A 111612-nucleotide genomic window follows, 5' to 3' on the forward strand; every position below is an offset into this window, starting at 1 on the left:
CTCGCGTTCTTCGCCAGGAGGTACTCATGAAGCGTCTGGTCACGGTGGTCACCGGTGGCGGCCGGGGGATCGGGGCCGCGACCTGTCTGCGGCTCGCCGCCGAGGGGCACGACGTGGTGGTGAATTACGTCCGTGACTCCGCCGCCGCCGAGTCGGTGGCGGACGGTGTGCGGGAGGCGGGGGCCCGTGCCGTGACCGTGCGCGCGGACACGTCCGTCGAGGCGGAGGCCGAGCGGCTCTTCGAGGCGGCGGAGCGGGAGCTCGGACCCGTCACGGGACTGGTGAACAACGCGGCGGTGACCGGGCCGCTCGGGCGGTTCACCGAGGCCGACACCGGCACGCTGCGGCGGGTCGTCGATGTCAACCTCATGGGGACGCTGCTGTGTGCCCGGCGGGCGGCCCAACTGATGGTTCCCCGGGGCGAGGGCGTCATCGTGAACGTCTCGTCCGGCGCGGCCACGCTGGGCAGCCCGAACGAGTACGTTCACTACGCCGCGACCAAGGCCGCCGTCGACGCCCTCACCGTGGGGCTGTCCAAGGAACTGGGCCCCGACGGGATCCGGGTCAACGGGGTCGCCCCGGGTCTGATCGACACGGAGATGCACGCCGCCATGGGGGCCCCGGACCGGGCCCGGGAGATGGCCGGAAGCATTCCGCTGCGGAGGGCGGGACGGGCGGAGGAGATCGCGGCGGCCGTGGCGTGGCTGATGTCGCCGGACGCCTCGTACACCACGGGGGCCGTGCTGCGGGTCGCGGGCGGACGCTGACGCGCGGCGGCGCGGGGGCGGGCGCGGATCAGGCCCGGGGGCGGGTCAGGCCGCTTCGACGACCCGGCCGCGGACCGCCGCCGCCCACTCGACCACCAGCAGTTCGTACTCCTCGCGCTCCTCGGGTGACAGGGAGCCGCCCGCGCGCATCCACAGCGCGCGGATCTGCTCGTTGATTTCGGCGGCGGGCCGCACGGAACCAGGGGGCATTAAGTCGGGGGACATGCGGACAAGCCTAGGGCCAGGGACTGACACTGCGCTACCGGACGGCTACCCGTGCCGTATGTCCTCGGTCACGTGCCGCGGTCACCTCCCGCAGCGATGCGGCCCCGGTCGGGGATGCCCAGGGTGGTGCGGTGCTCGTCGCGGCTGCTGTGCTCGCGACGATGCTGGTGCGCAGGCGCGGGTGAGTCACGTGTCCAGCCGGGCGGCGATCCCGTCGAGGACCATGCCGAGGAGCCGTTCGAACCGCTGGTCGGCGTCGTCCTGGAGGTGCCCGGCCTCCTTGACCAGTGACGCACCTTCGCCGAGCCAGGTGTCGCGCTGGTCGATCGAGTAGCGCGACGGATCGGCCTCGGCGGCCTGGCGTCTCTCCTGCTCCTCGATGACGAAGCCGACGGCGAACGCGGTGACCAGGTCGATGGCGTCGTCCGCGTCGGCGGGCTTCCAGCCGGACGCGGTCCAGCGTTCGAACAACGGCTCCTTCACGCGGATCACTTCCGGGTCGGTGATCCGGGTGCCGCTGAGGACGCGGGCCCCCGTCGCGGTGGAGCAGGTACTCCGAGCGCAGCACGCGGGTGTAGGCGGCGAGGTCGTCGCGCCACCCGTTGCCCGGCGGGACCGCGGCGAGGGCGTCGGCCACGCGGCGCAGGACCTCGGTGGCCATCTCGTCGAGCAACTCCTGTTTGTTCCGCACATGCCAGTAGAGGGCGGAGGGGCGGACGTCCAGCCGGGAGGCGAGTGCGCGGACGGTGAGGGCGTCCATGCCCTGGTCGTCGAGGAGTTGGAGCGCCGCCGTGACGATCTGTTCCCGCGTGATGCCCTTGGTCATGCTTGACACCTTAACGCTGTTCAGGAAGGCTGGCCACGGCGATTAACTTAGTTAAGGAGAGCGTCCGTGATGCGTGCTGCGGTCGTCACCGCGCCCGGTGCGTCGCCCGTCTGTGGAAGTGGGGGCGTCGGGCACCGTGCCGGTGCTGGGCGTCACGGGATGCCGGGCAGCCTCGCCGTGCAGGGGGCGCCGGCTTTCGGGGCGGCGAGGGCACCGGGACGAACACCGCCTCCGTGCAGATCGGCTGGCTCGCGGGCCTTGAGGGGCCGCCGTCCGCGGACCTGTCGCGCGGCCGCCGAATCCGGATCACCGGGAGCGGCGTCGGATCGCGGTCGGCCGGGGAAACGCTCGCCGGCGCCCGAAGTCCTGGCCCGCTTCGCCGACGGGCCCCTGTAACTGCCCTACACCGCGTGCCAGTTGAGCCTGGTCGGTGAAGCATGGGCACACGCGGGCCGCAGTCGCGCCGTCGTCGTGCCGGAGTGAGTCATCCATCCATCAGAACGTGATCGGAGAAAGAAGAGCGATGCAGAAGAGGGCACTAGTGGTGGGGCTCGGGAGCGCGGGGATGTCCGCGGCGATCGGGCTGCGCCGGGCCGGTTGGACGCCGGTGATCGTCGAACGGGCACCGGAGCGACGTACCGGGGGCGCCGACGGGACGCGCTCGAGCCAGGTACTGGGTTCGGTCTTACCCGATCCGGTCCGCAGGGTCGTCCACCGTCGGCTGGCGGCGGAGTTCACCGCGGCGGCGGCTGTCCCGTCCGGCACGGCGCGGTGACGGCCATGGGGAAGAGGGCGTTGGTGGTCGGGCTCGGGATCGCGGGGATGTCCGCGGCGATCGGGCTGCGCCGGGCCGGTTGGACGCCGGTGATCGTCGAACGGGCGCCCGAGCGGCGCACCGGGGGCTACTTCGTCGGGCTGTTCCCGGAGGGCGTGCAGGCCGCGGCCGACCTGGGGATCGCCGACCACCTGCACACCCGCAACCCGGAACGGGCGGTCGGCACGAGTGCGTGGTCGGTGGATCGCCGGGGCAGGCGCAGGCCGGCTCTGGGATTCCTGGACCAGCCCGGAGAGCCGGCAGCGGTGCTGCGCGGCGACATCGAGGCCGCGCTGTGGCAGAGCATCACGGGTGTCGAGGTGCGGTTCGCGACCACTCCGGTCGCGATCACCGAGGGTCCTGCCGAGGTGCGGGTCCTGCTCGAGAACGCCGACACCGGTGCCCAGTACAGCGAGAGCTTCGACCTGGTGGTCGGCGCGGACGGGATGCGCTCGAGCGTGCGCCGGATCGCGTTCGGTCCGCACGAGCACCACCTGACCACGTGGAACGCGATGATCTGCGCCTTCGAACTGAAGGAGCAGGTGCCCACGTACGAGGCGAGTGACAGCATCATCATCGCGCGTGCCAAGCGGGCGGTGTGGGTGTTCGGGTTCGCCGACCACGCGCCCACCGCGCTGCTGACCTACCGGACACGGGACATCCAGGAGCAGTTCAGCGGGTCGCGGGTCGAGCGGCTGCGCGCGGTCTTCTCCGGGATGGACGACGACCCCGTGGTGCGCCACGTCCTGGACTCCCTGGAAGACGCCCCTGACCACGTGTTCGACTCGGTGCACCAGGTGCGGATGCCGCGGTGGAGTACAGGGCGGGTCGTGCTGGTGGGGGACGCGGCCTGGTGCATGAACCTCTACTCGGGCATGGGCGCCACGTCCTCGCTGCGCGGAGGCGCCGCACTGGGCGCGGCCTTGCAGGAGCACCCTGACGACACCGCCGCCGCCCTGGACGCCTGGGAGGCCGGGCTGCGTCCGTTCATCACCAAGCACCAGCGCACCGCGCGGCTCAAGCAGCAGATGTTCGTCCCGTCCAGCCGTCGGGCCGAGGTGCTGCGCTCGGCCCTCGTCGGTCTGGCCCGCAGGATCCGCGGCCGCCGGTCCGCGACGGAGGCGGGCGGGCCGCAGGCCATGGCACGGTCCGGCACGTCGCGGTGACGACGGTGTCCGCGTCGACGAGGAACGATCAGCGTCACCTGGAGCCCGGTGCCGAGCATTTGATCGACCCGAACTGATGACAACCCAGGTGTGCCGCCAATTGAGAACGTTACGCGGCACATTCATCGAGAAATGAGGAGAAATTGCTGAAATCGCCGGTACGCAAGAACCTGGCCATTGGGCTGGTGATCACGGCCGTCATCACGACGCTGTCAGTGGTCATGGCGGACGACGGCAGCAAGATGGAGGAATTCAGGATGTCGCTGATGGTGGGATTTCTGGTGACGGGGGCGGTGACCGGGGGTACCTGGTTAGTGCAGCGGAAACGTTCGGCGCCGTGACGGGCGTTGGAGCGCCGGCCCTGTACTCGCCGGCGCTCCAACGGCTGTGTCGCAGGCGCTGGGAAATGCTGGACGGCGCTACCTGCGCGGCCCGGTTTCAGCCGCCGGATTCGCCCGCGTGCGGGCTCAGCACACCGGCTCCGACCAGCACGAACAGCACGACACCGAGGACGATCCGGTAGTACACGAACGGCATGAAGCTCTTCGTGGAGATGAACTTCATGAACCAGTTCAAGCGTCGAGGTGCTGAGCGGCTTTGACCTGCTGTTTCCACCACTTTTCAAGATCGAAATAGAGGGCGGTGGGAGATGGCAGGCACATTCCAGAGCTCTCCCTCGCTGGCCACGAAGCGCAGCCACCTGGTTTGCAGCGAATCGGCAATCTCCTGCTCCATGGTCAGGGGAACGTGCGAGTAGAGACCTCCCACGCCGGCGACCTCGTGGCCCATGCGGGTCTCCACGGCGATGCGACTGTGTCGATCTTCGTCCAACCACTCCTTGCCGCCGTGACGAAGCAGGTACAGCCGCTTCCCGGCGTACGCGGTCGCAGGGACCCCCGGAAGGCGACGGCGGGAGGTGACCAGCTGGGGCTGCCCCAGGCGAACCCTCTCGAACTCCTCGGAGGCTGGTCGACCGCGCGAGACCGGCTGCCAGTAGGAGTAGCTGAGGCCAGCGCGGACAGCACGGCGCGCGCCTCGGCCGTCTGCTCCACACTCGCCGTCGGCGGTGGCTGGGGCAGCCGCGTCTCGGCGGAGCGGTGCCGGGCACGACGGCGACCGACCGCCCAGAGCCGCTGGCGGACCACCCGGTACACCCAGGCGTCGGGCGCTTCGTAGGCACGCAGCCGCTCCCAGCGGCGGAATGCCTCCGCGTATCCCTCCTGGACGGCGTCCTCGGCGTCCTGGCGGTGGCCAGACAGCAGGAGAGCGCGAGCCAGCATGCCGGGATACGAGCGCTCGAAGAAGCCCGCGAACCCACCGCCGGCCCTCCCGTCGGCCTCTTCGATCTCCGCCCTCTCCGTCGTCATCCGAGCGCGTCCTCTCCCCGAGCCTGCCGCAGTGCCAGCCGTGCGCGGTCTGGTCCGCGGTGTTCGAGGACGAGTCCGTCGTGCCCGCAGGACCGGGCCAGCGCTACGAGCCGCCGCCGTTCCCGGCACATCAGGCAGAAGATCAGCACCCTCGGGAACGCCGTCACCACGCCCACCAAGGCCACTACGGTCACCGTGTCACGCATGGGGCAAGCACTCTCCTGTGTCCGGGGACGTGTGGTGTGTCCTGCCCAGTAACAGCACCCGAACGGCAAGGTGTTTACCCGCACTTGGGGAATTCCCGCACCACGCCCCGGCGACACCGGGTAACGGTGTGTCACGGCCCTGACGCTGCCGATAACGTCATCCGCGCTGGTTGGAGTCAGTGCGTGACGGTTCGCGGGATGTCGGCCGCGTCGCCGACGTCGACGACTCGGGCACGACTGGCGATCAACCGGGCATGATGACCGACCATGCTGCTGCCGCTGGTACCTGGGCATGGCGAGCGCCTTCTCGATGGCCGCCCGGCTGAGGGGGTGGGCGGCCCCTGGACGGACTGGCCGTCGCCTACGGCGGTGTAGAACCGGGCGGAGTAGGTGATGGCGTCGATGTCGCCGATGGTGTCGGACATGCCGATGGCGAAGGGCACGGTGTCGACCAGCTTCCCGGTCTGGGCTGCGGAGTGGCAGGAGTTGAGCAGGACCAGCAGCGGCTTGTCGTCCACGGCTGCGATGGCCCGGGCGAAGGCGCCGCCGCTGACGATGGCACCTTCGTGGAAGCCGTCCTTGCCTTTCCTGAATGGGCGAAGTGGGCCTCGAGCAACTGGGTGACCCGGGTGCAGGGCTGAGTGCCGCCGCGTTGCACGGCAGGCCCTGGCCCGCAGCCGGGTGAATCTGAACAAGGTGATCACGCACTGGCCGGACATGCTGCGGGTGGTCGGCTCCCTGGTGACCGGGCAGGTCGGCGCCTACGACCTGCTGCGGATGTTCGGCTGCGAGGGCCGCCCCACCCCGCTCGTCACCGCGTTCGCCGAGTACGGGCGGATCGCCAGTCCTCAACGCCGCCGTGCTGTTGACGACCCGCTACCTCGACGCCGCGGTCACCGCACTGCGGGCTCTGCCCGCCGACCAGCGCGAGCACGACGTCCGGAACGAGGCCCCCGGCTCTCCCCGCTCAAGTGTCCGTCATCGCCGATATCGCAGACCCTGCTGAAGCCGTTCGTTCCCGTGCTGTCGCCCGGCGTCCGCGGAGGAAGTCGCCGCCTGGCCCACGGGCGGCGACGGCGAACAGTCCTCCAACCGGACTCAGCGTGTGCGCAGGGGCGCTTCGCTGTGATGAGTGAGCGATCAGGGCGGGTCCGGTGTCGTGGCGAAGGAGTCGATCCACCTTTTCAGGCGCCGTACCTGACTGGCCATGATGCTCGGGTCCCGTAGGGCCGCGGCCAGCAGCGTGCCGCCCTGGACGCCGGCGAAGAGGGTAGTCGCCAGTTCCCGGGCGTCGTGCAGGCCCAGGCATCGCAGCTGGTTCTCTGCCCACCGCAGGATGCGCCGGATCGGCTCGGCGGCCTCCGCATCGAGGCCGTCGTCGCGTCGGCCGAGTTCGGACACGAGGGTGCCGAACGGGCAGCCGTAGCGGGCGATGACGTCGCGCATCTGCTCCCACCGCCCTACCAGTGCCTTGAGCCGTGCCGCCGGCCCGGGAAGGCTCTCGAACGGCGGCCACCTGAAGTTGCGGTCGGCCAGCAGCAGTATGCCTGGCCGCAGGGAGGCGAGCAGGCGGCGGGCGAGCTTGTGCTCGCTGAACTGGGCGATCGAGTCGAAGGCCGCGTCGATGACTGCGTGGGTGCCGCACACGATCAGAGCCATCAGTCTGACCTGTGGGTTTCCGCTCTTGTTGGTGCCATCGCGGCCGGTGAACCCGAACGTGGTGGCGTTCTCGGGGGTGTCCGGCACGTCCAGCGCGGTGCCGTCCCAGGCGACCAGCCGGTCGCTGCGTCGTCGCACCCGTGTGCCGCCTGGGGAGCGGACTCGGCCACCGCCCGCGTCGTCTCATTCCCGGGTGTGGCGCTGCGTCGGGTGGATTTGTGCTGGAAGCGCGGCATGGCTGTCCGCCGAGGGCATCCTGGCATGCCGACGACGTTGGAGGGGATCGCTGCAGATCTGCGGGCAGCCGCAGGGGAGGCGGGTCTGCTCCAGGCGGCGATGCTGGCGTTTACTCTCGTTGCCGAACCGGGCGAACCGCACTCAGCGGCGTGTACGCAGGCGATCAGCTCATTTCGCCAGCTGAGAACGCATCAGCCCTGGCGCTTCCATGGCGCACGCTGCCCACACGGCGTGGCCACGGGAGGCCCCGCTCCCCTCCGGCCCGAGGGGAGCGCGTCGGCCAAGAAGCAGTGTCGCCTGTTGCGCGAAGGCTTCCTTGGTGGCGTCCGAGGAGTCCGGCTCGCGGCTCGCCCGGACGTCCAGTCAGAACCTCTGCGACACGCGGCAGGCCGTGGAGGACCACGGTGCAGCGCGCATGCGGGCGGGTCAGGCCCGGTATCTGCTCGGCAGAGGTCACTGCCGGGCAGTCCTGCCCAAAGCGCGTGGGGCATCCGGAAACTCAGGAAGAGGAAGGTCCGAGCCGGTCGGCCAGCGCGGCAAGCGCCTCGGTGCCCACCACATCCCCCGGCAACAGCGGCACGTCGAGCAGCGGTACGTCCGGGACCCGCTGCCGCAGCCGGACGAGGTGCTTGTCCTCCTGCCTCCGGCGCCGTGCGAGCAGTTCCCCGGCGTCCGCCGGGGAACGGCGGTTGGCGACGAGTGCGGCCACGCCGACGCCGAGGCCGGTGAGCTTCTCGTACACCTCCATGGTCTCGGCGATCGGGAGCAACTCGGCGGTCAGCACGACCACGAACCCGGTCTGCGCCCGATCCGTCACCACTTCGCGCAGCCGGGAGAAGCGGTTGCGTCGGCGTACGAGGATCCGGCGCAGCTCGGCGTCGCGGTCGGACTCCTCGCCGCCGCCGAGACCGCGCACCGCGGCGCCGAACCGCTCGGACCGGTCACGGTTGGCGAGCAGGGTCTCGGTCCAGGAGGTGAGCTGCTCGGGCAGCGCAAGCAGCCGCAGCGTGTGGCCGGACGGGGCGGTGTCGAAGACGACCAGGTCGTACGCCTCCTCCCCGAGCTCCACGGCCTCGGCGATCCGCTCCAGTACCGCCGACTCGTGGGTGCCGGGCGCCTGCCGGGCCAGTTCCAGGTGCCGGGCGGCCGGTGCGTGCATCCGCTCGGGGAGCAGCCGCCGCATCGTCCCGGCGACCGCGGACAGGTGCTGCTCGACCGTGCGCTCCGGGTCGATCTCCAGCCCGTCGACGAAACCCGCCGCCCCGGTGCCCGCCCCGGCGGCGAGGTCCCCGGGGCAGACGAGGCGCAAGGGCTCGTCGCCCACGGGGCGGTCCCAGAGGTGGCCGAGGTTGTGGGCGGGATCGGTGGAAACCAGCAGCACGCGGGCACCGGCCGCGGCACGGCCGAGGGCGAGTGCCGCGGCGATGGACGTCTTGCCGACCCCGCCCTTGCCGCCGACGAAGACGACCCTGCGCGAGGTGATGAGGTCTAGCAGCATCCGACGTGCTCCAGTGGTGAGCGGTCCATGCCCATCCGGCGGTGCCAGGCATGGAAGTCCTCGTAGAGGGCGGGCATCAGCTCGGCGGTGTAGTAGGCCGCCGGGTCGGGCACGCCCAGTGCCTCCGCGAGGACGACTATCCGGAAGAAGTCGTCCTCCTCGCGCCGGGCGCGGGCGAAGGTACGCCGGTAGGGGCCGGCGTAGAACTCCTCCAACCCGGCCCGGAACGAGGCCCAGCGGGATGTCACCCCTTCAGCTCGGCCTTCTCCGCCACATCGGCGTCAGCGGCCTCCGGCGGTTCCTGGGAGGCCCGCCGCATCGCGGCGACCGCCTCGAAGGCGACCCACACGGCGGCGACGATGATGACGACGTCGATGGCCAGCAACAGCCAGTCCCCGGAGGCGTAGAGGTCGCCGAGCTGCACGAGCGCGGCCCAGAACGCCATCACGAACACGATCGCGAGCGGCACCAGCGCAGGCGCCGGGTTGCGCCGCTTGCGGATCAGCATGACCGCGACGATGGACAGGGTCAGGGAGGCCAGCAGCTGGTTGCTGGTGCCGAACAGCGGCCAGATGCGGAGGCCGCCCGAGCCGTCGGAGCCCTGGCTGAAGGTGAGTGCCATGCCGGCGCCGAGCGCGATGAGGGTACCGGCGCCGTTGTTGATCTTCACCTTGACGACATCGCCGGCCTCCTGGACGACGAAGCGCAACAGGCGCACGCCGGTGTCCATGGTGGTAGCGGCGAACAGGATCGCCATGGTGGCCAGGACCGTCGAGCTCAGCGCGGCCGGCAGGCCCAGGCCGCTGCTGACGATCTGGCCGCCGCCCGCGACGAACGCCCCGACGCCGCCCTGGCCGAAGGCGGTGTAGACGGCCTCCCAGTCGGCCAGGGTGCGGAAGCCCGCGACGGCGGCGATGATCGCGCCGAGCGCGAGCAGGCCCTCGCCGACCGCGCCGAAGTAGCCGACGAAGCGGGCGTCGGTCTCCTTGTCCAGCTGCTTCGAGGAGGTGCCCGAGGAGACCATGCCGTGGAAGCCGGAGATCGCGCCGCACGCGATGGTGACGAAGAGCAACGGCACGAGGCTCGGGGTTCCCGCGGGCACGGCGTCGTTGACGGCCGGGGCGACGATCGCGGGAGCGCTCAGCAGCACCGAGACGAACAGGATGCCGAGCCCGACGAAGAGCTGGACGCCGTTGATGTAGTCACGCGGCTGGAGCAGCACCCACACGGGCAGCAGGGAGGCTATGGCGGCGTAGACGAAGAGGGCGACGATCCAGAAGGTCGCCGGGGACATGCCCAGGATCGGGTCGGGCAGCACCACCGGGAAGGCGTCACCGAGAAGGATCAGGCCGTAGAGCGCCGCGACGCCCACCACGGTGACCAGCCCAAGCTTCATCTTGTAGCGGTAGACCGCCTGGCCCACCAGCAGCGCAACCGCGACCGCGCCCCAGGCGGGGATCACCGCCGAAGGGGAGGAGATCAGCAGGTTCTTGATGACCACCGCGAAGGCCGCGACCACCATCAGGAGCAACAGGAAGATCACGACGAGGAACAGGTTCGCGCCCCGGTTGCCGATGTAGCGGCCGGAGAGCGTGCCCATCGAGCGGCCCTTGTTGCGCGCCGAGGCCCACAGAGCGCCCAGGTCGTGCATGCCCGCGAAGAAGACCGTGCCGAGTGTGACCCACAGGAACGCGGGCAGCCAGCCCCAGATCACCGCGACTGCGGGGCCGACGATCGGCGCCGCGCCCGCGACGGAGGTGAAGTGGTGACCCCACAGCACGAACTTGTTGGTCGGGACGTAGTCCACGCCGTCCTGCAGCTCGTGCGCCGGAGTCTTGAAGGAAGCGTCAAGCTTGTATACCCGGTTGCCCAGGAATTTCGAGTAAAGGACGTATCCGCCCGCAAACATCGCAAGGCCGATCAATAGCAGCGGAATAGCATTCATATGAGATGCCCTCTGGATTCTGGGAGACGGAGCCGCTGCCCTGCACGAGATGTGACCTGACGGGCAGACAGGAGGGGCGGTGGAGCGTGGCCCTCCTCGACCGAGGGGGGCCACGTCCGGAACGGGGAACCGGGCGTTGAAAGGTGCCTCTTGCGTAGTTCGGCGGTGTACCCGGACTCGGTGTGCTGCGCCTGGGCGGCGACTGTGCCGCGGCAGCGGTGGAACTCTCCCGTCACGGCCACACACGCCGGGTCGAAGCCGTCGGTTAACGTCTGGCTCGGCGTGAGTCCGTACCTGCTGTCTGCCACTGGTGCCCCACCTCCTGCGCGGATGCCGCGAGCTAGCCACCCGGCGGTCTGCCCAAGAGTTGTCGAGGGTTCCGATTCGGTTGACAGGGGATTGCGTCGAAGTTTCGGGCGGGGGCCAGGTCTGTCAAACGAGCGGCCCTGTCTCACTTTCGGTGGTGACGGAGCGTCGTTGACCCTCGCGTGAAGGATGTCAACGAGCTCGTGCAGACGGTGTTCTCGGGCCTGTCCTCGCTGGTCATCGAGGATGTGGTCGACGAAGGCGAGCGGATCGTGGTGAGGGCGGGCGAGAACCCCACGAGCTTCTACGGCATCCCCGCCTCCGCCTACGACAAGGACCGCACGGTCGCCCCGGAGGTCGCCGCCTACGCGGGCGCCCCGTTCGCGAACGCGTCCGTGGTCGGCGAGGGCGGCGGCGCTTGGGCAGCTGCTTGTCGAAGACCTTCTTGCCGGCCGGAGTCAGCCCGTGCCCGTGATGGGCGCTCTTGCCGACGTCCAGGCCGAGGAAGACGCCCACGTCGTCGATGTCGTACAACCCGTCCTCCCGAACAGGGCTCGTGCGGTGCTGGCCAGGGCGATGGCGCCGTACGCGCGCATCCACGTTATGCAGACCTGCCGCCCGCGAACCGTCCGGCATTACGCCGGACCGGGCGGTGGCCGGACCTCTGGCCAGCGTCTCCGACGAACACCCCCGGAGCCGGTGACACCCCCCAGGTCATGCCTTCGACAGGGGGACACAGCCATGCCGGGCCCGGAGGCCAGTGGCCCTCTTGCAGGACCGCGAAGAACATAACTGTGAGAGTTCTTCTGCGGCCCGGGCATGAGCAGGGTCGACTCCTCGCCAGGCATCACCACCGGGGTGGGCGTTCCGCAGGGTGGGACTTGCCGACGATCAGCCAGGCGGTTGCGGGCCCGTACTTCAGCGACTCCACAAGCCGCAGCAGATCGTCCCAGTGATGCGCAGTGGGCGGCCACCAGGCCGAGGTTGACCTTCTTCGTCAGCAGCGGCCAACCATTGGGAACCGCTCCCTGCAGTCGGCCTTCGCGCCCATCCGGTACGGCGTGCTTGCTCGTCTATGTGTTCGCGGTTCACGGAGCCTTCGCCAACCTGAAGTCGGAAGTCGAAGGGCTGGTGTGATTGTTGCTCGGAGTGCTCATGCTGGTCGTGGGCGGAAGCCCACGGAGAAGATCATCCGTCAGCACTGGGCGCCCGCCGCTAGCCAGGCGGCTCTCCTGGCACCAGAACCAGGCACTGGCTGTCGGTGTGCTGGTGCCGGTCGTTAGTCTTTCGGTATGGCCGAGCGTGTTGCCCCGGGCCGGGCAGATCATCTGGTCACTCTGGCCGCCGCCGACAGTGTGTGGGCCAGCCTGACGGCCGGTAGCGCGGTACCGGCGACTTCCGCAGTATTCACCTGCTTTCCTTCTGATGTCCGGCTGGGGCGTTATGTCTTGCTCGGTACGTGTGTGGTGGAGCTGGTGATGACGGAGGACGGCTGGTGGAGAGCTCCGGAGGCTGAGGTGCGCCGGGCGGCGACGGCATGGAACGCGGTGGAGGTGGACGCCCTGGATCTGGTCCGTATCGGTCCGTTCCGTGGTGCGCCAGAGCAGGAGCGCCAGGGTGGAACGCTGCGTGGTTGGCGTCGGCGCATCAGCTGGGAACTGCGAGAGGCAGATCATCCCGGACGGCAGGCCGGCCGTGAGCACGGACCGGGGTCTCATCTGGCAGGGGTCGACTGGCGGCGGCTGCTGGTGCAGCGGTCCCGTGACAGGGGCGAGCAGTCGTGGTGGCTTCCGCGTGCCGTGGTCAGGCTGCTGGACACGGCCGAGCACACGGAAGCCGAGTGGCTGCACACCACGCGGGTCGGCAAGGCGGAGACAGCTGTCACCGAACAGCACCGCCGGGGTCCCCGAGCCACCGACTGCCAGTCCGCGACGGGCGTGAACGGTGCAGCCATTCCGCAGCGCCCGTATACGGGGGAGCTGCGGGGTCAGTTGTACTCGGTGCTGAGCCGCAAGCCGGGTATGTCCCGCCAGGTGGCCGGGTGGGTGTGTGCCGTCTGCAGTACGGTGCCGTCTGCTGTGCTGGATCACTGCCATGAACACGGCTACGTCCGCGCCCCGGTCTGCCCGTCCTGCAACACACTGGAGCGCCCCGACCACCTGTACGACAACGACATCCGCGTCGCCAGCCGCTACCATCGCCTCTTCGAGACCGACGCGGTCGGCTGGCTGCGCCACTGGCACCGCTGTCCGGGCTGCCGCACCCGCACCACTCTGCCTCTGCCTCACCTCGCCGCATGGACCGCCCACACAGCCACCCGCACCCTGCGCCCCACTCACCCTGGTTCCCGCGGGCGGAAGCCCTGCGGAGTGCTGCGGGTCTCGTGGACGGGCAGTCAGAACACACCTCGCTCCTGCCTGCTCACCGTCTCCGTCGACTTCTGCCCCTCCGGCGAGCACCGCGTCCTGGCACGGGTGCCCTACCGGGAGGCCGTCGAGCGGTTCGGCACCTGGCTGGCCGAGACCGCCCCTGCTGTGGCGGCCGAAGCCGGTCCCGACCGCTTGGACGGCCTCCCTGCCGAACCCCGGCCCGTCGTAGCTGACACCAGCGGCGAAGGCCTGGCGCTCTTCTGACCGAACACCAGCAAACCGGCTTCACAGGCCGCGGACTTCGTCCGGCGGCCTGTGCGCCGAGCTCGGAAGGAACCGGCGGCTGTCAGTAGTGCGGTGGGCACCCTGACTTGAAGTCACTGCGTCACCTTCATGCCTCTGTCGAGCCACACCGCGCGGGTGTCGGCCGGCCGCGGCACGCTATGAGAGGGCTTCTCGAAACCGAGTGTGGAGCTTGGGGTTCCGTATGGGTGTGCTGTTCAGGTGATTATGGCTGCGCGGGGGCATGAAGGCAGGGCCTCTCGGTAGCACAGAGGGTGTCTACGCGATGGCGTCCCGCCGGGTGGTGTAGCCGATCAACGGACCGGACTCGCAGGTCACGCCGGGTACGTCGACCGGCTGGGGCACTCCCGGCGCCTGACCGGGCCGCTTCGCGCGCCGCGCCGACGTGGAGATCACCGCGAGCCGGGGACCGGAGGGCGAAGCGCGTGATCGCCTACACCACCTCGCGGGACGCGACCGTCTACGCCGCTGCTCACCGGGAGGCCCTGTTGCCGCAGTTGTATCGGTCTGCTGCGAAAGAGTCCATTCCGGACACGCGGACGTGCGACTGCTTCGCCCACACGTACGGCAACGCCGCGGACAATCCGTCCGGCAGGCACTGGTATCCGACCGACATGAGGGACGCGGAGTGGGCCGCGGTCCGCGACATGATCCCGAAGCCCGCGTGGGCCGAGGGTAGGGGTGGCCGGCCGGAGGAGTACTGCCACCGGGACATACTCGATGCGATCAGGTACGTGGTCGACAACGGCGTGAAGTGGCCAGCGCTTCCTGCCGATTACCCGCCGTGGAAGGCGGTGCACCGATTCTTCACCCGCTGGCGCAAGCAGGGGCTGACCGGCGAGTTCCACGACCGCCTCCGTGCCGCGACCCGCGAAGCGCAGGGCCGGGAGGCGGAGCCGACAGCGGGGGTGATCGACTCGCAGTCCCCGAAGAGCACGTCGACGGTCGAGGCCGCGACCAGCGGCTATGACGGCGGGAAGAAGATCAAAGGGCGCAAGCGGCACATCGTGGTGGACACCTTCGGCCTGATCCTCGCGGTCATGGTCACCCCCGCCTCGACGGGAGACCGCCACGCCGCCCAGGACCTCCTCTTTCAGGCCGCGCGGCGGCATCACCGGCTTCGGCGGGTGTGGGCGGACAGCGGATACACCGGCATCCTGGTGGGCTGGTGCGCGACGGTCCTGAACCTGACACTGACCGTCATCCGCCGCAGCGACAGCCGGACAGGCTTCGTCGTGCTGCCCAAACGGTGGCTCGTCGAGCGGACCTTCGCCTGGCTCACCCGCTCCCGGCGCCTCGCCCGGGACTGCGAACGGCTGCCCGCGTCGTTGGAGGCGATGATCCTGTGGTCCATGACCATGGTCATGACCCGCCGTCTCGGCCGTTGCCGCAGACGAACCGGCCCGGTGCCGGCTCGTGCGCCCATGACGAAGTAGCTGCCGGTGTCAGTGTCGCGTCGTTCGGGGGCGGTTGCCGGGTCCAGTTGCATGCCGCGGACCGGGTCAACTGAACTGTCTGCGGGACCAGGCCGGGGGCTCTTCGCCGGTGGTGGGCTCCGGTGAGTGGTGCCGTCCGTGTCCCGCGGCCGCGGCCGCGGCGTGGGCCGGGGTCCGGTCGGCTGCCGATTCCACCCGCTCTGGCCCGTAGTCGGTGGTGACGCCGAGTAGCCGTCAGGGCAGGAGGATGCGGTGGCGGAGGAAGTCGAATCCGGCGCGTCCGTGCATCTGTCTCATAAACCTTTTGGTGCGGGTGTTGACGCCTTCGGTGCGGCTGTTGTGGTAGGACAAGGTGAGGCCGGAGTTTACGGCGGGCTCGACGACATATGCGCGGTGCGCAAGTTGAACGGTCTTGAGTCCCCGCTCAGTTCCAAGCGGCGAGCAGGTCTTCCGGGATGAGGGTGGTGATTCCTTCCGCGGTGCAGCCGCTGCGGGCGACCGCGAGCAGGGGGGTGTCGTCGTCGGCCCCGGGAAGCTGGGAGCGGTGGGTGATCAGGCGGGCCAGGTCGCGCTGGTCGAAGGGCTTGTTCTCAAGCCATTTGATGGATCCCGCGAAGGTGATCTTCTTTGCGATGGGGGAGCGGTCGGCGCCGATGAGGTCGATCTCCGGGTCGTTGGTGCGGGTCCAGTAGCCTCCGACGACGCCGGTGCCCTCGGGGAGCCAGTCGTCGGCCAGGCGCCAGAGGGCTTCGCGGATGACGGGTTCGATGGCGCGCCCGCGCCAGGATGTCCAGCTCGTTCGGATGGAGTCGAGAACGCGGTCGCCGCGGCCGCGTTCGACGGCGGGGATGCCGGGGCCGATAAAGGAGAGCCAGAACCGCAGGTAGGGGTCGTCGATGCGGTAGCGCGTCTCGCGGCTCGGCTTGGTGGACAGGGGGAGTTCGGCGGCGACCATGCGGCGGCCGGTGAGGAGTTCCAGGGAGCGTTTGACGGAGCCTGGGTGGAGGCCGCCGGCGGCTCGGCCGATGAGCGTGAAGGTGCGTTCGCCGTGGCCGATGGCGCTGAGGACGGTGCGGGCTTGCGCTTCGGTGGGGAATTCGGCGGCCAGGGTGCGTTCGCCGCTGACGAGGAGTGCGGAGGTGGGCCGGGTGAGGGCCTGTTCGAGGTAGTCCCACAGACCGGCGCCGTGGGGCCATTCCTCCAGGATCAAGGGAAGGCCGCCCGTGATGAGGTGAGCGTCGAAGGCGTCGGCCGGGGTTAGGTCGAGCATGGAGGCGACGTCGTGGGGGGTGAGAGCGGGGACGACCATCTCGGTGCCACGCTGATAGAAGGGGCGTCCGTAGGTGTTGAGCTGTTCCATCATGGCGATGTCCGAACCGATGAGGATCAGCAGGACCGGGAGCTTGGACAGGGTCCGGTCGAAGGACTTTTGCAAGGCTCCCTCGAAACTGGCGTCCTCACGCACGAGATAGGGCATCTCATCGAGTACGACAATGCTGGGTGCGTCGGAGGGCAGAGCGGTGGCGAGCAGGCTTAGGGCCGCATCCCAGCTCTGTGGTGTGGCGAAGTCCGAGAAGCGGCTGGCGTCAGGCAGGGCGGACGCGGCCAATTCGGCGGTGAAGCCCGCCAGGTCCTCGTCTCGGGAGCCGCCGATGGCGGTGAAGAAGACGTGCGGAAGCTCTGCTCGTTCCAGGAACTCTTCTACGAGCCGCGACTTGCCTACCCTTCGGCGCCCGCGGATCAGGATGGCGCGGCCCGGTCGTCCGCCTCTGCTGCCCGCCTGCACCGTGCGCAGCAGGTCTCGCAAGAGGCCGAGTTCGGTCCGGCGCCCGATGAAACCGTTCACGATGCACTCTCCTGGATGTGACTACCTTCAATGATACTCTCATTGATGAGAGTAATACGCCTGTCCGGTGCCTCTGCCGGTGCGATACCCACGCACTACGGCGGGCCGGCTCGGAGTGGGATGGCTCGCCGGACATCGGCCGGCTGGGCGGCCAGCTCGAGTCCTCGAGCTCGGGGAGGAGTATGGAGAGGCGGCGGAGGCCATCACTGGCGCCCTTGGTGCCAACCCGCTCAAGGGCAACAGCCACAGGTGGCAGGACGTCGAGAAGGAGGTCAAGGAGCTCAGCGACGTCATTGTGACCGCCGTGCTGGCACTGGCCACGAGCAGCCCGGACCTTGAGAAGGCCCTCGCCGACCGTGTCTAGGCCCTCCTGGATCACCTCGGCCTGAGCTGACCCGCTCCACCCTCTGTACGGAAGGGCCCGCACGGCTTGCGCGGTCCCTTCCGTGCCATCCCTTGCTTTGCGGACGCACACGTCCCAGGGGGAGTGCGTCCCGCCTCCCAGGTGGGAGACAAGTGGGAGATGATCATGGCGTGGTGCTGCAATCAGGTGCTAGGAAATGCTGGATAGCGCTACCTGTGCGGCCCTGGTTCAGCCGCCGGATTCGGCCGCATGAGGACTCACCACACCCACGCTGACCAGCACAATGATGACGATGCCGAGTGCGATGCGGTACCAGACGAACGGCATGAACGACTTGGTGCTGATGAATTTCATGAACCACGCGATCACCGCGTACCCGACGGCGAAGGCGATGACGGTCGCGAACAGCGTCGGACCCCAGGAGACGTGTCCGCCCTCGGTCGCGTCCTGCAGTTCGAACAGGCCGGAGGCCAGCACCGCGGGGACGGCGAGCAGGAAGGAGTAGCGGGCCGCGGCCTCCCGTCGGTAGCCCATGAACAGGCCGCCGCTGATGGTGGCACCGGAGCGGGAGACACCGGGGATGAGGGCCATGGCCTGGCAGACGCCGTAGATCAGGCCGTCCCTGACGGTGAGGTCCCCGAGCTCCTTGCGCCGCTTGGCCACGCGGTGCCGGCCGCCGCTCTCGTCCCGCGCCGCGAGCCGGTCGGCGACGCCGAGCACGACGCCCATGCCGATCAGCATCGCCGCCGTGAGCCGCAGATCACGGAACGGTCCCTCGATCTGGTCCTTGAGGGTCACCCCGAGCACGCCGATCGGGATCGAACCGACGATCACCAGCCAGCCCATGCGCGCGTCCTGGTCCCGGCGCATCTCCTTGTCGGTGAGGGACCGGACCCACGCCGACAGGATCCGGCCGATGTCCTCGCGGAAGTAGATCAGCACCGCGGCCTCCGTGCCGATCTGGGTGATCGCGGTGAACGCGGCGCCCGGATCCTCCCAGCCGGAGAAGGCGGCGGTCAGCCGCAGATGCGCGCTGGAGGAGATGGGCAGGAACTCGGTCAGCCCCTGGACGAGTCCGAGGACGAGGGATTCAAACCAAGACATGAGGTAACGGAGTCCAAGTGCCGATCGAGGAAGGGGCGAAGGGCACACCACACCGCTGTCCGCGGTGATCGATGATCAGGCGCGCCGAGGGCGAAGCGTAGCGCCCCAAAGTGAACCCCCGGTGCAGGGGCGACGCGGCTCGCCGTCGGCGCCCGGGCCGCTCACCGTCCACCCTGGCGACCGCGGACGGGACGTCAGCTCCGGTACGACCCCACCAGGTCAGTGTCCGCGCATCCGGTGCCGCTTGCGCCACGCCACCACCGCGCCCGCGATGCCGGGGACGGTGATGCAGGCCAGCGCGATCAGGAAGGCCGGGGACGTCGGCGTCGAGGCGCGGGCGCCGGCCACCACGTAGGCGGCGGTGTTCGGGATGGAGCCGAGCCCCGTCGCCAGCAGGAACGGCAGAAGGCCCATCCGCGAGACGGCGGCACAGTAGTTCGAGGCGGCGAAGGGGATCCCCGGGAACAGCCGCGCCGCCAGCATCGAGCGGAAGCCGTGCCTGCTGAGCTGGTTGTCCGCCGCCCGCAGCCAGCGGCCGCGCAGCAGCGGACGGAGCGCCTCCTGGCCGAGCGCCCGCCCCAGACAGAACGCCAGCCCTGCACCCAGCACCGTGCCGCCCAGAGCGGCGGTCAGCCCCAGCTGGGAGCCGAACAACGCGCCCGCGGCCAGGTTCAGCAGCGGACGCGGCACGAACGCCACCGTGCACACCCCGTAGGCCACCGCGTACGCCACCACCGCCGCGACCCCGCCCAGCCGGTTCGTCCAGCCGTCCGTCAGCAGCCGCTGCGGTTCCAGGACCAGCATCAGCGTCGCCGCCGTGGCGAGCAGGACGACCAGCAGCGACAGCCGTGACCACGGCGACAGCAGCACTCTCGCGCACCGGGCGGCCCAGCCGGCAGCGGGTACGAGAGCGGGTGCGGCCGTGGGGACGGCGACCGCGAGGTCCGTGGTGGCGGCCCGGGGAGAGGCCGCGGCGGTGCCCCCAGAGCGGGTGGTGGCATCGAGCATCCGGTGACACTAACCGACAAAGATGTCTGATCGCCGTAGTGTTCGTCTCATGCGCGTCACAGCAGACGGGGCGGCCGCCCGGACACCGCCGGTGCCGGACAGCCCGCTCGCCGACACGGTGATCGAGCGGCTCACCTCCGTGTACGGGGCCGCCGCCGACCCCGAACGGGCCGCGGCCATGCGGGCGTACATGAAGGACGTCGCCCCCTTCCTGGGCCTGAACACCCCGGTCCGCCGCGCCCTGTCCCGCACCGTGCTGGCGGGGACGGCGCGGCCCGACGAGGCCGACTGCGCCGCCGTCGCCCTGCGCTGCTGGCAGCTGCCCGAGCGCGAGTACCATTACTTCGCCGTGGACTACCTGCGCCGCCACGTACGGCGCTGCTCCTCCGGTTTCCTGCCCGTCACACGGCACCTCGTCACCACCGTCCCGTGGTGGGACACCGTCGACCTGCTCGCCGCGCACGTCGTCGGGGCGCTGGTCGCCGCCGACCCCGACCTCACCGCCGCCATGGACGAGTGGATCGCCGCCGACGACATGTGGCTCGTCCGCGCCGCCCTGCTCCACCAGCTGCGCTACCGGGAGCGCACCGACACCGAACGACTTTTCGACTACTGCCTGCGCCACTCCGGCCACCCGGACTTCTTCATCCGCAAGGCCGTCGGCTGGTGCCTGCGCGAGTACGCCAAGACCGACCCGGACGCCGTGCGGGCGTTCCTGGCGCGCGAGCAGGGCCGGTTCGCACCGCTGTCGGTGCGCGAGGCGCTGCGGAACACCGGCACCGGCCGGCCCTAAAACCATTCGACGCGGGGCGGGCTGTCGGCAATGATCGGAGCCATGTTCCGGTACGCCTTCCACCTCGCAGCATCCGCGGTCGCGGATGCCCCGAAGGCTGCCGTTCCCGCTCTCGTCGCCGCTGTCGACGGCGCCCGAAGCTGACCCTCCCCGGATCGTCCGGCGGACCCCCCAGGGGGAGGGTCGGCCAGGTTCCTGGGGTCCGTCGTCCCGGCCGCGCGCCGATCCGCCGCGCCCGGGGCTCTCACGCGTCACCACCGAGAGGCTTCGAGGTACCGCCATGTCCAAGACGGCGTACGTCCGCACCAAACCGCATCTGAACATCGGCACGATGGGCCATGTCGACCACGGCAAGACCACCCTGACCGCCGCCATCACCAAGGTCCTCGCCGAGCGCGGCTCCGGCAGTTTCGTCCCGTTCGACCGCATCGACCGGGCGCCGGAGGAGGCCGCTCGCGGTATCACCATCAACATCGCGCACGTGGAGTACGAGACCGACACCCGGCACTACGCCCACGTGGACATGCCCGGTCACGCCGACTACGTCAAGAACATGGTCACCGGCGCCGCGCAGCTCGACGGGGCGATCCTCGTCGTCTCCGCGCTCGACGGGATCATGCCGCAGACCGCCGAGCACGTCCTGCTGGCCCGTCAGGTGGGCGTCGACCACATCGTGGTGGCGCTCAACAAGGCGGACGCGGGCGACGAGGAGCTGACCGACCTGGTCGAGCTGGAGGTCCGCGACCTGCTCTCCGCGCACGGCTACGGCGGTGAGTCCGCGCCCGTCGTACGGGTCTCCGGGCTCAAGGCGCTGGAAGGCGACCCGCGCTGGACGGCGTCGGTCGAGGCGCTGCTCGACGCGGTGGACACCTATGTGCCCATGCCCGAGCGGTATCTGGACGCGCCGTTCCTGCTCCCGGTGGAGAACGTGCTCACCATCACCGGGCGGGGCACCGTCGTCACGGGCGCGGTGGAGCGCGGTACGGTCCGCGTCGGTGACCGGGTCCAGGTGCTCGGCGCCGAGGTGGAGACCGTGGTGACCGGCCTGGAGACCTTCGGCAAGCCCATGGAGGAGGCGCAGGCCGGTGACAACGTGGCGCTGCTGCTGCGCGGGGTGCCGCGCGACGCGGTGCGGCGCGGGCACGTGGTGGCGGCGCCGGGCAGCGTGGTGCCGAGCCGGCGCTTCACCGCGCAGGTGTACGTGCTCTCCGCCCGCGAGGGCGGCCGCACGACGCCGGTCGCGACCGGGTACCGGCCGCAGTTCTACATCCGCACGGCCGATGTCGTCGGTGACGTCGACCTCGGGGAGACGGCGGTGGCGCGGCCCGGGGACACGGTCACGATGACCGTGGAGCTGGGGCGCGAGGTGCCGCTGGAATCCGGGCTCGGATTCGCCATCCGTGAGGGCGGCCGCACGGTCGGCGCCGGCACGGTGACCTCGGTCGGCTGAGCTGCGGTCGGCTGCCCGCCCCCTGCGCGAGAGGGCGGGCAGCCGGCCGTCGGACCGGCGGCACAATGGAGCGGTGAGCGAGAGCGAGCCCATTCCCGTGACCCGTGTCGTCGATCACGGCACCGCCAAGCTGATGCCCGACGTGGACCGGGAGCGGGCCTGGCTGCTGACCGTCGACGGAGCGCCGCAGTCGTACGTCGACCTGGACGAGCCGGCGCACCTGGAGTTCGAGTACGCCCGGCGGCTCGGGCACGTCCTGGACGTCCTCGCCGCGCCGGGCGCCCCGGTGGACGCCCTGCACCTCGGTGGCGGCGCGCTGACCCTGCCCCGCTATCTGGCCGTCACCCGGCCCGGCTCCCGGCAGCACGTCGTGGAGTTCGACCGGCGTCTGCTGGAACTGGTCGCCGAGCACCTGCCGCTTCCCGCCGGCGCCGATGTCACGCCGCACGCGGCGGACGCCCGCGCCTGGCTGGAGGCCGCCCCCGACGACAGCGCGGACGTCCTGGTCGCCGACGTCTTCGGCGGCTCACGCGTGCCGGCCCATCTGACCTCCGTCGCCTACGTCCGTGAGGCCGCGCGCGTCCTGCGGCCCGACGGGGTCTACTTGGCGAACCTCCCGGACGCGGCCCCGTTCGCCTTCCTGCGCTCCCAGCTCGCCACGCTCGGAACGCGGTTCGGGGAACTCGCGCTGATCGCCGAGCCTGGGGTGCTGCGCGGCCGCCGCTTCGGCAACGCGGTCCTCGTCGCCGCCCACCGCCCGCTGGACATCGCCCGCCTGTCCCGCGCCACCGCCGCCGACGCATTCCCGGCCCGGGTGGAACACGGCGCCGCACTACGGGACTTCATCGCCGGCGCGCACCCGGTACGGGACGAGGACGCCGTACCGTCCCCCGAACCCCCTGCCGGAGCCTTCGGCATCGGCTGACACACGGCGGAGGTTGGAGCGGGCCCAGGCGCGGTGGTGGCGTGGTGGGCTCGGTGAGCGGGGGTGAACGCGTCGCATCCGGGCGGCCTGCCTGCCGCCAACCAGGGGCAAGTCGTTCCTCCCTCAGTGCCATGAGGGCCTGGGTAGGTGCCCCCGGGGCGGCACGGGTGGGCGGTGGGGAGGCACCCCGCAAGCACGGGGCGGCCGGCACCGTGGCGCCGCCGTGGGCCTGGCGGGCGGGGACGGACCGTCCCGGGACGGCCGGCACCGCGGTGTCGGTGCTGTGGTTCCGCCGATGGCCTGGCGAGCGGGGGTAGTTTGTCGTGCGGTGGCCTGGTGTCGCCGGTGTGGTGTCGTCGTGGGCTCGGCGGGGGCAGCGCACGGTCGCTGGGACGGTCGGCGCGGTGGTGTGGGTGCTGTGGTGTCGCGGACGGTCTGGCGGGCGGGGGTGGTTTGTCGTGCGGTGGCCTGGTGTCGCCGGTGTGGTGTCGTCGTGGGCTCGGCGGGGGCAGCGCACGGTCGCTGGGACGGTCGGCGCGGTGGTGTGGGTGCTGTGGTGTCGCGGACGGTCTGGCGGGCGGGGGTGGTTTGTCGTGCGGTGGCCCGGTGCGGTGGTGCCGCCACGGGCTCGGCGGGCGGGCGGTGGGCCGGCACCGTGGTGTCCCGGGTCCAGCAGGCGGGCAGGGGGTTGGCGTCGGGGTGGTCGGTGCCCGGGGCGTCAGTCCTGGGGTGTCGTCTCGCGTGTGCCGGCCGGGTGACCGGCTTCGGTCATGCCGGTGACGTGCACCGTCCGGCGGCGCAGGTTGCGTACGTCCGCGACGCACAGGACGGCCGCCGTGACGATCACGACCAGCGCGGCGCAGCCCCACAGCGCCTCCGTGCGGCCGAACGCCGTCTCCGCCGGGCCCGCCAGCGCCATCGCCGCCGGCACCAGTGCGACGGAGCCGAACCAGTCGTACGCCGCCACCCGGGACAGCTTCTCCTCGGGGATCTCCTGGTGCAGCGCGGTCATCCAGGAGACCCCGAACACCTCCACGGACACACCGGTCGCGAACATCACCGCGCACAGCGCCGCGGCCGGTACCGGCACGGCGAGCGCCGCGGACGGCAGCGCCAGCGGGAACACGCACAGGGTGCCGACGAGCAGCAGACGGTGCGGCTGCCAGCGGGTCATCAGCAGCGCTCCCACCACCGTGCCCCCGCCGAAGAAGGCCAGCGCCACACCCCACGGCGCGGCCCCGCCCAGGTGGTCCCGGGCGACCAGCGGCCCGTAGACCGCGTCGGCCGCGCCGACGACCGCGTTGGCGACGGAGAACTGGACGACGATGCCCCACAGCCACGGCCGGCCGGTGAACTCCCGCCAGCCCTCCTTCAGATCGGAGAGCATGCCGCCGCCCGGAGCGCGCTCGGGGATGTGCCGTACGTCGAGGAACGCCCGCAGCGCGGCCGCGACCGCGAAGGCCGCCGCGTCAGCCGCCAGCACCCAGCCCGGCCCGATCGCGGCGACCATCGCACCGCCGAGCGCGGCACCCCCGAGGGTCGCCCCGTGCATCGCCATCCGGAACACGGCGAACGCCCGCCCGGCCTGCGCACCGTCGACCGAGGAGAGCAGCATGCCCTCGGCGGCCGGGTTGAAGAACGCCTGGCCGGTGCCGGCGAGCGCGCTGAGGAGCATCATCTGCCACAGCCGCGCCTCGCCCGCCAGGACCAGCACCGCGAACGCGGCCTGCGAGAGGCAGTTCAGGACGTTGGCCGCGACCATCACCCGGTGGCGCGGCAGCCGGTCCGCGACGGCGCCGCCGATCAGCAGGAACAGCACCAGCGGCAGCGTGCGTGCGGCGGCCACCAGACCCACGTCGCCGCCGTCGCCGCCCGCCTCGAGGACGGCGAACGCGGCGGCGATCAGCGCGCCGTTGCTGCCCAGACCGGTCACCACGGCGGCGGCGGTCAGCAGGGAGTAGTTGCGCCCGGCCCACACGGGACGGCGGCGAAGCACGGAGGTCGGCACCCCGCGACTATCGCCGGGCGGGGGCCGACTTGCCAAATGTGTGACCGGTCCCCTCGCGCATGCGCCGCCGTTACCGGCCGGCTACGAGTTCGTCGGCGCTTCCTCGGTCAGGCGCACCGTGCTGAGGATCTTCTGCACGGTCTCGTCCGAGATCTCGTCCTTGACGCCCTTGGCCCCGTACAGGTTCCAGGTGACGTAGTCACCCGCGCCGTTCTTGAACGCGAACGTGATCGCCTTGCCGTCGCTCTCGCACTTGCCCTTCTGCGGGGTGTCCTCCGAGTGCGCCATGGCGACGTGGCCCTTGATGCCCGACTTCGTGGTGTACGCCTTCGGCTCCTCGATCTTGATGCTCTTCTTGTCGGGCTGGGTGTACCCGCCGTAGATCCACCACGGCACCCGCGTCTCGGCCGCCTCCTGCGTGGTCTTCGCGCCGTTCTCGCCGCGCGATCCGGCGGTGACGAGGGCGGTGTCCTCCTTGCGGCCGTCCTTGTCGCTGTCGGTGGTGCACCACTTGGACTTCAGATAGGCCGGGGCGGTGACGGTGGTCCGGCCCATCTCACCGTCCTTCTCCTCCCACTCGAAGCCCACGCTCGTGCCGGGCTTCTCGATCTCCCAGTCGCCGGGGACGTCGAACTTGGTGCCGAAGCGCGTGTTGACGACGACCTGCCAGCCGTCGATGGTCGCCTTCTCCTCCTCGCCGCCGCGCGGGTTGCCGCTCGTCGCGGAGGCGGTCGGCTCGGCGGAGGTCTCCTTGGGCGCGGTCGCGCTCGGCTTGGCGTCCTTCTTGCCCTCGGCCTCGTCGTTCTCGTCACCGCCGAGCACCAGGAAGCCGGTGACCCCCGCCGCCACGACCACGGCCGTGGCCGCCACGACGGCCACCAGCTTGGTCCGGTTCCCGCCGCCCCCGCCCTGCGGCGGCTGCGGCATGCCGGCCGTCGCCGGACCGCTCCACTGCGACTGCTGCTGATACGGGTTCGGCTGCTGATAGCCGGGCTGCTGGTACGGATTCGGCTGCTGGTACCCCGGCTGCTGGTACGGATTGTTCGACTGCGGGTTCTGCTCGCCCCCGGGCGGCTGCTGTCCTGGCCACATGGCCAGCCACCCTAACCGCGCCCGGGACACGATTGGGTCACCGCATCTTGACGGGGACGTAGCAACTTGGAGCCCCGGCGGCATGGCGTCCACGAGCTACTCACGGGTAACATGCGGGCATGAGCGCAGACCAGATGTCCGTCGGCGAGATGCTCGCCGCCACGGTGCCCATGGCCCGAACCCTCGGTCTCCAGTTCCTGGAGACCACACCCGAGCGTGCCGTGGTGGCCCTGCCCGACCAGGCCGGCTACCACAACCACGTGGGAGGCCCGCACGCCGGGGCCATGTTCACCCTCGGTGAGTCCGCGAGCGGCGCGATCGTGCTCGCCGCGTTCGGGGACCAGCTCGCCCGCGCGGTGCCGCTGGCGGTCCGTGCCGAGATCGCCTACAAGAAGCTGGCGATGGGCCCGGTGACCGCCACCGCGACCCTCGGCCGCCCGGCCGCAGAGGTCGTGGCGGAACTGGACGAGGGCCACCGCCCGGAGTTCCCCGTGTCGGTCGCCATCCGCCGCGAGGACGGCGCGGTGACCGGCGAGATGACCGTCGTGTGGACCCTGCGCCCCAACAGCTGACGCCGGCCTCCACGGCTCACAGGGTCGCGCCGGCGCCGTACGGACCGTAGATGTCCAGCAGCCGGACCCGGGTGGCGTGCAGCCGGTGGGCCACCACGGCGCCGACCCACTGCGCAAGATCCCGGCCGACTTCGGCGTCCTCCTGGCACAGGGCGAGGACGGCCGGGGCGTCGAACTCGTACGCCCGCACCGGAGTCGCCGCCTCGGCGCCCAGGTGCCACACATGCGGGGAGAAGAGCCACGACCAGCCGACGAGCTCGTTGTGCCCGAGGCGTTCGATGACGGCGGCCCGGCGTCCGGGCACCCGCATGTCGAGTTCGACGGTGCCGGTACGGATCACCCAGAACCGGTCCGCCTGGCCGCCCTCCTCGAACAACCGGGCGCCCTGCGGGAAGGACACCTCACGGGCGGTCCGCATGAGCCTCGCCCGGTGCCCGGCGGGCAGCGCGCGCGGCATGCTGGGGGACGGGGGAGCGAACATGGCGGGCCTCCCGGGCGGGACGAGGTACGGCCGTTGCCCCGTCAGCGTCCCGCTGCGCACCGCCCGGCCCCAGGGCCGTACGGCCCCAAGCACGCGGCGTTCGGCCCTTGTCCGCACCGGCCCCGTTCCTCGGGGCCCTTCGGCGCGGGGCCGGGACCTGTGGCCCCTGGGACCGGCTCCGGTGCGCGGGCGAGACTCGTGATGATCGTCCACTGTTGTGATCGTCCAACGGCCGGAGGCGCACACCATGACCCGCACCATCACAGTCGGACTGGACGGCTCCGCCGAGAGCCGGGCCGCCGCCGAGTGGGCGGCCCGCGAAGCACTGCTGCGCGGCCTGCCGCTGCGGCTGCTCCACGTCAGGCGGCCGGTACCGGGGCCCGCGCCCGAGCCGTCCCCGCCCGGTGACGGGACGCCCTGGAGCGACCGCATGCTGCGGGAGACCGCCGAGGGACTGCGGCTGCGCCACCCCGGTGCCGAGATCACGCACGAGCGTGTCGACGGCATGCCGTACGAGGTGCTGACCGAGGCTGCGCGGGACGCCGAACTGCTGGCGCTCGGTTCCCGGGGGCTCGGCCGCGTCGGCGGATTCCTGGTCGGCTCGGTCGGGCTCGTCGTCGTGGCCCACGCCGAGCGGCCCGTCGTCCTGGTCCGGGCCGGCGAACAGGCGGCCGACGAGCACGAACCCGACCCCGCGGGCATCCCGTCCGCCGCCACGCCCTACCGGCCCGTGCTGCTCGGCGTGGACGTGGAGCGGCCCCACGCGTCGGTGCTCGAGTTCGCCTTCGCCGAGGCGGCACGGCGGGAAACCGCGCTGCGCGCCCTCCACGGCTGGGTGCTGCCCCCGTACTACGCCTACGGCCTCGCCGCCGCGCCCGAGGAGTACACCGGCATCGCCGGGGACGAGGCCGGGCGGCTGACGCAGGTGCTCGCCCCCTGGCGTGAGAAGTTCCCGCAGGTGGAGGTCGTCGAGGAGCCCTTCGGCGGCAGCCCGTCGGTCCGCCTGGTCGAGGCGTCCGCCGAGTCCTCGCTGGTGGTCGTGGGCCGCCGTGGCCGCCGCAGCCCGCTCGGCGCGCACATCGGGCCCGTCACGCACGCGGTGATCCACCACTCGTCCGCGCCGGTCGCCGTCGTCGCACACGACTGAGCCCGCCCCGGCCCGCTGTCCACGGGAGCCGCCCGCGCCCGGACCGTACCGGATTGAGCCACCTGGCCCGACACGCCGTGCGAGGGGCATCGGCCCCCGGGAAACTGGTACCCCGCTCCCGAGGCCCGTCCGGGGCGCGGGCCCCCGCCCGCGCCCGCCGCCACCCGACCACCCAGGCCGACCACTCACGGAGTCATCCATGCCTGAGGACCAGGACACCCGGACCGTACTGAGCGACGAGGAACTGCGCACGCTGGACGCCCACTGGCGCGCCGCCAACTACCTGGCGGCGGGCCAGATCTACCTGCTGGCCAACCCGCTGCTCACCGAGCCCCTCCGGCCCGAGCACATCAAACCCCGGCTGCTCGGGCACTGGGGCACCTCGCCCGGCCTGAATCTGGTGTACACCCACCTCAACCGGGTGATCGCGGCCCGGGACCTGGACGCGCTGTGCATCTGGGGGCCGGGGCACGGCGGGCCCTCCGTGCTGGCCAACTCCTGGCTGGAGGGCAGCTACAGCGAGACCTACCCGGACGTCGGCCGGGACGCGGCGGGCATGGAGCGGCTGTTCCGCCAGTTCTCCTTCCCCGGCGGTGTGCCCAGCCACGTCGCCCCCGAGGTCCCCGGCTCCGTGCACGAGGGCGGCGAACTGGGCTACTCCCTCGCCCACGCCTACGGCGCCGCCCTGGACAACCCCGGCCTGCTGGTCGCCTGCGTGATCGGCGACGGGGAGGCGGAGACCGGACCGCTGGCCGCGTCCTGGCACTCCAACAAGTTCCTCGACCCGGTCCACGACGGCGCCGTGCTGCCGATCCTGCACCTCAACGGCTACAAGATCGCCAACCCGACCGTCCTGGCCCGCCTGCCCGAGGCCGAACTCGACGCACTGCTGCGCGGCTACGGCCATGAACCCCTCCACGTGAGCGGCGGCGACCCCGCCGCCGTCCACCGCGCCCTGGCCGGGGCCATGGACACCGCCCTGGACCGCATCGCCGAGGCGCAGCGCGCCGCCCGCGAGGACGGCGCGGCCGAGCGTCCTCGCTGGCCCGTGATCGTGCTGCGCACCCCGAAGGGCTGGACCGGCCCCGCCGAGGTGGACGGCCGGCCCGTCGAGGGAACCTGGCGCTCCCACCAGGTGCCGCTGCCCGGCGTGCGTGACGACCCGGGCCACCTGCGGCAGCTCGAGGATTGGCTGAAGTCGTACCGGCCCGAGGAGCTGTTCGACGAGGCGGGCCGGCCCGTCCCGGACGTGCTCGCCTGCGTTCCCGAAGGCGCCCGACGCCTCGGCGCCACGCCGCATGCCAACGGCGGAGTGCTGGTGCGCGACCTGCCCATGCCCTCCCTCGACGACTTCGCCGTCCCCGTCGACAAGCCCGGCACGACGCTCCACGAGCCCACCCGGATCCTCGGCGACCTCCTCGAACAGGTCATGCGGAACACCGCGGACCGGCGGGACTTCCGGCTCGTCGGCCCCGACGAGACCGCCTCCAACCGGCTCCAGGCCGTCTACGGCGCCAGCGGCAAGGCCTGGCAGGCCGCCACCCTCCCGGTCGACGAACACCTCGACCGGCACGGCAGGGTGATGGAGGTCCTCTCCGAACACCTCTGCCAGGGCTGGCTGGAGGGCTACCTCCTCACCGGCCGGCACGGGTTCTTCTCCTGCTACGAGGCGTTCGTGCACATCGTCGACTCGATGGTCAACCAGCACATCAAGTGGCTCAAGACCTCCCGGGAACTGACCTGGCGCGCCCCCATCGCCTCCCTCAACTACCTGCTCACCTCGCACGTGTGGCGCCAGGACCACAACGGCTTCTCCCACCAGGACCCCGGCTTCGTCGACCACGTGCTCAACAAGAGCCCCCAAGCCGTACGGGTCTACCTCCCGCCGGACGCCAACACCCTGCTGTCCGTCGCGGACCACGTCCTGCGCAGCCGCGACTACGTCAACGTGATCGTGGCGGGCAAGCAGCCCTGCTACGACTGGCTGTCGATCGACGAGGCGCGCGTCCACTGCGCGCGGGGCGCCGGGATCTGGGAGTGGGCCGGCACCGAGAACGGCCGCGAACCCGACGTGGTGCTCGCCTGCGCCGGGGACGTGCCGACCCAGGAGGTGCTGGCCGCCGCGCAGCTGCTGCGCCGCCATCTGCCGGAACTGGCGGTCCGCGTGGTGAACGTCGTCGACATCGCCCGGCTGATGCCCCACGGGGAGCACCCGCACGGCATGACCGACTTCGAGTACGACGGCCTGTTCACCGCCGACAAGCCGGTGATCTTCGCCTACCACGGCTATCCCTGGCTCATCCACCGCCTCGCCTACCGCCGCAACGGCCACCACCACCTGCATGTGCGGGGCTACAAGGAGTCCGGTACCACGACCACGCCGTTCGACATGGTCGTCCGCAACGATCTCGACCGCTACCGGCTGGTGATGGACGTCATCGACCGGGTCCCGGGGCTGGCCGTACGGTCGGCCGCCCTGCGCCAGCGGATGGCCGACGCACGCACCAGGCACCACGCGTGGATCCGCGAACACGGCACCGACCTGCCCGAAGTCGCGGAGTGGAGCTGGAACGCCTGAGGACGGGGCAGCCGCCGTGAACCGGTAGGCTTCCCGACCGCGACCCCGGGGTCCGGGTGCACGGACACGGGACCGGCGACGGAAGGAAACGGCGTTGCACGTGCAGGAGTGGCTCGAGACCGTACCCGCGGTCGCCGTGTACGCGCTGGTGGGTGTGGTCATCGGGCTGGAGAGCCTGGGCATCCCGCTGCCGGGGGAGATCATCCTGGTCTCCTCCGCGCTGCTCGCCTCCCAGCACGGCGACCTCGACCCGGTGCTTCTCGGTGCCTGCGCCACCGTCGGCGCGATCGTCGGCGACTCGATCGGCTACGCCATCGGCCGCAAGGGCGGACGGCCGCTGCTGGCCCGGCTGGGCGCGAAGTTCCCCCGGCACTTCGGTGAGGGCCACATCGCGGCCGCCGAGCGGTCCTTCCAGAAGTGGGGCATGTGGGCGGTCTTCTTCGGCCGCTTCATCGCCCTGCTGCGCATCTTCGCCGGCCCGCTCGCCGGCGTGCTGAGGATGCCGTACTGGAAGTTCCTCACCGCCAACGTCCTCGGCGGCATCGTGTGGGCGGGCGGCACCACCGCCGTCATCTACTACGTCGGCATCGTCGCCGAGTCCTGGCTGAAGCGCTTCTCGTGGCTGGGCCTGGTGCTGGCGGTACTGATCGGCATCACATCGATGCTGGTACTGAAGCGCAAGGCGAAGAAGGCAGCACCCGAGCCTGCCGTCGCGGGCGAGTAGCGGCGCCCCGGAGGGGCGCGGGGAACTGCGCGGCCGGCCCCGGACGGCCGTGCAGTCCGCCGACAACCCCTACGCGCCGTGTTCGTCCCGGTGCACCTTCGCCAGCTCCGCGTACATCGTGCCGTTGAGCGTGAGCCCCTCACGCTCCTCGGCGCTGAGCTCCCGCCGCACCTTCGCCGGCACACCCGCCACCAGCGACCCGGGCGGCACCCGCATGCCCTGCGGCACCAGCGCCTGCGCGGCCACGAGCGACCCCGCGCCGATCACCGCGCCGTTCAGCACCGTCGCCCCCATGCCGATCAGGCAGTCGTCCTCGACGGTCGCCCCGTGCACCACGGCGTTGTGGCCGACGGAGACCCGCTCGCCCACGCTCACCGGGAACCCGGGATCGGCGTGCAGCGTGCAGTTGTCCTGCACGTTGCTGTCCGCGCCCACGGAGATCCGCTCCACGTCCCCGCGCAGCACCGCCCCGTACCAGACGCTCGTGCCCGCGTGCAGCGTCACGTCCCCGATCACCGAGGCCGTGGGCGCCACGAACGCCTCGGGGTCCACCTGCGGCTCCTTGCCGCCGACGCCGCTGATCAGTGCCTGGTGCGTCATCGTCGCCTCCTCGTCGGATGAATGAGGGAACCGTACGCCAACCCGGTGGGGTGAAGATCACAGGGGCGGCGGCCCGACGCCGCGACGCGCGCCGACTACGGTGAACCCCGTGCCGCAGCGCAAGAACACGTTCTCGTCCTGGCCGCGCCGCCTCGCTCAGCGGGCGGTCCACGCGGGCTGGGCCTGGGTGCAGCGCACGGGCTCGGTGACCGCCGAGCACCCCGGCCGCTTCCGCTTCGGCTCGATCGGCGAGGGCACCCGCCTCGCCTTCCCGCTGGGCACGGTGTTCGGCGAACCGTGGATCCGGCTCGGCGCGCACTGCATCGTCGGCGAGCAGGTCACCCTCACCGCGGGCCTGATGCCCGGCCTCGACCTGGGCCCCGAGCCGATCCTGCGCATCGGGGACGGGGTGGTCCTGGGCCGCGGCAGCCACGTCATCGCCGACACGACCGTCACCATCGGCAGCGACTGCTACTTCGGGCCCTACGTCTACATCACCTCGACCAACCACTCCTACGACGATCCGCACAAGCCCATCGGCAAGCAGTGGCCGCGGATGGAGCCGGTGGAGATCGGCACGGGCTGCTGGATCGGCACCGGCGCGGTGATCCTGCCGGGAGCGCGCATCGGACGGAACGTGGTGGTGGCCGCGGGGGCGGTGGTCCGGGGCACGGTGCCCGACCACGCCGTGGTCGCGGGGGCCCCGGCCCGCGTCGTACGCCGCTGGACCCCCGCCGACGGCTGGCAGCCGCCGCTGCGCACACCGGCGCCCGTGCCGATCCCGGAGGGCGTCACCCCGGAGCAGTTGCTGGCGCTGTCGTCGCTGGACGAGGAGAGCGCGGCGCGGCTCGCCGAACTGGACGGGGAGAGCGCGGCGCGGCTCGCGGAACTGGACGGGGAACGCCCGGACCGGCTCGCGGAACTGGAGCCCGGGAGCTGAGCCGGCTCACCCCGTGGCCAGCAGCACCGACCCCACCAGGGCGAGTCCCGCCCCGGCCGCCTGCACCGCGCGCAGCCGCTCGCTGAGCAGTCCCCGGGCGGCCACGGCGGTGACCACCGGGTAGAGCGAGGCCAGCACCGCGGCCACCGTGACCGGTCCGCTCTGCGCGGCGATCGAGTACGTGCCGTTGGCCGCCACGTCGGCGAGACCGACGAACGCGAGCGCCGGCAGCGAACGCCGGGGGAGCCCGCCCGGGGGCAGGGCGGCCTCGCCCCGCCGCACCGCGATCCCGAGGGCGAGTCCGCCCGCCGCCACATTGGTGACCCGCTGCACGAACAGGGCGAGGAACAGGCCGGTGAGGGTCGTCGACGCCTCGGCGATCAGGGCCATCACCGCGCCGAAGCCGAACGCCGCCAGCAGCGTGAGCAGAACGGCCTGCCGCTGCACCGGGGCGCCCCGGAACTGCGGTCCGCCGGCCAGGACGACACCGGCCACGGCGACCACGATGCCCGCGAACTGGAGCACTCCGGGCCGCTCGCCCAGCACCAGACCCACCCCGACCGGGACGGCCACACCGATCGAGCCCAGCGGGGAGACGACCCCCATCGGTCCCAGGGCGAGCGCCTTGTAGAAGGCCAGCATCGCCACCGGTCCGACCAGCCCGGCGGCCACGGCGAACCACAGCCGCCCGTCGGCCTCGCTCCAGGCGCCCGTCGCGACGACGACCACGCCGAGCACGGCCACCGCGATCGACTGCGAGACCACGACCACGGTGAGCGCGGGGGTGCGCCGGGTCAGCAGGCCGCCGCCGAAGTCGGCCAGCCCCCACAACAGGCTGGTGGCCAGGGCGAAAAGTGCTGTCACGGCGGACCTCGCAGTACAGTGCGGTGAACAATCGGGTGCACCACACCGTAGTCGAATGCAGTGAACTGATCCATCCAAAATATTGAACGTGACGGAACGGAACGGACGGAATGTGTCGGACCTCGACCTGCTGACCCAGTCCCTGGCGCGCAACGTCAAGCGCTGGCGCGCCGAACGCGGCTTCACCCTGGACGCGCTCGCGGCGCGGGCGGGCGTCAGCCGCGGCATGCTCATCCAGATCGAACAGGCCCGCACCAACCCGAGCATCGGCACGGTCGTCAAGATCGCCGACGCGCTCGGTGTCAGCATCACCACGCTGCTCGACTACGAGCGCGGCCCCCAGGTCCGGATCGTCCCCGCCGACCAGACGGTGCGGCTGTGGCACACCGAGGGTGGCAGCTACAACCGGCTGCTCGCCGGTGCCGAGGCGCCCGGCCCGCTGGAGATGTGGGAGTGGCGGCTCATGCCCGGCGAGAGCAGCGACTCCGACCCGCACCCGGCTGGCACGGTCGAACTCGTCCACGTCACCGCCGGGGAGCTGACGCTCACCGTCGACGGCGCCGAGCACCGGGTACCCACCGGTGCCAGCGCCTCCTTCGAGGCCAACCTGCCCCACACGTACGGCAATCAGGGCGAGGTCCCGATGGAGATGATCATGACGGTCTCGGTGCCGCCCGTGCACTGAAACAGCCCTTCGACGGCCGTCGGGCGGCTGTTACGGTGCGGCCATGCGCGCACCCATCGGAGACTTCGACCACGCCACACCCACGCCCGACTGCCTCGACGGGCTCACCGCGCCGGTGGCCACCGCGATCCGCGCCTGGAGCGGCAGCGTCCCCGCCGACCGGATCCTCTACGTGGAGACCGACCCGCGCTGGGCCGACACCGCGGTCTTCGTCGAGCACTACGGCCGGGACCTGCTGGAGCGGTCGGCGAACTGCGTGGTCGTCTCGGGCAGGCGGGGCGGCGCCACCACGCTCGCCGCGTGCGTCGTGCTGTCCACCACCCGGCTCGACGTCAACGGTATGGTCCGCCGCCACCTCGGGGCCCGCAAGGCCTCCTTCGCCCCCATGGACACGGCCACGGGCGGGACCGGCATGGAGTACGGCGGCATCACCCCCATCGGGCTGCCGGAGGGCTGGCCGGTCCTGGTCGACGCCGCCGTGGTGGACCTGCCGTACGTGCTCGTCGGCAGCGGGCGGCGGCGCGGCAAGCTGCTGGTTCCGGGCAAGGCGTTCGCGGAGCTGCCCGGAGCGGTCGTCCTGGAGGGACTGGGCGTGGCCTGACGCCCGGGACGCCCTCGTCTCAGCCCGGCCCCGCCAGGTGGTGGGCCAGCGGCAGATGCGGGTCCGCCGCACCCGGCACCGGTTCCGGATCGGCGTGCACCAGCGCCGCGGTGAGCCGGGGCACCGCGTGCAGCAGCGCGTGCTCGGCGTCGACGGCGATGCCATGCGCCTCGCGCACCGTGGCCTCGCCGTCCACCACGACCGCCACCTCCGCGCGCAGCCGGTGACCGATCCAGCGCAGCCGCAGCTCGCCCACCGCGCGCACCCCGGGCACCTCCGTCAGCGCCCGCTCCGCCCGGTCCACCAGCGCCGGGTCCACGGCGTCCAGCACCCGCCTGAACACCTCCCGCGCGGCGTCCCGCAGGACCAGCACGATCGCCGCCGTGATCGCGAGCCCCACCACCGGGTCCGCGTACCGCCACCCCAGGGCCGCGCCGCCGGCGCTCAGCAGCACCGCGAGGGAGGTGAATCCGTCCGTGCGGGCGTGCAGCCCGTCGGCGACCAGCGCGGCCGAGCCGATGGCGCGCCCGACGCGGATGCGGTACCTGGCCACCCACTCGTTCCCCGCGAACCCGACCAGGGCGGCGGCTGCCACCACCGGCACGTGTGCGACGGGGCGCGGGTCCAGCAGCCGGCCGACCGCCGTCCAGCCCGCGAAGGCCGCGGACGCGGCGATCGTCAGCACGATCACGAGTCCGGCCAGGTCCTCGGCCCGCCCGTAGCCGTAGGTGAAGCGGCGGGTGGCGGCGCGCCGCCCCAGCACGAAGGCGATGCCCAGCGGTACGGCGGTCAGCGCGTCGGCCGCGTTGTGCACCGTGTCGCCGAGCAGCGCCACCGAGCCCGAGACGAGCACCACGGCCGCCTGCGCCAGTGCCGTCACCCCGAGCACGGCGAGGGAGACCCACAGCGCGCGGATGCCCCGGGCCGAGGACTCCAGGGCGGGGTCGACCTTGTCGGCGGTCTCGTGGGAGTGGGGGCTGAAGCGATGGGCGAGGCGGTGCAGCCGGGAAGGCCGGTGGTGGTGGTCGTGGTCATGGTGGTGCCGGTCGGTCACGGTCGTCCCCTTCCGGAGCCGGTGGCAGGGCGGGATGGACGCGGCGGCGCCCGCGGAGTCATTATGTGCGTATGAGCGCACGCATGCACCTGTCATCTGCGCACGATGCGCATCCGCACACGCCCGGCGAGGAGCAGTTCGCGCTCGCGGCGGAGCTGCTGGCCCTCCTCGGCGACCGCACCCGGCTGACCCTGCTGCACGCCCTGAGCGGCCGCGAGGCCGACGTCACCACGCTCACCGAGGCGTGCGGGGCGGCGCGTCCGGCGGTCAGCCAGCACCTGGCGCGGCTGCGTCGGTCGGGGCTGGTGGACACCCGCAAGGAGGGCCGCCGGGTGATCTACTCCCTGCGCGACGGCCATCTGCGCAGACTGGTGGACGAGGCGCTGAACGTGGCCGACCACCGGATCGGCGACCGCCCCCCGCACGACTGACGCCAGGGCCTAGTACCGGGCCGCCGTGCCCAGGTACTGCTCGGCGAACGCGGCCGCGGCGACGGGGGAGGCGAACAGGCGGCGCAGCCGGGCGAGCGCGGTGCCCGCACGGAACGGGTCTCCCGTCGCGGCGCCGTGGTACACCTCGGACAGCCACTGGGAGAACTCCTGGTAGTCCCACACCCGCCGCAGACACTCCCGTGAGTAACCCGCCAGCCCGCTCTCGTCGTCCCGGGTGAGCCGGGCGACCAGGGCGTCCCCGAGCAGGAACGCGTCGTGCAGGGCGAGGTTCATGCCCTTGGCGGCGATCGGCGCGACCAGATGCGCCGCGTCCCCGGCCAGGAAGAGCCGGCCGAACGCCATCGGCTCGGTGACGTAGTCGTGCATGTCCAGCACGCGCTTCTCGATCAGCCGCCCCTCGGCCGGCGGAGCCGCTCCGGCCGCCGCCAGCCGGCGCCGCAGCTGCGTCCAGACGCGCTCGTGCGACCAGGTATCCGGGTCGTCGCCGGGCGGGCACTGCAGGTAGTAGCGGGTCACCTCCGGACTGCGGGGCATCTGGCCGGCGAAGCCGTCCGGGTGGCAGCCGAACAGCACGCAGTCGGCGGACGGCGGCGCCTCGGCGAGGAGGGCCAGCCAGCCGATGCCGTAGTCGTGGCGCGCGACCCTGGCCCGCTCCGGCGCGACGGACGACCTGCTCACCCCGCGGGCGCCGTCGCAGCCGGCGACGAAGTCACAGACCACGACCTCCCGCCGGCCGCTGCGGGGGCAGAGGTAGGACACCGAGGGACGGTCGCCGTCCAGGCCGCGCAGCCGTACGTCGCGCACGCCGAACCGTATGTCCCCGCCGCGCACGTCCGCGTACTCGCGCACGAGGTCCGTCACCAGCAACGGCTGCGGATACACCCAGTGGTGATGTCCCGCCAGCTCCTGGTACGAGAACCGGTAGCGCTCCCCGTCGAAACGGAACTCGCACGCGGTGTGCAGCTCGGCGCGGTCCAGCAGCTTCCCCGCCAGGCCCCGCCGCTCCAGGCCGCGCACCGCCCACTCCTCGATCACCCCCGCCCGGGGCCGGCGTTCGATGAACTCCCGGCTCCCGGTCTCCAGGACCAGACAGTCCACACCGGCCGCCCGCAGGATGTTGCCGACAGTCAGCCCGGCCGGCCCCGCGCCCACGACGACGACCGGAAAGTGCTGTGGCGCAGGGGAGTCGGGGTGGGGGGCGCTCTGCGTCATCGCGTCATTATGGCGGCACTGCACCCTCGTGGCACCGTGCCGTCGCGGCCCCGGTGAGCGGTCAGCCGAGCCGGGGTATCTCGATCGCCGGGCAGCGGTCCATCACCATGTCCAGACCCGCCGCACGAGTCCGCTCGTAGGCCGCCTCGTCGATGACGCCGAGCTGGAACCACACCGCCTTCGCGCCCTTGGCCACCGCCTCGTCCGCGACGCCGCCGGCGAGGTCGCTGTTGACGAACACATCCACGACGTCCACGTCGAACGGGATGTCCGCGAGCGAGGCGTACCCCTGCTCGCCGTGCACCGTCTCCGCCTTCGGGTGCACCGGCACCACGCGCTTGCCGAAGCGCTGCAGCACCTGCGCGACGCCGTACGCCGCGCGCTGCCGGTTCGACGACAGGCCCACCACGGCCCAGGTGTCACCGTGCTGCGTGAGAATCTTGCGGACCGTTGCCTTGTCGCCGTACACCGCCGGCCTCCCGGAGTCGTGAAAAAGCTGTCGCTCGCGACAACCGGGCGGGGCCCCCGGTGATTCCCGTGACCGCCGCAGGCCCCCGGGAGGTCCGCCGACTGTAGCGCCCGCCGCGCCGTACGGTGCGGGGAACGGCGCACGCCGACCCGAAAAGCGGGCGGGATACCTGCGTACGCCCGCTCACGCGCCTACGCTCGCCTCGTGCTGCGCATCACCGACGCCCGAACCGGCGAACCCGTGGACGCCGCCCCCGCCCGGCGGGGGCTCACCCGGGTCGAGGCCCACACCCAGGGGCTCGACCCGGCGAACCTGCGCGTGCTCCTCGTCGCCGACCTGCTCGTACGCGCCCTGGAACTCGGCGGTACGCCGGTCTGGGCGCTGCTCACCGGCGAGCGGCAGCGGGCGGAGCTGCGCGCCGCGGGCGAGGCGCTGGGCGTTCGCCCGTTCGAGGACGGCCGGGACGCGGGGACCGGCCTCGGCGAGGCACAGGTGCTGCACGTGGCCGGCGACGGCGCCGGAACGCCCGACGGGCCCTGCCTGGCCGTGGCCCCCGTGCGCTGGGAGGTACCCGGCCCGCCGGAGGCCACCGACCCCGCCGTGCTGCGTCTGGCCCTGCTCGCGCACCCCCGGCACGCACCCGTCACCCTCGGCCAGGCCGCCCTGGACGAGGCCCGCGACACCCTCGTCCGCTGGCGCCGCGCGGTCGCCGACTGGGCCCACCGCCCCTCGCGCCCCGTCCCGGACCCGGTGCGCGCGGACCTGCGCACCGCCTGGGAGGACGACTTGGACACCCCCCGCGTGCTCGGTGTGCTCCGCGCGGTGGAGGCCGACCCGGAACTGCCGGACGGCGCCCGCTTCGAGACGTACGCCTACGCCGACCGGCTGCTCGGCCTCGACCTCACCCGCGACCTGGGATCCCCGGCATGATCGAGCGCGCCGGCGCCGGCCCCCTGCGCCGTCTGGTGGTCCTGCGCCACGCCAAGTCCGCCCGCCCGGAAGGCGTTACGGACCACGAACGGCCCCTCGCCCCGCGCGGCGTCCGGGACGCGCCGGTCGCCGGACGGGTGCTCGCCGACGCCGGCACCCTGCCCGGGCTCGCGCTGTGCTCCACCGCGGTGCGCGCCCGCCGCACCTGGGAACTGGCCGCCGCCCTCTGGGGCACACCCCCGCCGGTCCGGTACGACCCGCGCCTGTACCACGCCGACGTCCCCGAGCTGCTGGACGTGATCCACGAGGCGCCGGCCCGGGTCGCGACGCTGCTCCTGGTCGGACACAACCCGGGACTCGAGGACCTCGTCCTGACCCTGGCCTCCGACGGACTCGACGACACCCTGGACCGCGTCCGCGTGAAGTTCCCCACCTCCGCCATCGCCGTCCTGTCCTGGCGCGGCCCCCGCTGGCGCGACCTCACCCCGGGCACCGCCCTGCTCACCTCCCTGACCGTCCCCCGCGCCACCGCCCACTAGTGCCCCGACAGGCAACGTTCGCCCCGTCGCGACGCCCGGCAAACGCTCTCGCCGCACCGGCCGAAAGCCCAAGTACGTCCAGTACGAGGACTTCCGGCCAGCACGCCGAGAGCACGCACCGGACGCCGCTCCTTGACGGGCAAACGTTGCCTGCCGCGGCACTAGCCCCGGCAGCACGCCCGCGCGGCGGCGCATAGGCTGGCCGGATGCAGGACGAGTACCGCACCGTCGCCCGCGCGGGTGTGCACGAGACCGAGGTCAACCGCTCCCGCTTCCTGTGCGCCCTCGCCCCGGCGGGCAGCGAGCGGGAGGCGCAGGAGTTCATCGCCGCCGTCCGTAAGGAGCACGGCGACGCCACCCACAACTGCTGGGCCTACGTCATCGGCGCCGACGCCTCGGTCCAGAAGGCGAGCGACGATGGTGAACCCGGCGGCACCGCCGGCGTCCCCATGCTGCAGATGCTCCTGCGGCGTGACATGCGGTACGTCGTCGCCGTCGTCACGCGCTACTTCGGCGGCGTCAAACTCGGCGCGGGCGGCCTGATCCGCGCCTATGGGGGCGCCGTCGGCGAGGCCCTGGACGCCGTCGGCACCCTCACCCGGCGCCGCTTCCGGCTGGTCACCGTGACCGTCGACCACCAGCGGGCCGGCAAGGTCGAGAACGACCTGCGCGCCACCGGACGCGACGTGCGCGAGGTGCACTACGGCGAGAAGGTCACCATCCGGATCGGCCTCCCGGACGCCGATGTGCCCGCCTTCCGCGCCTGGCTCGCCGACGTCACCGCGGGGGCGGCCGGATTCGAGCTCGGCGGGGAGGCGTACGGCGACGCCTGACCCCGCTCGCGGAGGCGTCAGCGGGCCATCTCCTCGTGGTACAGGACGCGCATGCGGCTGCGGGCCCGGGTGAAGGCGCTCTCGGCCGACTTGTAGGTGATCTCCAGGGCGTTCGCCGTCTCGGCGGTGCTCAGACCGCGAGCCCGGGACAGCAGCACGTCGCGCTCGCGTTCGCCGAGGCCGGTCATCTGGGTCAGCAGCCAGGCACCCGCGGCCCGTTCGCAGACCCGGTGCTCGACCTCCGAGCCGGTGTCCGGGCGGGAGGTGCGCAGCACCTGGACCCGGTGGGCCAGCCGGCGGTCGCGCTGGGTGCCGCGCTGATGGTCCACGCACAGGCGCAGCGTGATGGTGGTGAGCAGCGCGGCGACCCGGGACTCGTCCAGTGCGTCGTACGTCACCGCCCGGATCATCGCCTCCTGGACGCAGTCCTCGGCGTCCGTGGTGCGGCCCAGCCGGCTCGTGGCCAGCCGGAGCAGGCGCTCGCGCTCGGCCAGTACCAGATTCCAGCGGCGCCGGAGCCTTTCCTTCTCCGTGCAGGGGTGGGACAGAGCGTGCGTCACATCATCTCCCGCGTACGAGGTGGTTGTCGCAGCGCTCACACTCGACGGGCTCGGTGCGGGAAACCTTGACGGATGCATTCGGCGGCCGGGCCGGCTGCGGGTACCGTTCAGGGAAAATAGAGAAATGCCACATCGCCACGGGCTTCATTCACGAGCACGAAGCCGGTTGTATCGGTGGCACATAGATCCGAACCAGCGCGCACACGGGGGAGTGGGCAAGCGTGGTCCTTGTTCAGTTGTTGGGGCCTGTGGAGTACCGGGCCGACACGGAAAAGCACATCGATTTAGGTCAGGCCAAGCAGCGCTGCATCTTCGCGATGCTCGCGGTGAGCGCGAATGAAGTCGTCATGCCCGACGAGCTGATCGACTGGACATGGGGGGCCGAACCCCCGCAGTCGGCGCGGAACATGGTGCACTCCTATATATCGCGGCTGCGCGGTGTCCTGGAGAACACCGGAAGCGGACCGGGGACCACACTGCGCCGACGGCACGGCGGGTACGTGCTGGAGGTCGAGGCCGACGCGGTCGACCTGCACCGCTTCCGCCGGACCGTGGCCAGGGCCCGGGCCGCGGGGGCGGACACCCGCACCGCCGTGCGGCTGTTCCGCGAGGCGCTCGGCGTCTGGCGCGGCAGGCCCCTCGGCGGGATCGCGGGGGAGTGGGCCGAGCGGACCCGGCGGCTGCTCGAACGGGAGCGGCTGTCGGCACTGGTGGAGTGCCACGAGGGCGAGCTGCGGCTCGGCGGCCGGGCCGAACTCCTCGACGAGCTGTACGCGCTGGCCGACCAGCACCCGGACAACGAACTGGTCATCCGCAACCTCATGACCGGGCTGCACGGACTCGGCCGCCGCGCCGAGGCCATCGAGGCGTACGAGGCGCTGCGCCGCCGGCTCGCGGACCGGCTGGGAGTGGACCCGGCCCAGCAGACCAAGGCGCTGCACGCCCGGATCCTGCGTGCCGACCCCGGTCCGGACACCTCCGGACCGTCCGTCGACGCCGCCCCGACCGTCCCGCGCCAGCTGCCGCGGGGCATCCGCTGCGTGGGGCGGGAGCAGGAACTGGCGATGTTCGACGGGTCCGTCACCGCCGCCGACGGCAGGCCGGTCATCAGGGTCATCGAAGGGCCCGCGGGCATCGGCAAGACGGCCCTGGCGGTCCAGTGGGCGCACCGGGTGGCGCACCGCTTCCCGGACGGGCAGATCTTCGTGGACCTGCACGGCAGCGGCAGCGGCGTGCGGGAGGCGTGCGCCGAGCTGGTGGCGAGCGCGTCCGCCCCGCGGGCGCGGACCGAGCCGGGCCGGCGGGCCCGCGCGGTCGTGCCGCAGCGGGAGCGGGTTCCCTCGGGGGACGACGTGCTGCGCTTCGTGCTGCGCAGCCTCGGGGTGACGGTGCCGCAGGGCGAGAGGGACACGGCGGGTTTCGCCCGGAACATCCTGAAGGACCTGCGGATCCTCGTCGTACTCGACGACCTCGCCTCGGCGGAGCAGCTGAAGGCGCTGCTGCCCGGCCCGTCCGCCGGAGCCCTCCTGGTCACCACGCGCGACGCCGGCCGCCTGGCCGGGATCGGCCCGCTGCGCACCGTGGGACTGCGCGAGCTCAGCATCCAGCAGGCCCAGCGGATGCTCTCCGGCATCCTCGGAGAGCGCCGCGTCGAGCAGGAGCCCGGGGCCGTCGCCCGGATCGTCGAGCTGTGCGGCGGCACTCCACGGGCGCTCAGCGTGGCCGCGGAACAGGCGCTGGTGCGGCCCTGGCTCCCCCTGGCCGACCTCGCGGAGGCGATGGCGGCCAGGGGGTGCTGAACGCGTCACGGGCGGTCCCGCGACGGTGCCGGGACCGTCCGCGGCGCCGCCGTGGCCGGGGAACCGCAGCGGCGCGGCGCCCCTCGCCGCGGCCACGCGTGCTCAGCGTGCGGTGGCCAGCGCGTCGAAGAGGCCGCGCAGTTCGGTGATGCCCGCGTCGAGGGCCTGCTGCTGGTCCTCGGCGCGCGCGACCGCCATCGCCGTCTCGCACAGGCCGCCGTACAGCAGGTGGGTGAGGGCGGTCACGGAGTGCGGCGCGATGTCCCCGTTCTCGGTGGCGCGCCGGACCCCCTCCTCCATCATCTTCATGCAGCCCGAGTTGATCTCGCGCATCTCCTCGGTGCCGAGCGCGCCCGGGGCGTCGAGCAGGTTGATGCGCTGGACGTCGGGTGCGAGGACCTCCACGAGGAAGGCCTTCGCACCCACGAACACCGCCTCCCAGGAATCCGGCTCCGCGTCCAGGTAGGCCTCGGCCACGATGTGGGACAGCCGCGCCTGCTCGCGCTCGTACACCGCTCTGAAGAGGTGCTGCTTGCCCGAGAAGTGGTGGTAGAGGGCGCCCTTGGTGAGGTGGGCGGCCTCCACGACGGCATCCAGCGAGGTCGCGTTGTACCCGCGTTCGGCGAACAGCGTGCGGGCGGCTCTCAGCAGTTCCTCGATGGTGCTGTCGGACCGCTCACGCTGCGTCGGACGCGTTCTCGTACGAGTCGTGGGCATGTTCACACTTCCCGAGGTCGGACCGCATTGAGCTGGCCTTCCAGGCTACACGCAGTTTCATTCCTTCCATACGTATGTGTTCCCGTTCCCTGATGTCCTGCGTCCTGCGTCCTGCGCCCGGACCGGGGCTCAGCCCGCCCCGACCCGGTCCACGAACCGCAGCACCCGGTCCCAGGCGTCCGCCGAGGCGTCGGCGTAGGCGTCCCGCTTGGCGTCGAAGAAGCTGTGCGGGGTGCCGGGATAGGTGACGACCTCGTGGTCGACGCCCGCCTCGGCCAGGGCCTCCTCGAACGCCTTCACATGGGCCGGCGGGATGCCCGGGTCCTCCCCGGCCATCAACGCCAGCACCGGTGCCTTCAGGTCGGCCGCCCTGCTGGTCGGACCGGGTGAACCGTCCGGACCGTCGGCCGGCCAGCAGTAGAAGCCGATCACGCCGGCCAGGTCGGAGCGGCCGGCCGCGGCCATCACGGCGAGCCGGCCACCGATGCAGAAGCCGACCGTGAGGACGGCGCTCGCGGCGCCGCCCTCCTCGGAGCGCAGGTGCGCGATGCCCGCGCTCAGGTCGGCGTAGAGCTGGCGCGGGGTGAGCCTGGCCATGTGCTCGGTATAGGGGAAATCGCTTTCTCTTTTGGCCGCGCCGGCCGTGCGGCCGTAGTAGTCGATGACGAGCGCCCGTACGCCGTTCTCCGCGAAGCGTTTGGCCAGCTCCGTGTAGAACCCGTACAGGCCGCGCACGTCGGGCAGGATCACGATCGCTGTGCGCGTGCCGCCCGCCGGGGCGGCGGTGAATGCGGCGAAGGTGTTTCCGTCGGCCGCGGTCAATTCCAGATAGCGGCTCTCGACCGCGGCATCCGGAATCTGCGGTACCGGTGGAATGGCGTCCTCGTCGAAGCACATGTGCCGGGGGCCTCCGTGGGTCCTGTGCGGTTCTTTCTTCTTACGCTGTTACTGACGTGATTTCAGTGGCCGGAGGTACCGATTTCCGAAACTTCTTCAATGGTGAACGGAATTCGGAACGGGGGCACGCCCATGCCTTCGATCCGGTAGCGGTTCCACAGGTCGGGTTCGGTGATGCGGCCCGCCGCGTTCCCCTCGGACGTCCGCAGCACCACACCGGCGCTGCGGTCCCCCACCATCCGGGTCAGCTCCTCGTGGGCCTCCAGTCGTCCGTACCAGCGGTAGCGGCCGTCCAGCGGCTGGAAGCTGCCGGTGAGCCGGGCCCGGACGGTGAACTCGGCACGGCCTTCCACCGCCAGCACCGCCGGACCTTCGTACCCGTCATCGTCCACGATCAACACCCTCTTCTCTAGGCGTCCTTGAGCCAACCGGCCGAGCGCCACACCTTCTCCGAGCGGCCGCCGATCAGCCCGATCGACTTGTAGTACGGGGCGATCCGCTCGGCGCCGTACGCTCCGTTGACCAGCCCGACGGGGTTGTTGCGGCCCGCTTCGACACAGACCTTCGGGTCCAGGCCGGCCCGCTCGTACATCAGCGGGTTGTAGCGGTCCCGGCGGATGGACTTCACCACCGAGGCGAGGAAGTCGCGCAGCATCTGCAGACGCCGCTTGGAGAGCGTGGGCACGAACCGCTCCAGCTCGGTACGGGCGAAGCTGATGTGCCGGGCCTCCTCCACCACGTGGATGCGGGCCACCGTGCGCACCAGCGGCTGCACCGTCTCGTCGTTGGCCTGCTCACGCTGGAAGCGGTCGAAGAACTCCTCGGTGAGCAGCAGCATCGCCCACAGCGCGGGCACCGGGGCGAACGTCTTCAGCAGCAGCCCGGCCCGCTGGGTCTTCGGGTTCACGGGGTAGAACTCCGAGCCCGTCTTTTCCACCAGCTGGGCGAACATGATCATGTGGCGCACCTCGTCCGCCACTTCGGTCAGCGCGAACTGCACCTGCGGGCTGGTGATGTCGCGCTTGTAGGCGTACCGCGACACCAGGTGCAGCAGGATGTGCTCGGTCCACACGCCCGCGGCCAGCGACGACGCCAGCTCCTCACGGCTGAGCAGCAGCTTCTGCTCCATGGACAGGGAGTCGTACAGCTCGGTGCCGTACAGGGAGATCCGCTTCTCGGGCAGGAACCACTTGCCCTCCTCCAGCGGTTCGTCCCAGTTCACGTCGACCCGCGGATCGTAGGAGTGCCGAGCCGACGCGACGAGGAGCTGCGTGGCCTTCTTGGTCTGGCGGACGAGCGGGTCCTCCGAGCGGCGGCCCGGGCGGTCGGTGGCGGTGGTCATCACGACTCCTTGTCCTGTGCGCGCTGAGTGCTGTCCGAAGAGGCATCCGGCAGGCCGGCATCCGCCGAGACCAGCCGGTGCACGTCGACCGTGAGCTGTTCGCGGACCGGGCGGCCGGCCAGGATCTCGACCACGTACCGGGCCGCGAGCACGCCGAACTGGTGCGACGCGTAAACGAGTTGGGGAACGCTGTAGTCCGGGTCCGCGCGGTGCGCGGTGACGTCGGCGATCAGGTCGGCCGGGACGATCTCCCGGGGGATCACCTTCAGCAGCAGCGTCCACAGCGCGTCCTCGGTGATGTCCCCGGGAGCGATCGCGCCCGCGAGCGGGACGGATTCGGCCCGGTAGTCGTAGTAGCGCACGTGCTGGGTGCCCGACAGGTCGTAGCCGGAGACCACGGGCAGCCGGCGGCGTGCCGCCGCCGCGTGCAGCGCGTACTTGGCCCGCCAGCCGCCCAGGGTGGTCACGTCCACGCCGTCGACGACCACGTCCACGCCGTCCAGCAGCAGGTCGGGCGCGTCCGGGCGGACGCCCGCGGTGTCGACCCGGATCCCGGCGAAGGGGTTGACCGACCGGATGCGCTCGGCGGCCACCTCCGCCTTGTTGCGGCCGATGTCCGTGTGCGTGGCGCTCTGCCGGTTGAGGTTGTTCAGCTCGTACTCGCCCGGCTCGGCGAGCACGAAGCGACCCGTGCCCAGGCGGGCGAGCGGTTCGACGACCGCGCCGCCCGTCGAACCGCACCCCGCCACCAGCACGGTGGCGTCGCGCAGCCGCTCCTGCACCTCGCCCGGGATCAGCCCCCGGTTGCGCTCGGTCAGGACCCGGTAGTAGGCCTCCGGGTCCTCGGGGACACCGGCCGGAACCGTCCTGGCCGCGGTGGTGGTGCTCATATCCTCACCCTCCGGATCTCTCCATTGACCCGGCCGACCAACTGCTGGAAGCCGGCGAGGGGGTTGGTCGCGTCCAGCGCGCGCCGGAGCCAGCTCAGGAGCCGCTCCATCTCCGCCCCGCGCGGGACCCGTGCCACGAACGGCTTGACCACCGCGCGCTCCACGTACGCCGGGAAGAGCAGGTCGTCCTCGGGCAGCGAGGGGCGCGTGCCCTCGATCACGGTGATCTCCCCGAGGCTGCGCGTCAGGCGCCGCACGGCCAGGCCCTCCTCGCCGTCGCCGACGAGGAAGCGCGGCCGGGGGGAGAGACCGGCGAGCACCGTGTAGAAGCCGAGCATCAGTTCCAGCGACAGCCGCAGCCGCAGGGCCGGGGAGGCGTCGCGCTGGGAGGGGCGCTGCATCAGGCGCTTGATCTCCCACACCTCCCGCACATCGACCGGCTCCTCGAGCGGCACGTGGTCGAACAGGTTGATGCCGTGGGCCACCTCGCAGGGGAAGGGGGCCCGGTCCGGGTGGGTGACGGGCAGCGGGGCGGTCTCGGTCGTGGCGATGACCGAGACGTAGCGCAGGATCGCGCCGGTCCGCTCCTCCATGCCGATGACGTGGATCTCCTCGCCGTGCCCCGGGCCGGCCGGCTCCGCGAACAGGCCGCGGGCGAAGGCCACGCGGTCGCTGGCGAACCGGGACCGCAGGTACTGCGCGAGCCGGAACCCGTAGATCGCCAGCCGGTAGCGCTCGGGCAGCTGTGACTGCGGCACCGCGAGCACGGTCAGGCCGTCCGGGCGGCGGGCCAGGTACAGCGGGTCGGCCTGTTCGGCCAGGCCCGCCAGGCTCATGTGGTCGTGCACGTCCAGCACGCGCGCCACATAGCGTGCGCGGCGCGCGTCGTCCGCAGGCGGTGTCGCACCGGTGACGGTCTGCGAGGTCACGTCGGTCTCCCCTGCGCGGATGCGTCGTGCGGCCGTGGCGCCGCGGCCGGGACGGAATCGGTCCCCGGCACGAGCCGCGGCTCCATCGACAGGCGGGTGCAGCGTGCCGCCGAGGCCACCATCGCCTCGACGTACGACGCCGCGGAGAAGGCCGCTGCACGCTCCCGGAGCGCCGTCGTCCGGGCCCCGGCCGTCCGGGCCGGCGCCGTCCGCTGCGCGGCCGTCCGGTCGGTCCGCGGGCGGGGCGTCACAGCCGGCGCCCGTACAGCGCACCGGTGATGGCCAGCGCCAGCACCTCCGGCGTGCCCTCGTAGATGCGGGCACCGAACGACTCCCGGACCAGCTTCTCGACCGCGTGCTCGCGGCAGTAGCCGCGCGCGCCGACGATGGACATGGCCTCCTCGGCCACCTCGATCGCCGCGCGGTCGGCGTACATCTTCGCCACGGCCGGGCCGTAGACGGGGGCGGGCAGCATGTTGTCCGCCTGGTGCGCCGCCTGGAGGTACAGCAGCCGGGAGGCCTCGATCTTCGAGGACATCTCGGCCAGCTTGCGCGCCGTGAACTGGTGCTCGTACAGCGGCTTGCCCGCCTGGACGCGCTCGCCCGCCCACTCCTTGGCGATCTCGAAGGCGCCCCGGGCGACCCCGGTGGAGATCGCGGCGACGATCGAACGGGCCTGGTTCGACTGGACGGTCAGGTAGTTCCACCCGCCGCCCTCCCCGAAGACGATGTTCTCCTCCGGCACCCGGACGTCCTCGAAGGTGAGGGTGGTGCCCAGGCAGGCCCGGTAGCCCATCTTGTCGGCCACCGCGCCGCGGGTGACCCCCTCGCTGTCCAGGGGCACGATGAACACGGTCAGCCCGGTGGCGCCGGGGTTGCCCTCGATGTTGGCGAACACCGCCGCCCACTCGGCGACCTTGCCGTTGGTGATGAAGCGCTTGACGCCGTCGAGGACGAAGTGGTCGCCGTCCCGGCGGGCCGTCATCACGTCCTCGGCCAGCTCGGCGTGCTCCGGTATCAGCAGGTCGCAGCCTGCGGTCTCCTCGGTGATGGCGTTGCAGGCGAGGACCGGCCTGTCCCCGAGGAACGGGGGCAGGAAGCGGGCCTGGAGCTGCTGGTCGCCGGAGAACAGCACGGAGGTCTGGCCGAGCAGCGAGGCGCCGAAGATCAGCGCCGTGCTGGCGCAGACCGAGGCGATCTCCTCCATGGCGACCGCCACGCCGAGCACACCCATGCCGCGGCCACCGAGGTCCTTGGGCATGGTCAGGCGCAACAGGCCGAGCCGGTGGCCGGCTTCGACCATCTCCCAGTCGAACTCGTCGGCCGGGGCGAGGTCGTTGGCGAGGGTCCGCGGCTTCACCACGGTCTGTGCGAAGTCGCGGACTTCGTCGCGCAGCTCCTCCACCTCGGGCGGGAGCTGGAACAGCGAGGGCATCGCCGCTTCGTTGAGGGCGCGCAGGTCGGAGAGGGTCGGGGCGTTCGGTACGGCGGTGGTGGTCGCGATCACAGCAGCCGGCTTTCTGTGGTGACGGACGAGGGAGAGAAGAGGCGGTGGTGGGGTGCCTGCGGCCCGGAGCCCGGGTCAGGCACCCGAGGGGGCCGACGCGAGCTGGGCGTAGGCGCGGCCCAGCGGCGGCAGCAGGTCCGCGAGTTGGCGCACGCGGGGCACCGGGCCCTTCGCGACGAGACTGCGGTCGACGATCGCCCGGGTCACGCCGAGCCGGCCCAGCAGGATGAGGTGCAGCGCGTCGGGCCGCACCTCCAGCCGCAGGCTCGCCGGCCGGGGCGCGCCGTCGTGCACGCCGTCGGAGTCCAGCAGGAAGGCCGTGCCGGAATCCCCGGTCAGGACGAACTGGAGGGAGAAGTCGCGCTCCTTGAGCAGGGTTGCGAACTCCGCGTCGGTGAGGGCCGCCCGGAAGGCGTCGGTGAACAGCTGCGGGTCCTGAACGGTCACAGTCGTACTGCCTTTCGTGTCATGTGGCTGGTCGTAAGGGGGCGGCGGGTCAGCGGCCGGCGAGGGCACCGCGGCGGTGCCGCGCCGCCTCGGCGAGGATCAGGTCGGCCGCCCGCTCCGCGAGCATCACGGTGGGCGCGTGGGTGTGGCCGCGCGGCAGGGACGGCAGCGCGGAGGCGTCGACGACGCGCAGCCCGGCCACCCCCCGGACCCGCAGGTGCGGATCCAGTACGGCCTCCGGGTCCCCGCCCATGCCGCAGGTGCCGACCGGGTGGTACAGGGTCTCCGCGTGGGTCCGCGTCAGGGCGTGCACCGTGCCGGGGTCCGGATCGAGGGCACCCGGCGTCAGCGGTGCCCCGAGCCGCGCGGCCAGCGCGGGCCTGGTCAGCACCTGCTGGGCCCGGTGTATCCCCTCGGTCAGCACCCGCAGGTCGTCGCCGTCCGGGTCGGACAGGTAGCGCGGGTCGATCACCGGGTGCGCCGCCGGGTCGGCGGAGGCGAGCCGGACGGTGCCGTGGCTGCGCGGCCGCAGCAGGACCACGCCCAGGGTGACGCCGTGCTGCCGCGCGGCCCGCTCCTGGTCGAGGAAGGGCACCAGCATCCACACGAACTCCAGGTCGGGCGCCGGGAGTCCGGGGCCGCTGCGCAGGAACGCGACGGCTTCCGCGAGGTTGGACGTCAGCCGCCCGCGCCGGCCGCGCAGGAACTCGGTGATCTCGCCCTGCCGGTCGGTCACCCCCGGGGTCACCCGGCCGTGGGCCTCGAACGCCAGCGGCACGTAGAGGTGGTCGGCCAGGCCCCGGCCGACCCGGGGCGAGTGGGCGTGCACGGTGATGCCGTGCCCGCGCAGTTCGTCCGCGTCGCCGACGCCGGAGAGCATCAGCAGCTGCGGGGAGCCGATCGCCCCCGCCGCCAGGACGACCTCGCCGTCGGCGCGTGCCTCGGCGGGCCCGTCGGCGGTGGTGTAGGCGACCCCGACCGCGCGGCCGTCCTCGATCAGGATCCGCTCGACACGGGCGTCCGTGACGACGGTCAGGTTCTCCCGCCGCAGCGCGGGCCGCAGATAGCCGTCGGCCGCGCTCCAGCGCCGTCCCCCGCGCTGGGTGGTCCGCACCGGCCCCGCGCCCTCCGGTTCCAGTGGACGCCCGTCGTCCAGGGCGGGCAGCCCCGCGTCGGCGCAGGCGCCGAGGAACTCGGCCGTGGCCGGACTCGGGTCGCGCAGGTCCTCGATGCGGATCGGCCCGCCGGAGCCGTAGCCGCCCGCGCCCGAGCGGTCCTCGGCCCGCGCGAAGTACGGCCGCACCTCCCCGGCCGACCAGCCGGCGCACCCGTCGTCCTCGGCCCAGCCGTCGAAGTCCGCCAGGTGGCCACGGGTCCAGATCTGGGCGTTGAGCGAGGACGAGCCGCCCAGCGTCCGGCCGCGCGGCCAGTTCAGGATCCGCCCGTCCAGCCCCGGCTGCGGAGTCGTGCGGTAGCCCCAGTCCGCGGAGGTGCCGAACAGGGAGGGGAAGGCGGCGGGGATGCCGATCTCGGCGCGCCGGTCCGGGCCGCCCGCCTCGATGAGCACCACCTGCGCGTCGCCGTCGGCGCTGAGCCGCTCGGCCAGCACACAGCCGGCCGAGCCCGCGCCGACCACGACGTACCGCGCGGTGAGGTCGGCGCCCATCACGTCTCCGCGCGGTGCGCGCTGCGCGCGCCGAGGGCCTTGACGATCTCCGCGGCGAGGGCGGCGTGCCCCTCCATGGCGAAGTGGATGCCGTCGGCGCTCATCAGGTTGGGGCGCAGCCGTACGGGGTGGTGCCACATCTCGATCAGCACGGCGTCGTGGCGCCGGGCCACCGCGCGGATGCGGTCGTTGAGGGCCGCCGTACGGTCGCTGAAGACCGCCAGCTCCGGTACCGACTCGAAGACGTTGGTCACGGTGAACGCGAAGATGTCCGCCCCCTGCGCCCGCAGCGCCCGGTACATGGCGTCGAGGTCGGCCTCGACGCCGTCCAGGTCCGGCTCGGCGTCGAACAGGTCGTTGCCGCCGGCCGCCACGTTGACCAGGTCCGGCCGGAAGGCGAGAACCTCCTCGAGCTGCTCGGCGCGCACCTCACCGGTCCGCTTGCCCTTGACGCCCGTGTTCAGATAGGCGAAGTCGGGCTTGCCCGCGCCGAGCGCGGCCGAGATCCGCTGCGGCCACGGCACATGGGCGTACCCCTCGCTCGGGTCGCCGAGACCGGCGGCGAAGCTGTCGCCCATGATGGCGAGCCGCTGCCACGGGGCCCCGCGCAGCAGGCGCACGGACTCCTCGTGGGAGAGTGCCAGCGGGTCGTCCGTCTCGCTGCGCAGATCGTAAGTCGTCATCTTCTCGTCGTACCTCTCTGGGCGGGCGGGTGGATCAGGCGGCGTCGCTCGGTGCCGCCTGCTGCTGAACGACGAAGTCCTCGATGTCCTTGACCGTGGTGATGTCGGCGGTGGGGCCGGTGCCGAGATCGACCAGCGTGAACTCCTGCTCGATACGGAGCGAGAGCTCGATGACGGCGAGCGAGTCGTAGCCGAGGTCCTCGACGAGCCGGTCCCCGGAGTTCGCCTCACGGGCGCCGAGCGGGCTCATCTCTCCGACGATCCGGCGGACCTGTGCGCGCGACGTGCCGTTGTCCATGTCTCTTTCGTCCCTTTCCTGGCTCTGTGGCTTGTTTCTTGTCCCGGGCGCCGCCGGTGCGGCGCGGGGGACCGGCGGTGCTCAGGCCGCGGCGGCCCGGATCGGGTGCGGCGCGTTCCAGCGCTCGGCGTAGGCGTCGAGGGCGGTCTCCACCGCGAGGTCCCAGGAGGCGACGGCCTTCTCCGCCACGTGCGGCAGACCCACCAGACGCAGCTGCTTGGCCAGTCGCTCCCGGGCGATGTCGACGCTGCCCCGGATCTGGGCGGCGCGGCTGAGCATGGCCGCGTGGAGCGCGGGCACCGGGTTGTGCCGGGAGGGACCGATGAGCACCCAGGCCGCCGCGCCGAGCGACTCGAAGTGCGCGTCCTCGATCACCTGGGCGAACCCGCCGGCGACCCCGTCCTGCGCGGCGCGCAGGCCGTAGGAGACATGGCGCGACTCGTCGCGCGTGACGTTCGTGAGTCCTTCCTCCAGTGCCTCCAGCTTCAGCCGGCGGGCGAGGAAGCGGGTGGTGCGCAGGGCGGTCGCGGCGAGCACGCCCTCCGTGATCAGGTGGTAGTAGATGAGGGCGCGGTACCAGGACTCGCGGTCCTCCGGGTCCTGACGCACCGCGTCGGTGGCGCGGGTGAGTACGGGAGTGAACACCTCGGAGTAGTCGGCGCCCTCCTCGACCGCGTCCAGGCCCGTCCGGCAGGCGTCCTCGAGATAGGTCTGGAAGAAGCGCACATGGCGTGCCTCGTCGGCCAGCTGGGTGCACAGGAAGATCCGGTCGTCCTCCGTGGGCGGCGCGTCGATCAGCGCGCCCAGCGTGTGCGTCACCGTGACCTCGCCGACCTCCAGCTCGCCGAGCGAGCCGAGCATCTGCTCGCGCGAGAAGGGCGTGAGGGACTCCCAGGCCGCCGCGTCCCGGGCCGGGTCGACCTGGGCGACGGCCCACTGCTGGCGTTCCCAGCGGCGATACAGAGCAGCGGAGTTGGCGAGTCGGCCGCGCTGCTCGGCGGCGGTCTCGGGGGCCGTCTCGGTGACGTCGAGTACGAGCCCGGAGGTCGTGACGCTCATATGGCAGCCCCATCCAGTCGCGGTGCGGTCGGTGCGGTCGGTTCGGTCGGGTCGTGAGGCCCGTGTGTGCGGTGCAGGACGTCGCCGGCGAGCGTGCCCTCGCCCGCCTGCCGCCACAGCAGCCGGCGGCGTGGCTTGCCGCTCGAGGTCCGCGGAATCGTTCCGCGCCGGGCCCGCACCACGGTCAGGGCGACCGAGGTGTCCAGGGCCGAGCGCAGCGCGCCCTGCACGGCCTCGAGCCAGCCGTCGCCGGGCGCCTCCACGACGATCACCGCGCCCGGGCGTCCGTCGCGGTCGCCGAGTGCCACCGCGCAGCGGCCCGGCGGCACCCCGGGAACCGAGACGAGCGCCGCCTCCAGGTCCTCGGCGTGCACCTTGCGGCCGCGGACCTTGAGGCTGTCGCCGATCCGGCCGACCACGTACAGCTCGCCGTCGAGCAGGAAACCGGCGTCGCCGGTGCGCAGTCCGTCGTCGCCGAAGGCCCGGTTGGCGGCCGGGTCGGCCGTCTCGTAACCGTCGGCCACGGACGTGCCGCTCACCCGGATCTCCCCGAACGTGCCGTCCGGCAGCGGTGTCCCGTCGTCGTCCACGATCTCCACGGCGGTCCCGGGCACCGGCCGGCCGCAGGAGGCGATCCAGCCCGCGGGCTCCTCCGGCCGGTCGGCGCCGAGGGTGCCGGTGCCGGCGACGGTCACCGGCGCCCCGGTGTCCACCGGGCCGGCCGGGCGGACGATGCGCGCGCCGAGGCCGGGACGGACACCGGTGACGGCGAGCGTGGTCTCCGCCATGCCGTAACAGGGCGTGATCGCGCGGGAGTCGAAGCCGTACGGGGCGAGCCGGGCGGTGAAGTCGGCGACCACGCCCGCGTCCACGCGCTCGGCGCCGCTCATCGCGACCCGCCAGGCCGAGAAGTCCGCGCCCGCCAGCTCCTCGTCGCGCACGCGGGATGTCGCGTACCCGTAGCCGAAGTTGGGGGCGGTGGTGATGGTCACCCCGTGCCTTCCGTGGCAGTCGAGCCACCGGGCCGGGGAGCGGATGAAGTCGACGGGGCTCATCAGCCACAGGTCGATCTGGGCCACGACGGAGCCCAGGAAGGTCCCGATGAGGCCCATGTCGTGGTACAGCGGCAGCCACGACGAGCAGGAGTCCTCGCTCGTCACGCCGAGCCAGCCGTGGATGGCGCGGACGTTGGCGGCGAGGTTGTCGCCGGTGACCCGGACCCCCTTGGGGGTACCGCTGGAACCGGAGGTGAACTGGAGCAGGGCGAGTTCCGCCGTCCGGCGGGCCGGCCCGTCGTCGGCGGGCAGGCCGTCCGGCTCGGGCAGGACCAGGGGTTCTCCCGTCCCGGCCCTGGTGCTCGCCGCGGCGGCGAGCGGGGCGAGCCGGCGGTCGGTCAGCACGGCGGCCGGCGCGGCGGCACCGAGGATCGCGGCCGCGTGCTCGGTGAAGGCCTCGTGTCCGCCGAAGGCGACGGGCGAGGCGATCGGGGACGGGGTCGCCCCCGCGTACATGGTGCCGAGGAACGCCGGTACGAAGCTCTCGGGCTCCTCGACGAGCAGGGACACGACGCCCTTGGTGACGCCGTTGGCGTGCAGGAAGGCGGCTGTGCGGCGGGCCGCCGAGGCGATGCCCGCGTAGTCGCTGAAGTGCCAGTCGCCGTTTCGGTAGTAGTGGATTCCACGCTCGGGCGCGGGGGAGTCCAGCCAGTCGAGGACTGTGTTCATCAATTCCCCTCATGAACCGATGGGCTCTCGTCCTGTGTTACGGGCTGGGGTTGCCGTCCCCTCGCGGCGAATCGAGATTTTCGCCGCGGCTCGGTGCGCGCCGCTGACGTGGGGCGGGGCCGCGGCTGCGTGGTAGCCGCGGCCCCGCCCGGGCCGGCCACGGTCACGGGGGACAGGACCGCGGCCGGCGCTCTCGGGGGTGGGGTCAGGACCTGTCGGCCGAGGACGCGGCGGCCGCGGCCTTGGCGGCGGCCTCCGCCTGCGCCCGCATGTGGGCCTGGATCTGCCGCTGGGTCTCGGCGATCTGCGCCATCGACTTCTTGGTGAACAGCCAGAACCCGGGCACCGCGGAGGCGGCGATGAAGATGCCCGCGAGCAGGAACGCGTCGAGGTACGGCTGCGGGGTGCTCAGATCGCCGGCGGCGAACACCGCCGCCATCGAGGCGACACCGACCGCTCCGCCGAACTGCCGCGCGGTGGTGCTCATTCCGGTGCCCGTGGCGAACTTCAGCGGGTGCACGGAGATGGAGGCCGCGGTGGTCACACTGGTGAGCGCCGCACCGAGCACGGCCCCGCCGAGGGCGCCGTACGGCAGCCACAGGGCCAGGAACTCACGGTCGGAGCCGAGGCCCGTGTACGCCCAGATGCTCAGCGCGAGGAAGGCGGCGGCCGACACGATGACCACCGGCCGCTGCTGCTCCGGCTTCAGCCGGCGGCCCACCCAGATGGCGGCGACCGCGGAGAGCACCGCTCCGGGGGTGACGGCGAGACCGGCCTTCAGCACCGAGTAGCCCCAGATGGTGGTGAGGTACAGGGGGCCGGACAGGAACCAGACGAACAGACCGGCGCCGAGCAGGAACGCGGTGAGGTTGGCCGCCGCGAACATCGACGTGCCCCACAGACCGGTTTCCACGGCCGGGGCCGGGTGCTTGCCGGAGCGCACCAGCGAGAAGGCCACGAGCAGGACACCGGCGCCGATCCAGCCCCACGTGGTGACGGCGTCCCAGCCCCAGTCGCCGCCCTTGGTGAGGCCGATGACGATGCCGGCGATGCCGAGGGTGACCGTGGCCGTGCCGAGCAGGTCGGGCAGCTTGGAGTTCTCCACCGGGCGCTCGGGCAGGCGCAGGGCGCCGAGGAGGACGGCGAGGCCGATCGGGATGTTCAGGACGAACACCGCGCGCCAGTCGATCTCGCTGACGAGCAGACCGCCGAGCGAGGGTCCGGCGGCGGCCGCCATGGATCCGGCCGCGCCCCAGATGCCGATGGCCTCGGCCCGCTTCTCGGCGGGTGTCTCGGACAGGACGAGTCCCAGCGCGGCGGGGATCATGCCGGCCGCGCCGATGCCCTGGACGGCGCGGGCGGCGATGAGCATCTCGACGTTCGGCGCGACGGCGCACGCGAGGGAGGCGACGCTGAACAACGCGACCGACCACAGGAACAGCTTGCGCCGGCCCAGCACGTCGGCGAAGCGCCCGGCCGGGGTGAGCAGGGCGGCGAAAAGGATGCCGTAGCTGGTCACCACCCAGGTCAGGTCGGTGACGGACTCCTTCGGGAAGTCCTCGTGCAGGGCCGGGAAGGCCACGTTGACGATCGTCGTGTCGAGGAAGGCCATGAACGTGGCTGCCGACGTCAGCAGCAGTGTCTTCCCCGCGGTCGAGGGCTCGGCGCCGGGCGCGAGCGTGCCTGAGGTCACTGTTGATCCTTCCAACTAACATTCCTTGGGTATGCGAGTACATACCGTAGGTATGTTGTTGTCAAGCGGGATCCCACGGGGGGTCGGGCGGGCTTCGCGCGTAGCCCAGGGGAAGGCAGCAAGCGAGGCAGCGGGCGGGGGAGCATGCCGCAGTTGCCGGCGACGACAGGAGTCCCGTGTGAACACCACGCACGCCGCGCATGTGCCCGAGCCGGATCGTCACCACGCGGTTCTGCTCGGCATCGGGGACTACCGGCCCCGACGGATCGTCACCAACGAGGAAATCTGCCGCACTCTGGACTCGTCACCCGAATGGATCCTGCGCCGCAGCGGCATCCGCACCCGCTGCTTCGCCGGCCCCGACGAAACGCTCGCGGACATGGCCGCGACGGCCGCGGGGAAGGCGCTCGCCGACGCGGGCGCGGCGCCGGACGAGGTCGACCAGATACTGGTCGCCACCATGTCGGACGTCGGGACGGCGGGCACCGGCGCGGCGGCGGACGGGCTCGCCGCGGAGATCGCGCGCCGGCTGGGTACGGCGGCACCCGCCGAGCAGGTGTCCGCCGCCTGTGCCGGATTCACTGTCGGGCTCTCCCTGGCCGCCGTGTCCGTCGCGAGCGGGCAGGCCCGCACCTGCCTGGTCATCGGCGTCGAACGCATGTCCGACATCCTTGACCCGACGGACCGCTCGACCGCCTTCCTGTTCGCGGACGGGGCGGGCGCGGCCCTGGTCGGCCGCGGCACGGAGCCGGGCATCGGGACCGTGGTCTGGGGCACCGAACCCGCACTGCGCGAGGCCATCACCGTACGGGAGGAGCCGGGCCGGGCGAACCCCGTCATCCGCATGCAGGGCTCGACGGTCTTCCGCTGGGCGGTGACGCACCTGCCCGGCCTCGTCCAGGACGTGCTGGCCCGCTCGGGCGTCGGCCCCGGCGACGTCCAGGCGTTCGTCCCGCACCAGGCCAACCTGCGCATCATCGAGGCGGTCGCGGAGAGCGTGGGCTTCCCCGCCGAGGTCGCCGTGGCCCGCGACATCGTCGACCAGGGCAACACCTCCGCGGCGTCGATCCCCCTGGCCCTCAACCGCATGCGCACGTCCGGCACCCTGCGCGGGGGAGACCTCGCGGTACTGATCGGCTTCGGCGCGGGCCTGACGTACGCGGGCACGGTGATCCGCATCCCCTGACCACCACGGCTGGGCAAGCCCCCGACCACCACCGGGACTGCGCCCGTGCCACACGGGGAGGATCTCCCGCGTTCCACGGCCGCGGGCAGCGGTCTGTGTGCGGGTCGTGTCCGGTGTGCCGGGTGGCTGCGTCAGTTGCCGGGCGCGGGGCCTGGGGCGGCCCGGACAGCCGTGCCCGGTGCCGGGACAGCCGGGCCGGTGGACCGGCCCGAGGGTGGCCGCCGGTGGGCCGGCTGGGCGCGCGGGGCGTCCGTAGGGTGCCCGCCTCCGGCGCGGTGGGCGTCTGCGGGTGGAGGTGGAGCACCGGGTCGTGCTGCCCGAGGGGGCCTGCCGTGCGGGGGTGGTTGGTGCCCGTGGGGTGTCGGGTTTCCGTGGGGCGCGTGTCTGTGCCGGGCGGAAGGCGCGGTGGCGGGAGAGCGCGGGGTTGTGCCTCGTCCGAGGGTGGTCTGCTGTGCGGGGGTGGTTGGTGTCCGTGGGGTGTCGGGCTTTCGTGGGGCGCGTGTCCGTGCCGGGCGCGGGAGGCGTGGCTCCGGGTGGGCCGGGGGCCTGGCCTCCCGGCCGGCGGGTGGGGGCGGTTACGTGGTGAGGAGGGTTCGTAGGGTGGCTGCCTCCGGTACGGCGAGGGGGTCCGCCAGTTGCAGCCCGCGGCGCCAGGGGCGGGTGGGGCGCCCGTGGCCCGTGGCTGTGGCCGCGGCGCGGCCCCAGGAGAGCAGGGCCCGCACCTCGCCCAGCGGGTGCCCCGCCGCCCGGTACAGCGCGGCCGCGCGGCGGTGACCCGCGATGGCGGCCGCGATGTGACCGGCCGCCAGCGCGCAGTCCGCCTCCGAGGCCAGCGTCTGCGCCGTCACCAGCCGCATGCCGCACCGGTGCAGGACGCGCCGGGCACGCCGGCCGGCCGCGAGCGCCTCCTCGTACAGGCCGAGCCGTACGTACGCGGCCGCGCTCTCGGCCTGCGCGCGCGCCGCCCCCTGCCAGTAATGGATCTCCTCCGAGATCAGCAGCGCCTGGCCGAAACTGCGCATGGCCAGGTCCGTCTGCTCGGCCGCGGCCTCGACGCCGCCCAGCCCGATCAGGCAGTCCGCCTCGATACGCGGGTCCGACAGATGCGGCATGGCGACATGCGCCTCCCGCGCCGTGGTCACCGCGCGGGTGTGCTCCCCCAGGTCGCTCAGGAGCGACGCCCGGCAGGTCAGCGCGATGGCCATGCCCTCGTGGAAATCCATCTCACGGCTTGCCCGGATGGCCAGTTCACACCAGTGGTCCGCCTCCTCGTACCGGCCCAGCAGACGGAGCGACAGCGCGATGTACGCGGGCAGCCGTATCTGCCCGAACCGGGAGCCGGCCCGCTCCGCCAGCACCAGCGAGCTCCGGAAGTCACGCAGGGCGGACACCGGATCGCCCGCGTCATAGGCGTTACGGGCCAGCCGGCCCAGCGCGTTGGCCTGCCCCGCCAGGTCCCCGACGCTCTCGTGGATGCGCAGTGCGGCGCCCAGATACCGGTCCGCCAGCCCTGTCGCGCCCACCGACCAGTACGACCGGCCGAGCACGGCCAGGGCGAGCGCCTCGCCCGCCGGCCACGACGCGTCCCGGCTGACGGTCAGCGCCTCCCGCGCAAGCTGCCGCTCGCCGGAGTGGTGGCCCTTCCGGTAATGGGAGTCGGCCATGTTCAGGAGCATCGCCGTGTTCGCCCGCGGATTGCCCGACTTGGCGGCCGCGCTCTGCGCCGCCTCCACCGCCGCCGACCAGTCGTCCCCGCCCGGATGCAGCCGGATGAAGCCGAGCATCGCGTCGGCCAGCCGCCAGCTCGCCGGCCCGAGGCCGAGCTCCGCGGAGAGCTTGATGGCCGCGCAGATGCCGGCCTTCTCCCGGTCGAGCCAGGCGATGCCGGCCTCGCCGCTCAGGTAGGCGTCGTACGGGTCGCCCCCGGTGCCCTCCGGCGCCGCCCCGGGCCACGTCCGGACGGCCTCCTGCGCGACGGACGATCCGTCCGCGCCCCGGTGCGCCCCCGCCATCTGGATGCCGTTGGCGAGGCTGACGTGCTCCACCGACTTGCGGTACCACTCCAGCAGTCGCAGCAGCACGTCCCGGTGCAGCTCCCAGGGGTCCTCGGCCGCGCGCCCCATGGCGTACTCCTTGACCATGTGGTGCATCCGGTAGCGGCGCGGCGCGTACTCGGACAGCAGGTTGGCGCGCACCAGCGCCCCGAGCCGGTCGTCCAGCACGGCGAAGGAACCCCCGGCGAGCGCCGCCACCGCCTCCCGCCCGAACTCGATGCCGGGGACGACCCCCAGCTGCCGGAACAACTGCCGTTCGGGCTCCGACAGTTTGCCGTACGACAGGGCCAGCGCCCGGCCCATCGCCCCGCGCGCGTCCGTGCCGTCCACCGTGGGGACCCGCGCGAGCACCTCGCCCAGCGGCTCGTCGGGATGGCTCGCGGCGTAGGCGCCGCTCAGCCGCACGGTCAGCGGCAGCCGCCCGGAGGCCCGCACGATCCCGGCCGCCGCCTCCGGCTCCTTCGCCACGCGCGCCCTGCCGACCAGCGAGGCCAGCAGGGCGAGCGCGGAGGTGTCGTCCAGGGCGTCGAGCAGCACCTCACCGGCGAAGTACGTGGCGGTCAGCTCCGGCATCCGGTTCCGGCACGTCACCACGACCGCGCTGCCGTCCACGCTCGGCGGCAGCAGATGGCGCACCTGCTCGGGGTCCGCCGCGTCGTCCAGCACGATCAGCACCCGCCGTCCGACGAGCAGCGTCCGGTACAGCGCGGCCCGTTCGTCGAGCCGGAAGGGGATGTCGGCGGCGGGGAGTCCCAGCGCGAGCAGGACCCGGGCGAGCGTCTCGGCGGGTTCCAGGGGCGGCAGATGCCGGTCGTGGCCGCGCAGCGCCACGAAGAACTGCCCGTCGGGGAAGGAGTCCCGGGTCCGCTGCGCCCACCGCAGGGACAGCGTCGTCTTGCCGGCCCCGGCCATGCCGCTGATCACCGCGAGGTTGCTGCTCTGCGGCGCCGTGACCGTCAGCGCGGCACGGGCCGGGGTCAGCAGCGCGTCCAGCTCCCGCAGTTCGCGCTCCCGGCCGACGAAGTACCCGGTGGGCTCGGGCATGCGCAGCTGCTCGTGCGTCCGTGCCGTGACGGACCTCGCGGCCCGGCCGTCCGCCGGGCGGACCGGGTGCAGCAGCCGCTCGCCCGCCGCGCGCAGGGCCTCGCCGGGACGCGTCGACAGCTCCCGGTCCAGCCGGGCCCGGACCGCCTCGTACGCGCGCAGCGCCGCCGCCGGGTTCCCGCTGTCGCAGTGGGCCTGCACCAGACGGAGCGCCAACTCCTCGTCGTAGGGCCGCTCCTCGGTCAGCGTCTGCAACTGCGTGAGGATCTCCTGGGGGCGGCCGAGCCGCAACTGCGCGTCGAAGTAGTCCAGCAGCGCGGAGCGCCGCTCGCTGTCCAGGGTCGTGCGCAGCGACTCCACGCGGGTGCCCCACAGATTGCTGAGCGCGGCGCCCGACCACTGCGCCAGCGCGGACCGCAGCAGCCCGCAGCGCTCCTCGTCGTCCCCGACGCCGGCGGCCCGGCCCGCCAGATCCCGGAACCGGCACAGGTCCACGGCCGCCGGATCCACCCGCAGCACGTATCCGCCGCCCTGGGACGACAGGACCGGCCGCCCGGGTGACGAGGCAAGGACCTTGCGCAACCGGGTGGCGTACCCGGCGAGCGTGTTGCGTGCCTGGCGCGGGGGCCTGCCGTCCCAGACGAGTTCGGCGAGCCGCTCCCTGGGGACCACGTTGTTCACGTCCACCAGCAGCATGGCCAGCAGGCTGCGCTGGCGCGCGTGCCCGATGTCCAGGTCCCGGTCGTCGGCCAGGACTCGTACCGGGCCAAGCACCCGCAGGTCGATCACAGTGGACTCCGCTCAAGGATGCGACGGTCGCCGGTCGGCCCGGACGACCCCTGGGTTCCTTCGCCGTGCGCGGCCGAGCGGTCCCGAGCGCGCGTTTGGGAGCAATCACCTTGTGTTCCGAAGGCTGAGCGTAGCGTGTTCGCGCAAACTTTCGGGCACGTTGCGGCGCCCGTCGGCGTCTCGGGCGTCCCCGCGGACGGCGCACCTTCCGGCGGCCGGGCGCCGGTGGCACATGCCGGTGAGAACAGGGGGATGATGCGGACATCGTGGGCGATTCGCTGCCGGACCGGGGTGACATACCGAGGTCCGTGACACAGCGGGTGCGTACGGGCGTTAGCGTGGTCGGTGCGGACCGGGCGAGCGGTGCCGGGTCCACGGGTCGAGCAGGGGGAGACATGCGGGTCGGAGTGGCGTCTTGAGGATTCTGCACACCTCCGACTGGCACTTCGGCCGGTCCTTCCACCGGGTCGGCATGCTCGGTGCCCAGGCCGAGTTCATCGGCCACCTCGTCACCACCGTGCGCGAGCGCGAGGTGGACGCGGTGGTCGTGTCGGGAGACGTGTACGACCGCGCGGTGCCGCCGCTCGCCGCGGTCGAGCTGTTCGACGACGCCCTGCACCGGCTCGCCGCGCTCGGCGTGCCCACGGTGATGATCTCCGGGAACCACGACTCGGCCCGCCGTCTGGGCGTCGGCGCCGGACTCATGGGGCGCGGCGGCATCCATCTGCGGACCGACCCTGCCGCGTGCGGCACGCCGGTGGTGCTCTCCGACGCGCACGGGGACGTCGCCTTCTACGGACTGCCCTATCTCGAACCCGCCCTGGTGAAGGACGCGTTCGCCGTGGAGAAGGCCGGCCACGAAACGGTGCTCGCCGCCGCCATGGACCGCGTCCGCGCCGATCTCGCCGGGCGTTCGCCCGGCACCCGATCCGTGGTCCTCGCCCATGCCTTCGTCACCGGCGGCGAACCCAGCGACAGCGAGCGGGACATCAGCGTCGGCGGGGTGGCCGCCGTGCCCGCCGGGGTGTTCGACGGCGTCGACTACGTGGCCCTCGGTCATCTGCACGGCTGTCAGAACCTCACCGGCCGCGTCCGCTATTCCGGCTCCCCGCTGCCGTACTCCTTCTCCGAGGCCGGGCACCGCAAGAGTATGTGGCTCGTCGACCTGGCCGCGGACGGGACCGTGACCGCCGAGCGCGTCGACTGCCCGGTGCCGCGCGCCCTGGCCCGGATCCGCGGCACCCTGGAGGAACTGCTCGACGACCCCGCGCTGGCGCGGCACGAGGACGCCTGGATCGAGGCCACCCTCACCGACCCCGTCCGCCCGGCCGACCCCATGGCCCGCCTCCTGCGGCGCTTCCCGCACACCCTCAGCCTCGTCTTCGACCCGGCCCGCACCGCCGACGACCCCGAGGTCTCCTACGCCCGCCGCCTCGCCGGCCGCGACGACCAGCAGATCGCCGAGGACTTCGTCGCCCATGTCCGCGGCACCGGCCCCGACGAGCACGAACGCGCGGTGCTGCGCGACGCCTTCGACGCGGTCCGCGCGGACGACGCCGTGCGGGAGGTGGCACGATGAGGCTCCACCGGCTGGACCTTACCGCCTTCGGGCCGTTCGGGGGCACTCAGAGCGTCGACTTCGACGAGCTGTCCGCCGCCGGGCTCTTCCTGCTGCACGGCCCGACCGGTGCCGGCAAGACGTCCGTACTGGACGCCGTCTGCTACGCGCTGTACGGCTCCGTGCCCGGGGCCCGGCAGAGCGGCCAGGGTCTGGCCCTGCGCAGCGACCACGCCGCCCCGGCCACCCGCACCGAGGTCACCCTCGAACTCACCGTCGCCGGACGCCGGCTGGAGATCACCCGGCAGCCGCCCTGGGAGCGCCCCAAGAAGCGCGGCACCGGCACCACCCAGGACAAGGCCCAGACCTGGCTGCGCGAACGCGACGCCGCCTCGGGGACCTGGAAGGACCTCAGCCGCTCGCACCAGGAGATCGGCGAGGAGATCACCCAGCTCCTCGGCATGAGCCGGGAGCAGTTCTGCCAGGTCGTGCTGCTGCCCCAGGGCGACTTCGCCCGCTTCCTGCGCGCCGACGCCGAGGCCCGCGCCAAGCTGCTCGGCCGGCTCTTCGACACGCGCCGCTTCGCCGACGTGGAGAAGCGCCTCGCGGAACGCCGGCGGGTCACCGAGTCCCGGGTGCGCGAGGGCGACGCGGGCCTGCTGGCCGACGCGCACCGGATGCAGCAGGCCGCGGACGGCGCCATGGACCTGCCCGTGCTGGAGCCCGGCGAGCCGGGACTGGCCGAGGCGGTGCTGGGCGCGGCCGCCGTCGCCCGCAGCACCGCGCGGGAACAGCTCACCGTAGCCGAGTGCCGGCTCGCCGCCGCGGAGTCCGCCCTGCGGACCGCCGACCGCGACCTGCACGAGGCCCGCGAACGCGACCGGCTGCAGCGGCGGTTCACCGAGGCACGGGAGCGGGCCGCGCGGCTCGAGGAGACCGCCGCCGCCCACCTGGAGGACCAGGCCCGCATGGAGCGGGCCCGCAAGGCCGAGAGCGTCGCCCCCGCCCTGGAGATGCGGGACTCCGCCGAGGCCGAGCACCGGCGGGCGGCCGGCGCCGAACAGCGCGCGCGAGCCCTGCTCCCCGCGTCGCTGACGGACGCGGGAGCGGACGTCCTCGCGGGCGCCGCCCGCAGGGCCGCCGAGGAACTGGGCGGGCTCGAGTCGGCCCGCCGGGCCGAGCGGCGCCTGGAACAACTCCTCGGCGAGCGGGACGCGCTGGAACGCCAGGAGCGTGCCGACGAGGAGGCCCGCGAGGAGGCGGAGTCCTGGCTCGCCGGCTGGGAGGAGACCCGCACCCGGCTGCGGGCCCGCGTCGAGTCCGCGCAGCAGGCCACCACCCGGGCCGGGGAACTCGCCGTGCGGCGCGACCCCGCGAGGCAGCGGCTGAACGCCGCCCGGAAGCGCGACCGGCTCACCGAGGAGACGGAAGCGGCCGCCGAGCAGGCCCGCGCCGCGCGGGAGCGCGCGCTCACCGCCCGGCAGCGCTGGCTCGACCTCAAGGAACAGCGGCTGAACGGCATCGCCGCCGAACTGGCCGCCGGCCTCGCCGACGGCCGGCCCTGCGCCGTCTGCGGCGCCACCGAACACCCCGCCCCCGCCCGCAAGGTCGAAGGACACGTCGACCGCGAGACGGAGGAACGCGCCCTCGCCGTCCACCAGGGCGCCGACGACGACCGCGCGGCGGCCGAACGGCGCCTCGCCGCACTGCGGGAGGCACTCGCCGCCGCGACCGCGGAGGCCGGGGACACCGCCGCCGAGGAGCTCTCCCGCGCGGTCGACGAGCTGGAGCGCGACCACGCGCAGGCGCGGGACGCCGCCTCCGTGCTGCACTCCGCGCAGGAGCACCTGCGCGCGGCGGAACGCGAACACGAACTGCGGGTCACCGCCCAGCGCGAGGCCGCCGTCCGGGCCGCGGCCCGTGTGGGCCACCGTGAGCGGCTGGAGGGGGAACGCGCCGCCCTGGAGGAAGAACTCGTCCAGGCACGCGGGCAGGCCGGCAGCGTGGCCGCGCGCGCCGCGCAGCTCGAGCAGAGCGTCGCGCGGCTCACGGACGCCGCCGACGCCGCGCGCGCCGCCGGGACCGCGGCCCGGCGGCTCAAGGAGACCGACGCCCGGCTGTCCGACGCCGCCTTCCGCGCGGGCTTCGACACCCCGCAGGCCGCCGCCGCGGCGCTCCTCGACGACGACGCCCACCGCGCACTGCAACGGCGTCTGGACGCCTGGCAGCACGAGGAGGCGGCCGTACGGGCCGTCCTCGCCGAACCGGAAACCGCGGCCGCCGCACACCTGCCGCCCGCCGACGTCGCCGCCGCCGAGCGCACCGCCGAAGAGGCGGAGCGCCGGGCGCGCGAGGCGGCCTCCGCCCAGGACGCCGCCGCCCGGCGCTGCGCCGATCTCGACCGGCTCTCCGCGCGGGCCACCGCCGCGGTACGCCGGCTGGGCCCGCTGCGCGAGGAGTACGACCGCGTGGCCCGCATGGCCTCCCTCGCCGCCGGCACCTCGGCGGACAACGAACGCCGGATGCGCCTGGAGTCGTACGTCCTGGCCGCCCGCCTCGAGCAGGTCGCCGCCGCCGCGACCGTACGGCTGCACCGCATGTCGTCCGGCCGCTACACCCTGGTGCACTCCGACGGCCGCACCGGCCGCGGCCGCAGCGGACTCGGGCTGCATGTCGTCGACTCCTGGACCGGACGCGAACGCGACACCGCGACCCTCTCGGGCGGCGAGACCTTCTTCGCCTCCCTCGCCCTCGCGCTGGGCCTCGCGGACGTCGTCACCGACGAGGCCGGCGGGGTCCGGCTGGACACCCTCTTCATCGACGAGGGCTTCGGCAGCCTGGACGAGCAGACGCTCGACGAGGTCCTGGACGTCCTGGACTCCCTGCGGGAACGCGACCGCAGCGTGGGCATCGTCAGCCACGTCGCCGATCTGCGCCGGCGCATCCACGCCCAGCTGGAGGTCGTGAAGGGCCGCTCGGGTTCGGAACTGCGCCAGCGCGGAACCCGCTCGTGACCCTTCACCCGCCCACGGGATGATCACCCGGCCGCCCCAGCGGACGGCGCGGCAGCGGCGAGGAGTACACCACGCTGGTGGTCACCGAGCCCAGCGCGCCGATCCGCCCCGACACCTCCTCCAGGTGCCGCATCGAACGGGCGGCGACCTTGATGACGAAGCAGTCGTCGCCGGTCACATGGTGCGCCTCCAGGATCTCGGGCGTCGCGGAGACGAGGTCGTGGAACGGCTTGTAGTTGCCGGTCGGGTAGCGCAGCCGGACGAACGCCAGGATCGGCAGCCCGAGCCGCTCCGGGTCCACCACCGCCGCATAGCCGCGGATGATCCCGGCCTCCTCCAGCCGCCGCACCCGCTCGGTGACCGCGCTCGCGGACATCGAGACGGCGCGGGCGAGTTCGGCGAAACTGGCCCGTCCCTCCCGTTGCAGGACGTCGAGGATGCGCCAGTCCGTGGCGTCCGGTGAATACGCGGTCATCCCCGAGAAGTAGCAGGGATTCCCCGGCCGATCAAGGGCAGGCACCGGGGATTTCGTCTTCAGACCCGCGCTCAGCGGCCGTAGTTTCTCTCCCATGACCACCACCACCGAGAACCCCGTCCTGCGCGTCGCCCCCGCCTCCCCGGCCGACGCCGCCGCACACTTCCGCGCGCGCCTCGCCTTCCACACCGACGTCTCCGACGTGGCCGCCGCCCTCGCGGCCGGCGGCGACCCCGGGTTCGTCCTGATCGACTGCCGCTCCACCGAGGCCTGGGACCAGGGCCATGTCCCCGGCGCCGTGCGCCTGCCCACCGCCCTCGTGCCCGCCCGGGCCGCCGGGCTCCTGGACCCGTCCGTGCCGGTCGTGACGTACTGCTGGGGTCCCGGCTGCGACGGCGCCGCCCGCGCCGCGCTCGCGCTCGCCCAACTCGGTTACCGCGTCAAGGAGATGATCGGCGGCTTCGAGTACTGGGTGCGCGAGGGCCTCGAGTTCGAGGCCCGGCCCGGGCGCGGACGCCGTGCCGCCGACCCGCTGACCGCACCCGTGGGAGCCGACGCCTGCGGATGCTGAACCCCCCGCTCCGGCAGGCGAGTCGACCCGATAGGTTCTGCCCCATGGTGCGATACGCGGAGCCGGGCACGATCGAGTGGGTGGAGTCGGGCGGTGGGCCGCTCATCGCGGTGCCGGAGACCGTACTGCCGTTCTGGACGGGCGCCGACGGCGAGGAGACGGCGTCCGACTACGACCGGGCCTGCGAGGTGGACGGGCTCGTCGGGCTCCTCCCGGTCGGTGACGCCGCGGCCCTCGTCCTCGGCGACGAACCCGCCGCCACCGCCTTCCTCCCCGAGCACGGCACCCTTGTCCGGTGGATCGCCGGGGACTCGGAGGCGGAGGTGCTGGCGAGCGTCCCGGCGGCGCTGCGCACCGCGCGGTGGCAGCCCGAGGTGCGATGGCAGGTGCCGGGCACCGTCCTGCTGTTCGACGCGGCCTGGCCCGGGGCGAGCTCCACCGGCACCGACCACGTCCGCCTCACCCTCGACCCCGGCCGCTACACGGTCCGCGCGGCCCAGGCGCAGCCCGGCCCGGAGACCTGGCTGGTCCTCGTACAGCTCCGGCCGCTGACCTGACCCGCGCCGGATAATCGGGGTGCGCGGGACCGGCGCGCGGACCATCATGGGTGATCATGCCCAGGCTTCCGCATCCCGCCCCAGAAGAGCTGCGCCGCGACCCCCTGCCCCTGCGCGGCCGGACCGCACTGGTCACCGGGGCCAGCAGACGCGGCGGCATCGGACACGCCGTGGCCCGGCGGCTCGCCGCCTACGGCGCCGATGTCTATCTGCACCACCACGTGCCGCACGACGCCGCCATGCCCTGGGGCGCCGACCGGATCGAGGACGTGACCGCCTCGGTGCGCGCCGCCGCCCACCCCGGCGCCACGGTGCTCGCCGGGCCCGGTGACCTCTCCCTCCCCGAGGCACCCGCCGCACTGCACGCGCGGGCGGCCGAGGCCCTCGGCGGGCGGCTCGACATCGTCGTCGCCAACCACGCCCTCAGCGGCTTCGACGGCGACCTCGACACGATCGACGCCGCGATGCTCGACGCCCACTGGGCCACCGACGCCCGCTCGGTGCTGCTGCTGGTCCAGGCCCACGCCCGGCACCGCGCCGCGCTGCCGCCCGGCACCCCGGGCGGGCGCGTGGTGATGATGACCTCCGGGCAGGACATCGCCGGCGGGATGCCCGGCGAGATCGCCTACGCCCTCCAGAAGGGCGCGCTCGCCTCCATCACCCGCTCCCTGGCGACCGCCCTCGCCGAGCACTTCGTCACCGTGAACACCGTCAACCCCGGCCCGGTCGACACGGACTACCTGACCGGTGAGACCTACGACGCCATCGCCGCGCGCTTCCCGGCCGGCCGCTGGGGCATGCCCGACGACCCCGCCCGCCTCATCGCGTGGCTGGCCACGGACGAGGCGGGCTGGATCACCGGGCAGGTCATCGACTCCGAGGGCGGTTTCCGGCGCTGACCCGGCTCACAGGGCCGACAGCTCGTCCACCAGGTCGTCCAGGCCGAGCGAGCCCTGGGACAGCGCGGCCATGTGCCAGGCCTTGAGGTCGAAGGCGTCGCCGTGCCGCTTGCGGGCGTTCTCCCGGCCCAGCAGCCACGCCCGCTCACCGAGCTTGTAGCCGATCGCCTGGCCCGGGATGGTCAGGTACCGGGTCATCTCGCTCTCCACGAAGTCCGCCGGGCGGCTGCTGTGCGCACCGAAGAACTCCTCGGCGAGCTCCGGGGTCCAGCGCTCGCCCGGGTGGAACGGCGAGTCCGCCGGGATCTCCAGCTCCAGGTGCATGCCGATGTCGACGATGACCCGGGTCGACCGCATCATCTGCGCGTCCAGGTAGCCGAGCCGCTCCTCCGCGTCCGCGAGGAACCCGAGCTCGTCCATCAGCCGCTCCGCGTACAGCGCCCAGCCCTCGGCGTTGGCGCTGACCCCGCCCACCGAGGCCTGGTAGCGGGAGAGGTTGTCGGCCACGTGCACCCACTGCGCCAGCTGGAGGTGATGACCGGGGACGCCCTCGTGGTACCAGGTGGAGACCAGGTCGTAGACGGGGAAGCGGGTCTGCCCCATCGTGGGCAGCCAGGTGCAGCCCGGCCGGGAGAAGTCCTCCGACGGCGGCGTGTAGTACGGCGCGGCCGCGCTGCCGGGAGGGGCGATCCGCGACTCCACCCGGCGCACCCGCTCGGCGAGGTCGAAGTGCGTACCGTCCAGGGCCTCGATCGCCCGGTCCATCACGCCCTGGAGCCACTCGCGGACCTCGTCGACCCCCTCGATGTGCCGGCCGTGCTCGTCCAGGTGCGCCAGCGCCACCCACGGGGTGGCGGCGCCGGGCAGGATCTTCTCGGCCTCCTTCTTCATCTCGCCGAGCAGCCGGTGGTACTCCGCCCACCCGTAGGCGTACGCCTCGTCCAGGTCCAGGTCGGTGCCGTTGTAGTAGCGCGACCAGCGGGCGTAGCGCTCCCGGCCCACGGTGTTCGGCGCGCCCTCGACGGCCGGCGCGTACACCTCGCGCATCCAGTCCCGCAGCTCCACCACGGCCGCCGTCGCCGCGCGGGCGCCCTCGTCCAGCTCCGCGCGCAGCGCGTCCGGGCCCGCGGCGGCGAAGTCCTCGAACCAGCCGCGCCCCTCGCTCGTGTCCGCCCACTCGCCCAGCTGCCCGACGAACACCTCCGTCGGCCGCGGAGCCGCGTACAGCTTGCGCTCCAGACCCAGCTCGAGGGACTCCCGGTAGCCCGCCAGCGCGGCCGGGACAGCGCGCAGCCGCTGGGTGATCGCCGCCCAGTCCTCCTCCGTCCCGGCGGGCGTCACGGTGAACACCTCGCGCACCGAGTGCGCGACCGTGCCCAGATTGCCCACCGAGCGCAGCCCCTCGTCGGCCTCGTGCACGGCCAGCTCCGCGGTGAGCCGCTCGCGCAGCAGGCGCGCGCAGCGCCGCTCGATGTCGCTGTCCGCCCCGGGCAGCCGCTCGGCTTCGTCAAGGCGGGCGAGCGTGGCCCGGCTGAGCTCGGCGATCGCCTCCTGGCCGGCGGGCGAGAGATCGGGCAGCCGGGAGGAGCTCTCCTTGACGCCGAGGTAGGTTCCGGTGACCGGATCGAGGGCGATGAGCTCGTCGACATAGGCGTCGGCGACCTGACGGGGGAGCGCGCTGTTGGTCTGTGACATGCGGACCATCCTGGTACGCGGTCCGTCGCACGTCACCCGGATTGAGCCGAGGGCGAAGCCGGGAGTACCGGCCCGCAGTCCCACTGCTGGAAGATCAGCCGCGTCTCCACCCGCGCCACCTCGCGCCGGGAGGTGAACTCGTCGAGCACCAGCCGCTGCAGATCCGTCATGTCGGTGACCGCGACATGCACCAGATAGTCGTCCGGGCCGGTCAGATGGAACACGGTCAGTGACTCCGGCAGCGCCCGGATCCGCTCCACGAACGGCCCCACCAGCTCCCGCCGGTGCGGTCTGACCTGCACCGACAGCAGCGCCTGCAGCCCCCGGCCCAGTTTCGCCGGGTCCAGTTTCAGCCGGTGCCCGAGGATCACGCCCGAGCGGCGCAGCCGGGTCACCCGGTCAAGACAGGTGGACGGCGCGACCCCGACCTGCGCGGCGAGGTCCCGGTAGGTCGTCCGGGCGTCGTTCTGCAACAGCCGCAGCAGATGAAGGTCCACCGGATCGAGTACGACGGATTCGGCCACCGGCCGAACGTAGCACGGTATTCGGCGCCGTATCCCCGGTCGGTGTTCACTCTTCAGTGCATGGACCTGGGCATGGACACGCGACGCACCACCAGAGCACTCGCCACCGAGGCCGTGCACGCCGGCCGGGACGATCTCGCTGGACTCGGACTGCACGCCCCGCCGATCGACCTGTCCACCACCTACCCCTCGTACGACAGCCGCGCGGAGGCCGAACGCATCGACGCCTTCGCCACCACCGGCGCCGAACCGGACGGCCCGCCCGTCTACGGACGGCTCGGCAACCCCACCGTCGCCCGCTTCGAGACGGCCCTCGCGCGCCTCGAGGGCACCGAGTCGGCGGTCGCGTTCGCCAGCGGCACGGCCGCGCTCAGCGCGATGCTCCTGGTCCGCGGCTCGATGGGGCTGCGGCACGTCGTCGCCGTACGCCCCCTGTACGGGTGCAGCGACCATCTGCTGACCGCCGGGCTGCTCGGCTCGGAGGTGACCTGGACCGACCCGGCCGGGGTCGCCGACGCGCTGCGCCCGGACACCGGTCTGGTGCTGGTCGAGTCCCCGGCCAACCCCACGCTCGCCGAGATCGACCTGCGGGCCGTCGCCCACGCCTGCGGCTCCGTGCCGCTCCTGGTCGACAACACCTTCGCCACCCCGGTGCTCCAGCGCCCGGCCGAGCACGGCGCCCGGATGGTGCTGCACAGCGCCACCAAGTACCTCGGCGGTCACGGTGACGTCCTGGCGGGCGTGGTGGCCTGCGACGAGGAGACCGCGGGCCGGCTGCGCCAGGTGCGGTTCGCCACCGGCGGTGTGCTGCATCCGCTCGCCGGCTACCTGCTGCTGCGGGGCCTGTCGACCCTGCCGGTGCGGGTACGGGCCGCCTCCGCGACCGCCGCGGAACTCGCCGTCCGGCTCGCCGCCGACCCGCGCGTGACCCGGGTGCACTACCCGGGCATCGGCGGGGCCATGGTCGCGTTCGAGGTGCGGGACGACCCGCACGAGGTGATCGCCGGAGTACGGCTGATCACTCCGGCGGTGAGCCTCGGCAGCGTGGACTCCCTCATCCAGCACCCGGCGTCCATCAGCCACCGCATCGTCGACGCCGAGGACCGCAGGGGCGCCGGGGTCAGCGACCGGCTGCTGCGGCTCTCGGTCGGCCTGGAGGACGTCGAGGACCTGTGGGCCGACCTGGACGCGGCCCTGGGCGAGCGGGCCGGCACGCCCGCCCGGCCCGAAGCGGCGGCGGCCCGGGGCTGAGACCCCGCGGGCACGGGCGAGGGTCCGGTGATTCCCGCCGGGCCCTCGCCGTCACCGGAGCCGTGCCCTCAGGACGTCGCCGGACGCGGCGCCGGGTACCGGCCGGCGTCCTCGCCGGACTCCCGCCCCCGGGGCGCCGGTACGGCGTCCAGGTCGGCCGTGACGACCAGGGTGCCCTCCTCGATCTGGTAGTCGAGGGGCAGGCCCAGCCCCCGCATCGCGGCGACCATGCCGGTGTTGGACGCCTGCGTCACGGCGTACACCTGGGAGCAGCCCGCCTCGGCCGCCATCGACACCAGCCGGGTGAGCAGCCGGCCGCCGATGCCCCGGCGCTGCCACGCGTCCTCCACGATCAGCGCGACCTCGGTCTCGTCGCCGTCCCACAGCAGATGACCGAGGGCGACGACGCGGCCCGTCCCGGTCTGTGCGAGGAGCGTCCGGCCGAAGCGCGGGCTCAGCAGGTGGTTCAGATAGCGGTCCGCGTCGCCGACCGGCCCGTGGTAGCGCAGCCGCAGGGTCTCGGGGGAGCACCGCTCGTGCATCGCCCGCGCGGCCGCCAGATCTCCGGTGTCCGCCCGGCGCACGGAGACCTCCCGGCCCTCCGGCAGGGTGAGCACGTCACGGCCGCGCGGCATCCTGGGCCCCAGCCGGGCGTCGAGGTCCACCAGCGCGCGGGCCCGGGCGAACTCGGTGGGGGTGAACGGCAGATACGGCCGCTCGACGGTGAGCACCTCACCCTCCGGGGCACGCAGCCGGAGCACGGTGCCCTCCAGGACGCCCTCCGCGGGCACGGCCCCGGCCGCGGCTGCGCCGGAGACAGGGGCGGAGGGCTGCGAGCGGATCGTGCACCGGCCGAGCAGCTGCCGCAGCGCCAGGGGAAGTTCGGCGGCGTCCGCGGCGGTGCGGGCGGCCAGTCCCAGCACCCGGGTCGGGGCGTCCACCAGATCGTGGGCGTCGGCCCGCTCCGTCCAGGTGTCCCGGCCCCCGGCGAGCGACACCGCGGCCGTGAGGTCCGTGTCCGCCGGTGCGCGCAGCAGGAACTCGTCGACGGTGTCCTCGCCCAGCGGGTGCGTCTGGAGGCTCAGGATGTCGACGCGCCGCTCGGCCAGCGCCGTGCACAGCGCGGCCAGCGAGCCGGGCTCGTCCCTGACCGTCGTCCGCATCCGCCACAGCACACGCTCCACCGCCGCGTCCGGTGGCGCGGCGTCGCCGGTATCGTGCGCCGGAGGTGCGCCGCCGTGGCGGCGTTCCCACCATGAGCGGAAGGCGGCCGCGCACCGCGCGGCGAGCGTATTCGGGTGCCACCGGTGGTGCGCGGGGCCGCAGTTGCGGGTATTCATCACTTCGGACATGTCTCGACTCATACAACCACTGTGAAGGAAGTGTGTTTCGTGATCACGAACGTACCGTGACTGATGAGTAAAGGCGTACTTCTGTCCGATTTGCAGCGTTACTGACCGACGCGGCCCGGGTGCAGCGTCTTGGTGAACAGTACCGAGCCGTCCTGCTCCCGTAGACGTACCGTCAGTTCCCCGCTGTCGCCGTCGATGTCGACCTCGCCGAAGAACTGGTAACCACCGGCGGGCGAGACGTTCGACGCGCTCGGCGCCTTCACCCAGACCCGCTCAGGACCGAAGGTGGCATCGAGCTCCACGGCCGGGAAGGCGCCCGCGTTGAGCGGACCGGAGACGAACTCCCAGAATGGCTCGAAGTCGTCGAACGCGGCCCGCGCGGGCTGGTAGTGCTGCACGGACGTGTGGTGCACGTCCGCCGTCAGCCACACCGTCCCGGTGATCCGCCGGTGCTTGATGAACCGCAGCAGCTCCGCGATCTGCAGCTCCCGCCCCAGCGGCGCGCCCGGGTCGCCCTGCGCCACCGCCTCGACGTTGCGGGCGCCCTCGCCGGTGTCCAGGACGACCATGCCGATCGGCATGTCGGCGGCGATCACCTTCCACACCGCCCGGGACCGCGCCAGTTCCCGCTTGAGCCAGTCCAGTTGCTCCCGCCCCAGGATGCCCTGCGGGTCCACGGCCTGGTCACCGGGGGAGTTGGCTCCGCGGTACGTCCGCATGTCCAGCACGAAGACGTCCAGCAGCGGGCCCTGCCGCAGCACCCGGTGCACCCGGCCCTCCCGGGCACCCGGCCGCAGCGTCGACATCGGGAAGTACTCACTGAACGCACGCCGCGCCCGGGCCGCCAGTACATCGACGCTCTTCTCCGCGTACCGGGTGTCGGTGTCCGCGATCCGCTGACCCGGATACCAGTTGTTGCGCACCTCGTGGTCGTCCCACTGCACGATGGACGGCACCCGCGCGTTGAACCGCCGCAGGTGCTCGTCGAGCAGGTTGTAGCGGAAGTTGCCCCGGAACTCGGCCAGGGTCTCGGCGACCTTGGACTTCTCCTCGGTGGTGATGTTCCGCCAGACGCCGCCGTCCGGGAGGGCGGCGGTCGCGGCGATGGGACCGTCGGCGTAGATGGTGTCGCCGCTGAACAGGAAGAAGTCCGGGTCGAGCCGGGCCATCGCGTCGAAGATGCGGTAGCCGCCCAGGTCGGGGTTGATGCCCCAGCCCTGGCCGGCCAGGTCGCCGGACCACACGAAGCGCACACCGTCGCGCCGCCGGTCCGGCACGGTGCGGAAGGTTCCGGTCACCGGCGCACCGGCGCGGCGCGGGTCGTCGGGGTCGGCGAGCCGCACGCGGTAGTGGATCTGCTCGCCCGGCGGCAGCCCGCGCAGCCGGGTGGTGCCGGTGAAGTCGGTGGCCGGGCCGAGCAGCGGGCCGTACCAGCGGCGGGGGTGCCGGAACGATTCGGTCGCGGACGTCTCGACGATCATCCGGGCCGGGCGGTCGGACCGCACCCACACCAGTCCCGAGTGCCGGGTCACGTCGCCGGTCTGCACGCCCCAGTCGGCCCGGGGCCGCCCGGAGCGGGCGAAGGCGGGCGGGGTGCCGAGCGCGGCGGGCAGGGTCAGGGCCGCCGAGGCGGCGAGCGAGCCGCGCAGCACGGCGCGGCGACCGGGGGACGGACGGTGTGACATGGGGTGCCTCCAGAGAGGATTTCCGGCCAGCGTGCGCTGCCACACCTACGCGCACGGCACGGCACGCGCGCAAACCCCAGGTGAACACTTGCCCGCACGGCAGCCGGGACACGCCGGCGCCCCCGCACCGGCGACCGCCACCCCCGCGCCCGGCCCGGGCGTCCGTGTGCCTTCCACGCCGGGGTGGCGGGCAGCGCGGAGGGCCGGCGGTGGTCGGCCCGGGGGTGAGGGTGGCCGGTGGCGGGCCGCGCGGGGGACATCGTCTTCCGGCGTCCTGTGGCGGCGTGCGTACTACGCCAGGGACGACGGGCAGGCCGGCGCTGGGTGGCGGCCGCGCGGCGCGCGGCGTCTTCCGACAGCGCGTCACCGCACGCGTTCCGCCACGGAGATGGCGGACAGCGGCAGCCGCCACGCTCTGTCGCTGCCTCCGGTGCCCGGGGCCGGCCGCGAAGACCCTTTCGCCACCGGCCGGTTACCGGGGTGCGCGGTAGGTTGCGCCTGGCCCTGGGGGCGCGGGGCGACGCCGGTCGGGCTTACCGCGGCGCTCGCGTGGGCTGCGTTCCGGTGGTGGTTGCCGGGCGGCTTCGCCGTATCTCCGTGCTTGTGGGCCGGTGCCCTCGGCCGGCGGCGAAGGGGCCCTTTGCTGTCGGTCGTACCGGGGGGCGCTGCCGCTCGTGCCTGGCCGTGGGGGGGCGCGGGGCGACGCCGGTCGGGCTTACCGCGGCGCTCGCGTGGGCTGCGTTCCGGTGGTGGTTGCCGGGCGGCGTCGCCGTATCTCCGTGCTTGTGGGCCGGTGCCCTCGGCCGGCGGCGAAGGGGCCCTTTGCTGCCGGTCGTACCGGGGGGCGCTGCCGCTCGTGCCTGGCCGTGGGGGGCGCGGGGCGACGCCGGTCGGGCCTGCGGCGGCGCTCGCGCGGTGCGCACCCGCCAACGGCGCGCGCTCGCGTGGGCTGTGCTCCGGCGGTGGCTGCCAGTCGGCGTCCGTGGCCGGTGCTTTCGGCTTGTCCGGAACGGCCCTGGCCCGGCAGGCGGTCACCGGGGTGTGCGGTGTGCCGTGCCCCGGCGTGGCGAGTCAGTGGCTGCCGTCGAGGAGGACGCGGGCCACCAGGGCCGGATCGTCGTTCATGGGGACGTGGCCGCAGCCGGGGAGGCGGACCAGGCGGGCCCTGGGGATGATCTGCTTGGCGCGGATGCCCTGGCGGGAGATCAGCAGCCGGTCCCGGGCGCCCCAGGCGACGGTCACCGGGATGCCCGGCACGTCGTCGGTGAACCGTACGGCGGCGCCCGCGCGGAGGGTCTCCGTGAAGCCGGCGGCTCCGGCGAGCGCCAGTGTCTCGGCGACCACCGCCTCCGCGGAACGCCGCCCGGGCCGGGCGTAGATCGTGCTGGTCAGCACCGCCCGGCCGGCCGCGGAACGGGCGAGGCGCTCGACCAGCGGCAGCGGCATCCGCTCGGCGATCCGCCGCATGCCGGACAGCACGGCGAAGGCGTACCGCCGTTCGGCCTGCGTCCAGAAGCCCGCCGGGGACAGGGCCGTGACGGACCGGGCGAGCCGCTCGCGGCCGAGCTCGAGGGCCAGCAGGCCGCCGAGCGAGTTGCCCGCGACGTGCGGCCGGTCCAGCTCCAGCGCCTCGCACAGGGCGCCGAGCGCGGCGCTCATCGTGGGCAGGTCGTGGGCGAGACCGTCAGGCAGCGCGGGGGAGGCGCCGAACCCCGGCAGGTCCACGGCGATCACCTCGCGCTCGGTCGCGAGAATGTCCACCACCGGGTCCCAGGCCTGCCGGTGATGGCCGATGCCGTGCAGCAGGAGCAGCGGTTCCCCGCGGCCCACGCGCGCGTAGGACAGTGTCACGGTCTGCGGACCGAGGGCGGAGGTGACCTTGAAGGAGACGGTCGCGGACATGAGGGTGCTCCTCGTCTGGGACTCGCGATGAACGGACGCCGCCTGACGTCATAGACAGCTTGTCAGCAATTACTACCGACGGGTAGACCCGGACATGGCGGCCCCGCCTGGACACCGCCGCGCGCGTCGGCTGGGATGGGTGGCGTGACCGCCGACACCCTGACCGACGTTTTCGAAGAGCACCGCCCCGTCCTCCTGGGGGTCGCCTACCGCATGCTGGGCCGGGTGGCCGACGCGGAGGACGTGGTCCAGGACGCGTGGCTGCGCTGGTCGGGCGTCGACCGGTCCGCGGTCCGCGAGCCCCGCGGCTACCTCGTGCGCGTCACCACCCGCCTCGCCATCGACCGGCTGCGCCAGATCAAGGCCCGCGGCGAGACCTACGTCGGCCCCTGGCTGCCCGAGCCGTACGTCACGGACTTCGGCGACACCGCCCCGGACACCGCCGAACGGGCCGTGCTCGCCGACTCCGTCTCCCTCGCCGTCCTCGTCGTGATGGAGTCGCTGTCACCGCTGGAACGCGCGGTGTTCGTCCTGCGGGAGGCCTTCGGCTACCCGTACACCGACATCGCGGCCATGCTCGACCGCGGCGAACCCGCCGTACGGCAGCTCGCGGGACGGGCTCGCAAACACGTCGAGGAGCGGCGCCCGCGCTACGACGTCGACCCCGCGCGGCGGCGCGACCTCACGGAGCGCTTCCTGGCCGCGGCGGCCGGCGGCGACCTGGCGCAGCTGATGGAACTCCTGGCGCCGGACGTACGCCTCGTCGGCGACAGCGGCGGCAAGTCGCGCGCCCCTCTGCGGGTCCTCGAGAGCGCCGACCATGTGGGGCGGTTCCTCGTCGGCGTGGCCGTCAAGGGTGTTCAGGACGCCTCCGTCCGCATCCTGGAGCTCAACGGCGGTCCCGCGGTGCTCGTGCTGTCGGGCGGCAAGCCCGACTCCGTCCTCCAGCTGGGCATCGCCGACGGCCGCGTCCACGCGGTGTACGTCATCCGCAACCCCGACAAGCTCCGCTCGCTCGTTCCCTAGAGGCCGTATCGCGCCCCGCAGGCCCCGTCGCGCGGCGACGGGGCCACGCCGTGGTGCCGATTGGTATTGACCAAGGGTGAGGGCCGCCTTATCGTCGCAGACAAGTGAAACAACCTTTAATAAACAAGGGCGCTAAAACGCGACCGGACTCGGCGATCGTGGAGGACAGGGTGGGGACCACGCAGCTGGAAACGGTGCCGGAACCGAAGTACTGGCACCTCAAGACCGTGCTCAGTGAGGCGCTGGACTCGGAGTTCTCGGTGGGTGAGATCCTGCCCAACGAGCGCGATCTCGCCGCCCGCTTCGGTGTCGCCCGCGCCACGCTCCGGCAGGCCCTGGAGCAGCTCGAGCTGGAAGGCCGGCTGCAGCGCCGCCGCGGGGTGGGCACCACCGTCGCCCCGCCGCGCGTGGGCGTCTCCGTCGGCACGGCCCGGCAGGACTGGCCGGGCGGGCCGCTCGACGCCTGGCACGCGCTCGACTGCGCCCTGGAGGTGCCGCCCGCCGCCGTCGCCGAGACCCTGGTCACCGGCAGCGACGAGCCCGTGCACGTCGTGCGCCGCTCGCGCGTCTCCCACGGCCAGCCCGTGGCCGCCGAACTGCTCTACATCCCGGCGGAGTCGGTGCCCGACCTGTCCGGCATCGACGCCCCCTCCGGCGCGGCACGCGCGCGTGCGGTCCTGCGCGAACTGCAGCGACTGGAGCTGGAGCGGCAGGAGAACGCCGTGGAGCTCGGCAGCGCCCGCGCGGACGACGCCCGCGAACTGGACCGCCTGCCCGGCGCGCCCGTCCTGGTCGTCACCACGCGCTTCATCGCCCGCGGACGCACCGCCGCGCTCTCCGTGGCCACGTACCGCGCGGACACCTGCCGGCTGACCTTCGGCGACTCCGGCGATGTGCAGATCCACCACGGCCCGGAGCGCCAGGCGTCCTGACGGCCCGTCAGGCACCACCACCCGTGGTCCGGCCCGCACGGACGGACCACGGCCGGACGGCGAAGCGTCGGGGCGCCGGAGAGCCGGTCCGGCACGGACGTTCCACCGCCACCACCGAGGGACTGTCCGCCGACTGGACGCCCGGCGTCGCCCTCGGCGACCGCGGGGCCGCACAGGCCGCCGCACTGCCCGGGCGGCCCACCGGGCTGCGGCCGGCCGGGACCGTCGCGCCGCCCGTCCGATCCGCCGCGCGGGCGTCAGCGGCGCGCCGTCACCGTGCCCTCCACCGCGAACAGCTGCTCCTCCACGTGGTCGAGAGCGAGCCGCACCGCGCCCGTGGCGACCGCCGCCTCGCCCAGGAGGGACAGGGTGACCTTCGGCGGGCGCAGGCAGTAGCGGGCCAGCTCGCGGCGCAGCGGTTCCAGTACGTCGTCCAGGCCGGCCGCCCAGCCGCCGATCACCACCAGCTCCGGGTCGAGGGCCAGCACCAGCGCCGCCACGTCGTGGACCAGTCGGTGGTTGAACCGGTCCACGGCCGCGAGCGCCCGCTGGTCGCCCTCGCGGGCCTGGGCGAAGACCGCCGTCACCGCCTGCTCGTCCAGCGGGTGCAGCGGCTCGTCCGTGGTGGACAGCAGCGTCTCCGGCGTCGCCTCCCGGCCCAGTAGATGCAGCGCCCCGATCTCACCGGCCGCCCCGCCGTACCCCCGGTGCAGCCGTCCGCCGATCAGTGATCCGGCGCCCGGGCTCAGCCCGGCCAGCACGAACACCACGTCGTCGGTCTCCCTGGCGGCGCCCTTCCAGTGCTCGGCGACCACGGCGGCGTTCGCGTCGTTCTCCACGAGCACCGGGCACTTGAAGGACCGGCCCAGCCGCTCGCCGAGCCCCAGCCCGGTCCAGCCGGGCAGCGCCGTGCCCAGCGCCACCGTGCCGTCCGCCTCGACGATCCCCGGGGTGCCCACGCCGACGGCCCGCAGCGACCCGCGCGGCACCCCGGCCCGCTCCAGCAGTTCCGTGACGGCCTTGCCGAGCCGCTCCAGCCGCTCGTCGGCGTCGACCGTCTCGTCGACGTCCCGCGCCTGTGCGCCGATCACCCGGCCGTCCAGATCGGCCAGCAGCGCGGCCACCCGGTGCACGCCGATCTCCAGGCCCAGCAGATGCCCCGCCTCGGCCCGGAACCGGAACCGCCGCGCTGGCCGGCCCTGCCGCCGTGCGACGCCCTCCTCCGCCGCGGTCTCCACGACGAGGCCCGCCTCCATGAGCCCCTCGACGACGCCCTCGACGGTCGGCCGGGACAGCCCGGTGACCCGGGTGACCTCGGTCAGCGTCGCGCAGTCCGTGGCCCGCAACGCGTGCAGCACCACCGCGGAGTTGATCCTTCGCAGCAGCGAGGGATCCCCGCCGGTCAGCCGACCCACCGTCCGTCCTCCCAGCTCGTGCGCGCGTGTGGGGCGGATCGTACTCGGCACGGCGGACCCCGGCGACTTCCGGGCGGAGCGCCCCCGGGCACACCGGGCGGACCCGGATCATCCCGGCGCCACGAACCCCGACTCGTAGGCGGCGATCACCGCCTGGGTGCGGTCGCGCACCCCGAGCTTGGTCAGTACGGCGCTCACATGCGACTTCACGGTCTCCGTCCCCACCACCAGCCGGGCGGCGATCTCCGCGTTGGTCAGGCCCCGCGCCATCAGGCGCAGCACCTCCCCCTCGCGCTCCGTCAGCCGCGCCCGTTCCAGCACCGCCCGCGCGGCGCGGTTGCCGCCGCCGTCGTCGCCGTACTCGGCCGCGAGGCGCCGCACCGAGGCGGGGAACAGCAGCGACTCGCCCTCGGCGACCAGCCGCACGGCGTGCACGATCTCCGCCGGCCGGGCCCGCTTCAGGAACCCGTCGGCCCCCGCGCGCAGCGCCCCGTACACGTACTCGTCGTTCTCGAACGTCGTCACCACCAGGATCTTCGGCGGCGCCTCGACCGTCCGCAGCAGCGCGCGCGTGGCCTCGATCCCGTTCATCAGCGGCATGCGTACGTCCATGGCGACCACGTCCGGCCGCAACTGCCGCACCAGCGGAATCACCGCCGCACCGTCGGCGGCCTCCCCGGCCACCGCGATGTCGGGCTGCGCCTCCAGCACGGCCCGCAGACCGGCGCGTACCAGGGGCTCGTCGTCGACGAGCAGAACGGTGACCGCCATCCGGCCAGCGTAGATCAGCGCAACGGCAGTTCCACCCGCACCCGCCACTCGCCCCCGTCCGGACCGGTGCGGGCGCGGCCGCCCAGCAGGGCCGCGCGTTCGCGGATGCCGCGCAGACCGCTGCCGCGGCCGGACTCCGGCGGCTCCCCGGTGAGCGGATTGCGCACCTCCAGGTCCAGCGAGCCGTCGCCGACGGCGACACGGACCCGCACGGGGACGGGACCCGCGTGCCGCAGCACATTGGTGAGGGCCTCCTGGAGGATGCGGTACCCCTCGCGGGACACCGGTCCGGAAACAGTGTCCAGAGCCCCCGTCATCTCGGCGTCGACCTGCGCGCCGGACGTCCGCGCGGACTCCAGCAGCCGCCCGGCGTCCGTGAGGGCCGGACGGCTGCCCGCCGGACGCCCGGACTCACGCAGCACGCCGAGGACCCGCTCCAGGTCCTCCAGCGCGGCCCGGCCGGTCTCCTCGATGGCGTCCAGGGCCCGCTCGGTGAAGGCCGGATCGCCCGCCGCGCGGGCGGCACCCGCCTGCACGACGGCCACCGTCAGCGCGTGCCCGATGGAGTCGTGCAGCTCCCGGGCGATCCGCGTGCGCTCCAGGAGCTGCTCCGTGCGCTCCTCCAGCGCGGCGAGCCGCTCGGCGGGGGAGGGGCCCAGCAGACGCAGGGCCAGCGCCGTGATCAGCCGGCCCGCGCCGACCACCGTCGCCCCCAGGGCCGCCAGAGCCGGAGGGAACAGCAGCACATGCCACCAGCGCCGGCCCTCGATGGCCGGGAACCCGTCGGAGGCCATGTCCCCGCCGAACGCCGCCGCCCCCAGATCCACCAGAACCAGCAGCAGGTGCACGCTGATCAACGTCGTCACGCAGCCGATCAGCAGCCGTGCCTGCAGCCATACGACGAGCCTGCCCCGGTCGCCCCAGGAGGCGGACGGCGCGACGACGATGCCGGTGCTCTCACCGTCCGGCCGCTGACCGGTCAGCAGCAGCCGGGCCTGCAGCCCCTCCACGGTGCGCATCGCCGGCACCAGCCCGACGGGCACGAGCACCAGAGCCGCCGCCGCCCAGACCCACCACGCCTCCTCGATGAACATCCACAGCGACGGCCACACGATCGCGATGAGCAGATGCAGCCATCGGGTGTAGGTCACCGTCCGGCCGAACGGGCGCAGGAAGCGGAGCATGCCGCCATCGTGCCAGCCGCCACCGACGGCACAGCTCCCCCGCGCGGGGGAGACGATCTCCACGTGCGGGGGAGGCCCCGCACCCGCGCGGGACGCCAGGCTGCTGCCATGACCAGCATCGACGTCCAGGACCTCACCAAGGAGTACGGCACCCGGCGGGCCGTCGACCATCTGACCTTCCGTGTCCTTCCGGGCCGTGTCACGGGGTTCCTCGGCCCCAACGGCGCCGGCAAGTCCACCACGATGCGCCTGGTGCTCGGCCTCGACCACCCCACCTCCGGCACCGCCACCCTCGGCGGCAGCGCCTACGCCACCCTCGAGCGCCCCCTGCACCGGGTCGGCGCCCTGCTCGACGCAAACGCCGCCCACGGATCCCGCTCCGGCCGCGACCATCTGCGCGTCCTGGCGGCGAGCCACCGGATCGCGGACAGCCGGGTCGACGCGGTGCTCGAGGAGACCGGCCTGGGACCGGTGGCCCGCCACCGGGTGCGGACGTACTCCCTGGGCATGCGCCAGCGGCTGGGCATCGCCGCCGCGCTGCTCGGCGACCCGGAGGTCATCATGCTCGACGAGCCCTCCAACGGCCTCGACCCGGAGGGCATCGTGTGGATCCGCACCCTGCTGCGCCGGCTCGCGGACGAGGGGAGGACGGTCCTGGTCTCCAGCCATCTCATGAACGAGACCGCCTCCTTCGCCGACCACCTCGTCGTCCTCGGCCGGGGCCGGCTCCTGGCCGACACCCCGATGCGTGCCTTCATCGACGCGCGCGTGCGCCCCGCCGTCCGTGTCCGCACATCCGAACCCGCCGTCCTCCGCCGCGTCCTCGCGGGGCACGGTCACGAGCCCGTGGAACACCCGGACGGCCACTGGACCGTGCCGGACGCGCGCGTGGACGACATCGGACGCCTCGCCTCGGCCGCCGGAGTACCGATCCTCGAACTCGCGGCCGACGAGGGCACGCTGGAACAGGCCTACCTGGACCTGACCGCCGCCGAGACCGAGTTCGCCGCACAGCCCCAGGAGGCCTGACCCATGCCGTTCGCACCCGTGCTCAACTCCGAGTGGCTCAAGATCCGTACCGTCCGTTCACTCCCGGGAGCCCTGCTGGCGCTGTTCGCCGCGACCACGGCGTTCTCCGCCATCGCCGGGGTCTCGGACACGTCGGATCCCGAGTTCGACCCGCTGTTCATGGCACTGTCGGGCGTCGCCCCGGGGCAGATCGCCGCCATCTCCTTCGGCGCGATGGCCGTGTCGGCCGAGTACCACAACGGCGCCTTGCGGATCTCGCTGTCCGCGGTCCCGCAGCGGGGACGCTGGTTCGCCGCCAAGGCCACGGCCATCGCCGTTCCCGTGCTGGCCGTGAGCCTGTTGACCGCCCTCGCCGCCCTCCTCGTGGCGCGGGCGGGTCTCGGCCCGGAGGCGAGCGGTCTCACCTTGGCCGAGCAGGTCCGGGGCGTCGTGGGCTGTGCCGTGTACCTGACGCTGATGGCCCTGTTCGCCGCGGGCCTGGCGACCGTGCTGCGCAGCGGAGTGGCCACGCTGTCCGTGCTGATCCCCTTCATCCTGGTCGTGTCCTTCGTCATCGGCGACGCGGCCGGCACGGTCGTCGACTTCCTGCCCGACCGCGCCGGACAGATCGCTCTGTACGAGACCTACGACGGAACCCTCGGCCCCTGGTCGGGACTTGCGGTGACCGCGCTCTGGACGGCGGCCGCCCTCCTGGCCGGTGCCCGGAGCCTCGCCCGCCGGGACGCCTGACCGGTACTCGGCTGACGCCCCGCCAACTGTCAGTGGCGGCGGGTTTACTGGTCCCATGGACATCGCACAGCACATCGCCCTGATCGACGAGCTGTGCTTCCGCCCCTTCCCGGCGGAGCACGGCCCGTCGGACATCGGCTTCGGCGGACCGGGCCACCATGTCGCGGTGCTGCGGACCGGCGACGGCCCGGGCGGGGATCCCGCTCAGTGGGCGGTGACGGCGGACCAGTTCGAGAAGGACCGCGACGCCGTGTACGAGGTACTGGCGTCGCGCTGGGGGGACACCGACCCCTGGAACCTGCAGACGGTCCTGCTGCGCACGGAGCGGGAGGAGATACCCGAGCCGTGGCGGTGGCTCTGCTTCCGGGCGGACGTGGCCTGGCTGTGGGAGGTGCGGGGCACCGGCCGCTGGGTCGCCGTGGCGGTCGCGGACCGGGACGCGGCCGACGCGATCCGGCTGCTGGCGGTGGTCACGGAGACCGCGCCCCCCTGAGCCCTGGCCGTCACCGGTCCGCCGCGGCCTCCCGCAGCCGTCCGAACTCCTCCGCCAGCGCGGCCGGCGTCCAGTGCGCGTTCAGCCCGCTCGGGTTGGGCAGCACCCACACCCGGGTCCCGCCGATGGTCCGCACCTGCGGGCCCACCCGGGCCCGGGGATCCTCGAACGCCGCGCGGTAGGCGGTGACGCCCAGCACGGCCAGCCACCGCGGCCGCAGCCGGGACACCTTCGCGGCGAGCAGCCGCCCGCCCTCCCGGTACTCCTCGGCGCTCAGCTCGTCGGCCCGCGCGGTCGCCCGCGCCACCACATTGGTGATGCCGAGCCCGTACGACAGCAGCTCCCCCTGATCCTCCGGCGGCAGCAGCCTCGGAGTGAAGCCCGAGCGGTGCAGCGCGGGCCAGAAGCGGTTCCCGGGGCGGGCGAAGTGATGGCCGGTCGCCGCCGTCATCAGACCCGGGTTGATGCCGCAGAACAGCACCCGCAGGCCGTCCGCGGCCACGTCCGGCACCAGCCGGTCGCGGGCGGCCTGCAACTCCTCCTGGGTGAAGCGCGTCAGAGGATCGCCCCGGGGGTGTAGCCGGCGGCCTCCGGGTGCCGCTTCACCAGCTCGTCGACACGGCCCACCACGGCCGTCACCTGGTCGCCCGCGGCCCCCGTGAAGGACAGCTTGTCCGCCATCAGCGCGTGCAGTTCGTCCCGGCCGAGCGGCAGCCGCTCGTCGGCGGCGAGCTTGTCGAGGAGGTCGTTGCGCTCGGCGCCCTGCTCGCGCATCGCGAGAGCCGTGGCGACCGCGTTCTCCTTGATCGCCTCGTGCGCGATCTCGCGGCCCACGCCCGCGCGCACCGCGCCCATCAGCACCTTGGTGGTGGCGAGGAACGGCAGGTAGCGGTCCAGCTCCCGGGCGACGACCGCCGGGAAGGCCCCGAACTCGTCGAGCACCGTCAGGAACGTCTCCAGCAGGCCGTCGAGCGCGAAGAACGCGTCGGGCAGCGCGACCCGGCGCACCACCGAGCAGGACACGTCGCCCTCGTTCCACTGGTCGCCGGCCAACTCGCCGGTCATCGAGGCGTAGCCGCGCAGGATCACCATCAGGCCGTTGACGCGCTCGCAGGAGCGGGTGTTCATCTTGTGCGGCATCGCGGAGGAACCGACCTGGCCCGGCTTGAAGCCCTCGGTGACCAGCTCGTGCCCGGCCATCAGCCGGATCGTCTTCGCCAGCGAGGACGGCGCGGCGGCCAGCTGCACCAGCGCCGTGACGACCTCGTAGTCGAGGGAACGCGGGTACACCTGGCCGACCGAAGTGAAGGCCTCGGAGAAGCCCAGGTGACCGGCGATGCGCCGCTCCAGTTCCGCCAGCCGCTCCGTGTCCCCGCCGAGCAGGTCCAGCATGTCCTGCGCCGTACCGACCGGGCCCTTGATGCCACGCAGCGGGTAGCGCCCCAGCAGCTCCTCCACCCGGCCGTACGCGACGAGCAGCTCGTCGGCGGCCGTCGCGAAACGCTTGCCCAGGGTGGTGGCCTGCGCGGCCACGTTGTGCGAGCGCCCGGCCATCACCAGCTCGCCGTACTCACCGGCCAGCCTGCCCAGGCGCGCCAGCACGGCCACCGCGCGGTCGCGCATCAGCTCCAGGGAGAGCCGGATCTGCAGCTGCTCGACGTTCTCGGTGAGGTCGCGGGAGGTCATGCCCTTGTGCACGTGCTCGTGCCCGGCGAGGCCGTTGAACTCCTCGATCCGGGCCTTCACGTCATGGCGGGTGACCTTCTCGCGCTCGGCGATCGAGGCCAGGTCGACCTGGTCGAGGACACGCTCGTAGTCGGCGATCGCCGCGTCGGGCACCTCGATCCCGAGGTCCTTCTGGGTCCGCAGCACGGCGAGCCAGAGCTGCCGCTCCAGCCTCACCTTCTGCTCGGGGGACCAGAGCGTGGCGAGCTCGGCGGAGGCGTAGCGTCCGGCGAGGACGTTCGGGATACGGGGCTTGGCGGGCGCAGCTGTCACGTACACGGAGTCTACTGGCGATTCCTGCAGGCCGGCGCCACGGGGTGACCTGGAGGAACCTACAGCGGACAGCGGACCGCTACAGCCCCTCGTACGGCAGCAGCTCGGGCCGCTTGGGGGGCAGGCCGTCGCCCGAGGAGCGGCCGGTGAGGCGGCGGCCGATCCACGGCAGGAGGTGCTGCCGGGCGAACCGGACGTCGGCGGCCCGCCGCGCCGCCCAGCGCGGCGGAAGCGTCGCCTCCGGTGGCAGCCGCCACTCGGGATCCTCGGCGGGGTAGCCGAGCGTCTGCCAGACCGCCTCCGCCACCCTGCGATGCCCGTCCGCCGTGAGATGCAGCCGGTCCGCGTCCCACAGCCGGGGATCGCCGAGCGCGGGCGCCCCGTACAGGTCGACGACCAGCGCCCCGTGCCGCCCGGCGAGCTCGTCGACACAGGCGAAGAGCGCCTCCATGCGCGGCCGGAAACGCTCCAGGACCGGCCCCTGACGGCCGGGGCTGCGCATCAGCACCAGCTGCTTGCAGTGCGGGGCCAGCCGCTCCACGGCCTCGGTGAGCAGATCCCGAACCTGCCCCATGTCGCACTTGGGCCGCAGGGCGTCGTTCAGCCCGCCGACGAGGGTCACCACGTCGGCGCGCATCGCCGCGGCCGTCTCGACCTGCTCGTCGACGATCTGCCGGATCAGCTTGCCGCGCACCGCCAGGTTGGCGTACCGGAAGCCGGGGGAGACGGCCGCCATCCGTCCGGCGAGGAGGTCGGCCCAGCCGCGGTAGGTGCCGTCGGGCAGCCGGTCCGACATGCCCTCGGTGAAGGAGTCGCCCAGGGCGACGAGGCTGCTGTGGTGGGGGTTCGTCTGCATGGCGCCACAGATGGTATCCCCTGGCACATACCCGTCGGTCGGTCGCCCTCAGCCGCGCTCGGCACGCTGCCCGAACAGTTCCTGCAGGACGTCCTCCATCGTCACCAGCCCGGCCAGCCGGCCGTCGGCCCCGAGCACGGCCGCCAGATGCGTACGGCTGCCCCGCATGGCGGTGAGGACGTCGTCCATCGGCGTGTTCTCCCGCACCCGCGCGATGGGCCGTATCTCCGCGGTCCGGAACGGCCGGTCGCGCGGTGACGCGTCCAGGGCGTCCTTCACATGCAGATAGCCCACGATCCGGCGCTGCTCGTCCACCACCGGGAACCGGGAGAACCCGGACTCCGCCGACAGCCGCTCCAGACCCTCCGGGGTGATGCCGACGCGCGCGTAGACCACCCGCTCCAGCGGCAGCACCACGTCCCGCACTGGCCGCCGGCCCAGCTCCAGCGCGTCGTTCAGCCGCTCCCGCGCACGCTCGTCGATCAGGCCGGCCTCACCGGAGTCCTTCACGATCTGGGCCAGTTCGGCGTCCGAGTACGAGGCGACGACCTCGTTGCGGGTCTCCACCCGCAGCAGCTTCAGCAGCGCGTTGGCGAAGGCGTTGACCGTGAAGATCACCGGGCGCAGCGCGCGGGAGAGCGCCACCAGGGGCGGGCCCAGCGTCAGGGCGCTGCGCACCGGCTCGGCGAGGGCGACGTTCTTCGGCACCATCTCGCCGAGCAGCATGTGCAGATACGTCGCCAGGGTCAGCGCGATCACGAAGGACACGGCGTGCCCCGCCCCGGACGGAACGCCCATGGCGTGGAACACCGGCTCCAGCAGATGGGCGATCGCCGGCTCGGCGACGACACCGAGGATCAGCGTGCACAGCGTGATGCCGAGCTGCGCCGCCGCCATCAGCGCCGACACGTGCTCCAGGCCCCACAGCACACGCCGGGCCCGGCGGTCGCCCCGGTCGGCGTACGGCTCGATCTGGCTGCGGCGGACCGAGATCAGGGCGAACTCGGCGCCCACGAAGAAGGCGTTGACGACCAGGGTCGCCAGACCGATCAGCAGTTGTACGACGGTCATCGCCACGTCCCCTCGTCGTCCGTGGGCCCCGCAGGCAGCCCTTTCTCCACGGACGGATCCACCAGCGGCGCGTGCAGCAGGACGCGCGCCGCGCGGTGGCCGGTGGCGTCCACCACGTCCAGCCGCCAGCCCGCGACCTCGAGGGTGTCTCCGGTGTCCGGGATCCGGCCCAGCGAGGAGGCCACGAGCCCCGCGAGGGTCTCGTACGGCCCCTCCGGCACCCGCATCCCGACCCGGGCGAGCCGGTCCACGCGGACGGAGCCGTCGGCCGAGTACAGCGTCCGGCCCTCCTCGTCGACGCCGGCCCGGTCCAGGTCGGGGGTCTCGTGCGGGTCGTGCTCGTCGCGGACCTCGCCGACCACCTCCTCGACGATGTCCTCCAGGGTGGCCACCCCCGCCGTGCCGCCGTACTCGTCGATCACCACGGCCATGGTGCGCCGGCCGGAGAGCCGGTCGAGGAGCCGGTCGACGGTGAGCGATCCGGGCACCAGCAGCGGTTCGCGCATCAGCTCCGCCACGGGCACCCGCGCGCGGCGCTCCGCGGGCAGCGCCAGGACGTCCTTGATGTGCGCCGTGCCGACCACGGCGTCGAGGGTCCCTCGGTACACGGGGAACCGGGACAGCCCGGTCGCCCGGGTCACGTTGGCGACGTCCTCGCACGTCGCCTGCGCGTCCAGGGCGATGACCTGGACGCGCGGGGTCATCACGTTCTCCGCGGTGAGGTCGGCGAGGTTCAGCGTGCGCACGAACAGCTCGGCGGTGTCCGGCTCCAGCGCGCCCTCCTTGGCGGAGTGCCGCGCGAGTGCCGCCAGCTCCTGCGGCCCCCGCGCGGACTCCAGCTCCTCGGCGGGCTCCAGGCCGATGCGGCGCACCATGCGGTTGGCCGAGTTGTTCAGATGGGTGATGAACGGGCGGAAGGCGGCGCTGAACCAGCGTTGCGCGTTGCCCACCCGCTTGGCCACGGCCAGCGGCGAGGAGATCGCCCAGTTCTTGGGCACCAGCTCGCCCACCACCATCAGGAACACCGTCGACAGGCCCGTACCGATCACCAGCGCCAGGGAGCGCGCCATCGCGTGGGAGGCGCCGAGATCCCGCAGCGGGCCGGAGATCAGCGCGGCGATCGACGGCTCGGCCAGCATGCCGACCACCAGGTTGGTCACCGTGATGCCGAGCTGCGCGCCGGACAGCTGGAACGTCAGGTTCCGAACGGCCTTGAGCGCGCCCGCCGCGCCCCGCTCGCCGCGCTCGGCCGCCCGCTCCAGCTCTCCCCGCTCGACCGTGGTGAGCGAGAACTCGGCGGCGACGAACGCGCCGCAGGCGAGCGAGAGCAGGATCGCGGCCAGCAGGAGGAGCACTTCGGTCATCGGGTCACCTCTGTCCCATCGTCGGACAGGACGGTGACGGACGCGCGGTGCCGTGCGCAAAGCATGGCACCGCGGCCGCGCCGGACTCAGCCGGTGAGCGGCTTCACCCAGCGCCGCCAGTGTTCCTCCGGCCCGTACCCCGCGGCGCTCCACGCGTGGTGCGCGGTCTCGTTGCGCAGCAGCACCATCGCGTCCGCGCGGCGCCCGCCCAGGCGCACGAACCGTTCCTCGGCGGCGGCCAGCAGTGCCGTGCCGATGCCCTGGCGACGCCGGTCCGGGTGCACGGCCAGCCGGTACAGATGGCACCGCCAGCCGTCGAAGCCCGCGATCACCGTGCCGACGAGCTCACCGTCGGCCTCCGCGAGGATCAGGGCCTCGGGATCGCGGGCGACCAGCCGCTCCACTCCGGCGCGGTCGTCACTGATGCTCGTGCCTTCGGCGGCCGTCTTCCAGAAGGCCAGCACGGTGTCGAGATCCTCGGGCGCGGCGGCCCGTACGCGTGGTTCGCTCATGCGCCGATCCCAGCACGCAGCACGGTCCACGACACGCAATTCCACGATCCGGACGGCCCCCGCGCGGGGCTCACTCGTGCGCGATGGCCTCCAGCACGTTCATCCGCGAGGCCCGCAGCGCAGGCAGCAGGGCCGCCGCGATGCCCACCACGGCCGCCCCGACGACGACCGCCACGACCGTCCCCCAGGGGATCGCGAGGGCGGTCATGCCCTGGAGGGCCAGCACCTGCTGGATGCACAGGCCCCACACCAGCCCCAGGCCGATCCCCAGCATCGCGCCGAAGACCGCGATCACCACCGACTCCAGCCGGATCATCCGCCGCAGCTGCCGCCGGGACAGGCCGATCGCCCGCAGCAGACCGATCTCGCGCGTGCGCTCCACCACCGACAGCGCCAGGGTGTTCACCACGCCCAGCACCGCGATGATGATCGCCAGCCCCAGCAGGGCGTAGACGAGATACAGCAGCACCGCGATCTGGTCGTGCACCAGCTCCTTGTAGTCGGCCTGGTCACGCGCCTGCACCTGCGGATACGGCTCGAGTGAGGTCTCCAGCCGCTCGCGCAGCTCGTCCACGCCCGTCCCGTCGGCCGCGTTGACGTACAGCGCGGAGTCCTGCCCGCCCGGCACGTACTCCTCGACCGTCGCGATGCCGAAGACAAGTCCGCCCTGCATGCCGAAGCCGTCGCCGCCCTCGACGTCCGTGAGGGCGGCCACCGTCAGCTCGGTGCTCCTGCCGCCGGGGAACTCGACCGGGACCGTGCTGCCCATGCGGACGCCGTGGTCCTCGGCGAAACCGGCGTCCATGGCGATGTTGCCGTCCGCCAGCGCGGCCGCCGTGTCGCCGGCCGTGTACGTCACCCGCGCGACGTCGTCCACCCGGTCGTCGTACCCGGCCGCCGTGGTCTCGATCCGCTCGCCGTCCGGCAGCCGTACCGCCACCGGCGCGAACCGCTGGCGCACGACCAGGCCCACGCCGTCGGTGTCCCGCACCCGGTCGGTGATCTCCTGGGAGAACGGCAGGAAGTTGGCGTTCTGGATCACGAAGTCGGCGCCCAGAGTCTTGTCGATCTGCTCGTCGAAGGACCGCGACATCGAGGCGCTGGCCACCGACATCCCGCCGACCAGGGCGAGGCCGACCATCAGCGCGGCGGCCGTGGCGCCGGTGCGGCGCGGATTGCGCAGGGCGTTGCGCTGGCTCATCCGGCCGACGGAACCGAACAGCGCCGGGAACGCCGCGCCCAGCACCCGGATCACCGGCCGCACAAGTAGCGGCCCCGCGATGACGGTCGCGATCAGGGTGAGGACGATGCCGAGCCCCAGCAGCGAGGCGGCGGTGGCCGTGTCGCCGGACAGCACACAGCCCGCCAGCGCGGCGGCGCCCAGCGCTCCCACCACGGAGCCCGTCACCGCCCGCGCCCGCAGCGGCCGCCCCACACCGGCGATCTCCGCGTCGGCCAGTGCGGCCATCGGCGACACCCCCGCCGCGCGGCGGGCGGGGAGATACGCGGCGACGAAGGTGACGCCCACGCCGACGGCGTACGACGTGACCGGCGTGGCCCAGCCGACCACCATCTCGGTGGTCTTGAGGTTCATGCCGAACGTGCTCATGAGCCGGATGAGGCCGTAGGCCAGACCGATGCCGGCCGCCAGTCCCAGTGTCGAGCCGACCAGACCGAGCAGCACCGCCTCGATGAGCACCGACCGGCGGACCTGTCTGCGGTCGGCGCCCAGGGCCCGGAGCAGGCCGAGTTCGCGGGTGCGCTGGGCGATCAGCATCGAGAAGGTGTTGACGATCAGGAACACGCCGACCAGAACAGCGATCCCGGCGAATCCGAGCATCACATACTTGATCACGTCGAGGAAGCCGCCGAGCTCGTCGGCGGCCGTCCGCGCCGTCTCGTCGGCCGTCCGCACCTCGTAGGCGCCCGCGCCCAGTTCGGCGGTGACCCGCTGCTTCAGCTGCTCGTCGGAGACGCCCGGCGCGGCGGTGATCGAGACGGTGGTCGCCCGGTCCGCGGAGCCCAGCAGCTCGGTGGCGGCGACGGCCGGGTCGAGGAAGACGAGCGCCGCACCGGGGTTGGTCGTCCGGAACGTGGCGATGCCGACGACCTCCACCCGGAAGGTGCCGGGCTGGGCCTGCACCGACAGGGTGTCGCCGATCTTCACACCCTTGACGTCGGCGGTGTCCGCGTCCAGCACCGCCTCGCCGCCACCGCGCGGGGCGCGGCCCGAGGTCAGCTCGACGACACTGCGCTCGGTGACGTGCCAGTCCACGGCCAGGGTGGGGGCGCCGGTCGTCGGCCCCACCGACTCGTTGTCGCTGTCGGTGACCGTGATGTTGTCGGCCTCGACGTCGGGGTGCGCGGACTCGACGCCCTCGACCCCGGCCAGCTGCTCGGCGAGCGAGGCGGGGACCGTCGCGACGGCGCCGGTGGGCACCGAGGACTCCAGGTCCTCCCGGGGTGCCACGGTCACATCTGCGGACGTGGAGGCGAACAGCCGGTCGAAGGTGCGGGAGACCGTGTCGGAGAAGATCAGGCTGCCCGCGACGAACGCCACGGACAGCACGACGGCCAGCGCGGACAGCAGCAGCCGCCCCTTGTGCGCGAGGAAGCTCCTGAGCGTCGTCCTCAGCACGGCGTCAGCCCTCGCCGGACGTGGTCGGGTCCCCGTCGCCCTCGCCGGCCCCGCTGCCCCCGCCGCCGTCGTCCGACGGTGCGCGGATCACGTCGAAGCGTTTCATCCGCTCCAGCACCGACTCTGCCGTCGGCCGGCGCATCTCGTCCACGATCCGGCCGTCCGCGAGGAAGAGCACCAGGTCGGAGTGGGCGGCGGCGCCCGGGTCGTGCGTGACCATCACGACGGTCTGTCCGAGCGCGTCCACGGCCTCGCGCAGGAAGCCGAGCACTTCCAGCCCTGCGCGGGAGTCGAGATTGCCGGTCGGCTCGTCCGCGAAGATCAGCTCCGGCCGGGAGGCCAGCGCACGCGCGCACGCCACCCGCTGCTGCTGCCCGCCCGACAGCTGGGCCGGGCGGTGCCGCAGCCGGTCGCGCAGGCCCAGCGTGTCGATGACCTGGTCCAGCCACTTCTCGTCCGGCTTCTGGCCCGCGATGTCCATGGGCAGGGTGATGTTCTCCCGCGCGTTGAGGGTCGGGATGAGGTTGAACGACTGGAACATGAACCCGATCCGGTCCCGCCGCAGCCGGGTCAGCTCGCGGTCCTTCAGCCCCGTGATCTCGGTGTCCCCCAGCCACACCTGTCCGGCGGACACGGTGTCGAGCCCCGCCAGGCAGTGCATCAGCGTGGACTTCCCCGACCCCGACGGCCCCATGACGGCCGTGAACCGGCCGCGCACGATGTCCACGTCCACCGAGTCGAGGGCGTGTACCGTCGTCTCACCCGAGCCGTACGCCTTGGTCAGGCCGCGGGCGCGGGCCGCGATCCCGTCGGCCCACGCGAGACCGGGGGCGTGCTCCGCAGCAGGTGTCGACAAGGCCGCCTCCTCCGAGTGGACGTCGGGTGGTGCCGGTCGCGCCGAGGGTAGTGTGACCCGTCGCACACCGGTATCCCCCTGGGGTGCGGGACCCTCTCCACCTCAGGTCGGGTCCCGGAAGCCGATGTAAGGGGCATCCTTTTCGCCCGGGTGTCCGTACTTGCCACTGCTAGCGCTCCGGCGCTAGCTTCGGGGTATGGCGAAGACCCAGCTGAACGTTCGCGTGGACGAGGGCACCGCCCGCGCGGCGCGGGAGCGTGCCCTGGCGCGGGGGATGAGCGTGAACCGGTACATCGAGGAACTGGTCCGCCAGGACACCGGCGAGGCGGGCCGCGCCTTCGTGGACGCCGCGGCCGACTTCATGAAGCAGTACGAAAGCGTCTTCGCCGAGGAGTTCGAGGCGGGATCCCCTGCCCGGACGACGCCGCGCGACGGCCGCCGCTGAGCCGTTGGACAACCTGCGCATCGACCTCGCGTGGCTGCTCATGCTCGCCGAGCAGCGGACCCCCGGAGACCCACGGGTCACCGACTGGGGTGCCCTCGTCGCCGCCGTCGCACGCCACGAGGCCGAGATATTCGACGTCCCCGTCTACGACAGCGCGCACACCCGCGCGGCCGCGCTCCTCCAGCTGCTGATCCACGTCCCCGCGCTGGAGCGCTCCAACGCCCTGTTCGCCTCCGCCGTCGCCTACGCCTACCTCGTCGCCAGCGGGCTGAAGGTCGTCACCTCGCCGGAACAGGTCCGCGATCTGGCCCGCCTGGTCAAGAGCGGCGACGCGACCGTCGACGACATCGCCGCCGAGCTGCGCCGCTGGTGCCAGTGATCAGCGGCCGCCGGCCGCGGCATCGCCCACCGGCCGCCACGCGGTGCCCGTGACACAGTACGAGGCGGGCAGCACCGGCCCCTTCTCCGGGACCATCACCCGTCGGTACGGGCCGAGTTCGAAGCCCGCCTCCCGCATCGCGCCGACCGGGTCCCGGGCCAGATGGCAGCCCCCGGCCAGCGGCGGCCACACCGTGCGGTCCAGCGCGCGCTGGGTGAGGCGCATGGCCCGGCCACCGCCCCGGCCGTGCTCGAAGAACCGCAGCTCGCCGCCCGGCCGCAGCACCCGCCGCGCCTCCGCCAGCGCCCTCGGTACGTCCCGCACACTGCACAGCACCAGCGACAGCACCACCGCGTCGAACGCCTCGCTCTTGACCGGCAGCGCCTCCGCCACCCCCGGCGCGACGTCCACCGGCACCTGGGCACGCAGGGCGGCCTCCACGGCCAGCGCGCGCAGGGCCCGCTCCGGTTCGATGGCGACGACCTCCGAGACGGCGCCCGGGTAGTGCGCGAAGTTCAGCCCGTTGCCCGCGCCGACCTCGAGCACGCGTCCGGACAGCCCGCCGAGCAGCCCGTCCCGCAGCCGCGCGATCCCCGCGCGGGTCTCGGCGGCGACACTGGCCCGGGCGTAGTAGCGGGCGAACACCGGGTGATGCACGGGATCCCGCGCGACCTGCGCGGAGCGTGCGGATCGCAGCGGCATGAGAACCTCCCACAACGGGCCTACGCCGATTCTCCCCCCACCCCCGTCCCCCGACACCCCGCCGTCAAGGCGGCCCCTGAGGGCTGGACGGTGTGCTGTGGGTGTGTCGACACAGCGCCTTGCCGGCCTTGTGCGCCGTCCGCCTCGTGTGGGCACCCCGGGGGCCGGAGTGGCCGCGTGGGCCGGTGTGCGGGTTCGTCGAATCGGGGGGCGGGCGTCGGCGGTCCTGCGGAGTGCGCCGGCGCGGATGCCTCCCGGGGGAGTCTCCCGAGGCCGGAGTGGCCGCCGCGCGGGGCGTGGTGGTGGGGGCGCTGGGCCGAGAAGTGGGTGGTGGCGGTCCGGCGTGCTGGGGTGGGGGCTCTACGGGGCCTTCCGGGGCCGACACGCGCCGTGTGGGGCTTGGTGTGGGGGTTCGCTGGGCCGGAGGGGGTCGGGGCGGCGGTCCCGCGAGGCGTGCACGGGTGACGGCCCTTCGGGGCCGTCCGAGGCTGATATGTGCTGTGTGGGCGTTGGTCGGGTGCACGGGTGCGGGGTGGCGGTCCCGTGGCGTGTTGAGGTGGGGGCCCTTCGGGGCCTTCCGGGGCCGGTATGCGCTGTGGGGGGCGCTGGGAGCGAGGGGCGGGTGGCGGCGGTCCCGGTGTGGTGGGTGGACGGTCGACGGCGGACGGGAGGCGTCGGGGCGCAGGCCCCCGGCCGGTGTTCCCGGGCGTCAGGCGGTCTCGCGGGTCAGGAAGGCCTCCGTGTCCCACGTGCCCTCCAGGCGGGGCGCCAGCCAGTGCGGTGCCGACGCGCGGAAGCCGGCCGGGGCGAGGGTGCCCGCGCCCGCCGGTACGGCACCCAGCAGCGGGGCACCGGTCACGTCCGGCAGGTCCACCAGATTGCAGCGCGCCGCCAGATCGGGCTCGTCGGGCCAGCTGCCGATCACCACGCCCGCCACGTCGAGACCGCGCCCGCGCAGCTCCCGTGCCGTCAGCTCCGTCGCGTTCAGGGTGCCGAGCCCCGCCGGGGCCACCACCAGCACCGGCGCCGACAACAGCGCCGCCGCGTCCGCCAGCGTCCCGCCCGCCGCGTCGAACCGTACGAGCAGTCCGCCCGCGCCTTCGACCAGCACCAGATCGTGCTCGGTGGCCAGTTTGGCGGCCCGTTCCGCCACCTGGTGCGGATGTACGGGGGCCCGTCCGGCCCTGCGGGCGGCGGTGGCCGGGGCCAGCGGGTCCGGGAAGCGCGCGAGTTCCGCCGTGGTGACCGCGCCGGCGAGACGCGCGACCTCCTCGGCGTCCCCGGGCTCGTCCGGCCGCACACCCGTCTGCGCCGCCTTGAGCACGGCGACCGAGCGGCCGGCCGCCAGCGCCGTCGCGGCGACCGCGGCCGTCACCACCGTCTTGCCGACCTCGGTGCCCGTGCCCGTGACCACCATCACCGGCATGTCATCCCTCCTCCGCCGCCGCGCACACCGCGCGGGCGATGCGCGCCACGTCCGCGTCGTCCGTGACATACGGCGGCATGGTGTAGATCAGGTCGCGGAACGGCCGCAGCCACACCCCTTCGCGCACCGCCGCCCGGGTGGCCGCCTCCATGTCGACGGCGTGGTCGAGCTGGACGACCCCGATGGCGCCGAGCACCCGGACGTCCCGCACCCCGGGCAGCCCGGCCGCCGGTTCCAGCCCTGCCCGCAGGCCCGTCCCGATCCGCTCGACCTCCGCGAGCCAGTCCTGCCCCAGCAGCAGCCCGATGGAGGCGCAGGCCACGGACGCCGCCAGCGGGTTGGCCATGAAGGTCGGGCCGTGGGCCAGCACCGGCACCTCGCCGCGCGAGATGCCCTCGGCCACCCGCGCGGTGCACAGGGTGGCCGCCATGGTCAGATAACCGCCGGTCAGCGCCTTGCCCACGCACATCACATCGGGCGAGACCGCCGCGTGCTCCGCCGCGAACAGTGCCCCCGTGCGCCCGAACCCCGTCGCGATCTCGTCGAACACCAGCAGCACGTCGTGCGCGTCGCACGCCTCGCGCAGCACCCTCAGATACGCGGGGGAATGGAACCGCATCCCGCCCGCGCCCTGCACCACCGGCTCCACGATCACCGCGGCGACGTCCCCCGCGTGGCGTTCGACCGCCGCGCACAGGCGGTCGGCGTAGGACTCCTCGTACCGGTCCGGCGGGGCGTCGGCGAACACCTGGGCCGGCAGCACGCCGGACCACAGCTCGTGCATCCCGCCCTCGGGGTCGCACACCGACATCGGGTGCCAGGTGTCCCCGTGGTAGCCGCCCCGCCACGTGAGCAGCCGCCGCTTCTCCGGCCGGCCCAGCGAACGCCAGTACTGCAGGCACATCTTCACGGCGACCTCGACCGACACCGACCCGGAGTCGGCGAGGAAAACATGCTCCAGACCATCGGGTGACATGTCGACAAGGAGCTTGGCCAGCCGCACGGCGGGCTCGTGCGTGAGCCCGCCGAACATCACATGGCTCATCCGCTCCAGCTGACCCCGCGCGGCCTCGTTGAGCACCGGGTGGTTGTAGCCGTGGATCGCCGACCACCAGGACGACATCCCGTCGACCAGTTCTCCCGAACCGTCGGCGAGCCGCAGCCGCACCCCGCTCGCCGACTCCACGACGAGCGGTTCCCGGCGGCCCGGCATGGGCCCGTACGGATGCCAGACATGACGCCGGTCGAGCTCCAGCAGCTCGGCGACCGACGCGACCGACGCGCCCGACGCGACCGACGCGGCGAGCGCGCCGGACGGCTCAGGCATTGGGGGCGAGATCCGTTCCGGCGCCCCGGCGGCGCACGGCGACCAGATCGCGGCGCGGCTCCTGCCCCGCGCTCCGTCCCGCGCCCGCCTCCGCGCCGGACGAACCGCACACCCCGCCGCCCTCGCGGGACCCGCAGCCGCCGTTCTCGTTGGACCCGCAGCCGCCGCCCGCGCGGTGCTCGGGCAGCGTCACCCGGTCGGTGCCCTCCACCTCGAAGCCCGCGTCCGCGATCATCTCCAGGTCCGCCCTGCCGGCCTGGCCCTCGCTGGTGAGGTAGTCGCCGAGGAAGATCGAGTTGGCCAGGTGCAGCGCGAGCGGCTGCATCGTGCGCAGATGGACCTCACGGCCGCCGGCGATCCGCACCTCGACGTCCGGGCAGACGAACCGCACCATCGCCAGGATCCTCAGGCACCGCTGCGGCGTCAGGTTCCACTCCGTGGAGAGCGGTGTGCCCTCCATCGGGATCAGGAAGTTGACCGGCACCGAGTCCGGGTCCAGTTCGCGCAGCGCGAGGACCACGTCGACCAGGTCCTCGTCGGACTCGCCCATGCCGGCGATCAGCCCGGAGCAGGGCGAGAGACCGGCCGCGTGCGCCTTGCGCACCGTGTCCACCCGGTCGGCGTACGTGTGCGTGGTCGTGATGTCCCCGTACGTCGCCTCCGACGTGTTGAGGTTGTGGTTGTAGGCGTCGGCACCCGCCTCGCGCAGCCGCTCGGCCTGTCCGTCGGACAGCAGCCCGAGACAGGCGCACACCTCCACGCCCTCGTTCTGCTCCTTGATCGCCTTGATGGTGTCGGAGACCCGGTCCACGTCGCGGTCGGTGGGGCCCCGGCCGCTGGCCACCAGGCACACCCGCTTGGCACCGCCCGCGAGCCCGGCGGCGGCCGCCTCGGACGCCTGGTCCGGCTTGAGCCAGGTGTACTTGAGGATCTCCGCCTTGGAGCCCAGCCGCTGGGAACAGTACGAGCAGTCCTCCGGGCACAGGCCGGACTTGAGGTTGACGAGATAGTTCAGTTTCACCCGCCGGCCGAACCAGTGCCGGCGCACCTTTCCGGCCGCGGCCACCACATCGAGCAGATCGTCGTCGGACGTCGCGAGGACGGCCAGCGCTTCCGCCCGGGTCGGCGTCTCGCGCCGAAGCCCCTTGTCCACCAGCGTGTTCAGCAGGTCCATGAGAGCCGATCCTGTCTTACGCGACCCGCTCGGGCCAAGGAGAGTTCGTACAACAGAGGCGCTCGACGGTGTGGGTATTGCCACACAGTGACCCGTCCGGCCTGCCGCTAGTGTCTGTTCACTGCCTACAAAATCCCCGGAGGAGCCATGGCGTTCGGATGGATCGACGAGCAGGCGGACGGGCGCCGCCGGGCAGGACTCGTCCGCACCCTGCGCCCCCGCCCCGCCGGCACGCCGCTGCTCGACCTGGCGAGCAACGACTACCTCGGGCTGGCCCGGCACCCCGAGGTCACCGAGGCCGCCGCGCGCGCCGCGCGGACCTGGGGCGGCGGGTCGACCGGCTCCCGGCTCGTCACCGGCACCACGGAACTCCACGCGGAACTCGAGGGCGAGCTCGCCCGTTTCTGCGGCACCGAGGCCGCTCTGGTCTTCTCCTCCGGCTACGCGGCCAACCTCGCGGCCGTCACGGCGCTCGCCCCGCACGGCTCCCTCGTGGTCTCCGACGCGGGCAACCACGCCTCCCTGATCGACGGCTGCCGGCTGGCCCGCGGTACGACACAGGTCGTGGCGCACAACGACCCCGACGCCGTGCGCAAAGCGCTGGACGGCCACGACGGGCCGGCCGTGACCGTGTCCGACACGGTCTTCTCGGTGGACGGCGACGCGGCCCCGCTGGCGGGGCTGGCCGAGGCGTGCCGGGAGCACGGAGCGGGCCTGGTCCTCGACGACGCGCATGGCTTCGGCGTGCTCGGCGACGGCGGCCGCGGCGCCCCGTACGCGGCGGGCCTCGCGGGGGCCGAGGACGTGGTGGTGACGGTGACGCTCTCCAAGTCGCTCGGCAGCCAGGGCGGAGCGGTGCTCGGCCCGGCCCGGGTGATCGGGCATCTGGTCAACACGGCGCGGACGTTCATCTTCGACACGGGGCTCGCCCCGGCGGCGGCGGGTGCGGCCCTGGCGGCGCTGCGGCTGCTGCGCCGCGAACCCGCGCGTGCGGCACGGGCCGGCCAGGTGGCACGCGCACTGCACGGCCGGCTGACGGCCGCGGGACTGGACGCGGTGCGTCCGGACGCCGCGGTCGTCTCCGTGCGTGCCCCTTCCCCGGAGCAGGCCGTGCGATGGGCGGCCGACTGCCGGGCGGCCGGCCTGTCCGTGGGCTGTTTCCGTCCTCCTTCCGTGCCCGACGGCATCTCACGGCTCAGACTGACCGCCCGCGCGGACCTGTCCGGGGCAGAGATCGAACGCGCTGTACGGGTGATCGGCGAAACGCGGCCATGAGTCGGCGGGGCACGGCCGTGCGTCGCGCGAGGTGACTGACGGTGTGTCGGACCGGTGGATGTGCGTCCCGGTCAGCGGACCGCGGTCACGAACTCGGTCCAGCTCCCGGGGGAGAAGAGCAGGGCCGGTCCGTCGGGGGCCTTGGAGTCGCGCACGGCGAGCAGTCCGGCCTGCGGGCCGGAGAGCGGCCGGGCCGTCTCCACACAGTTGTTGGCACCCGTGCTGTAGCTGCTGCGCAGCCACCGCACATCCCGCAGTGCGAGGCAGGAAGGGATGGTCCGAGGCGGTACGGGCATCGTGCCTCCTTACGCGCCGGCTGCTGCACCGGCGATGAAATCCAACGAGTCCTCGGGTGAAAGGGCGTGGATCGAAAGGGCGTTGAAGGCCTCCACGTAGGCCCGGAGGTCTTCTTTCCGCTCCAGATAGAGGCTACTCGTCAAGTGGTCGAGAACAACCACATCGAGATCAGAAGCGCGCGAAAACGAAAAGATGACGAAAGGACCGGTGACACCGATGTGCGCGCCGGCGGTGAACGGAAGGACCTGCAACCGCACTTGGGGCAGCCGCGCCGCCTCGACCAGCCGGATCAGCTGCCGGCTCATCACGCCGGGACCCCCGACCTCCCGCCGCAGCACCGCCTCGTCCAGCACCGCGCTCAGCTCCAGCGGCGGCTCGGCACGCAGCACGTCCTGGCGTGCCAGCCGCACCTCCACCAGGGCGTCCAGCCGTTCCTCCGGCACCCCCTCCAGAGCGGCCTCCGTCACGGCCCGCGCGTACTCGGGCGTCTGCAACAGACCCGGGATCACCGTGGTCTCCAGGGTGCGCATCCCGCTGGCCTGCGACTCCAGACTGATGAAGTCCCGGTAGGTGGGCGGCAGTACGCCCCGGTAGGCGTGCCACCAGTGGTGCCGGCCGCCGCCGTCACCGCTGCCCGACAGCACCAGCAGCAACTCCCGCAACTGCGGATCCGCCACGCCGTAGACGTCGAGGAGTAACCGCACATCGGCCGGTTTCACCCCACTGGTGCCGGTCTCGATCCGGCTCACCTTCGACTGGTGCCACCCCGCCAGCCGGGCCGCCTCGCCGCTGGTGAGTCCCGCCGAGGTGCGCAGCGCGCGCAATTCGGCGCCCAGTTTGCGGCGGCGCACCGCGGGACCGTGTTGCATGGGCTTCTCCTTACTCCTTCCGAGCCGCCCGGATACGGTCTCCCGTCGCAGAGTTCACCGCTTTGAGCGACAGATATATGCATATCTTGGTGGATCGCCGCCGTGTGCCGTGCGGTGATGGCACTCTGGCGACGAAGCACCAGTGCGGGACCGTACTCGAACCAGCCGCTCCGTGTCGGACTGCGGTTCCGTGGGAAAGGGACGACGTCGCCATGGCAGACCATCTGGAAGCATCCGTCACTCTGCCGAGCGATCCCGCCTCGGTCTCCGCCGCCCGGACCCATGTGGTGGGCACGCTGGAGGGATGGGGCATGCCGGCGGACACGGAGCTGTCCGACACCGTCCGGCTGATCGTCTCCGAACTCGCCACCAACGCGGTGCAGCACACGTTCGGGCAGTCACCCACGTTCACGGTGGACGTCGCTCTGGTCCGCGATGAACGGGTGCACATCGGGGTGACGGACAGCCACCCCCGGTTCCCCAAACGGCTGCCCGCCGCGGTGCAGCAGGACAACGGCCGCGGGCTCGTGATCATCCGCTGGCTGACCGCGGAATGCGGAGGAAGACTGAGGATTCGCCCCACGCGTGAGGGCGGCAAGACCGTCTCGGTCGAACTGCCGTGGACCTGGACCGTCCAGGCCGCCGAAGCGGTCACGGCGGCGGGACAGCAGGAGCCGTAGGACCCACGCCGGTGTGGGCCGGCGGGGCGGCGGCACGCCTCGGGTGCCGCCGCCCCCGCGGGGGTCAGCTCACCCGGCCGTACGAGACGCTCCGGGTCCAGATCGTCTGCAGCCGCACCACGTCCCCGGTCTTCGGGGCGTGCCAGATCTTGCCGCTCCCGGCGTAGATGCCGACGTGGTACACGTAACCGCCCGAATGGAAGAACACCAGATCCCCGGCCCTGCGGCTGCCGGCCGAGATGTGACGGGTCTTGTTGTACTGCTGGGCAGCGGTGCGGGGCAATTTCTTGCCCGCTTTCTTGAACGAATAGAGCGTCAGTCCCGAGCAGTCGAACCGGTACGGCCCGGCGGCACCCCACTGGTACGGCGAGCCCTTCTTGGAGGCTGCGACGCGCAGTGCCTTGGTCGCCGTGCTCGCGGCAGCCGCCTCCGAGGCGGCTCCGGGGACCACGAGTGAGCTGCCCACGGCAGCCAGGGTGAGAGCCGAGGCCGTGCCGGCCCGGGCCATGAGAGACGGGACACGATTGAGCGCAGTCATGCGCAACCCTTCGTCAGCCGCCTGTGAAGGATGACCTGTCGGATTCGGGCTGGCGAAGTGGCCCGGCCGCACGGATGCGGCTTCACCCCAAGGGCTGCTCGGAACGGACGTTCCGGCGGCCCGTCGTGCTTGGGTCCTCCACTCCTGCCGATCCACTCCTGTCGACCGGTCATCCGGGCGGCGGCAGGACTCGGCGTCCGCCCGGATCGCCCCGCCGCTGCGGCGGGGTCTTGTCGTCAGTCAGGGATCTTGGCTCATGGCGGGAGCGAAAACCCAATGGAACGTGGGGTTTGTGTTGTTACGCGCCACTCACCCGTTCGAGTGGCCCCTGTCGTGTTCGAACCGCCGTCCGGGGCTCGCGCAGCCCCGGACCAGCGATGCGATGCCCCATGTCGCCCCGTGGTCGCCTCCCTCGTGCAACTTGAGAAACCCGAAAACAGGAGGTTCGTCTACGCCGGACGGGGGTACGCCATTTGGTCCGTTTCAACCCCGGGCCGAGCGCACCGGCGCGCGGACCGTCGTCCGGGGAGTCGCGGGGGTCAACTCCCCGGCCCCGGCGGCAGTGTGACCCTGGCCGTACGTCGCTCGCCGTCCAGCACCCGCAGCGCGCGGGCCAGCGTGGCGGAGTGCATCTCGCTCTCGCCGCGCCGGTGCATCAGGGTCAGCGCGTCGCGCAGTGCGACGGCCTTGCCGACCAGCGCCTGGGCGGCGCGCAGGCTCCGGTAGGTGTCGCCGCCCAGGGCGGGGTTGACCCGGCCGAGCAGGTCGACGGCCTCGAGGTACCGGTCGATCAGCTCGGCCTCCGCGCGGGTCAGCGCGGGCAGCGGAGGAAGCTCCGGAGGCAGCATGCGCGCCTCACCTCGCGCCGGTGGCCGGGTGGACACCCCTGCGGTGGGGCACGATCCGGTCCGCCAGGCCGTGGTCGACGGCGCCCTGCGCGTCGAGGACCGTGTCCCGCTCGAGGTCGGTGCGGACCTGCTCCGCCGTGCGGCCCGTGTGCCGCACGAGCATCTCCTCCATGCGGGCCCGGATCCGGGTCAGCTCCTCCGCCTGGATCGCCAGGTCGCTCGTCTGCCCCTCGATCGGCTCCAGGAGGGCGGGCTGGCGCAGCACCAGACGTGAGCCGGGCAGCACGAACCGCTTGCCCGGGGTGCCGGCCGCGACCAGCAGCGCGGCGGCGCCCTCGGCCCGGCCCACGCAGATCGTCTCCACGTCGCAGGTGAGGTAGCGCAGGGTGTCGTGGATGGCCGACATGGCGTGGAAGGAGCCGCCCGGGGAGTTGACGTACAGCGAGACGTCCCGGTCGGGGGCGTGGTGTTCCAGGTACATGAGCTGCGCCATCACGTCGTTCGCGGAGGTCTCGTCGATCTGCGTCCCGAGGAGGACGATCCGCTCCTCGAGCAGCTTCGAGTAGGGATCCGTCGTCCGTTGCCCGGATGCCGTGCGTTCGGTGAATTCGGGCAGGACGTGGCGGGCGGACGGTCGGGTCATGAGGGCCCCTCCTGTCTGGCTGTGTCTGTAAAAAATGTACAGGACGTACGTGACGTTATGATGGGCACATGGCCTACGAGATTCCGGTGACGCAAGCCAGGGCTGAGCTGGCCGACCTGATCAACCGCGTGGTGTACGGCGGTGAGCGTGTCGTCGTGACCCGGCACGGCAAGCCCCTCGTCGCCCTCGTATCCGCCGATGACCTGCGACGACTCGAAGAGCTCGAGGAACACCGAGAGCCCGCGGAGGAGCGCGTGATCAGCACGGTGGCCGGCGTGCGCGAGGTGGCGTCCGCTTCCGGCGAACGCCAACGCTTCGGCATCGCGGCGGAGCACCGAGGAACGGCCACGTCGTAGTCACGCAGGGCACCGACCCCGGGACCGCGCACCTCCGTCCGCTGTGGCGGGGGTGCGCGGTCGTTTGCGCGCCGACCACGGCCCGTCCGCTCCGCAACGGCGTCTGGAAGCCGCGTGGGACTGCCGACAGGGCGGGGCGCGTCCGCCCGCGTGCGGTGGGCTCGCGCCGACCGGCGGCGGGACCGCGCACCCCCGTCCGCCGTGGCGGGGGGCGCGGTCCTTCCGTGACGGTCGCGGTCCAGTCGTCGCGGGCGGACCCTCCGCCGTCGCGGGCGGGTGCCCGGCCGATTGCGGGCCGCACGCCCGCCCGCTCCTCAACGGTCGTCTGGAAGGCGCGTGAGGCTGACGGCCGGGGAAGGTGCGTGGGTGCGTCGGACCGGCGCAGGTCCTCGCACTCTCTCGTTCGCTGCGTGGCCGGTGGTCGTTTCCGCGTGTGCCTTCACGGCGCCGTGGAGGGGGCCGGGAACGGCCGGCTCTCGTGGGAGCGCCGGGCCGGCGGTGGGACCGCGCACCCCCGTCCGCTGCGGCGGGGGTGCGCGGTCGTTCCAGGGGGCGGCTGTCCGCCGGGGCGGGGGTTCAGCCGACGGGGGCCGGTGCGCGGTCGGCGGCGGGTTCCACGGCTCCCGCGCGCTCCTTCGTGGCGCCGAGGAGGACGGCGCCCAGTCCCAGCGCCGCCCACACGCCCAGTACCAGGACCGGGCCGACGGCCGCCGCGCCCTCGAAGAAGGACGCCGAGCGCAGCAGGGACACCCCCGCGCCCTGCGGCAGCCACTGACCGAGGGTCCCGGCCGGCTCGGGCAGCATCTCCGGCGCCGAGGAGGCGCCCGAGAACGGGTTGCCGAGCAGCATGAACACCGCGCCGCCGACGGCGATGCCGGCCCGCCCGAGCAGTGCGGCCAGTCCCGCGACGGCCGAACTGATCGCCAGCGCGGTCAGCGAGAACGTACCGGCCACGGCCCACCAGTTCCCCGGCACGGCCCCCAGCCAGCTCTGGGTCAGCCCCGCCGCCACCGCGCCGACCAAGGCCGCGGACCCGGCCAGCGCGGCCACCGCGCGGCCACCGCGCAGCCCCAGCACGGTCACCGCGGCGCCCGCCCCGATCCCGGCCAGGGCCAGCGGCAGCACGCTGGTGTTGAGGACGGCGCCCCGCGGATCCCGCGCGGCGGCCGGCACCACGTCCTCGGTCACGACCCGGCCCTGTGAGCCCTCCGCCTGCCGCGTCACCGCCTGCTGGAGCAGCTGGGCCACGGCGGGGCTCGCGGCGGACGCGGTCAGCAGTTTCGGGCCCTGCTCGGTGACCACGACCGCCCCGTACACCTCGCGGTCCTCGACGGCGGCGCGTGCGGCGCCCTCGTCGCCGTAGCGGTGGAGGTCGAAGGCGCCCTCCTGCCGGCTCAGCTGCTGCTCGACCGGCGCGGCCGCCGCGGCGGGGCCGGCGACGCCGAGCGGGAGATCGCGCGGTGCCGAACGGGCGGCGGGCCAGGCGAAGGCCCACAGGGCCAGGCCCACCAAGGTGGGGATCAGTACGACCACGGCGAGGACGCGGCGGTGCGGCGGCAGTGACGACGGGGACATGAGGGCGCTCCCACTAAAAAGAAGGATCGTTCGTTTTGGTGTCGTCACCACCGTCCCGCCGTCCCTCCTCCTTGTCAAGAAGGAATGTTCGTTTTAGATTGCCGGACATGGCCCGCGTATCCCAGGAACACCTCGACGCCCGCCGCCGGCAGATCCTCGACGGCGCCGCGTCCTGCTTCGCCCGCAACGGCTTCCACGCCACCTCGATGCAGGACGTGCTCAAGGAGGTGGACCTCTCGGCCGGTGCCGTCTACCGGTACTTCGGCGGGAAGGACGAGCTGATCGCCGCGATCGTGACCGAGGTGCTCGACACGGTGCGCGGGATCCTCGAGCAGGCCGCCGGGGAGAGCCCGCCGCCCACCCCCGACGTGCTCGTCCCGCGCGCCCTGGCCCGCATGCGCGAGCAGCGGCCGGCGACCCTGGACAGCGGGGAATGGATGTTCCCGAGGCTGATGCTCCAGGTGTGGACGGAGACCACGCGCAACCCCGAGCTGGCGGCCGTGATGACCGACGGATACGAGACGGTCCGCACCGCCCTGGGGAAGGTCACCGAGAGCTACCGGACCGCCGGCCTGCTGCCCGCCGACACGGACACCGACGCCATGGCGCGCACCATGATCGCGGTCGTGCAGGGCTTCGCGGCCCAGACCGCCCTGTTCGGCGCGCTGCCCGACCGGACCATGGGCGACGGACTGCGGGCGCTGATGGCCATCACCCCGCCGGGCACGCACGCCTAATGGGGCTCATCGGGTCATGAGTGAGACTCGATGAGTGGCCGCCAGCAGGTGAGCACTTTCGTCGCCGGAGCCGTTCGAGCTCTGGTGTCAGACCGTGCCCCTGCTGGTCGGCCGGGAGGCCGGACTGCTGATGGGATGGCGTGCCCGCCGGGTTGTGGGGCGTGAGCACTGGATCCATTAGGGCGCGAGCTGTGTCTTCCGCGGGCCACACGCGCGGTGTACGTCGAGAGGTTGGAGAAGCGGGTGCTGTTCGTCGGCGACGACTGGGCCGAAGACCATCACGATGTCGAGGTCCAGGACGACTCGGGCCGAAGGCTCTGGGCCGCCCGGCTGCCGGAAGGGGTCGAAGGCGTCGCGAAGCTGCACGCCCTGATCGCCCGGCACGGCGGCGAGGACCTGGAGCCGGGAGGGGTGGTGGTCGGGATCGAGACCGATCGCGGCCCGTGGGTCCAGGCCCTGCTCGCGGCCGGTTACCAGGTCTACGCGGTCAACCCCCGGCAAGCGGCCCGGTTCAAGGAGCGGTACGGCACCTCCGGTGCCAAGAGCGACAAGGGCGACGCACACGCGCTGGCCGACATGGTCCGCATCGACCGTGCCCAGTTGCGGCCGATCGCCGGAGACAGCGAGCAGGCCCAGTCCGTCAAGGTCGTCGCCCGTGCCCACCAGACGCTGATCTGGGAGCGCACCCGCACCTTCCAGCGGCTGCGCAGCACGCTGCGCGAGTACTTCCCCGGCGCGCTCGCCGCCTACGCGGGACTGGAGCTGACCAGCACGGACGCCCTGGAACTGCTGCTCAAGGCACCTACGCCGGAGCAGGCGGCGAAGCTGACGAAGCAACAGATCACCGCGGTCCTCGCCCGGCACCGGCGCCGCAACCGGGAGCAGAGAGCCGCCTCCATCCAGGCCGCCCTGCGCGAGCCGCAACTGAACGTCGCGGCTCCTGTCGCCGATGCCTACGCAGCCGCCGTGACCGCCCACGCCCGGCTGATGATCACTCTGAACGAGCAGATAGACGCCCTGGAGGGGCAGGTGAAGACGCATTTTCTGGCGCACCCGGACGCTGAGATCTACCTGTCGATGCCCGGCATCGGCGAGATCACCGGCGCTCGGGTGCTGGCCGAGTTCGGAGACGACCCAACCCGCTACACGTCCGCGAAGGCCCGCAAGAACTACGCCGGCACCAGCCCCATCACCCGGGCCTCCGGCAAAAGCCACAGCGTCCAGGCCCGCTTCGTCCGCAACAACCGGCTCGCCGACGCTCTCCAGCGACAGGCGTTCTGCGCGCTGCAGAACTCGCCCGGAGCCCGCCGCTACTACGACAAACAGCGCGCCCGCGACTTGGACTACAACCCTGCCCTGCGGCAGCTGGGCAACCGACTCGTCGGCATCCTCCACGGATGCCTCAAGACCCGCACTCACTACAGCGAGGCCACAGCATGGGCCCACCACGCGAACCTCGCCACAACTTGACATCCAGCGTCATGGGATGTCTGACACCTGCTCACCGCGCGGTTAACGTCCCCGAAACGCCGCCCGGCTAGCCTCCGGGACCACGCCACCGGGAGACGAGCCCCCGTGGCCGCGGCCACCGGGCCCCGCACGGCCCGGAGCGAGGACTGAGGTGGGCGCCGTGCACCTGACCCCGCACGAGCAGGAGAGGCTGCTGATCCACGTCGCGGCCGATGTGGCGGACAGGCGCCGTGCCCGGGGGCTGCGGCTGAACCACCCCGAGGCGGTCGCCCTCATCACCTCGCACGTCCTCGAAGGCGCCCGGGACGGCCGCACCGTCGCCGAACTCATGGCCTCCGGGCGTCGCCTGCTCACCCGGGACGACGTCATGGAGGGCGTTCCGGAGATGATCCACGACGTCCAGGTCGAGGCCACCTTCCCGGACGGCACCAAGCTCGTCACCGTCCACGAGCCGATCGTCTGAGCGGGGGAGCGGCCGCCGTGATTCCCGGAGAGATCCTGTACGCCGAGGACCCGGTCGTCTGCAACGAGGGCCACGAGGTCACCCGGCTGACCGTCCTCAACGCCGCCGACCGGCCCGTCCAGGTCGGCTCCCACTACCACTTCGCCGAGACCAACCCCGGCCTGGAGTTCGACCGCCCGGCCGCCCACGGCAAGCGGCTGAACATCGCCGCCGGCACGGCCGTACGGTTCGAACCCGGCATCCCCGCCGAGGTGGAACTCGTACCGCTCGCCGGCGCCCGTGTCGTGCCCGGCCTGCGCGGACGGACCGGGGGCGCCCTCGATGCCTGAACTCTCCCGCGCCGCCTACGCCGACCTGTACGGCCCCACCACCGGCGACCGTGTACGGCTGGCCGACACCGACCTGCTGATCGAGATCGAGGAGGACCGCTCCGGCGGCCCCGGACGCGCCGGGAACGAGGCCGTGTTCGGCGGCGGCAAGGTCGTCCGCGAGTCCATGGGGCAGGCCACCGCCACGCGCGCGGACGGCACCCCCGACACGGTCGTCACCGGCGCCGTCGTCGTCGACCACTGGGGCGTGGTCAAGGCCGACATCGGCATCCGCGACGGCCGTATCACCGGCATCGGCAAGGCGGGCAACCCCGACACCATGGACGGCGTCCACCCGGACCTGGTCATCGGCCCCGAGACCGAGATCATCGCCGGCAACGGGCGCATCCTGACCGCCGGCGCGGTCGACGCCCACGTCCACTTCATCTGCCCGCAGATCGCCGACGAGGCGCTGGCCTCCGGCGTCACCACCCTCATCGGCGGCGGCACCGGGCCGGCCGAGGGCTCCAAGGCGACCACCGTCACCCCCGGCTCCTGGCATCTGGCGCGCATGCTGGAGGCGATGGAGGCCCACCCGCTCAACATCGGACTGCTGGGCAAGGGCAACACCGTCTCCCAGGAGGCGCTGCTGGCACAGATCAGGGGCGGCGCCGTCGGGCTCAAGCTGCACGAGGACTGGGGTTCGACCCCCGCCGCCGTCGACGCCGCGCTGACCGCCGCCGAGCGGACCGGCGTACAGGTCGCCATCCACACCGACACGCTCAACGAGGCGGGATTCGTGGGCGACACACTCGCCGCGATCGCCGGGCGCGGCATCCACGCCTACCACACGGAGGGCGCCGGCGGCGGGCACGCCCCGGACATCATCACCGTGGTCTCCGAGCCGCACGTCCTGCCCAGCTCCACCAACCCGACCCGGCCGTTCACCGTCAACACCGTCGAGGAGCACCTCGACATGCTGATGGTGTGCCACCACCTCAACCCCGCCGTGCCGGAGGACCTCGCGTTCGCCGAGTCCCGCATCCGGCCGTCCACCATCGGCGCCGAGGACGTGCTGCACGACCTGGGCGCCATCTCCATCATCTCCTCCGACTCCCAGGCGATGGGACGGGTCGGCGAGGTCGTCATGCGGACCTGGCAGACGGCCCACGTGATGAAGCGGCGGCGCGGCCCCCTCCCGGGCGACGGCCGCGCCGACAACCACCGCGTGCGCCGCTATGTCGCCAAGTACACGATCAATCCCGCGCTCGCCCAGGGCCTGGCCGGCGAGATCGGCTCCGTGGAGAGCGGCAAACTGGCGGACCTGGTGCTGTGGGAACCGGCGTTCTTCGGCGTGAAGCCCCATCTCGTCATCAAGGGCGGACAGATCGCCTACGCGCAGATGGGCGACGCCAACGCCTCCATCCCGACCCCGCAGCCGGTCCTGCCGCGCCCGATGTACGGGGCGGTCGGACGGGCGCCGGCCGCCGACTCGGTCAACTTCGTGGCGCAGGCGGCGATCGACGCCGGCCTGCCCGGACGGCTCGGGCTGGGAAAGCGGTGCGTGGCCATCGGCTCCACCCGCGGGGTGACCAAGGCGCACATGCGGGAGAACGACGCCCTGCCGGACGTGCGCGTCGACCCGGACAGCTTCACGGTGCACATCGACGGGGAACCGGTCGAGGCGGCCCCGGCGGCGGAACTGCCCATGGCCCAGCGCTACTTCCTCTTCTGATGTCCCGGGCGGCACTGCTCGTCCTGGCCGACGGCCGGTTCCCCGCCGGCGGGCACGCGCACTCCGGCGGGGCGGAGGCGGCGGTCGGGGCGGGACGGGTCACGGGGGCCGCGAGCCTGGAGGAGTTCTGCCGCGGGCGGCTGCACACGACGGGGCTCGTGTCCGCGGCGGTCGCGGCGGCCGCGGCGCTGGGCACGGACCCGGGGGAGCTGGACGCGGCGGCCGACGCCCGCACGCCCTCGCCCGCACTGCGGACGGCCGCCCGCAGACTGGGACGGCAGCTCCTCAGGGCCGCGCGGGCGGCCTGGCCTTCGGACGAACTCGACGCG

At 72.9% G+C, this 111612-nt stretch carries 106 protein-coding genes, 5 pseudogenes and 1 riboswitch (1 of these 112 running past the window's edge); of the genes and pseudogenes, 46 read left to right on the forward strand and 65 right to left on the reverse strand.

What is annotated here, in order from left to right:
* Window positions 1-26: 26 nt before the first annotated feature.
* On the forward strand, window positions 27-767 hold the full coding sequence (locus AC5L3C_RS32255; RefSeq protein ID WP_493652633.1) for an SDR family NAD(P)-dependent oxidoreductase: 741 nt from the start codon (window positions 27-29) through the stop codon (window positions 765-767).
* 45 nt (window positions 768-812) lie between these two features.
* Here AC5L3C_RS32255 and AC5L3C_RS32260 read toward each other — a convergent pair whose 3' ends face one another.
* The 3 genes and pseudogenes from AC5L3C_RS32260 to AC5L3C_RS32270 form a co-directional block, all read right to left on the reverse strand.
* Window positions 813-992, reverse strand: a complete 180-nt coding sequence (locus AC5L3C_RS32260) for a hypothetical protein (RefSeq protein WP_125508440.1) — start codon at window positions 990-992, stop codon at window positions 813-815.
* 186 nt (window positions 993-1178) lie between these two features.
* Window positions 1179-1484: a TetR/AcrR family transcriptional regulator C-terminal domain-containing protein gene (locus tag AC5L3C_RS32265; protein ID WP_493652635.1), complete on the reverse strand. Its 306-nt coding sequence runs from the start codon at window positions 1482-1484 to the stop codon at window positions 1179-1181.
* Window positions 1485-1710: 226 nt separating this feature from the next.
* Window positions 1711-1818, reverse strand: a pseudogene (locus AC5L3C_RS32270) (TetR family transcriptional regulator); the annotation flags it as partial.
* A gap of 523 nt (window positions 1819-2341) precedes the next feature.
* Between AC5L3C_RS32270 and AC5L3C_RS32275 the strand changes: the two are divergent.
* The 3 genes and pseudogenes from AC5L3C_RS32275 to AC5L3C_RS32285 form a co-directional block, all read left to right on the forward strand.
* Window positions 2342-2464 (forward strand): annotated as a pseudogene (locus AC5L3C_RS32275) (FAD-binding protein); the annotation flags it as partial.
* A 134-nt stretch (window positions 2465-2598) separates the two neighbouring features.
* Complete coding sequence (locus tag AC5L3C_RS32280) at window positions 2599-3798, forward strand: FAD-dependent monooxygenase (RefSeq protein ID WP_493652637.1); 1200 nt, start codon at window positions 2599-2601, stop codon at window positions 3796-3798.
* 143 nt (window positions 3799-3941) lie between these two features.
* On the forward strand, window positions 3942-4139 hold the full coding sequence (locus tag AC5L3C_RS32285; protein WP_493652638.1) for a hypothetical protein: 198 nt from the start codon (window positions 3942-3944) through the stop codon (window positions 4137-4139).
* Between the two features lie 97 nt (window positions 4140-4236).
* Here the strand turns inward: AC5L3C_RS32285 and AC5L3C_RS32290 are convergent.
* The 4 genes and pseudogenes from AC5L3C_RS32290 to AC5L3C_RS32305 all read right to left on the reverse strand — a co-directional run.
* A pseudogene (locus AC5L3C_RS32290) lies at window positions 4237-4368 on the reverse strand (undecaprenyl-diphosphatase); the annotation flags it as partial.
* Window positions 4369-4535: 167 nt separating this feature from the next.
* The gene (locus AC5L3C_RS32295) at window positions 4536-5165 is read right to left on the reverse strand and encodes an RNA polymerase sigma factor (RefSeq protein WP_493652640.1); all 630 of its coding nucleotides are present in this window, start codon (window positions 5163-5165) and stop codon (window positions 4536-4538) included.
* Complete coding sequence (locus AC5L3C_RS32300) at window positions 5162-5371, reverse strand: hypothetical protein (RefSeq protein ID WP_493652642.1); 210 nt, start codon at window positions 5369-5371, stop codon at window positions 5162-5164. Before AC5L3C_RS32300 ends, AC5L3C_RS32295 begins: the two co-directional genes overlap by 4 nt.
* Window positions 5372-5547: 176 nt before the next feature.
* A complete protein-coding gene (locus AC5L3C_RS32305) occupies window positions 5548-5889 on the reverse strand; it encodes a hypothetical protein (RefSeq protein ID WP_493652644.1) in 342 nt (113 codons plus the stop codon).
* A 136-nt stretch (window positions 5890-6025) separates the two neighbouring features.
* Between AC5L3C_RS32305 and AC5L3C_RS32310 the strand changes: the two are divergent.
* Window positions 6026-6250, forward strand: a pseudogene (locus AC5L3C_RS32310) (Tn3 family transposase); the annotation flags it as partial.
* A gap of 261 nt (window positions 6251-6511) precedes the next feature.
* On the opposite strand, the gene AC5L3C_RS32315 reads toward AC5L3C_RS32310, so the two are convergent.
* The 4 genes from AC5L3C_RS32315 to AC5L3C_RS32330 all read right to left on the reverse strand — a co-directional run bounded on the left by AC5L3C_RS32315 (window position 6512) and on the right by AC5L3C_RS32330 (window position 10710).
* Window positions 6512-7168: an LmrA/YxaF family transcription factor gene (locus tag AC5L3C_RS32315; RefSeq protein ID WP_493652646.1), complete on the reverse strand. Its 657-nt coding sequence runs from the start codon at window positions 7166-7168 to the stop codon at window positions 6512-6514.
* A gap of 598 nt (window positions 7169-7766) precedes the next feature.
* Complete coding sequence (locus AC5L3C_RS32320) at window positions 7767-8765, reverse strand: ArsA family ATPase (RefSeq protein WP_493652648.1); 999 nt, start codon at window positions 8763-8765, stop codon at window positions 7767-7769.
* Window positions 8756-9013, reverse strand: a complete 258-nt coding sequence (locus AC5L3C_RS32325) for a cory-CC-star protein (protein WP_279929973.1) — start codon at window positions 9011-9013, stop codon at window positions 8756-8758. Before AC5L3C_RS32325 ends, AC5L3C_RS32320 begins: the two co-directional genes overlap by 10 nt.
* Window positions 9010-10710, reverse strand: coding sequence for a carbon starvation CstA family protein (locus AC5L3C_RS32330; RefSeq protein WP_493652650.1), 1701 nt, complete (start codon window positions 10708-10710; stop codon window positions 9010-9012). The genes AC5L3C_RS32325 and AC5L3C_RS32330 overlap by 4 nt, the downstream gene beginning before the upstream one ends.
* Before the next feature lie 1784 nt (window positions 10711-12494).
* Between AC5L3C_RS32330 and AC5L3C_RS32335 the strand changes: the two genes are divergently transcribed.
* Together AC5L3C_RS32335 and AC5L3C_RS32340 are read left to right on the forward strand one after the other, a co-directional pair.
* Complete coding sequence (locus tag AC5L3C_RS32335; RefSeq protein WP_493652651.1) at window positions 12495-13649, forward strand: endonuclease domain-containing protein; 1155 nt, start codon at window positions 12495-12497, stop codon at window positions 13647-13649.
* A 464-nt stretch (window positions 13650-14113) separates the two neighbouring features.
* Window positions 14114-15124, forward strand: a complete 1011-nt coding sequence (locus tag AC5L3C_RS32340; RefSeq protein ID WP_493652653.1) for an IS5 family transposase — start codon at window positions 14114-14116, stop codon at window positions 15122-15124.
* A 424-nt stretch (window positions 15125-15548) separates the two neighbouring features.
* On the opposite strand, the gene AC5L3C_RS32345 is transcribed toward AC5L3C_RS32340, so the two are convergent.
* From AC5L3C_RS32345 to AC5L3C_RS32355, 3 genes are all read right to left on the reverse strand, one after another.
* Window positions 15549-16970, reverse strand: coding sequence for an ATP-binding protein (locus tag AC5L3C_RS32345; protein ID WP_493652655.1), 1422 nt, complete (start codon window positions 16968-16970; stop codon window positions 15549-15551).
* 592 nt (window positions 16971-17562) lie between these two features.
* On the reverse strand, window positions 17563-18438 hold the full coding sequence (locus AC5L3C_RS32350; RefSeq protein WP_493652656.1) for an undecaprenyl-diphosphate phosphatase: 876 nt from the start codon (window positions 18436-18438) through the stop codon (window positions 17563-17565).
* A 219-nt stretch (window positions 18439-18657) separates the two neighbouring features.
* Window positions 18658-19446 (reverse strand): TVP38/TMEM64 family protein, encoded by a 789-nt coding sequence (locus AC5L3C_RS32355; RefSeq protein WP_493652658.1) that lies wholly within the window; start codon window positions 19444-19446, stop codon window positions 18658-18660.
* A 49-nt stretch (window positions 19447-19495) separates the two neighbouring features.
* On the opposite strand from AC5L3C_RS32355, the gene AC5L3C_RS32360 reads away from it, so the two are divergent.
* From AC5L3C_RS32360 to AC5L3C_RS32370, 3 genes are all read left to right on the forward strand, one after another.
* Window positions 19496-20239, forward strand: a complete 744-nt coding sequence (locus AC5L3C_RS32360) for a DNA alkylation repair protein (protein WP_493652661.1) — start codon at window positions 19496-19498, stop codon at window positions 20237-20239.
* Window positions 20240-20519: 280 nt separating this feature from the next.
* Window positions 20520-21689 carry an elongation factor Tu gene (tuf, locus tag AC5L3C_RS32365; RefSeq protein WP_125508476.1) on the forward strand — a complete coding sequence of 390 codons (1170 nt, stop codon included), beginning with the start codon at window positions 20520-20522 and terminating at the stop codon, window positions 21687-21689.
* Window positions 21690-21822: 133 nt separating this feature from the next.
* Window positions 21823-22614 carry a spermidine synthase gene (locus AC5L3C_RS32370; protein WP_493654115.1) on the forward strand — a complete coding sequence of 264 codons (792 nt, stop codon included), beginning with the start codon at window positions 21823-21825 and terminating at the stop codon, window positions 22612-22614.
* A 718-nt stretch (window positions 22615-23332) separates the two neighbouring features.
* On the opposite strand, the gene AC5L3C_RS32375 is transcribed toward AC5L3C_RS32370, so the two are convergent.
* Together AC5L3C_RS32375 and AC5L3C_RS32380 are read right to left on the reverse strand one after the other, a co-directional pair.
* Window positions 23333-24622, reverse strand: coding sequence for an MFS transporter (locus tag AC5L3C_RS32375; RefSeq protein ID WP_493652663.1), 1290 nt, complete (start codon window positions 24620-24622; stop codon window positions 23333-23335).
* Window positions 24623-24703: 81 nt separating this feature from the next.
* Window positions 24704-25714, reverse strand: coding sequence for a DUF8017 domain-containing protein (locus AC5L3C_RS32380; protein WP_493652665.1), 1011 nt, complete (start codon window positions 25712-25714; stop codon window positions 24704-24706).
* Window positions 25715-25833: 119 nt separating this feature from the next.
* On the opposite strand from AC5L3C_RS32380, the gene AC5L3C_RS32385 reads away from it, so the two are divergent.
* The gene (locus AC5L3C_RS32385; RefSeq protein WP_493652666.1) at window positions 25834-26286 is read left to right on the forward strand and encodes a DUF4442 domain-containing protein; all 453 of its coding nucleotides are present in this window, start codon (window positions 25834-25836) and stop codon (window positions 26284-26286) included.
* A gap of 16 nt (window positions 26287-26302) precedes the next feature.
* Here the strand turns inward: AC5L3C_RS32385 and AC5L3C_RS32390 are convergent, their stop codons facing one another.
* A complete protein-coding gene (locus AC5L3C_RS32390) occupies window positions 26303-26767 on the reverse strand; it encodes a cyclic nucleotide-binding domain-containing protein (RefSeq protein WP_493652667.1) in 465 nt (154 codons plus the stop codon).
* 247 nt (window positions 26768-27014) lie between these two features.
* Between AC5L3C_RS32390 and AC5L3C_RS32395 the strand changes: the two genes are divergently transcribed.
* From AC5L3C_RS32395 to AC5L3C_RS32405, 3 genes are all read left to right on the forward strand, one after another.
* Window positions 27015-27914 carry a universal stress protein gene (locus AC5L3C_RS32395; RefSeq protein ID WP_493652668.1) on the forward strand — a complete coding sequence of 300 codons (900 nt, stop codon included), beginning with the start codon at window positions 27015-27017 and terminating at the stop codon, window positions 27912-27914.
* Between the two features lie 199 nt (window positions 27915-28113).
* Window positions 28114-30492 (forward strand): phosphoketolase family protein, encoded by a 2379-nt coding sequence (locus tag AC5L3C_RS32400; RefSeq protein ID WP_493652670.1) that lies wholly within the window; start codon window positions 28114-28116, stop codon window positions 30490-30492.
* Between the two features lie 94 nt (window positions 30493-30586).
* On the forward strand, window positions 30587-31216 hold the full coding sequence (locus AC5L3C_RS32405; RefSeq protein ID WP_493652672.1) for a DedA family protein: 630 nt from the start codon (window positions 30587-30589) through the stop codon (window positions 31214-31216).
* Between the two features lie 69 nt (window positions 31217-31285).
* Here the strand turns inward: AC5L3C_RS32405 and AC5L3C_RS32410 are convergent, their stop codons facing one another.
* Window positions 31286-31816 (reverse strand): gamma carbonic anhydrase family protein, encoded by a 531-nt coding sequence (locus tag AC5L3C_RS32410; protein WP_493652673.1) that lies wholly within the window; start codon window positions 31814-31816, stop codon window positions 31286-31288.
* A 109-nt stretch (window positions 31817-31925) separates the two neighbouring features.
* Here AC5L3C_RS32410 and AC5L3C_RS32415 point away from each other — a divergent pair, with 109 nt between their 5' ends.
* Window positions 31926-32756 carry an acyltransferase gene (locus tag AC5L3C_RS32415; RefSeq protein WP_493652675.1) on the forward strand — a complete coding sequence of 277 codons (831 nt, stop codon included), beginning with the start codon at window positions 31926-31928 and terminating at the stop codon, window positions 32754-32756.
* Window positions 32757-32762: 6 nt separating this feature from the next.
* Here AC5L3C_RS32415 and AC5L3C_RS32420 read toward each other — a convergent pair whose 3' ends face one another.
* Window positions 32763-33620: an EamA family transporter gene (locus AC5L3C_RS32420; RefSeq protein WP_493652676.1), complete on the reverse strand. Its 858-nt coding sequence runs from the start codon at window positions 33618-33620 to the stop codon at window positions 32763-32765.
* Window positions 33621-33732: 112 nt separating this feature from the next.
* On the opposite strand from AC5L3C_RS32420, the gene AC5L3C_RS32425 reads away from it, so the two are divergent.
* Both AC5L3C_RS32425 and AC5L3C_RS32430 read left to right on the forward strand, forming a co-directional pair.
* Window positions 33733-34305: a helix-turn-helix domain-containing protein gene (locus AC5L3C_RS32425; RefSeq protein WP_493654117.1), complete on the forward strand. Its 573-nt coding sequence runs from the start codon at window positions 33733-33735 to the stop codon at window positions 34303-34305.
* Between the two features lie 43 nt (window positions 34306-34348).
* On the forward strand, window positions 34349-34906 hold the full coding sequence (locus AC5L3C_RS32430; protein ID WP_493652678.1) for a YbaK/EbsC family protein: 558 nt from the start codon (window positions 34349-34351) through the stop codon (window positions 34904-34906).
* Window positions 34907-34925: 19 nt separating this feature from the next.
* On the opposite strand, the gene AC5L3C_RS32435 is transcribed toward AC5L3C_RS32430, so the two are convergent.
* Window positions 34926-35960: a cation diffusion facilitator family transporter gene (locus AC5L3C_RS32435; RefSeq protein WP_125508500.1), complete on the reverse strand. Its 1035-nt coding sequence runs from the start codon at window positions 35958-35960 to the stop codon at window positions 34926-34928.
* Window positions 35961-36031: 71 nt separating this feature from the next.
* Between AC5L3C_RS32435 and AC5L3C_RS32440 the strand changes: the two genes are divergently transcribed.
* Complete coding sequence (locus AC5L3C_RS32440; RefSeq protein ID WP_493652680.1) at window positions 36032-36391, forward strand: ArsR/SmtB family transcription factor; 360 nt, start codon at window positions 36032-36034, stop codon at window positions 36389-36391.
* 9 nt (window positions 36392-36400) lie between these two features.
* On the opposite strand, the gene AC5L3C_RS32445 is transcribed toward AC5L3C_RS32440, so the two are convergent.
* Window positions 36401-37624 carry a 4-hydroxybenzoate 3-monooxygenase gene (locus AC5L3C_RS32445; protein ID WP_493652681.1) on the reverse strand — a complete coding sequence of 408 codons (1224 nt, stop codon included), beginning with the start codon at window positions 37622-37624 and terminating at the stop codon, window positions 36401-36403.
* A 61-nt stretch (window positions 37625-37685) separates the two neighbouring features.
* Entirely contained in the window at window positions 37686-38093 is a 408-nt protein-coding gene (locus AC5L3C_RS32450) for a CoA-binding protein (protein ID WP_493652683.1), read from the reverse strand.
* Between the two features lie 204 nt (window positions 38094-38297).
* Here AC5L3C_RS32450 and AC5L3C_RS32455 point away from each other — a divergent pair, with 204 nt between their 5' ends.
* The 3 genes from AC5L3C_RS32455 to AC5L3C_RS32465 all read left to right on the forward strand — a co-directional run bounded on the left by AC5L3C_RS32455 (window position 38298) and on the right by AC5L3C_RS32465 (window position 40395).
* A complete protein-coding gene (locus AC5L3C_RS32455) occupies window positions 38298-39023 on the forward strand; it encodes a hypothetical protein (RefSeq protein ID WP_493652684.1) in 726 nt (241 codons plus the stop codon).
* Window positions 39020-39562 (forward strand): SixA phosphatase family protein, encoded by a 543-nt coding sequence (locus AC5L3C_RS32460; protein ID WP_493652686.1) that lies wholly within the window; start codon window positions 39020-39022, stop codon window positions 39560-39562. The genes AC5L3C_RS32455 and AC5L3C_RS32460 overlap by 4 nt, the downstream gene beginning before the upstream one ends.
* A gap of 206 nt (window positions 39563-39768) precedes the next feature.
* Window positions 39769-40395: a YigZ family protein gene (locus AC5L3C_RS32465; protein ID WP_493652687.1), complete on the forward strand. Its 627-nt coding sequence runs from the start codon at window positions 39769-39771 to the stop codon at window positions 40393-40395.
* Between the two features lie 17 nt (window positions 40396-40412).
* On the opposite strand, the gene AC5L3C_RS32470 is transcribed toward AC5L3C_RS32465, so the two are convergent.
* Window positions 40413-40955 (reverse strand): RNA polymerase sigma factor, encoded by a 543-nt coding sequence (locus tag AC5L3C_RS32470; RefSeq protein ID WP_493652688.1) that lies wholly within the window; start codon window positions 40953-40955, stop codon window positions 40413-40415.
* 221 nt (window positions 40956-41176) lie between these two features.
* On the opposite strand from AC5L3C_RS32470, the gene AC5L3C_RS32475 reads away from it, so the two are divergent.
* Complete coding sequence (locus tag AC5L3C_RS32475) at window positions 41177-42754, forward strand: AfsR/SARP family transcriptional regulator (RefSeq protein WP_493652689.1); 1578 nt, start codon at window positions 41177-41179, stop codon at window positions 42752-42754.
* A 102-nt stretch (window positions 42755-42856) separates the two neighbouring features.
* Here AC5L3C_RS32475 and AC5L3C_RS32480 read toward each other — a convergent pair whose 3' ends face one another.
* The 14 genes from AC5L3C_RS32480 to AC5L3C_RS32545 form a co-directional block, all read right to left on the reverse strand.
* The gene (locus AC5L3C_RS32480; RefSeq protein WP_125508515.1) at window positions 42857-43471 is read right to left on the reverse strand and encodes a TetR/AcrR family transcriptional regulator; all 615 of its coding nucleotides are present in this window, start codon (window positions 43469-43471) and stop codon (window positions 42857-42859) included.
* 129 nt (window positions 43472-43600) lie between these two features.
* Window positions 43601-44368 carry a dienelactone hydrolase family protein gene (locus AC5L3C_RS32485; RefSeq protein WP_493652690.1) on the reverse strand — a complete coding sequence of 256 codons (768 nt, stop codon included), beginning with the start codon at window positions 44366-44368 and terminating at the stop codon, window positions 43601-43603.
* Window positions 44369-44430: 62 nt separating this feature from the next.
* Window positions 44431-44760, reverse strand: a complete 330-nt coding sequence (locus tag AC5L3C_RS32490) for a DUF4873 domain-containing protein (protein ID WP_493652691.1) — start codon at window positions 44758-44760, stop codon at window positions 44431-44433.
* Between the two features lie 17 nt (window positions 44761-44777).
* Window positions 44778-45710, reverse strand: a complete 933-nt coding sequence (locus tag AC5L3C_RS32495) for an AurF N-oxygenase family protein (protein WP_019524802.1) — start codon at window positions 45708-45710, stop codon at window positions 44778-44780.
* The gene (locus AC5L3C_RS32500) at window positions 45710-46600 is read right to left on the reverse strand and encodes a HesA/MoeB/ThiF family protein (protein ID WP_493652692.1); all 891 of its coding nucleotides are present in this window, start codon (window positions 46598-46600) and stop codon (window positions 45710-45712) included. Before AC5L3C_RS32500 ends, AC5L3C_RS32495 begins: the two co-directional genes overlap by 1 nt.
* The gene (locus AC5L3C_RS32505; protein WP_493652693.1) at window positions 46597-47529 is read right to left on the reverse strand and encodes a hypothetical protein; all 933 of its coding nucleotides are present in this window, start codon (window positions 47527-47529) and stop codon (window positions 46597-46599) included. The genes AC5L3C_RS32500 and AC5L3C_RS32505 overlap by 4 nt, the downstream gene beginning before the upstream one ends.
* A gap of 247 nt (window positions 47530-47776) precedes the next feature.
* On the reverse strand, window positions 47777-49036 hold the full coding sequence (locus AC5L3C_RS32510; RefSeq protein WP_493652694.1) for an acyl-CoA dehydrogenase family protein: 1260 nt from the start codon (window positions 49034-49036) through the stop codon (window positions 47777-47779).
* Window positions 49037-49111: 75 nt separating this feature from the next.
* The gene (locus tag AC5L3C_RS32515) at window positions 49112-49483 is read right to left on the reverse strand and encodes a hypothetical protein (protein ID WP_493652696.1); all 372 of its coding nucleotides are present in this window, start codon (window positions 49481-49483) and stop codon (window positions 49112-49114) included.
* A 49-nt stretch (window positions 49484-49532) separates the two neighbouring features.
* Window positions 49533-51149: a GMC family oxidoreductase gene (locus AC5L3C_RS32520; RefSeq protein WP_493652698.1), complete on the reverse strand. Its 1617-nt coding sequence runs from the start codon at window positions 51147-51149 to the stop codon at window positions 49533-49535.
* Window positions 51149-51832: an SGNH/GDSL hydrolase family protein gene (locus AC5L3C_RS32525; protein ID WP_493652700.1), complete on the reverse strand. Its 684-nt coding sequence runs from the start codon at window positions 51830-51832 to the stop codon at window positions 51149-51151. The genes AC5L3C_RS32520 and AC5L3C_RS32525 overlap by 1 nt, the downstream gene beginning before the upstream one ends.
* Window positions 51833-51866: 34 nt before the next feature.
* Window positions 51867-52130 (reverse strand): acyl carrier protein, encoded by a 264-nt coding sequence (locus tag AC5L3C_RS32530; RefSeq protein ID WP_125508535.1) that lies wholly within the window; start codon window positions 52128-52130, stop codon window positions 51867-51869.
* Between the two features lie 81 nt (window positions 52131-52211).
* The gene (locus AC5L3C_RS32535) at window positions 52212-53189 is read right to left on the reverse strand and encodes a ribonucleotide-diphosphate reductase subunit beta (protein ID WP_493652703.1); all 978 of its coding nucleotides are present in this window, start codon (window positions 53187-53189) and stop codon (window positions 52212-52214) included.
* Complete coding sequence (locus AC5L3C_RS32540) at window positions 53186-54913, reverse strand: AMP-binding protein (protein WP_493652705.1); 1728 nt, start codon at window positions 54911-54913, stop codon at window positions 53186-53188. Before AC5L3C_RS32540 ends, AC5L3C_RS32535 begins: the two co-directional genes overlap by 4 nt.
* Window positions 54914-55118: 205 nt before the next feature.
* Window positions 55119-56606: a DHA2 family efflux MFS transporter permease subunit gene (locus tag AC5L3C_RS32545; protein WP_493652706.1), complete on the reverse strand. Its 1488-nt coding sequence runs from the start codon at window positions 56604-56606 to the stop codon at window positions 55119-55121.
* A 178-nt stretch (window positions 56607-56784) separates the two neighbouring features.
* Between AC5L3C_RS32545 and AC5L3C_RS32550 the strand changes: the two genes are divergently transcribed.
* Window positions 56785-57792, forward strand: a complete 1008-nt coding sequence (locus AC5L3C_RS32550) for a beta-ketoacyl-ACP synthase 3 (RefSeq protein WP_493652708.1) — start codon at window positions 56785-56787, stop codon at window positions 57790-57792.
* Between the two features lie 575 nt (window positions 57793-58367).
* Here the strand turns inward: AC5L3C_RS32550 and AC5L3C_RS32555 are convergent.
* Window positions 58368-61679, reverse strand: coding sequence for an AfsR/SARP family transcriptional regulator (locus tag AC5L3C_RS32555; protein WP_493652710.1), 3312 nt, complete (start codon window positions 61677-61679; stop codon window positions 58368-58370).
* A 415-nt stretch (window positions 61680-62094) separates the two neighbouring features.
* On the opposite strand from AC5L3C_RS32555, the gene AC5L3C_RS32560 reads away from it, so the two are divergent.
* Together AC5L3C_RS32560 and AC5L3C_RS32565 are read left to right on the forward strand one after the other, a co-directional pair.
* Window positions 62095-63258 (forward strand): exonuclease SbcCD subunit D, encoded by a 1164-nt coding sequence (locus AC5L3C_RS32560; RefSeq protein ID WP_493652712.1) that lies wholly within the window; start codon window positions 62095-62097, stop codon window positions 63256-63258.
* Window positions 63255-66251 (forward strand): AAA family ATPase, encoded by a 2997-nt coding sequence (locus tag AC5L3C_RS32565; protein WP_493652713.1) that lies wholly within the window; start codon window positions 63255-63257, stop codon window positions 66249-66251. Before AC5L3C_RS32560 ends, AC5L3C_RS32565 begins: the two co-directional genes overlap by 4 nt.
* A gap of 4 nt (window positions 66252-66255) precedes the next feature.
* On the opposite strand, the gene AC5L3C_RS32570 is transcribed toward AC5L3C_RS32565, so the two are convergent.
* Window positions 66256-66726: an Lrp/AsnC family transcriptional regulator gene (locus AC5L3C_RS32570; RefSeq protein ID WP_493652715.1), complete on the reverse strand. Its 471-nt coding sequence runs from the start codon at window positions 66724-66726 to the stop codon at window positions 66256-66258.
* A gap of 94 nt (window positions 66727-66820) precedes the next feature.
* Between AC5L3C_RS32570 and AC5L3C_RS32575 the strand changes: the two genes are divergently transcribed.
* The 3 genes from AC5L3C_RS32575 to AC5L3C_RS32585 are packed head-to-tail and all read left to right on the forward strand — an operon-like array spanning window position 66821 to window position 68753.
* Window positions 66821-67297, forward strand: coding sequence for a rhodanese-like domain-containing protein (locus AC5L3C_RS32575; RefSeq protein ID WP_493652717.1), 477 nt, complete (start codon window positions 66821-66823; stop codon window positions 67295-67297).
* A gap of 44 nt (window positions 67298-67341) precedes the next feature.
* Window positions 67342-67854 carry an immunity 21 family protein gene (locus AC5L3C_RS32580; RefSeq protein ID WP_125508553.1) on the forward strand — a complete coding sequence of 171 codons (513 nt, stop codon included), beginning with the start codon at window positions 67342-67344 and terminating at the stop codon, window positions 67852-67854.
* Window positions 67855-67910: 56 nt separating this feature from the next.
* Window positions 67911-68753 (forward strand): SDR family oxidoreductase, encoded by an 843-nt coding sequence (locus tag AC5L3C_RS32585; protein ID WP_493652719.1) that lies wholly within the window; start codon window positions 67911-67913, stop codon window positions 68751-68753.
* Between the two features lie 6 nt (window positions 68754-68759).
* On the opposite strand, the gene AC5L3C_RS32590 is transcribed toward AC5L3C_RS32585, so the two are convergent.
* On the reverse strand, window positions 68760-70448 hold the full coding sequence (locus AC5L3C_RS32590; protein WP_493652721.1) for a DUF885 domain-containing protein: 1689 nt from the start codon (window positions 70446-70448) through the stop codon (window positions 68760-68762).
* A gap of 32 nt (window positions 70449-70480) precedes the next feature.
* Window positions 70481-70972 carry an Lrp/AsnC family transcriptional regulator gene (locus AC5L3C_RS32595; protein WP_493652722.1) on the reverse strand — a complete coding sequence of 164 codons (492 nt, stop codon included), beginning with the start codon at window positions 70970-70972 and terminating at the stop codon, window positions 70481-70483.
* Window positions 70973-71044: 72 nt separating this feature from the next.
* On the opposite strand from AC5L3C_RS32595, the gene AC5L3C_RS32600 reads away from it, so the two are divergent.
* Window positions 71045-72223 (forward strand): trans-sulfuration enzyme family protein, encoded by a 1179-nt coding sequence (locus AC5L3C_RS32600; RefSeq protein WP_493652724.1) that lies wholly within the window; start codon window positions 71045-71047, stop codon window positions 72221-72223.
* 68 nt (window positions 72224-72291) lie between these two features.
* Here AC5L3C_RS32600 and AC5L3C_RS32605 read toward each other — a convergent pair whose 3' ends face one another.
* From AC5L3C_RS32605 to AC5L3C_RS32615, 3 genes are all read right to left on the reverse strand, one after another.
* Entirely contained in the window at window positions 72292-73587 is a 1296-nt protein-coding gene (locus AC5L3C_RS32605) for a GNAT family N-acetyltransferase (protein WP_493652725.1), read from the reverse strand.
* Window positions 73588-73673: 86 nt separating this feature from the next.
* The gene (locus AC5L3C_RS32610) at window positions 73674-75260 is read right to left on the reverse strand and encodes an alkaline phosphatase D family protein (RefSeq protein ID WP_493652727.1); all 1587 of its coding nucleotides are present in this window, start codon (window positions 75258-75260) and stop codon (window positions 73674-73676) included.
* 1071 nt (window positions 75261-76331) lie between these two features.
* Window positions 76332-77162 (reverse strand): alpha/beta fold hydrolase, encoded by an 831-nt coding sequence (locus AC5L3C_RS32615; protein ID WP_493652728.1) that lies wholly within the window; start codon window positions 77160-77162, stop codon window positions 76332-76334.
* Between the two features lie 144 nt (window positions 77163-77306).
* Between AC5L3C_RS32615 and AC5L3C_RS32620 the strand changes: the two genes are divergently transcribed.
* From AC5L3C_RS32620 to AC5L3C_RS32630, 3 genes and pseudogenes are all read left to right on the forward strand, one after another.
* Window positions 77307-78188: an RNA polymerase sigma-70 factor gene (locus AC5L3C_RS32620; protein WP_493652730.1), complete on the forward strand. Its 882-nt coding sequence runs from the start codon at window positions 77307-77309 to the stop codon at window positions 78186-78188.
* 170 nt (window positions 78189-78358) lie between these two features.
* On the forward strand, window positions 78359-79120 hold the full coding sequence (locus tag AC5L3C_RS32625) for a GntR family transcriptional regulator (RefSeq protein WP_493652732.1): 762 nt from the start codon (window positions 78359-78361) through the stop codon (window positions 79118-79120).
* Between the two features lie 122 nt (window positions 79121-79242).
* Window positions 79243-79357: pseudogene (locus AC5L3C_RS32630) on the forward strand (phosphoglycerate mutase); the annotation flags it as partial.
* Window positions 79358-79377: 20 nt separating this feature from the next.
* On the opposite strand, the gene AC5L3C_RS32635 reads toward AC5L3C_RS32630, so the two are convergent.
* From AC5L3C_RS32635 to AC5L3C_RS32645, 3 genes are all read right to left on the reverse strand, one after another.
* Window positions 79378-80535 carry an ROK family transcriptional regulator gene (locus AC5L3C_RS32635; protein WP_125508571.1) on the reverse strand — a complete coding sequence of 386 codons (1158 nt, stop codon included), beginning with the start codon at window positions 80533-80535 and terminating at the stop codon, window positions 79378-79380.
* A 108-nt stretch (window positions 80536-80643) separates the two neighbouring features.
* Entirely contained in the window at window positions 80644-81306 is a 663-nt protein-coding gene (locus AC5L3C_RS32640) for a response regulator transcription factor (RefSeq protein ID WP_493652734.1), read from the reverse strand.
* Window positions 81307-81320: 14 nt separating this feature from the next.
* The gene (locus AC5L3C_RS32645; protein ID WP_493652735.1) at window positions 81321-82490 is read right to left on the reverse strand and encodes a sensor histidine kinase; all 1170 of its coding nucleotides are present in this window, start codon (window positions 82488-82490) and stop codon (window positions 81321-81323) included.
* A 108-nt stretch (window positions 82491-82598) separates the two neighbouring features.
* Here AC5L3C_RS32645 and AC5L3C_RS32650 point away from each other — a divergent pair, with 108 nt between their 5' ends.
* The 3 genes from AC5L3C_RS32650 to AC5L3C_RS32660 are packed head-to-tail and all read left to right on the forward strand — an operon-like array spanning window position 82599 to window position 84741.
* A complete protein-coding gene (locus AC5L3C_RS32650) occupies window positions 82599-83519 on the forward strand; it encodes an ATP-binding cassette domain-containing protein (RefSeq protein WP_493652737.1) in 921 nt (306 codons plus the stop codon).
* Between the two features lie 3 nt (window positions 83520-83522).
* Window positions 83523-84248: an ABC transporter permease gene (locus tag AC5L3C_RS32655; RefSeq protein ID WP_493652739.1), complete on the forward strand. Its 726-nt coding sequence runs from the start codon at window positions 83523-83525 to the stop codon at window positions 84246-84248.
* Window positions 84249-84303: 55 nt separating this feature from the next.
* A complete protein-coding gene (locus AC5L3C_RS32660) occupies window positions 84304-84741 on the forward strand; it encodes a hypothetical protein (protein ID WP_125508581.1) in 438 nt (145 codons plus the stop codon).
* 10 nt (window positions 84742-84751) lie between these two features.
* Here the strand turns inward: AC5L3C_RS32660 and mug are convergent, their stop codons facing one another.
* The 8 genes from mug to AC5L3C_RS32700 all read right to left on the reverse strand — a co-directional run bounded on the left by mug (window position 84752) and on the right by AC5L3C_RS32700 (window position 94036).
* On the reverse strand, window positions 84752-85252 hold the full coding sequence (gene mug / locus AC5L3C_RS32665; RefSeq protein WP_125510482.1) for a G/U mismatch-specific DNA glycosylase: 501 nt from the start codon (window positions 85250-85252) through the stop codon (window positions 84752-84754).
* A gap of 44 nt (window positions 85253-85296) precedes the next feature.
* Window positions 85297-86739, reverse strand: coding sequence for an adenylosuccinate lyase (purB, locus tag AC5L3C_RS32670; protein WP_493652740.1), 1443 nt, complete (start codon window positions 86737-86739; stop codon window positions 85297-85299).
* A 79-nt stretch (window positions 86740-86818) separates the two neighbouring features.
* On the reverse strand, window positions 86819-87595 hold the full coding sequence (locus AC5L3C_RS32675; RefSeq protein WP_493652742.1) for an SGNH/GDSL hydrolase family protein: 777 nt from the start codon (window positions 87593-87595) through the stop codon (window positions 86819-86821).
* Between the two features lie 48 nt (window positions 87596-87643).
* Window positions 87644-88666: a hemolysin family protein gene (locus AC5L3C_RS32680; RefSeq protein ID WP_493652744.1), complete on the reverse strand. Its 1023-nt coding sequence runs from the start codon at window positions 88664-88666 to the stop codon at window positions 87644-87646.
* On the reverse strand, window positions 88663-90030 hold the full coding sequence (locus AC5L3C_RS32685) for a hemolysin family protein (protein ID WP_493652746.1): 1368 nt from the start codon (window positions 90028-90030) through the stop codon (window positions 88663-88665). Before AC5L3C_RS32685 ends, AC5L3C_RS32680 begins: the two co-directional genes overlap by 4 nt.
* A gap of 86 nt (window positions 90031-90116) precedes the next feature.
* Window positions 90117-90542 carry a GNAT family N-acetyltransferase gene (locus tag AC5L3C_RS32690; RefSeq protein WP_493652747.1) on the reverse strand — a complete coding sequence of 142 codons (426 nt, stop codon included), beginning with the start codon at window positions 90540-90542 and terminating at the stop codon, window positions 90117-90119.
* Window positions 90543-90612: 70 nt separating this feature from the next.
* On the reverse strand, window positions 90613-93180 hold the full coding sequence (locus tag AC5L3C_RS32695) for an ABC transporter permease (protein WP_493652749.1): 2568 nt from the start codon (window positions 93178-93180) through the stop codon (window positions 90613-90615).
* 4 nt (window positions 93181-93184) lie between these two features.
* Window positions 93185-94036 (reverse strand): ABC transporter ATP-binding protein, encoded by an 852-nt coding sequence (locus AC5L3C_RS32700; RefSeq protein ID WP_493652751.1) that lies wholly within the window; start codon window positions 94034-94036, stop codon window positions 93185-93187.
* Between the two features lie 196 nt (window positions 94037-94232).
* On the opposite strand from AC5L3C_RS32700, the gene AC5L3C_RS32705 reads away from it, so the two are divergent.
* Both AC5L3C_RS32705 and AC5L3C_RS32710 read left to right on the forward strand, forming a co-directional pair.
* The gene (locus AC5L3C_RS32705) at window positions 94233-94481 is read left to right on the forward strand and encodes a toxin-antitoxin system HicB family antitoxin (RefSeq protein ID WP_125508595.1); all 249 of its coding nucleotides are present in this window, start codon (window positions 94233-94235) and stop codon (window positions 94479-94481) included.
* A gap of 4 nt (window positions 94482-94485) precedes the next feature.
* Window positions 94486-94860, forward strand: coding sequence for a fic family toxin-antitoxin system, toxin component (locus tag AC5L3C_RS32710; RefSeq protein WP_125508597.1), 375 nt, complete (start codon window positions 94486-94488; stop codon window positions 94858-94860).
* Here AC5L3C_RS32710 and AC5L3C_RS32715 read toward each other — a convergent pair whose 3' ends face one another.
* The 4 genes from AC5L3C_RS32715 to bioB all read right to left on the reverse strand — a co-directional run bounded on the left by AC5L3C_RS32715 (window position 94861) and on the right by bioB (window position 99489).
* Window positions 94861-95562, reverse strand: a complete 702-nt coding sequence (locus tag AC5L3C_RS32715; protein WP_125508599.1) for a class I SAM-dependent methyltransferase — start codon at window positions 95560-95562, stop codon at window positions 94861-94863.
* 709 nt (window positions 95563-96271) lie between these two features.
* Window positions 96272-96988, reverse strand: coding sequence for a dethiobiotin synthase (gene bioD, locus AC5L3C_RS32720; RefSeq protein WP_493652754.1), 717 nt, complete (start codon window positions 96986-96988; stop codon window positions 96272-96274).
* A 1-nt stretch (window position 96989) separates the two neighbouring features.
* Window positions 96990-98315: an adenosylmethionine--8-amino-7-oxononanoate transaminase gene (locus AC5L3C_RS32725; RefSeq protein WP_493652756.1), complete on the reverse strand. Its 1326-nt coding sequence runs from the start codon at window positions 98313-98315 to the stop codon at window positions 96990-96992.
* A complete protein-coding gene (gene bioB / locus AC5L3C_RS32730; protein ID WP_493652758.1) occupies window positions 98308-99489 on the reverse strand; it encodes a biotin synthase BioB in 1182 nt (393 codons plus the stop codon). The genes AC5L3C_RS32725 and bioB overlap by 8 nt, the downstream gene beginning before the upstream one ends.
* Before the next feature lie 147 nt (window positions 99490-99636).
* On the opposite strand from bioB, the gene AC5L3C_RS32735 reads away from it, so the two are divergent.
* The gene (locus tag AC5L3C_RS32735) at window positions 99637-100764 is read left to right on the forward strand and encodes an 8-amino-7-oxononanoate synthase (protein WP_493652760.1); all 1128 of its coding nucleotides are present in this window, start codon (window positions 99637-99639) and stop codon (window positions 100762-100764) included.
* A gap of 71 nt (window positions 100765-100835) precedes the next feature.
* Here AC5L3C_RS32735 and AC5L3C_RS32740 read toward each other — a convergent pair whose 3' ends face one another.
* Together AC5L3C_RS32740 and AC5L3C_RS32745 are read right to left on the reverse strand one after the other, a co-directional pair.
* A complete protein-coding gene (locus AC5L3C_RS32740; RefSeq protein ID WP_125508610.1) occupies window positions 100836-101060 on the reverse strand; it encodes a DUF397 domain-containing protein in 225 nt (74 codons plus the stop codon).
* Window positions 101061-101069: 9 nt separating this feature from the next.
* Window positions 101070-101930, reverse strand: a complete 861-nt coding sequence (locus tag AC5L3C_RS32745; protein ID WP_125508612.1) for a helix-turn-helix domain-containing protein — start codon at window positions 101928-101930, stop codon at window positions 101070-101072.
* Window positions 101931-102142: 212 nt separating this feature from the next.
* Between AC5L3C_RS32745 and AC5L3C_RS32750 the strand changes: the two genes are divergently transcribed.
* Entirely contained in the window at window positions 102143-102610 is a 468-nt protein-coding gene (locus AC5L3C_RS32750) for an ATP-binding protein (protein ID WP_125508614.1), read from the forward strand.
* A 64-nt stretch (window positions 102611-102674) separates the two neighbouring features.
* Here the strand turns inward: AC5L3C_RS32750 and AC5L3C_RS32755 are convergent, their stop codons facing one another.
* The 3 genes from AC5L3C_RS32755 to AC5L3C_RS32765 form a co-directional block, all read right to left on the reverse strand.
* Entirely contained in the window at window positions 102675-103148 is a 474-nt protein-coding gene (locus AC5L3C_RS32755) for a C40 family peptidase (RefSeq protein WP_125508617.1), read from the reverse strand.
* A 3-nt stretch (window positions 103149-103151) separates the two neighbouring features.
* Window positions 103152-103341: riboswitch (cyclic di-AMP (ydaO/yuaA leader) on the reverse strand.
* Window positions 103342-103687: 346 nt separating this feature from the next.
* Window positions 103688-103996, reverse strand: coding sequence for a hypothetical protein (locus tag AC5L3C_RS32760; protein ID WP_125508619.1), 309 nt, complete (start codon window positions 103994-103996; stop codon window positions 103688-103690).
* Window positions 103997-104003: 7 nt separating this feature from the next.
* Window positions 104004-104639 (reverse strand): ATP-dependent Clp protease proteolytic subunit, encoded by a 636-nt coding sequence (locus AC5L3C_RS32765; RefSeq protein ID WP_493652761.1) that lies wholly within the window; start codon window positions 104637-104639, stop codon window positions 104004-104006.
* A 68-nt stretch (window positions 104640-104707) separates the two neighbouring features.
* On the opposite strand from AC5L3C_RS32765, the gene AC5L3C_RS32770 reads away from it, so the two are divergent.
* Entirely contained in the window at window positions 104708-104995 is a 288-nt protein-coding gene (locus tag AC5L3C_RS32770; RefSeq protein WP_125508623.1) for a type II toxin-antitoxin system Phd/YefM family antitoxin, read from the forward strand.
* A 576-nt stretch (window positions 104996-105571) separates the two neighbouring features.
* On the opposite strand, the gene AC5L3C_RS32775 is transcribed toward AC5L3C_RS32770, so the two are convergent.
* Window positions 105572-106570, reverse strand: a complete 999-nt coding sequence (locus tag AC5L3C_RS32775; protein ID WP_493652762.1) for an ABC transporter permease — start codon at window positions 106568-106570, stop codon at window positions 105572-105574.
* Between the two features lie 107 nt (window positions 106571-106677).
* Between AC5L3C_RS32775 and AC5L3C_RS32780 the strand changes: the two genes are divergently transcribed.
* The 6 genes from AC5L3C_RS32780 to AC5L3C_RS32805 form a co-directional block, all read left to right on the forward strand.
* The gene (locus AC5L3C_RS32780) at window positions 106678-107307 is read left to right on the forward strand and encodes a TetR/AcrR family transcriptional regulator (protein WP_493652763.1); all 630 of its coding nucleotides are present in this window, start codon (window positions 106678-106680) and stop codon (window positions 107305-107307) included.
* A gap of 243 nt (window positions 107308-107550) precedes the next feature.
* A complete protein-coding gene (locus AC5L3C_RS32785; RefSeq protein WP_124288405.1) occupies window positions 107551-108777 on the forward strand; it encodes an IS110 family RNA-guided transposase in 1227 nt (408 codons plus the stop codon).
* A gap of 160 nt (window positions 108778-108937) precedes the next feature.
* Window positions 108938-109240 (forward strand): urease subunit gamma, encoded by a 303-nt coding sequence (locus AC5L3C_RS32790; protein ID WP_125508629.1) that lies wholly within the window; start codon window positions 108938-108940, stop codon window positions 109238-109240.
* Window positions 109241-109257: 17 nt separating this feature from the next.
* Window positions 109258-109569, forward strand: coding sequence for an urease subunit beta (locus AC5L3C_RS32795; protein ID WP_125508631.1), 312 nt, complete (start codon window positions 109258-109260; stop codon window positions 109567-109569).
* Entirely contained in the window at window positions 109562-111283 is a 1722-nt protein-coding gene (locus AC5L3C_RS32800; protein ID WP_493652764.1) for an urease subunit alpha, read from the forward strand. Before AC5L3C_RS32795 ends, AC5L3C_RS32800 begins: the two co-directional genes overlap by 8 nt.
* On the forward strand, window positions 111283-111612 hold the beginning of the coding sequence (locus AC5L3C_RS32805; protein ID WP_493652765.1) for an urease accessory protein UreF. Its footprint extends 345 nt past the window's final position; 330 of the gene's 675 nt are visible here — the first part of the coding sequence; it begins with the start codon at window positions 111283-111285; its stop codon lies beyond the right edge, outside the window. The genes AC5L3C_RS32800 and AC5L3C_RS32805 overlap by 1 nt, the downstream gene beginning before the upstream one ends.

The sequence above is a fragment of the Streptomyces speibonae genome (genome assembly GCF_984686075.1).

What these genes read in the sequence shown, in the direction of transcription:
- AC5L3C_RS32255 (WP_493652633.1), top strand. Translation starts at nt 27, where the DNA reads ATGAAGCGTCTGGTCACGGTGGTCACCGGTGGCGGCCGGGGGATCGGG.
- AC5L3C_RS32260 (WP_125508440.1), bottom strand. Translation starts at nt 992, where the DNA reads ATGTCCCCCGACTTAATGCCCCCTGGTTCCGTGCGGCCCGCCGCCGAA.
- AC5L3C_RS32280 (WP_493652637.1), top strand. Translation starts at nt 2,599, where the DNA reads ATGGGGAAGAGGGCGTTGGTGGTCGGGCTCGGGATCGCGGGGATGTCC.
- AC5L3C_RS32295 (WP_493652640.1), bottom strand. Translation starts at nt 5,165, where the DNA reads ATGACGACGGAGAGGGCGGAGATCGAAGAGGCCGACGGGAGGGCCGGC.
- AC5L3C_RS32300 (WP_493652642.1), bottom strand. Translation starts at nt 5,371, where the DNA reads ATGCGTGACACGGTGACCGTAGTGGCCTTGGTGGGCGTGGTGACGGCG.
- AC5L3C_RS32320 (WP_493652648.1), bottom strand. Translation starts at nt 8,765, where the DNA reads ATGCTGCTAGACCTCATCACCTCGCGCAGGGTCGTCTTCGTCGGCGGC.
- AC5L3C_RS32330 (WP_493652650.1), bottom strand. Translation starts at nt 10,710, where the DNA reads ATGAATGCTATTCCGCTGCTATTGATCGGCCTTGCGATGTTTGCGGGC.
- AC5L3C_RS32335 (WP_493652651.1), top strand. Translation starts at nt 12,495, where the DNA reads ATGACGGAGGACGGCTGGTGGAGAGCTCCGGAGGCTGAGGTGCGCCGG.
- AC5L3C_RS32350 (WP_493652656.1), bottom strand. Translation starts at nt 18,438, where the DNA reads ATGTCTTGGTTTGAATCCCTCGTCCTCGGACTCGTCCAGGGGCTGACC.
- AC5L3C_RS32355 (WP_493652658.1), bottom strand. Translation starts at nt 19,446, where the DNA reads ATGCTCGATGCCACCACCCGCTCTGGGGGCACCGCCGCGGCCTCTCCC.
- AC5L3C_RS32360 (WP_493652661.1), top strand. Translation starts at nt 19,496, where the DNA reads ATGCGCGTCACAGCAGACGGGGCGGCCGCCCGGACACCGCCGGTGCCG.
- tuf (WP_125508476.1), top strand. Translation starts at nt 20,520, where the DNA reads ATGTCCAAGACGGCGTACGTCCGCACCAAACCGCATCTGAACATCGGC.
- AC5L3C_RS32370 (WP_493654115.1), top strand. Translation starts at nt 21,823, where the DNA reads ATGCCCGACGTGGACCGGGAGCGGGCCTGGCTGCTGACCGTCGACGGA.
- AC5L3C_RS32380 (WP_493652665.1), bottom strand. Translation starts at nt 25,714, where the DNA reads ATGTGGCCAGGACAGCAGCCGCCCGGGGGCGAGCAGAACCCGCAGTCG.
- AC5L3C_RS32385 (WP_493652666.1), top strand. Translation starts at nt 25,834, where the DNA reads ATGAGCGCAGACCAGATGTCCGTCGGCGAGATGCTCGCCGCCACGGTG.
- AC5L3C_RS32390 (WP_493652667.1), bottom strand. Translation starts at nt 26,767, where the DNA reads ATGTTCGCTCCCCCGTCCCCCAGCATGCCGCGCGCGCTGCCCGCCGGG.
- AC5L3C_RS32395 (WP_493652668.1), top strand. Translation starts at nt 27,015, where the DNA reads ATGACCCGCACCATCACAGTCGGACTGGACGGCTCCGCCGAGAGCCGG.
- AC5L3C_RS32400 (WP_493652670.1), top strand. Translation starts at nt 28,114, where the DNA reads ATGCCTGAGGACCAGGACACCCGGACCGTACTGAGCGACGAGGAACTG.
- AC5L3C_RS32410 (WP_493652673.1), bottom strand. Translation starts at nt 31,816, where the DNA reads ATGACGCACCAGGCACTGATCAGCGGCGTCGGCGGCAAGGAGCCGCAG.
- AC5L3C_RS32430 (WP_493652678.1), top strand. Translation starts at nt 34,349, where the DNA reads ATGCGCGCACCCATCGGAGACTTCGACCACGCCACACCCACGCCCGAC.
- AC5L3C_RS32440 (WP_493652680.1), top strand. Translation starts at nt 36,032, where the DNA reads ATGAGCGCACGCATGCACCTGTCATCTGCGCACGATGCGCATCCGCAC.
- AC5L3C_RS32445 (WP_493652681.1), bottom strand. Translation starts at nt 37,624, where the DNA reads ATGACGCAGAGCGCCCCCCACCCCGACTCCCCTGCGCCACAGCACTTT.
- AC5L3C_RS32460 (WP_493652686.1), top strand. Translation starts at nt 39,020, where the DNA reads ATGATCGAGCGCGCCGGCGCCGGCCCCCTGCGCCGTCTGGTGGTCCTG.
- AC5L3C_RS32465 (WP_493652687.1), top strand. Translation starts at nt 39,769, where the DNA reads ATGCAGGACGAGTACCGCACCGTCGCCCGCGCGGGTGTGCACGAGACC.
- AC5L3C_RS32480 (WP_125508515.1), bottom strand. Translation starts at nt 43,471, where the DNA reads ATGCCCACGACTCGTACGAGAACGCGTCCGACGCAGCGTGAGCGGTCC.
- AC5L3C_RS32485 (WP_493652690.1), bottom strand. Translation starts at nt 44,368, where the DNA reads ATGTGCTTCGACGAGGACGCCATTCCACCGGTACCGCAGATTCCGGAT.
- AC5L3C_RS32495 (WP_019524802.1), bottom strand. Translation starts at nt 45,710, where the DNA reads ATGACCACCGCCACCGACCGCCCGGGCCGCCGCTCGGAGGACCCGCTC.
- AC5L3C_RS32500 (WP_493652692.1), bottom strand. Translation starts at nt 46,600, where the DNA reads ATGAGCACCACCACCGCGGCCAGGACGGTTCCGGCCGGTGTCCCCGAG.
- AC5L3C_RS32520 (WP_493652698.1), bottom strand. Translation starts at nt 51,149, where the DNA reads ATGGGCGCCGACCTCACCGCGCGGTACGTCGTGGTCGGCGCGGGCTCG.
- AC5L3C_RS32525 (WP_493652700.1), bottom strand. Translation starts at nt 51,832, where the DNA reads ATGACGACTTACGATCTGCGCAGCGAGACGGACGACCCGCTGGCACTC.
- AC5L3C_RS32530 (WP_125508535.1), bottom strand. Translation starts at nt 52,130, where the DNA reads ATGGACAACGGCACGTCGCGCGCACAGGTCCGCCGGATCGTCGGAGAG.
- AC5L3C_RS32535 (WP_493652703.1), bottom strand. Translation starts at nt 53,189, where the DNA reads ATGAGCGTCACGACCTCCGGGCTCGTACTCGACGTCACCGAGACGGCC.
- AC5L3C_RS32540 (WP_493652705.1), bottom strand. Translation starts at nt 54,913, where the DNA reads ATGAACACAGTCCTCGACTGGCTGGACTCCCCCGCGCCCGAGCGTGGA.
- AC5L3C_RS32565 (WP_493652713.1), top strand. Translation starts at nt 63,255, where the DNA reads ATGAGGCTCCACCGGCTGGACCTTACCGCCTTCGGGCCGTTCGGGGGC.
- AC5L3C_RS32570 (WP_493652715.1), bottom strand. Translation starts at nt 66,726, where the DNA reads ATGACCGCGTATTCACCGGACGCCACGGACTGGCGCATCCTCGACGTC.
- AC5L3C_RS32575 (WP_493652717.1), top strand. Translation starts at nt 66,821, where the DNA reads ATGACCACCACCACCGAGAACCCCGTCCTGCGCGTCGCCCCCGCCTCC.
- AC5L3C_RS32580 (WP_125508553.1), top strand. Translation starts at nt 67,342, where the DNA reads ATGGTGCGATACGCGGAGCCGGGCACGATCGAGTGGGTGGAGTCGGGC.
- AC5L3C_RS32585 (WP_493652719.1), top strand. Translation starts at nt 67,911, where the DNA reads ATGCCCAGGCTTCCGCATCCCGCCCCAGAAGAGCTGCGCCGCGACCCC.
- AC5L3C_RS32590 (WP_493652721.1), bottom strand. Translation starts at nt 70,448, where the DNA reads ATGTCACAGACCAACAGCGCGCTCCCCCGTCAGGTCGCCGACGCCTAT.
- AC5L3C_RS32600 (WP_493652724.1), top strand. Translation starts at nt 71,045, where the DNA reads ATGGACACGCGACGCACCACCAGAGCACTCGCCACCGAGGCCGTGCAC.
- AC5L3C_RS32605 (WP_493652725.1), bottom strand. Translation starts at nt 73,587, where the DNA reads ATGAGTCGAGACATGTCCGAAGTGATGAATACCCGCAACTGCGGCCCC.
- AC5L3C_RS32610 (WP_493652727.1), bottom strand. Translation starts at nt 75,260, where the DNA reads ATGTCACACCGTCCGTCCCCCGGTCGCCGCGCCGTGCTGCGCGGCTCG.
- AC5L3C_RS32615 (WP_493652728.1), bottom strand. Translation starts at nt 77,162, where the DNA reads ATGTCCGCGACCGTCTCCTTCAAGGTCACCTCCGCCCTCGGTCCGCAG.
- AC5L3C_RS32640 (WP_493652734.1), bottom strand. Translation starts at nt 81,306, where the DNA reads ATGGCGGTCACCGTTCTGCTCGTCGACGACGAGCCCCTGGTACGCGCC.
- AC5L3C_RS32645 (WP_493652735.1), bottom strand. Translation starts at nt 82,490, where the DNA reads ATGCTCCGCTTCCTGCGCCCGTTCGGCCGGACGGTGACCTACACCCGA.
- AC5L3C_RS32650 (WP_493652737.1), top strand. Translation starts at nt 82,599, where the DNA reads ATGACCAGCATCGACGTCCAGGACCTCACCAAGGAGTACGGCACCCGG.
- AC5L3C_RS32655 (WP_493652739.1), top strand. Translation starts at nt 83,523, where the DNA reads ATGCCGTTCGCACCCGTGCTCAACTCCGAGTGGCTCAAGATCCGTACC.
- AC5L3C_RS32660 (WP_125508581.1), top strand. Translation starts at nt 84,304, where the DNA reads ATGGACATCGCACAGCACATCGCCCTGATCGACGAGCTGTGCTTCCGC.
- AC5L3C_RS32675 (WP_493652742.1), bottom strand. Translation starts at nt 87,595, where the DNA reads ATGCAGACGAACCCCCACCACAGCAGCCTCGTCGCCCTGGGCGACTCC.
- AC5L3C_RS32680 (WP_493652744.1), bottom strand. Translation starts at nt 88,666, where the DNA reads ATGACCGTCGTACAACTGCTGATCGGTCTGGCGACCCTGGTCGTCAAC.
- AC5L3C_RS32685 (WP_493652746.1), bottom strand. Translation starts at nt 90,030, where the DNA reads ATGACCGAAGTGCTCCTCCTGCTGGCCGCGATCCTGCTCTCGCTCGCC.
- AC5L3C_RS32690 (WP_493652747.1), bottom strand. Translation starts at nt 90,542, where the DNA reads ATGAGCGAACCACGCGTACGGGCCGCCGCGCCCGAGGATCTCGACACC.
- AC5L3C_RS32705 (WP_125508595.1), top strand. Translation starts at nt 94,233, where the DNA reads ATGGCGAAGACCCAGCTGAACGTTCGCGTGGACGAGGGCACCGCCCGC.
- AC5L3C_RS32715 (WP_125508599.1), bottom strand. Translation starts at nt 95,562, where the DNA reads ATGCCGCTGCGATCCGCACGCTCCGCGCAGGTCGCGCGGGATCCCGTG.
- bioD (WP_493652754.1), bottom strand. Translation starts at nt 96,988, where the DNA reads ATGCCGGTGATGGTGGTCACGGGCACGGGCACCGAGGTCGGCAAGACG.
- AC5L3C_RS32725 (WP_493652756.1), bottom strand. Translation starts at nt 98,315, where the DNA reads ATGCCTGAGCCGTCCGGCGCGCTCGCCGCGTCGGTCGCGTCGGGCGCG.
- bioB (WP_493652758.1), bottom strand. Translation starts at nt 99,489, where the DNA reads ATGGACCTGCTGAACACGCTGGTGGACAAGGGGCTTCGGCGCGAGACG.
- AC5L3C_RS32735 (WP_493652760.1), top strand. Translation starts at nt 99,637, where the DNA reads ATGGCGTTCGGATGGATCGACGAGCAGGCGGACGGGCGCCGCCGGGCA.
- AC5L3C_RS32740 (WP_125508610.1), bottom strand. Translation starts at nt 101,060, where the DNA reads ATGCCCGTACCGCCTCGGACCATCCCTTCCTGCCTCGCACTGCGGGAT.
- AC5L3C_RS32745 (WP_125508612.1), bottom strand. Translation starts at nt 101,930, where the DNA reads ATGCAACACGGTCCCGCGGTGCGCCGCCGCAAACTGGGCGCCGAATTG.
- AC5L3C_RS32750 (WP_125508614.1), top strand. Translation starts at nt 102,143, where the DNA reads ATGGCAGACCATCTGGAAGCATCCGTCACTCTGCCGAGCGATCCCGCC.
- AC5L3C_RS32755 (WP_125508617.1), bottom strand. Translation starts at nt 103,148, where the DNA reads ATGACTGCGCTCAATCGTGTCCCGTCTCTCATGGCCCGGGCCGGCACG.
- AC5L3C_RS32760 (WP_125508619.1), bottom strand. Translation starts at nt 103,996, where the DNA reads ATGCTGCCTCCGGAGCTTCCTCCGCTGCCCGCGCTGACCCGCGCGGAG.
- AC5L3C_RS32765 (WP_493652761.1), bottom strand. Translation starts at nt 104,639, where the DNA reads ATGACCCGACCGTCCGCCCGCCACGTCCTGCCCGAATTCACCGAACGC.
- AC5L3C_RS32770 (WP_125508623.1), top strand. Translation starts at nt 104,708, where the DNA reads ATGGCCTACGAGATTCCGGTGACGCAAGCCAGGGCTGAGCTGGCCGAC.
- AC5L3C_RS32775 (WP_493652762.1), bottom strand. Translation starts at nt 106,570, where the DNA reads ATGTCCCCGTCGTCACTGCCGCCGCACCGCCGCGTCCTCGCCGTGGTC.
- AC5L3C_RS32780 (WP_493652763.1), top strand. Translation starts at nt 106,678, where the DNA reads ATGGCCCGCGTATCCCAGGAACACCTCGACGCCCGCCGCCGGCAGATC.
- AC5L3C_RS32800 (WP_493652764.1), top strand. Translation starts at nt 109,562, where the DNA reads ATGCCTGAACTCTCCCGCGCCGCCTACGCCGACCTGTACGGCCCCACC.